The sequence below is a fragment of the Pseudomonas panipatensis genome, from assembly GCF_900099785.1.
Taxonomy (GTDB): Bacteria; Pseudomonadota; Gammaproteobacteria; order Pseudomonadales; family Pseudomonadaceae; genus Pseudomonas; species Pseudomonas panipatensis.
In genome coordinates, this window is sequence record NZ_FNDS01000008.1 from 224,071 (window position 1) to 336,517 (window position 112,447).

The 112,447-nt window shown below is 66.4% G+C and carries 99 protein-coding genes, 2 tRNA genes, 2 pseudogenes and 1 riboswitch (2 of these 104 running past the window's edge); of the genes and pseudogenes, 50 read left to right on the forward strand and 53 right to left on the reverse strand.

Annotated features, from left to right (window positions below; all coding sequences use genetic code 11):
* The 19 genes from rfbB to BLQ74_RS19450 all read right to left on the reverse strand — a co-directional run.
* Positions 1–183, reverse strand: partial view of a dTDP-glucose 4,6-dehydratase gene (gene rfbB / locus BLQ74_RS19360; RefSeq protein WP_090265217.1) — the 5' end (the start) only. The gene continues 876 nt to the left of window position 1, outside the view; the window shows 183 of its 1,059 coding nt (coding positions 1–183); it begins with the start codon at positions 181–183; its stop codon lies off the left edge, out of view.
* A 4-nt stretch (positions 184–187) separates the two neighbouring features.
* A complete protein-coding gene (locus tag BLQ74_RS19365; RefSeq protein ID WP_090265220.1) occupies positions 188–1,147 on the reverse strand; it encodes a glycosyltransferase family 2 protein in 960 nt (319 codons plus the stop codon).
* Positions 1,148–1,499: 352 nt separating this feature from the next.
* A tRNA-Thr gene (locus BLQ74_RS19370) sits at positions 1,500–1,575 on the reverse strand.
* Between the two features lie 70 nt (positions 1,576–1,645).
* Positions 1,646–3,175, reverse strand: a complete 1,530-nt coding sequence (locus BLQ74_RS19375; RefSeq protein ID WP_090265514.1) for a DHA2 family efflux MFS transporter permease subunit — start codon at positions 3,173–3,175, stop codon at positions 1,646–1,648.
* Between the two features lie 13 nt (positions 3,176–3,188).
* Positions 3,189–4,373 carry an HlyD/EmrA/EmrK family protein gene (locus BLQ74_RS19380; protein WP_090265223.1) on the reverse strand — a complete coding sequence of 395 codons (1,185 nt, stop codon included), beginning with the start codon at positions 4,371–4,373 and terminating at the stop codon, positions 3,189–3,191.
* A gap of 12 nt (positions 4,374–4,385) precedes the next feature.
* Positions 4,386–5,861: an efflux transporter outer membrane subunit gene (locus BLQ74_RS19385; protein WP_090265225.1), complete on the reverse strand. Its 1,476-nt coding sequence runs from the start codon at positions 5,859–5,861 to the stop codon at positions 4,386–4,388.
* A 3-nt stretch (positions 5,862–5,864) separates the two neighbouring features.
* Entirely contained in the window at positions 5,865–6,335 is a 471-nt protein-coding gene (locus BLQ74_RS19390) for a MarR family winged helix-turn-helix transcriptional regulator (RefSeq protein ID WP_090265228.1), read from the reverse strand.
* A gap of 403 nt (positions 6,336–6,738) precedes the next feature.
* Entirely contained in the window at positions 6,739–7,962 is a 1,224-nt protein-coding gene (locus BLQ74_RS19395) for a methyltransferase (RefSeq protein WP_090265230.1), read from the reverse strand.
* A gap of 68 nt (positions 7,963–8,030) precedes the next feature.
* On the reverse strand, positions 8,031–8,723 hold the full coding sequence (locus tag BLQ74_RS19400; RefSeq protein ID WP_090265233.1) for an ABC transporter permease: 693 nt from the start codon (positions 8,721–8,723) through the stop codon (positions 8,031–8,033).
* On the reverse strand, positions 8,720–9,415 hold the full coding sequence (locus tag BLQ74_RS19405; protein WP_090265236.1) for an ABC transporter permease: 696 nt from the start codon (positions 9,413–9,415) through the stop codon (positions 8,720–8,722). The genes BLQ74_RS19400 and BLQ74_RS19405 overlap by 4 nt, the downstream gene beginning before the upstream one ends.
* Positions 9,416–9,470: 55 nt before the next feature.
* Positions 9,471–10,223: an ABC transporter substrate-binding protein gene (locus tag BLQ74_RS19410; RefSeq protein ID WP_090265240.1), complete on the reverse strand. Its 753-nt coding sequence runs from the start codon at positions 10,221–10,223 to the stop codon at positions 9,471–9,473.
* 14 nt (positions 10,224–10,237) lie between these two features.
* Positions 10,238–11,011 (reverse strand): ABC transporter ATP-binding protein, encoded by a 774-nt coding sequence (locus BLQ74_RS19415; protein ID WP_090265242.1) that lies wholly within the window; start codon positions 11,009–11,011, stop codon positions 10,238–10,240.
* A 342-nt stretch (positions 11,012–11,353) separates the two neighbouring features.
* Positions 11,354–13,681 carry an LTA synthase family protein gene (locus BLQ74_RS19420; RefSeq protein WP_090265245.1) on the reverse strand — a complete coding sequence of 776 codons (2,328 nt, stop codon included), beginning with the start codon at positions 13,679–13,681 and terminating at the stop codon, positions 11,354–11,356.
* Between the two features lie 368 nt (positions 13,682–14,049).
* A complete protein-coding gene (locus BLQ74_RS19425) occupies positions 14,050–14,235 on the reverse strand; it encodes a hypothetical protein (RefSeq protein ID WP_090265248.1) in 186 nt (61 codons plus the stop codon).
* 240 nt (positions 14,236–14,475) lie between these two features.
* Positions 14,476–14,551, reverse strand: a tRNA-Phe gene (locus BLQ74_RS19430).
* Positions 14,552–14,629: 78 nt separating this feature from the next.
* Positions 14,630–14,902, reverse strand: coding sequence for an oxidative damage protection protein (locus BLQ74_RS19435; protein WP_090265250.1), 273 nt, complete (start codon positions 14,900–14,902; stop codon positions 14,630–14,632).
* Positions 14,899–15,966, reverse strand: a complete 1,068-nt coding sequence (gene mutY, locus BLQ74_RS19440; RefSeq protein ID WP_090265252.1) for an A/G-specific adenine glycosylase — start codon at positions 15,964–15,966, stop codon at positions 14,899–14,901. The genes BLQ74_RS19435 and mutY overlap by 4 nt, the downstream gene beginning before the upstream one ends.
* The gene (locus tag BLQ74_RS19445) at positions 15,963–18,197 is read right to left on the reverse strand and encodes an AsmA family protein (RefSeq protein ID WP_090265254.1); all 2,235 of its coding nucleotides are present in this window, start codon (positions 18,195–18,197) and stop codon (positions 15,963–15,965) included. Before BLQ74_RS19445 ends, mutY begins: the two co-directional genes overlap by 4 nt.
* Before the next feature lie 65 nt (positions 18,198–18,262).
* Entirely contained in the window at positions 18,263–19,363 is a 1,101-nt protein-coding gene (locus tag BLQ74_RS19450) for an NAD(P)/FAD-dependent oxidoreductase (protein WP_090265255.1), read from the reverse strand.
* A gap of 209 nt (positions 19,364–19,572) precedes the next feature.
* On the opposite strand from BLQ74_RS19450, the gene BLQ74_RS19455 reads away from it, so the two are divergent.
* Complete coding sequence (locus BLQ74_RS19455) at positions 19,573–20,016, forward strand: Hsp20/alpha crystallin family protein (protein ID WP_090265257.1); 444 nt, start codon at positions 19,573–19,575, stop codon at positions 20,014–20,016.
* 80 nt (positions 20,017–20,096) lie between these two features.
* Here BLQ74_RS19455 and BLQ74_RS19460 read toward each other — a convergent pair whose 3' ends face one another.
* Positions 20,097–20,498 (reverse strand): acetyl-CoA sensor PanZ family protein, encoded by a 402-nt coding sequence (locus BLQ74_RS19460; protein ID WP_090265259.1) that lies wholly within the window; start codon positions 20,496–20,498, stop codon positions 20,097–20,099.
* A gap of 258 nt (positions 20,499–20,756) precedes the next feature.
* Here BLQ74_RS19460 and hisB point away from each other — a divergent pair, with 258 nt between their 5' ends.
* The 7 genes from hisB (at position 20,757) to BLQ74_RS19495 (ending at position 25,789) form a co-directional block, all read left to right on the forward strand.
* Positions 20,757–21,350, forward strand: a complete 594-nt coding sequence (hisB, locus tag BLQ74_RS19465) for an imidazoleglycerol-phosphate dehydratase HisB (protein WP_090265261.1) — start codon at positions 20,757–20,759, stop codon at positions 21,348–21,350.
* On the forward strand, positions 21,350–21,988 hold the full coding sequence (gene hisH / locus BLQ74_RS19470; protein ID WP_090265263.1) for an imidazole glycerol phosphate synthase subunit HisH: 639 nt from the start codon (positions 21,350–21,352) through the stop codon (positions 21,986–21,988). The genes hisB and hisH overlap by 1 nt, the downstream gene beginning before the upstream one ends.
* A gap of 5 nt (positions 21,989–21,993) precedes the next feature.
* Positions 21,994–22,251, forward strand: a complete 258-nt coding sequence (locus tag BLQ74_RS19475; protein ID WP_090265265.1) for a DUF2164 domain-containing protein — start codon at positions 21,994–21,996, stop codon at positions 22,249–22,251.
* A gap of 40 nt (positions 22,252–22,291) precedes the next feature.
* Positions 22,292–23,029, forward strand: a complete 738-nt coding sequence (gene hisA, locus BLQ74_RS19480; RefSeq protein WP_090265267.1) for a 1-(5-phosphoribosyl)-5-[(5-phosphoribosylamino)methylideneamino]imidazole-4-carboxamide isomerase — start codon at positions 22,292–22,294, stop codon at positions 23,027–23,029.
* Between the two features lie 112 nt (positions 23,030–23,141).
* On the forward strand, positions 23,142–23,912 hold the full coding sequence (gene hisF, locus BLQ74_RS19485; RefSeq protein WP_090265269.1) for an imidazole glycerol phosphate synthase subunit HisF: 771 nt from the start codon (positions 23,142–23,144) through the stop codon (positions 23,910–23,912).
* A gap of 215 nt (positions 23,913–24,127) precedes the next feature.
* Complete coding sequence (locus tag BLQ74_RS19490; protein WP_090265271.1) at positions 24,128–24,883, forward strand: substrate-binding periplasmic protein; 756 nt, start codon at positions 24,128–24,130, stop codon at positions 24,881–24,883.
* A 150-nt stretch (positions 24,884–25,033) separates the two neighbouring features.
* Positions 25,034–25,789, forward strand: a complete 756-nt coding sequence (locus BLQ74_RS19495; RefSeq protein ID WP_090265516.1) for a substrate-binding periplasmic protein — start codon at positions 25,034–25,036, stop codon at positions 25,787–25,789.
* Positions 25,790–25,851: 62 nt separating this feature from the next.
* Here the strand turns inward: BLQ74_RS19495 and BLQ74_RS19500 are convergent, their stop codons facing one another.
* The 4 genes and pseudogenes from BLQ74_RS19500 to gpmI all read right to left on the reverse strand — a co-directional run bounded on the left by BLQ74_RS19500 (position 25,852) and on the right by gpmI (position 30,935).
* Entirely contained in the window at positions 25,852–26,637 is a 786-nt protein-coding gene (locus tag BLQ74_RS19500; protein ID WP_090265273.1) for a divergent polysaccharide deacetylase family protein, read from the reverse strand.
* Between the two features lie 3 nt (positions 26,638–26,640).
* Positions 26,641–27,952: pseudogene (locus BLQ74_RS19505) on the reverse strand (S41 family peptidase).
* 27 nt (positions 27,953–27,979) lie between these two features.
* A complete protein-coding gene (locus BLQ74_RS19510; protein WP_090265276.1) occupies positions 27,980–29,272 on the reverse strand; it encodes a murein hydrolase activator EnvC family protein in 1,293 nt (430 codons plus the stop codon).
* A gap of 127 nt (positions 29,273–29,399) precedes the next feature.
* Complete coding sequence (gpmI, locus tag BLQ74_RS19515) at positions 29,400–30,935, reverse strand: 2,3-bisphosphoglycerate-independent phosphoglycerate mutase (RefSeq protein ID WP_090265278.1); 1,536 nt, start codon at positions 30,933–30,935, stop codon at positions 29,400–29,402.
* A 145-nt stretch (positions 30,936–31,080) separates the two neighbouring features.
* Here gpmI and BLQ74_RS19520 point away from each other — a divergent pair, with 145 nt between their 5' ends.
* The 3 genes from BLQ74_RS19520 to secB are packed head-to-tail and all read left to right on the forward strand — an operon-like array spanning position 31,081 to position 32,282.
* Positions 31,081–31,503, forward strand: a complete 423-nt coding sequence (locus BLQ74_RS19520) for a rhodanese-like domain-containing protein (RefSeq protein ID WP_090265518.1) — start codon at positions 31,081–31,083, stop codon at positions 31,501–31,503.
* Position 31,504: 1 nt separating this feature from the next.
* The gene (gene grxC, locus BLQ74_RS19525) at positions 31,505–31,759 is read left to right on the forward strand and encodes a glutaredoxin 3 (protein WP_090265281.1); all 255 of its coding nucleotides are present in this window, start codon (positions 31,505–31,507) and stop codon (positions 31,757–31,759) included.
* Positions 31,760–31,796: 37 nt separating this feature from the next.
* Positions 31,797–32,282, forward strand: a complete 486-nt coding sequence (secB, locus tag BLQ74_RS19530; RefSeq protein WP_090265284.1) for a protein-export chaperone SecB — start codon at positions 31,797–31,799, stop codon at positions 32,280–32,282.
* A gap of 684 nt (positions 32,283–32,966) precedes the next feature.
* Here secB and BLQ74_RS19535 read toward each other — a convergent pair.
* Positions 32,967–33,416 carry a hypothetical protein gene (locus BLQ74_RS19535; protein WP_090265285.1) on the reverse strand — a complete coding sequence of 150 codons (450 nt, stop codon included), beginning with the start codon at positions 33,414–33,416 and terminating at the stop codon, positions 32,967–32,969.
* On the opposite strand from BLQ74_RS19535, the gene trmL reads away from it, so the two are divergent.
* A complete protein-coding gene (gene trmL / locus BLQ74_RS19540; protein ID WP_090265287.1) occupies positions 33,415–33,876 on the forward strand; it encodes a tRNA (uridine(34)/cytosine(34)/5-carboxymethylaminomethyluridine(34)-2'-O)-methyltransferase TrmL in 462 nt (153 codons plus the stop codon). The genes BLQ74_RS19535 and trmL overlap by 2 nt on opposite strands.
* Before the next feature lie 367 nt (positions 33,877–34,243).
* Here trmL and ntrC read toward each other — a convergent pair whose 3' ends face one another.
* The 4 genes from ntrC to BLQ74_RS19560 form a co-directional block, all read right to left on the reverse strand.
* Positions 34,244–35,674 (reverse strand): two-component system response regulator NtrC, encoded by a 1,431-nt coding sequence (gene ntrC, locus BLQ74_RS19545; RefSeq protein WP_090265291.1) that lies wholly within the window; start codon positions 35,672–35,674, stop codon positions 34,244–34,246.
* Positions 35,675–35,677: 3 nt separating this feature from the next.
* Positions 35,678–36,754 carry a nitrogen regulation protein NR(II) gene (glnL, locus tag BLQ74_RS19550; RefSeq protein ID WP_090265294.1) on the reverse strand — a complete coding sequence of 359 codons (1,077 nt, stop codon included), beginning with the start codon at positions 36,752–36,754 and terminating at the stop codon, positions 35,678–35,680.
* A 225-nt stretch (positions 36,755–36,979) separates the two neighbouring features.
* Entirely contained in the window at positions 36,980–37,531 is a 552-nt protein-coding gene (locus tag BLQ74_RS19555) for a DUF4124 domain-containing protein (protein ID WP_090265296.1), read from the reverse strand.
* Between the two features lie 2 nt (positions 37,532–37,533).
* The gene (locus tag BLQ74_RS19560; protein WP_090265298.1) at positions 37,534–38,076 is read right to left on the reverse strand and encodes a DUF4124 domain-containing protein; all 543 of its coding nucleotides are present in this window, start codon (positions 38,074–38,076) and stop codon (positions 37,534–37,536) included.
* 361 nt (positions 38,077–38,437) lie between these two features.
* On the opposite strand from BLQ74_RS19560, the gene BLQ74_RS19565 reads away from it, so the two are divergent.
* Entirely contained in the window at positions 38,438–39,184 is a 747-nt protein-coding gene (locus BLQ74_RS19565; protein WP_090265301.1) for a bactofilin family protein, read from the forward strand.
* 72 nt (positions 39,185–39,256) lie between these two features.
* Here the strand turns inward: BLQ74_RS19565 and glnA are convergent, their stop codons facing one another.
* Complete coding sequence (gene glnA, locus BLQ74_RS19570) at positions 39,257–40,666, reverse strand: glutamate--ammonia ligase (RefSeq protein ID WP_090265303.1); 1,410 nt, start codon at positions 40,664–40,666, stop codon at positions 39,257–39,259.
* Positions 40,667–40,995: 329 nt separating this feature from the next.
* On the opposite strand from glnA, the gene thiI reads away from it, so the two are divergent.
* The 9 genes and pseudogenes from thiI to BLQ74_RS19620 all read left to right on the forward strand — a co-directional run bounded on the left by thiI (position 40,996) and on the right by BLQ74_RS19620 (position 54,526).
* On the forward strand, positions 40,996–42,450 hold the full coding sequence (thiI, locus tag BLQ74_RS19580; RefSeq protein WP_090265305.1) for a tRNA uracil 4-sulfurtransferase ThiI: 1,455 nt from the start codon (positions 40,996–40,998) through the stop codon (positions 42,448–42,450).
* 170 nt (positions 42,451–42,620) lie between these two features.
* Positions 42,621–44,441: a translational GTPase TypA gene (typA, locus tag BLQ74_RS19585; RefSeq protein ID WP_090265308.1), complete on the forward strand. Its 1,821-nt coding sequence runs from the start codon at positions 42,621–42,623 to the stop codon at positions 44,439–44,441.
* A 228-nt stretch (positions 44,442–44,669) separates the two neighbouring features.
* Positions 44,670–48,302: a DUF2339 domain-containing protein gene (locus tag BLQ74_RS19590; protein ID WP_090265311.1), complete on the forward strand. Its 3,633-nt coding sequence runs from the start codon at positions 44,670–44,672 to the stop codon at positions 48,300–48,302.
* Positions 48,299–49,682 (forward strand): annotated as a pseudogene (locus BLQ74_RS19595) (DUF3999 domain-containing protein); the annotation flags it as partial. The gene BLQ74_RS19590 and the pseudogene BLQ74_RS19595, both read left to right, overlap by 4 nt.
* A gap of 171 nt (positions 49,683–49,853) precedes the next feature.
* The gene (estP, locus tag BLQ74_RS19600; protein WP_090265317.1) at positions 49,854–51,785 is read left to right on the forward strand and encodes an esterase EstP; all 1,932 of its coding nucleotides are present in this window, start codon (positions 49,854–49,856) and stop codon (positions 51,783–51,785) included.
* 211 nt (positions 51,786–51,996) lie between these two features.
* On the forward strand, positions 51,997–53,010 hold the full coding sequence (locus tag BLQ74_RS19605; RefSeq protein ID WP_090265319.1) for a class 1 fructose-bisphosphatase: 1,014 nt from the start codon (positions 51,997–51,999) through the stop codon (positions 53,008–53,010).
* A complete protein-coding gene (locus tag BLQ74_RS19610) occupies positions 53,010–53,618 on the forward strand; it encodes a DUF924 family protein (protein WP_090265322.1) in 609 nt (202 codons plus the stop codon). The genes BLQ74_RS19605 and BLQ74_RS19610 overlap by 1 nt, the downstream gene beginning before the upstream one ends.
* Positions 53,619–53,703: 85 nt before the next feature.
* On the forward strand, positions 53,704–53,958 hold the full coding sequence (locus BLQ74_RS19615; protein ID WP_090265325.1) for an outer membrane protein assembly factor BamE domain-containing protein: 255 nt from the start codon (positions 53,704–53,706) through the stop codon (positions 53,956–53,958).
* Position 53,959: 1 nt separating this feature from the next.
* Positions 53,960–54,526 carry a lipocalin family protein gene (locus tag BLQ74_RS19620; RefSeq protein ID WP_090265327.1) on the forward strand — a complete coding sequence of 189 codons (567 nt, stop codon included), beginning with the start codon at positions 53,960–53,962 and terminating at the stop codon, positions 54,524–54,526.
* A gap of 119 nt (positions 54,527–54,645) precedes the next feature.
* Here BLQ74_RS19620 and BLQ74_RS19625 read toward each other — a convergent pair whose 3' ends face one another.
* Positions 54,646–56,010 (reverse strand): formimidoylglutamate deiminase, encoded by a 1,365-nt coding sequence (locus BLQ74_RS19625; RefSeq protein WP_090265329.1) that lies wholly within the window; start codon positions 56,008–56,010, stop codon positions 54,646–54,648.
* A 130-nt stretch (positions 56,011–56,140) separates the two neighbouring features.
* Between BLQ74_RS19625 and hutC (BLQ74_RS19630) the strand changes: the two genes are divergently transcribed.
* Both hutC (BLQ74_RS19630) and BLQ74_RS19635 read left to right on the forward strand, forming a co-directional pair.
* On the forward strand, positions 56,141–56,893 hold the full coding sequence (gene hutC, locus BLQ74_RS19630) for a histidine utilization transcriptional repressor HutC (RefSeq protein ID WP_090265332.1): 753 nt from the start codon (positions 56,141–56,143) through the stop codon (positions 56,891–56,893).
* The gene (locus BLQ74_RS19635) at positions 56,890–57,477 is read left to right on the forward strand and encodes a HutD/Ves family protein (protein ID WP_090265335.1); all 588 of its coding nucleotides are present in this window, start codon (positions 56,890–56,892) and stop codon (positions 57,475–57,477) included. Before hutC (BLQ74_RS19630) ends, BLQ74_RS19635 begins: the two co-directional genes overlap by 4 nt.
* A 141-nt stretch (positions 57,478–57,618) precedes the next feature.
* On the opposite strand, the gene hutC (BLQ74_RS19640) is transcribed toward BLQ74_RS19635, so the two are convergent.
* From hutC (BLQ74_RS19640) to hutH, 9 genes are all read right to left on the reverse strand, one after another.
* The gene (gene hutC / locus BLQ74_RS19640; protein WP_090265337.1) at positions 57,619–58,362 is read right to left on the reverse strand and encodes a histidine utilization transcriptional repressor HutC; all 744 of its coding nucleotides are present in this window, start codon (positions 58,360–58,362) and stop codon (positions 57,619–57,621) included.
* Between the two features lie 26 nt (positions 58,363–58,388).
* Entirely contained in the window at positions 58,389–59,522 is a 1,134-nt protein-coding gene (locus BLQ74_RS19645) for an aminotransferase class I/II-fold pyridoxal phosphate-dependent enzyme (RefSeq protein ID WP_090265339.1), read from the reverse strand.
* Complete coding sequence (locus BLQ74_RS19650) at positions 59,519–60,313, reverse strand: amino acid ABC transporter ATP-binding protein (RefSeq protein ID WP_170842825.1); 795 nt, start codon at positions 60,311–60,313, stop codon at positions 59,519–59,521. Before BLQ74_RS19650 ends, BLQ74_RS19645 begins: the two co-directional genes overlap by 4 nt.
* A gap of 82 nt (positions 60,314–60,395) precedes the next feature.
* Positions 60,396–61,067 carry an amino acid ABC transporter permease gene (locus tag BLQ74_RS19655; RefSeq protein ID WP_090265343.1) on the reverse strand — a complete coding sequence of 224 codons (672 nt, stop codon included), beginning with the start codon at positions 61,065–61,067 and terminating at the stop codon, positions 60,396–60,398.
* Positions 61,064–61,726: an amino acid ABC transporter permease gene (locus tag BLQ74_RS19660; protein WP_090265346.1), complete on the reverse strand. Its 663-nt coding sequence runs from the start codon at positions 61,724–61,726 to the stop codon at positions 61,064–61,066. Before BLQ74_RS19660 ends, BLQ74_RS19655 begins: the two co-directional genes overlap by 4 nt.
* Positions 61,727–61,810: 84 nt before the next feature.
* Positions 61,811–62,644 (reverse strand): transporter substrate-binding domain-containing protein, encoded by an 834-nt coding sequence (locus tag BLQ74_RS19665; RefSeq protein WP_090265347.1) that lies wholly within the window; start codon positions 62,642–62,644, stop codon positions 61,811–61,813.
* Between the two features lie 102 nt (positions 62,645–62,746).
* The gene (locus tag BLQ74_RS19670; protein WP_090265349.1) at positions 62,747–64,123 is read right to left on the reverse strand and encodes an FAD-binding oxidoreductase; all 1,377 of its coding nucleotides are present in this window, start codon (positions 64,121–64,123) and stop codon (positions 62,747–62,749) included.
* Positions 64,120–65,331 carry an alpha-hydroxy acid oxidase gene (locus tag BLQ74_RS19675; RefSeq protein WP_090265352.1) on the reverse strand — a complete coding sequence of 404 codons (1,212 nt, stop codon included), beginning with the start codon at positions 65,329–65,331 and terminating at the stop codon, positions 64,120–64,122. Before BLQ74_RS19675 ends, BLQ74_RS19670 begins: the two co-directional genes overlap by 4 nt.
* Positions 65,332–65,341: 10 nt before the next feature.
* The gene (gene hutH, locus BLQ74_RS19680; RefSeq protein ID WP_090265355.1) at positions 65,342–66,871 is read right to left on the reverse strand and encodes a histidine ammonia-lyase; all 1,530 of its coding nucleotides are present in this window, start codon (positions 66,869–66,871) and stop codon (positions 65,342–65,344) included.
* Positions 66,872–67,320: 449 nt separating this feature from the next.
* Between hutH and BLQ74_RS19685 the strand changes: the two genes are divergently transcribed.
* The 7 genes from BLQ74_RS19685 (at position 67,321) to hutG (ending at position 76,187) form a co-directional block, all read left to right on the forward strand.
* A complete protein-coding gene (locus tag BLQ74_RS19685; protein WP_090265357.1) occupies positions 67,321–68,289 on the forward strand; it encodes an isopenicillin N synthase family dioxygenase in 969 nt (322 codons plus the stop codon).
* A gap of 360 nt (positions 68,290–68,649) precedes the next feature.
* The gene (gene hutU / locus BLQ74_RS19690) at positions 68,650–70,329 is read left to right on the forward strand and encodes a urocanate hydratase (RefSeq protein ID WP_090265359.1); all 1,680 of its coding nucleotides are present in this window, start codon (positions 68,650–68,652) and stop codon (positions 70,327–70,329) included.
* 13 nt (positions 70,330–70,342) lie between these two features.
* Positions 70,343–71,518 carry a CaiB/BaiF CoA transferase family protein gene (locus tag BLQ74_RS19695; protein WP_090265362.1) on the forward strand — a complete coding sequence of 392 codons (1,176 nt, stop codon included), beginning with the start codon at positions 70,343–70,345 and terminating at the stop codon, positions 71,516–71,518.
* Complete coding sequence (locus BLQ74_RS19700; RefSeq protein ID WP_090265364.1) at positions 71,508–72,653, forward strand: acyl-CoA dehydrogenase family protein; 1,146 nt, start codon at positions 71,508–71,510, stop codon at positions 72,651–72,653. Before BLQ74_RS19695 ends, BLQ74_RS19700 begins: the two co-directional genes overlap by 11 nt.
* 117 nt (positions 72,654–72,770) lie before the next feature.
* Positions 72,771–74,168, forward strand: coding sequence for a purine-cytosine permease family protein (locus BLQ74_RS19705; RefSeq protein WP_090265366.1), 1,398 nt, complete (start codon positions 72,771–72,773; stop codon positions 74,166–74,168).
* Between the two features lie 14 nt (positions 74,169–74,182).
* Positions 74,183–75,391: an imidazolonepropionase gene (hutI, locus tag BLQ74_RS19710; RefSeq protein WP_090265368.1), complete on the forward strand. Its 1,209-nt coding sequence runs from the start codon at positions 74,183–74,185 to the stop codon at positions 75,389–75,391.
* Positions 75,384–76,187, forward strand: coding sequence for an N-formylglutamate deformylase (gene hutG / locus BLQ74_RS19715; protein ID WP_090265370.1), 804 nt, complete (start codon positions 75,384–75,386; stop codon positions 76,185–76,187). The genes hutI and hutG overlap by 8 nt, the downstream gene beginning before the upstream one ends.
* A 75-nt stretch (positions 76,188–76,262) precedes the next feature.
* On the opposite strand, the gene BLQ74_RS19720 is transcribed toward hutG, so the two are convergent.
* Positions 76,263–76,742 carry an NUDIX domain-containing protein gene (locus tag BLQ74_RS19720; protein ID WP_090265372.1) on the reverse strand — a complete coding sequence of 160 codons (480 nt, stop codon included), beginning with the start codon at positions 76,740–76,742 and terminating at the stop codon, positions 76,263–76,265.
* Between the two features lie 219 nt (positions 76,743–76,961).
* Between BLQ74_RS19720 and pip the strand changes: the two genes are divergently transcribed.
* The 7 genes from pip (at position 76,962) to BLQ74_RS19755 (ending at position 85,534) form a co-directional block, all read left to right on the forward strand.
* Entirely contained in the window at positions 76,962–77,933 is a 972-nt protein-coding gene (gene pip, locus BLQ74_RS19725) for a prolyl aminopeptidase (protein ID WP_090265374.1), read from the forward strand.
* Positions 77,930–78,367: a D-aminoacyl-tRNA deacylase gene (gene dtd / locus BLQ74_RS19730; RefSeq protein ID WP_090265376.1), complete on the forward strand. Its 438-nt coding sequence runs from the start codon at positions 77,930–77,932 to the stop codon at positions 78,365–78,367. The genes pip and dtd overlap by 4 nt, the downstream gene beginning before the upstream one ends.
* Before the next feature lie 212 nt (positions 78,368–78,579).
* Positions 78,580–80,154 (forward strand): glucan biosynthesis protein G, encoded by a 1,575-nt coding sequence (locus tag BLQ74_RS19735; RefSeq protein WP_090265379.1) that lies wholly within the window; start codon positions 78,580–78,582, stop codon positions 80,152–80,154.
* Positions 80,147–82,735 (forward strand): glucans biosynthesis glucosyltransferase MdoH, encoded by a 2,589-nt coding sequence (mdoH, locus tag BLQ74_RS19740; RefSeq protein ID WP_090265381.1) that lies wholly within the window; start codon positions 80,147–80,149, stop codon positions 82,733–82,735. The genes BLQ74_RS19735 and mdoH overlap by 8 nt, the downstream gene beginning before the upstream one ends.
* 239 nt (positions 82,736–82,974) lie before the next feature.
* Positions 82,975–83,772 (forward strand): transporter substrate-binding domain-containing protein, encoded by a 798-nt coding sequence (locus tag BLQ74_RS19745; RefSeq protein ID WP_090265383.1) that lies wholly within the window; start codon positions 82,975–82,977, stop codon positions 83,770–83,772.
* An 81-nt stretch (positions 83,773–83,853) separates the two neighbouring features.
* Entirely contained in the window at positions 83,854–84,807 is a 954-nt protein-coding gene (locus tag BLQ74_RS19750; RefSeq protein ID WP_425287508.1) for an amino acid ABC transporter permease, read from the forward strand.
* Complete coding sequence (locus tag BLQ74_RS19755) at positions 84,800–85,534, forward strand: amino acid ABC transporter ATP-binding protein (RefSeq protein ID WP_090265387.1); 735 nt, start codon at positions 84,800–84,802, stop codon at positions 85,532–85,534. The genes BLQ74_RS19750 and BLQ74_RS19755 overlap by 8 nt, the downstream gene beginning before the upstream one ends.
* Before the next feature lie 83 nt (positions 85,535–85,617).
* Here the strand turns inward: BLQ74_RS19755 and rhlE2 are convergent, their stop codons facing one another.
* The 6 genes from rhlE2 to BLQ74_RS19785 all read right to left on the reverse strand — a co-directional run bounded on the left by rhlE2 (position 85,618) and on the right by BLQ74_RS19785 (position 94,359).
* Positions 85,618–87,645 (reverse strand): RNA helicase RhlE2, encoded by a 2,028-nt coding sequence (gene rhlE2, locus BLQ74_RS19760; RefSeq protein ID WP_090265390.1) that lies wholly within the window; start codon positions 87,643–87,645, stop codon positions 85,618–85,620.
* A 248-nt stretch (positions 87,646–87,893) separates the two neighbouring features.
* Positions 87,894–88,964: a hypothetical protein gene (locus tag BLQ74_RS19765; RefSeq protein WP_090265393.1), complete on the reverse strand. Its 1,071-nt coding sequence runs from the start codon at positions 88,962–88,964 to the stop codon at positions 87,894–87,896.
* Positions 88,965–89,029: 65 nt separating this feature from the next.
* Positions 89,030–89,875, reverse strand: a complete 846-nt coding sequence (gene metF / locus BLQ74_RS19770) for a methylenetetrahydrofolate reductase [NAD(P)H] (protein ID WP_090265395.1) — start codon at positions 89,873–89,875, stop codon at positions 89,030–89,032.
* Positions 89,876–89,953: 78 nt separating this feature from the next.
* Entirely contained in the window at positions 89,954–91,363 is a 1,410-nt protein-coding gene (gene ahcY, locus BLQ74_RS19775) for an adenosylhomocysteinase (protein WP_090265398.1), read from the reverse strand.
* A 22-nt stretch (positions 91,364–91,385) separates the two neighbouring features.
* Positions 91,386–91,558: riboswitch (S-adenosyl-L-homocysteine riboswitch) on the reverse strand.
* Between the two features lie 277 nt (positions 91,559–91,835).
* Positions 91,836–93,059, reverse strand: a complete 1,224-nt coding sequence (locus tag BLQ74_RS19780; protein ID WP_090265401.1) for a CaiB/BaiF CoA transferase family protein — start codon at positions 93,057–93,059, stop codon at positions 91,836–91,838.
* 118 nt (positions 93,060–93,177) lie between these two features.
* Positions 93,178–94,359 carry an acyl-CoA dehydrogenase gene (locus BLQ74_RS19785; RefSeq protein ID WP_090265403.1) on the reverse strand — a complete coding sequence of 394 codons (1,182 nt, stop codon included), beginning with the start codon at positions 94,357–94,359 and terminating at the stop codon, positions 93,178–93,180.
* Between the two features lie 214 nt (positions 94,360–94,573).
* On the opposite strand from BLQ74_RS19785, the gene BLQ74_RS19790 reads away from it, so the two are divergent.
* Positions 94,574–95,482: a LysR family transcriptional regulator gene (locus BLQ74_RS19790; protein ID WP_090265405.1), complete on the forward strand. Its 909-nt coding sequence runs from the start codon at positions 94,574–94,576 to the stop codon at positions 95,480–95,482.
* 71 nt (positions 95,483–95,553) lie between these two features.
* Positions 95,554–95,961, forward strand: coding sequence for an acyl-CoA thioesterase (locus BLQ74_RS19795; protein ID WP_090265407.1), 408 nt, complete (start codon positions 95,554–95,556; stop codon positions 95,959–95,961).
* Positions 95,962–95,973: 12 nt separating this feature from the next.
* On the opposite strand, the gene BLQ74_RS19800 is transcribed toward BLQ74_RS19795, so the two are convergent.
* Positions 95,974–96,852: a TPM domain-containing protein gene (locus tag BLQ74_RS19800; RefSeq protein ID WP_090265409.1), complete on the reverse strand. Its 879-nt coding sequence runs from the start codon at positions 96,850–96,852 to the stop codon at positions 95,974–95,976.
* Positions 96,849–97,463 carry a LemA family protein gene (locus tag BLQ74_RS19805; RefSeq protein ID WP_090265411.1) on the reverse strand — a complete coding sequence of 205 codons (615 nt, stop codon included), beginning with the start codon at positions 97,461–97,463 and terminating at the stop codon, positions 96,849–96,851. Before BLQ74_RS19805 ends, BLQ74_RS19800 begins: the two co-directional genes overlap by 4 nt.
* A gap of 302 nt (positions 97,464–97,765) precedes the next feature.
* On the opposite strand from BLQ74_RS19805, the gene BLQ74_RS19810 reads away from it, so the two are divergent.
* The gene (locus tag BLQ74_RS19810) at positions 97,766–98,152 is read left to right on the forward strand and encodes an MAPEG family protein (protein ID WP_090265413.1); all 387 of its coding nucleotides are present in this window, start codon (positions 97,766–97,768) and stop codon (positions 98,150–98,152) included.
* A 125-nt stretch (positions 98,153–98,277) separates the two neighbouring features.
* Complete coding sequence (locus tag BLQ74_RS19815; protein ID WP_090265415.1) at positions 98,278–98,736, forward strand: c-type cytochrome; 459 nt, start codon at positions 98,278–98,280, stop codon at positions 98,734–98,736.
* A gap of 33 nt (positions 98,737–98,769) precedes the next feature.
* Here the strand turns inward: BLQ74_RS19815 and BLQ74_RS19820 are convergent, their stop codons facing one another.
* Positions 98,770–99,513: a metallophosphoesterase gene (locus tag BLQ74_RS19820; RefSeq protein WP_090265417.1), complete on the reverse strand. Its 744-nt coding sequence runs from the start codon at positions 99,511–99,513 to the stop codon at positions 98,770–98,772.
* A 176-nt stretch (positions 99,514–99,689) separates the two neighbouring features.
* Between BLQ74_RS19820 and BLQ74_RS19825 the strand changes: the two genes are divergently transcribed.
* On the forward strand, positions 99,690–100,991 hold the full coding sequence (locus BLQ74_RS19825) for a ferredoxin reductase family protein (protein WP_090265419.1): 1,302 nt from the start codon (positions 99,690–99,692) through the stop codon (positions 100,989–100,991).
* Positions 100,992–100,994: 3 nt separating this feature from the next.
* On the opposite strand, the gene ligB is transcribed toward BLQ74_RS19825, so the two are convergent.
* The 3 genes from ligB to BLQ74_RS19840 all read right to left on the reverse strand — a co-directional run bounded on the left by ligB (position 100,995) and on the right by BLQ74_RS19840 (position 105,013).
* On the reverse strand, positions 100,995–102,659 hold the full coding sequence (gene ligB / locus BLQ74_RS19830) for an NAD-dependent DNA ligase LigB (RefSeq protein ID WP_090265421.1): 1,665 nt from the start codon (positions 102,657–102,659) through the stop codon (positions 100,995–100,997).
* 145 nt (positions 102,660–102,804) lie between these two features.
* On the reverse strand, positions 102,805–103,995 hold the full coding sequence (gene metK, locus BLQ74_RS19835) for a methionine adenosyltransferase (RefSeq protein WP_090265423.1): 1,191 nt from the start codon (positions 103,993–103,995) through the stop codon (positions 102,805–102,807).
* Positions 103,996–104,011: 16 nt separating this feature from the next.
* Positions 104,012–105,013 carry an ArsR/SmtB family transcription factor gene (locus BLQ74_RS19840; protein WP_090265425.1) on the reverse strand — a complete coding sequence of 334 codons (1,002 nt, stop codon included), beginning with the start codon at positions 105,011–105,013 and terminating at the stop codon, positions 104,012–104,014.
* A gap of 240 nt (positions 105,014–105,253) precedes the next feature.
* On the opposite strand from BLQ74_RS19840, the gene tkt reads away from it, so the two are divergent.
* From tkt to BLQ74_RS19875, 7 genes are all read left to right on the forward strand, one after another.
* Positions 105,254–107,251: a transketolase gene (gene tkt, locus BLQ74_RS19845; RefSeq protein ID WP_090265427.1), complete on the forward strand. Its 1,998-nt coding sequence runs from the start codon at positions 105,254–105,256 to the stop codon at positions 107,249–107,251.
* 107 nt (positions 107,252–107,358) lie between these two features.
* Positions 107,359–108,405, forward strand: coding sequence for an erythrose-4-phosphate dehydrogenase (gene epd / locus BLQ74_RS19850; protein ID WP_090265429.1), 1,047 nt, complete (start codon positions 107,359–107,361; stop codon positions 108,403–108,405).
* Positions 108,406–108,433: 28 nt separating this feature from the next.
* Positions 108,434–109,597, forward strand: a complete 1,164-nt coding sequence (locus tag BLQ74_RS19855) for a phosphoglycerate kinase (RefSeq protein WP_090265431.1) — start codon at positions 108,434–108,436, stop codon at positions 109,595–109,597.
* A gap of 78 nt (positions 109,598–109,675) precedes the next feature.
* Positions 109,676–110,026, forward strand: coding sequence for an MliC family protein (locus tag BLQ74_RS19860; protein ID WP_090265434.1), 351 nt, complete (start codon positions 109,676–109,678; stop codon positions 110,024–110,026).
* 109 nt (positions 110,027–110,135) lie between these two features.
* Entirely contained in the window at positions 110,136–111,200 is a 1,065-nt protein-coding gene (gene fba / locus BLQ74_RS19865) for a class II fructose-bisphosphate aldolase (protein ID WP_090265436.1), read from the forward strand.
* Positions 111,201–111,268: 68 nt separating this feature from the next.
* The gene (locus tag BLQ74_RS19870; RefSeq protein ID WP_090265439.1) at positions 111,269–111,703 is read left to right on the forward strand and encodes a hypothetical protein; all 435 of its coding nucleotides are present in this window, start codon (positions 111,269–111,271) and stop codon (positions 111,701–111,703) included.
* Positions 111,704–111,749: 46 nt separating this feature from the next.
* Positions 111,750–112,447, forward strand: the 5' portion of a protein-coding gene (locus tag BLQ74_RS19875; RefSeq protein ID WP_090265441.1) for a class I SAM-dependent methyltransferase. The gene runs 73 nt beyond the window's last position; only the first 698 of its 771 coding nucleotides appear in the window; its start codon is at positions 111,750–111,752; its stop codon lies beyond the right edge, outside the window.

Sequence of the window (112,447 nt, forward strand, 5' to 3'; positions counted from 1 at the left end):
ATCGCCGATATCGCCCTGTACGAACAGGTGTCGCGCATCGCCCTCAAGACTCGCCAGGTTCTGCCGGTTGCCGGCATAGGTCAGCTTGTCGAGGCTGATGACTTTTTCGTCGTGCGCAGCCAGCCAGTCGAGGACGAAGTTGGCGCCGATGAAGCCGGCGCTGCCGGTAACGAGGATGGTCATGGAGTCATATCCTTTGAAGGATTGCGGCGGCGGCGAGTCCCAGGGTGCCTGGAAGCGTCTGCCGGTGAACGCCAGATTGTCGGATGAGAATTAAGCGGGCTAACAATCCTGCCTTGCGTCCCTGCTCAAAGAGCTTAAGAGTCGCCTGATTTTCGGGCGACAGGCGGTCGCGGAACGCTGAGAGAGCCCTGAGGTTGTCATCGGTCCATGCACGAAAAGTGCCTTGGAACATCTTCCGCACGCGAACCAGGCGGTCCCCTAGTGAGGAGTTCGAGCCAACGATGTTGTTTCCGTGTTGGCGGTAACCAATCGTGGGGGTGGGGGCGCAGTTGACTTCACCACCACAGCCAGTGACCAGGATGTAAGCCCACCAATCGTGCGAAACGACATGGCTCGCGTCTTTGGTCTGGCGTAGCAGGTCCCGTGCGGCACGGTTGAACAGCATGGTGTTGCCACCGGCGATGCTCTGTACCAGGGCGTTTTCGAAGCAGGCGGGCTTTCTGAAGAGTGGCGAGAAACCGATGGTATTGCCTTGGGCATCTATCAGTTCCGTACGGGAGCAGAACAGCGCTGGCCGCTCCTGAGGAATAGTGCGAATCCAGTCGATCCCCGTTGCAAGCCGCTCTGGCTTCCAGAAGTCATCCTGGTCACAGAAAGCGAAATAGGCGCCCTGGACTTCCTCGCGCGCGAGCAGGCTGAGGAAATTCGCGGCAAAGCCTCGCCGCGGGCCATCGACGATGATCAGTCGATCAGCACCCAGACGCTTCTGGTAGTCCGCGAGAATTTCCAGTGTCGCATCGCTGGAGCCATCGTCGGAGGCATAGATCGTCCAATGCGGGTGCGTCTGGGCGATCAACGAATCGAGCTGCTCCGCGAGGAACGCGGCGCCGTTATAGGTCGAGAGCAGGATCGCGACCTGATCGCTGTGCCTTCCCTGATATTGGGCGGAGGAATGGTGAGTCAATGCGTTACCTCCGGCGGGTCCATCCGGCTCGTGCTGCTCCGTCGATCACCGCATAGGTAACGATTGCCGTGCGCGGAGGGGCGCAGGCAAGCGGACGGACTGGTAAAAAAGGGCGCCATTATATGTGTCGGACCTGGGGAGTAAACCCGTAATTCTACTCTGGAAATTGGATGACGACTGGACGCCTGTCCGGGACACGCGGCAGGCGACGATCGGGAATCTATAGGGCGATATTGGATTTCCATCAACCGCAAAAGTTTCCTGCCCCCTGGGCGACCATTGCGGCGCCTTTCTGAAGTGCAGAAACGACTAAGGCCCACCCGAGGGTGAGCCTTAGTCGATGTGAAGCGGATGGTGCCGGCACCAGGAATCGAACCCGGGACCTACTGATTACAAGTCAGTTGCTCTACCTGCTGAGCTATACCGGCAAGAGGGACGCCATTATATCCACCCGATGGGCAGTGTAAACCTCTGATTTTTCAGCGCCCATTCGCTCCATCAGTGGCCGCTGGCGGCAGCTCCTGGCTTGGCGCCGAAGGGGGGCTTGGCCAGCCAGATGATCAGTAGCAGCGCCAGGAACAGCCAGCCGAGCATGGTGAAGTAGTCCACCGTCGAGATCATGTAGGCCTGGCCTTCTACCAGGCGCTCCAGCGTCGCCGCGCTTTGCTGGTTGTCGCCGCCGAGCAGGTTGAGGGCGTCGCGGGTGGCCGGATCGTAGGGGCTCAGGTGTTCGCTCAGGTAGGCATGGTGCATGGTCGCCCGGCGCTCCCAGAGCCAGGTGGTCAGGGACGCGGCGAAGCTGCCGGCGAGGGTGCGCAGGAAGGTGGCGAGGCCCGAGCCGTCGGCGATCTGGTCGGGCGGCAGGTCGGAAAGCAGGATGCTGAGGATCGGCATGAAGAAGAAGGCTACGCCCAGGCCCATGAACATTTGCACCAGGGCGATATGCGGGTAGTCCACCTCGGTAGTGAAGCCAGCGCGCATGAAGCTGGTCGCGGACATTACCAGGAACGCCAGGCCGGCGAGCACACGCAGGTCGAACTGGTTGGCGTAGCGGCCGACCAGTGGCGAGAGGAATACCGGCAGTATGCCGATCGGCGCCGCGGCCAGGCCGGCCCAGGTGGCGGTGTAGCCCATCTGCGTCTGTAGCCATTGCGGCAGTAGCAGGTTCATGCCGAAGAAGGCCGCGTAGCCACCGACCAGCGCCAGGGTGCCGATGGTGAAGTTGCGGTGCACGAACAGGCGCAGGTTGACGATCGGGTGCTGGTCGGTGAGTTCCCAGATGACGAACACCGCCAGGGCGATGGCGGCGACGATGCTGCCACCGATGATGAAGTTGGATTCGAACCAGTCGAGGTCGTTGCCCTTGTCGAGGACGATCTGCAGCGCGCCCACGCCGATCACCAGCATCGCCAACCCCATGTAGTCCATGGGCGCGTGCTTGATCACCACCGGGCGTTTCTTCAGTTGCTGGTAGACCACCATGGCGGCGAACAGGCCGATGGGCACGTTGATGAAGAAGATCCACGGCCAGCTATAGCTGTCGGTTATCCAGCCGCCGAGAATCGGGCCGGCGATGGGCGCGACCACGGTGACCATCGCCAGCAGAGCCAGGGCCATACCGCGTTTGGCCGGTGGGTATATGGAAATCAGCAGGGTCTGGGTGATCGGATACAGCGGGCCGGCGACGAAGCCCTGCAGGGCGCGGAAGCCCACCAGCATGCCCATCTGCTGGGCCACGCCGCAGAGGAACGAGGCCAGCACGAAGAGAATGGTCGCGGCGATGAACAGCCGAACCTCGCCGACCTTGCGGCTCAGCCAGCCGGTCAGCGGCAGGGCGATGGCGTTGCTCACCGCGAAAGAGGTGATCACCCAGGTGCCCTGCTCGGCGCTCACCCCCAGGTTGCCGGATATGGTCGGCAGGGCGACGTTGGCGATGGTGGTATCCAGCACTTGCATGAAGGTCGCCAGCGACAGGCCGATAGTCGCCATCACCAGGCTGGGTGGGGAGAAGCTGCTGTTCTCGCTCATGATCGGAGGCTGCTCAGCGGGCGGCGGTGCGGCGACCGCCATCGGCCAGGTTGGCGTGGATCAACTGCTCGATCAGTTGGTCGGCAGAGGCCAGCTGTTGCTGGTAGACGTCGGTGGAGAACAGCGCCTGGCTCGGCGACCGCTGCGAGAGCGCCGGGCCGCTCTGGTCGTGCAGGTCGACCTTGACGTCCATCGACAGGCCGATGCGCAGCGGGTGCTCGTTGAGCTGTTGCGGATTCACGCGGATGCGCACGGGGACGCGCTGGACGATCTTGATCCAGTTGCCGGTGGCGTTCTGCGCCGGCAGCAGGGAGAACGCGCTGCCGGTGCCGACCCCGAGGCTGTCGACGCTGCCCTGGAACTTGACCGAGTTGCCGTAGAGATCGGAACGGATCTCCACCGCTTGGCCGATGCGCATGTGCTGCAGCTGGGTTTCCTTGAAGTTGGCGTCGATCCACACCTGGTCCAGGGGAATCACCGCCATCAGCGCGGCGCCCGGCTGCACGCGCTGGCCGACTTGTACGGTGCGTTTGGCGACATAGCCGGTGACCGGCGCGACTATCACTGCGCGGGCGTCGTCCAGGTAGGCCTGGCGCAGCTTGGCCGCCGCCGTCTTGACGTCCGGATGGGAAGCGATGACGGTGTCGTCGACCAGCGCGCGGTTGGTATCCAGTTGCTGTTCCGCGCTGGTCAGGGAATTGCGCGCGGTATCCAGGGCGTCGCGGGCGTGGGCCAGCTCCTCCTGGGAGATGGCGCCGACGTTGGCGAGGTTCTGCCGGCGCTTGAAGTCGGCCTCGGCCTTGGCCAGGGCGACCTTCTTCGCGGCGACGTCGGCCTTGTAGCCATCGACGTTGCTGAACAGCCCGCGTACCTGGCGCACGGCGCGGGCCAGGTTGGCTTCGGCCTGCTGCAGGGCGATGTCGGCATCGCTGGGGTCGAACTTCACCAGCACCTGGCCCTTCTGTACCAGATCGCCATCGTCGGCGCCGATGCTCACCACGGTGCCGGTGACCTGCGGGGTGATCTGTACCACGTTGCCGTTCACATAGGCATCGTCGGTGTTCTCGCTCCAGCGGCCATAGAGGTACTCCCAGAGCACGGCGGCGATGCCGCAGAGGATGACGACGGCGAGCAGGATCAGCAGCCAGCGCTTGCGCTGGGGATTGCCACCGGTGGTTTCTTGGCTGTGAGTGGTCATGTGGGTTGCCTCTTAGTGCACGGCAGCGGCGTTCGCCTGGGCGAGCGGTGCGGAAGGAGTGGCGGGGTCGGCCTGGAAGCCGCCACCCAGTGCTTGTACGAGCTGGACGGAAAGGTCGATGCGCTGGGCTTCGAGGTCGGCCAGCTGGCGCTCGGCGAGGAGCAGTTGTTGCTGCACGCTGAGGGCATCCAGATAGTTGCCCACCCCTTCGCCGTAGCGCTGCATGGCCAGCTCGAAGTTGGACTTGGCGATGTCGCGGGCTTCGCGCTGATCCACCAGCTGTTGTTCCAGCGAGCGCAGCTTGCCGAGGTCGTCGCTGACTTCGCCCAGGGCGTTGACCAGGGTCTTGTTGTACTGGGCGATGGCCAGGTCGTAGTCGGCGTCCTTGCTTGCCAGGTTGGCGCGCAGGCGGCCGCCGTCGAACAGTGGCAGGGAGGTGGCCGGGGCGATCTGGTAGAAGCGGCTCGGGGCCTGCAGCAGATCGCTGCTGTGCAGGCTGGCCAGGCCAATCATCGCGCTCAGGTTGAGGTTGGGATAGAACTGCGTCTTGGCTGCCTGGATATCCTTGCTCGCGGCCTCGACGCGCCAGCGCGCCGCGACTATATCCGGGCGCCGGCCGAGCAGTTCCGCCGGTAGGTTCGCCGGCAGGCGTAGGGCGTCGGGCTTGAGGGCGTTGGGGCGCTGCAGGGTCAGGCCGCGATCCGGGCCTTGGCCGAGCAGCACGGCCAGGGCGATACGGTCGCTGGCGATCTGCTCTTCGGCGGCGGCCTGTTGCTGTCGGGCGCTGGCCACCTGGCTCTGGGTCTGTTGCAGTTGCACCTTGCTGTCGAGGCCAGCGTCCATGCGCTTCTGGCTCAAGCTGAGCATGCGCTGGGAGCGCTCCAGCTCGTCGCGTGACAGATCGCGCACGGCGAAGGCGTGGCCTAGCTCGCTGTAGGCGCGGGCGACATTGGTCGACAGGGCGATGGCCGCGGCCTGGCGGTCCACTTCGGCGGCGTTGGCCTGACCGAGGGCGGCTTCCCAGGCGGCGCGTTGGCCACCCCAGAGGTCGACGTCGTAATTGAAGCCCAGGGACAGGTACTTGATGGCTGAATAGCGGCCGCCAGTGGGCGCCGGCAGGATGCTGCTCGGCGCGCGGATACCGGCGTAGCCGCCCTTGGCATTGAGGCTCGGCATGCGTTCGGCGTCCGCCGCGTTGGCCGCGGCTGCGGCCTGGCGGGCGCGGGCGGCGGCGATATCCAGGTCCGGTGTGCCTTGCAGGGCGTCGCCGATCAGGCCGTCGAGCTGCGGATCACCCAGGCCGGTCCACCAGTTCTGGGTGGGCCAGGCGGCGCTGGATAGCGGCGTTCCGTCCAGACTGCGGGCGGCCTTGAGATGGGCGGGGTCGATGGCCTTGCCGTTGGGCGACAGACCGGCGGAGGTCACGCAGCCCGACAGCGCCACGACGCTGCCCAGCAGCAGCGTGGCGGGGAGGCGGATGGCACGCATGGCTCAATTCTCCTGCGGCGCGCTGGCCGCAACGCTATGGGCGCGCAAGATCTTGTCGAGCAAGTGGGTGAGGGTGTGCAGCTCTTCCGTGCTGAGGCAGCCGACCAGCTCGTTCATCGCCCGGGTGGCGATCTGCGGGGCCTCTTCGTTCATCGCCTGACCGGCAGGACTGAGCCGCAGGCGCACGCTGCGCCGGTCCTGGGGGCACGGCTGACGCAGCAGCAGCTCCTTCTTCTCCAGGCGGTCGAGCATGCGCGTCATCGAACCGCTGTCGATGGAGAGTTCTCGGCAAAGCTCGGCTGGCGTGTTGGCCCGGTTGTGGCCGATGAAGAACAGCACCTTGAATTGCGCAGCGGTGATGTCCAGGTGCGTCAGGTGCTTGTCCAGCAGCCGATCCTTGAGGATCGCTGTGGTGGCAAGAAGCTGGCCGATAGAGCCTTTGAACGGAAAGTCCGAGACGCGATAGTGATCCATGGCAAGGCTAATAACTGTCTAGGCAGTGAATTTGTTTCGAAATAATACTGCCTAGGCAGCGATTAGCAATGGGTAGATTGTTGTGTATAGGCAACAATCAATTCCTTTGAGCGCTCTTCGATCCCTGGGCGAAACATGAGCGTGCCCGAAATGCGCGCATGGACGCGTGCATTTGTGGGGCTTATGCACAAGAGCAGGGCAAATGGCGGAAATGCCTTGGAAGAAACTTGATGCAGTTCGCATCAGTTTCCTAAGTTGATGTTTTTGAAAGAATTATTCTTTATGGTTAAAAAACGACCAGCTGCCTCTGGCTGCGCTCAGCATAGGCATTTGCAGGGATTTTCCCGTATTTCTCAACAGACTTATCCACAGCTTCTGTGGGTGCCCTGATGGAACGCTCGTGCTAGGCGCGTTCCGCGAGTATGAGCAGGTTGCGGGGCGTCAGATGGGAGGGGCAGAAGGTGCCCAGGCGCACGTGGTAGCCCTGCTCCTGCAGGAACAGTGCGCGGTCCAGCGACAGCCATAGCTCCAGCGGACGACGGAACAGCCCGCGCAGCAGCTCCAGGTTGCGCACTTCGGCCAGGCGTTGCCAGCCGCGCTGTTCCAGGGCCGTCCAGTCGCGTGACTTGGGCTGTGGCAGGCCTTTGAGGGCGGCCAGGTCGAGGCAGTAGTCGGCGAAGGGTTTGTGCAGCCAGTCGGGGGCCAGGGATGGCACGGGAAGGTAGCTGTCGTCGTCGCGCAGTTCGCGCTGCAGCAGGTCGAAGGCCAGGCGGCGCGCCATGGAGGCATCACGCTGGCGGCGCACTCGGGCTCCGGCGGTGACCGTCTCGGTGAGCGGCAGGCGCAGATCGTCCTGGCTCAGCTGCAGCGCCGAGGCGCTGGCGGCGGCCGAGATCGGCTGGTAGGCGTCGGCGGCGATGCGGTTATAGCAACAGGGCGCGATGGCCAGATGGCGACAGCCTTTCTGCGCGGCCTGGCGCAGCAGGCGCAGGTGCAGGTCGCCACAGGCGTGCAGGGCCACTGCGCTGTGTTCGATCCGCAGGTGCTCGCCGGCGTCGGCGGCCAGTACGTCCTGTTCGACATGCCGGGCCTTCAAGCGCAGGCGGTCGCTCAGCCGCTGGCCATCGGCGACCAGCGCCGGGTCGCGCTCCAGGCTCAGCAAGGGCGCGCCGGCACTGGCCAGCAAGCGCCCGAGATGGCCCTTGCCGGCGCACCAGTCCAGCCATTGTTCGGGGCGCTGGGTGAAGCTCAGGCGGCTGGCGAAGGCTTCGATCTGTTGCCATTTGCGCCCCGGTACATCGACCTGAAACGGCGCCGGCAGCTTCGGCAGCGGCTGTTCCGGCAGGTCGCCGAGCGCGCCCAGGCGCGCCGCCGTGGCGGCCAGGGCCGGGAAGGGCGCCGGGGCGTCGAGCCGCTGTGGCTGATGGTGGGCGGCGTCGGCGTCCTCCAGGCTGCGGCCGCGCAGCCAGTCGGCGAGTTCGCGGTAGTCGTCTTCCCAGGGTAACTGGCGCAGGGTGAACGGCTTTGGCCGCCACAGCCGTTGGTGGGCGAGGAGGAAGTCGTCCAGCGCGCGGAAGCGTTGGAGCAAGGCATCGCCGGTCAGGCAGGCAAGGGATGGTTCGGCCACGGCAAGGGTAAAGGGGAGACGGCGGGGCGGCGATTATAGCGGCGCCACCGCCGTCTCGGGAGCGCCGGTCAGCGCCCTTGCATCGCGTCGACCCGTAGCCGGCGTTCGAGCACGCGGAACAGGCGGGTGAGGAGGATGGTGATGAGCAGGTAGAAGACCCCGGCCAGGCAGAAGAACAGCATGGCTTCGTAGGTGCGGGCGATGATGGTACGGGTCATGCCCATGATGTCGAACAGGGTCACGGTGTACACCACCGCGCTGGCCTTGAGCATGAGGATCACCTCGTTGCTGTAGGCCGGCAGCGCGATGCGCGCGGCGCGCGGCAGGATGATGTGGAACAGTGCCTGGCGTCGCGACATGCCCAGCGCCCGCGCGGCCTCCACTTCACCCACCGGAATGGCGTGGATGGCGCCCCGCAGAATCTCGGCGATATAGGCCGCGGTGTGCATGGTCATGGTGACCAGTGCGCACCAGTACGGATCGCGCAGATACGGCCAGAGCGGGCCCTGGCGAACTGCATCGAACTGGGCCAGGCCGTAGTAGACGATGAACAGTTGCAGCAGCAGCGGCGTGCCGCGGAAGAAGAAAATGTAGGTGTAGGGCAGCGCGCGCACGTACCAGTGCCGCGAGGCGCGGGCGATGCCCAGGGGCAGTGCCAGCGCCAGGCCGGCGACCACGGCGAAGGCCAGCAGCTCGAGGGTCAGCCCGGCGCCCTGGAGCATTTTCGGCAGCCACTTGAGGATCAGCTCCATATCGTTCATAGCTCGTTCCTCACGAAGCCTTGGCCGGCACGGCGCTCAAGGACGTGCAGGGCGGCCATGACGAAGACAGTCAGGCTCAGGTAGATGAAGGCCGCCGTCATGTAGAAGGTGAAGGGTTCCTTGGTCGCGTTGGAGGCGACCTGGGCTTTGCGCATGATCTCGTCGAGGGTGATCAGCGAGACCAGGGCGGTGTCCTTGAGCAGGATCAGATAGAGGTTGCCGAGGCCCGGCAGGGCCACCCGCCAGACCTGCGGCAGGACAATGCGCCAGAAGATCCGCGGAGTGGAAAGGCCCAGCGCCTGGCCGGCCTCGCGATGTCCCTTGGGCACGGCCAGCAGTGCGCCGCGAAAGACTTCGGTGGCATAGGCGCCGAAGCACAGGCCGAGTGCGCAGGTGCCGGCGGCGAAGGGGCTGAGGGCCAGGTCGGGCTGGTTGAACAACGCGCCCAGGGCGTTCAGCCCGGACACGGTGCCGAAGTAGATCATCAGCACCCAGAGGGTTTCCGGAATGCCGCGGACCAGTGTCGTGTAGGTGTCGCCCAGCAAGCGCAGGAAGGCGTTCTTCGAGGTCTTGGCGATGGCGCCGAGCAGGCCCAGGAGAAGGCCTACACAGACCGCCGCAAGGGAAAGCTTGAGCGTCATCAGGGTGCCAGCCGCCAACTGCGAGCCGAAACCGTGCAGGTCGAAAATCATAGGGAGCGTGCCTGAAGGAGGGGCGCCGCCAGTCAGGCGGCGCGCCGGGATCGCATCAATAGATGCTGAAGGGGAAGTACTTGTCGTTGATCTTCTTGTAGGTGCCGTCGTCGACGATTTCCTTCAGCGCGGCGTTCAGCTTGTCGCGCAGCGGATCGCCCTTGCGCACGGCGATGCCGATCTTGTCGTTGTCGTACACCGGCTGGCCCTTGAACTCGAAGTCCTTGCCGGCGTCGCTCTTCAGCCAGTCGAACTGCACGAACTTGTCGGCCAGCACGCCGTCCAGACGGCCCGAGGACAGGTCCAGGTAGGCGTTTTCCTGGGTGTCGTAGAGCTTGATGGTGACCACGTCGGAGAGGTGGTCTTCCAGCCAGGTGCCGGCGATGGTGGCGCGTTGCGCACCGATCACCTTGCCTTTCAGGTAAGCGTTGTCAGTCTTGAAGTCGACCGACTTGGGCGCGACGAATTGCAGCTTGTTGGTGTAGTACGGCGCGGTGAAGTCGACGGCCTGCTTGCGCTCGTCGGTGATCGACATGGAGGCGACGATGAGGTCGAACTTCTTGGCGTTCAGGGCCGGGATGATGCCGTCCCAGTCGGAGGTGACCACGTCGCACTCGGTCTTCATCTTGGCGCACAGCGCCTTGGCGATGTCGATGTCGAAGCCGACCACCTGGCCGCTGGCGTCGATGCCGTTGAAGGGGGGGTAGGCGCCCTCGGTGCCGATGCGCAGTTTCTCGGCGGCGACCGCGTGGGCGCCAAAAGCCAAGGTGGCCGCGGCGGCCAGGAGGATCTTCTTATAGCTCTTCATGCAAGGTTGCTCCGTTAGCGGTGACTGGACATGAACTGCTTGCAGCGCGCTGACTGCGGATTCGCGAATACCTGGTCCGGTGTGCCCTGTTCCTCGACCAGCCCCTGGTGTAGGAACACCACTTCGCTGGAGACCTGGCGGGCAAAGTTCATCTCGTGGGTGACCAGCAGCATGGTGCGGCCTTCCTCGGCCAGCGCGCGGATCACGTTGAGCACTTCCTGAACCATTTCCGGGTCGAGCGCGGAGGTCGGCTCGTCGAACAGGATCACCTTGGGCTGCATGGCCAGGGTGCGGGCGATGGCCGCGCGCTGTTGCTGGCCGCCGGACAACTGCGAGGGGAAGCAGTGGCGCTTGTCGGCGATGCCGACTTTCGCCAGCAGGGCCTCGGCGATCTCCGTGGCCTCGGCGCGCGTTTTACCGAGCACGCGGCGCGGTGCCTCGATGATGTTGTCGAGGATGCTCATGTGCGGCCAGAGGTTGAAGTTCTGGAAGACGAAGCCGAGTTCGCTGCGCAGGCGGTTGATCTGCTTGCTGTCGGCTGCGACCAGTTCACCGTCCTTGGCCTTCTTCAGGCGGAGTTCTTCGCCGGCGACCAGGATTTGCCCCTGGTGCGGGTTCTCCAGCAGGTTGATGCAGCGCAGGAAGGTGGACTTACCCGAGCCGGAGGAGCCCAGGATGGAGATGACGTCGCCGTCGCGGGCGGTCAGGGAAATGCCCTTGAGAACTTCCAGGTCACCGTAACGCTTGTGCAGGTTACGGATCTCCAGAGCGGGAATGGCCTCGGCCATGGGTGGCTCCTCTCTTTCTTATTCGGATGCTTCGCGGGGGGACGCGGCAGGGGTTGGGGCCTTCCTGGCGAAGCGCAACCTATCATGCGTCCCATAGTGCGCCAAGCGCCCGAAGGCCGCGCAGGGCCTGGATTGTGGCAAGTTGTCGCATTGCCGAAGTGCCTTGTCGCCTGGGCTGAACAGTCACCCTGAAATGGGGCTGTGTGGCTGGCGCGGAGGCACTGGTGAACCCGTCGAACGGCGGGCCAGGCGAATGAGGGGCGCGATAGTGCCAGCTTCGACGCGGGTCGGGAAGTTGCTGCCGTGCCCTGATGCAATCATCAGGGCACGGCGCTGCGAGGCTCACTGGGTGAGTTGTTGCTCGTCGCCGCCGGAGGGGGCGAGGTCGTTGCCGTTGCTTTCGTCGTTGCTCTGGTCGAGCTGCCCGGCCATCAGCGCCGGCCGGCCGCCTATGCGCGGGCCGGGCAGGAAGCTGCCGCTGGCGACCCGTGTCGGTCCCGCCTGGCGAGCGTCGATGGTCGATTTGCGCGGCTGGGTCACCACGTGGAAGTCGGTGATCTCGATGATGCCCTTGCCCTCGGCCAGCAAGTGGAAGGAGAAGGCTTTGCGTGCTCGCTCATTGTCGAAGCCGAAGGTCATCTCCAGCGGCTGGTCGCGCTTGAGCAGCGGGAACTCCGGGATGGGCAACGGTACCGGCTGTTCGAACTCGCGGGTCTTGAGCTGGACCCGGGCGCCCTTGCTGTCCATCTGCAAGGCGCGGATCTTCAGGCTCACCGTGGTGTGGCTGTCCGCCGGGAACTCCAGGTACTGCGCACCGATGAGGTTGTCGGTGTATTCGTTGGTCACCTGCGGTTTCAGGCGGATGCGCTCCTGGGTGGCGAACTGGTATTCGCGGCCCAGCGGGCTGCTCATCAGCGAGTGATCGAGGATATCCGCGCGGGCGCTGATCAAGCGTGCCTGGCGACCGCTGAAGCGACCGACGAAGCGTGCGCTGTCGGCGATGAAACCGTCACTCTCGTAGCGCCGGCAGGCTTGCTGGAAGTCGCACTCGGTGAAGGTGTTCTTGCCGTCGTGATAGCGCAGCATGCCGTTGGTGAAGGAGATCATCTCGCGTCCGTTCGGGTACTCACGGAACAGCGAGCGGCCGGCAATATCCTTGGGCGGGACGAAGCCGAAGTAGTCGAGGACCGAGGCCGCCAGGTCGACGTGGCCGTAGACACCATCCTTCACCGGCGGCAGCGCCGCCTGCTCGGGCGCCAGTACCAGGTTCATGCCCCAGGACGAGGCCAGGCGGACATTGTCGATGCCGTGCGATTCATCGGAGGTGACGATGACCAGGGTGTCCTTGAGCACGCCCTGTTTCTCCAGGCCGCGCAGGAAATCGTCCATCGCGTCGTCCAGATAGCCCACCGCCGCCTGGCGCGCGGTCGGATACTTGGCCAGGTATTCCGGGGTCGCCGAATAGGGCTGGTGAGTGCCCACCGTCAGCAGGGTGAGCATCCATGGCTGCTTGTCCTTGCGCAGTTGCCCGACATAGTCCAGCGCGCCCTCGAAGAAGGCCTTGTCGTCCATGCCCCAGGCGAACTCCAGATAGGGCTTCTTCTTGAACCAGTCGCGGCCGAGGGTCTTGTCGAAGCCCATCGCCGGCATGACCTTGTCCTTGGCCATGAAGCGCAAGCCCGCGCCTTGCAGGAAGTGGGTGCTGAAGCCGTGCTGGCGCAACTGCGCGGGCAGGCACTCGGCGGCGCGCGCCGGATTGCCCAGCAGCTCGACGCCCTTGGGCGTGCCGTTGTCCAGCTTGCTGTAGTCGCCGCAGAGCATGGCGTAGAGGCCGCGGATGGTCTGGTGGCTGTGCACCACGTAATCCGGGGTGGTCATGGCGCGTTCGGCCCAGGCGCTGAGCTTGGGCATCATGGACTCTTCGTAGCTGCTGCTCAGCGCGGCGCGGTTGGTCGCCACGTAGGCGCCGGGGATGCCTTCCATGGTGATGATCAGGACGTTGCGCGCGCTGCCGGGGGCGGCCAGCAGTGGGCTGCCGCTGAGGTCGAGCTGGGTCAGGCCGGTGACGTCGGGCGGGGTGTTGGCCTGGTCGCCGGCCAGCCAGTCTTCCGCTGCCAGTTGGCCCTGCGCGGCCACGCCGGCCAGCAAGCGGTGCGGCAGGTTGAACTGCTTCCAAACGTCGGCATCGCTGGGGATCACGAACTGTAGGCCGAAGTGGCCGGCCAGCATGGCGACCGGCAAGGCATAGGCGTATCCCGGCAGGCGTCGTTCGCGACGGCGCCAGAGCAGCACGCAGGCAAGCATGCTGGTCGCCAGGGCGCCAGCCAGCCAGGGGTGGGCGATGCCGCCGCCCTGGGTGGAGTTGCCGACGAACTGTGGGTCGGCGAGGAAGTGCAGGTCGCTCGGATCGGGCATGCGGCCGACGGCGCTGATGAGTTCGGCGTTGCCGATGGTCATCAGCCCCCACAGCAGCATGGCGGGCAGGGCGACATAAAGACGGCGGTTATGCAGCAGCAGAACCAGCAGGCTGCCCATGGCGGCGTCCGACAGATAGCCGAACAGGGTGCTCCAGCCGAAGCAATAGCGGCTAACCAGGGGTATCAGCAGGAACAGGGTGGCGAGGAGGAGCAGGTTGCCACGGCTCTGCCACCAGCGAATGAGAGGATGCACAGGCACTCCGTTTTCGAGCATCGAGGTGCGGAGGGTATCCCACCTCTTCGGTGGAAATCGTCCGGGGTGTCATCATTCTGAAAGATGGATGTGCTTGTCCACCCTGCACAATCATAGTGCGGAAATTTCCGCCGGGCTGATGGGCCAGGTGTGTGCTGTCGGAACGTTGGAAGGTGCTGGTCGCGGCCAGATGGCGGGGCGCGTACGGGGCAGGCTCGGCGCTGATGATCGAGCCGGCGTTGTGCCGGGTGAGTCGGCAGCGCGGCACGCGGAAAAGCAGCAGGCGGGATTGGCCGCCTATCAAAGCGAGAAGCCCCTGGGGCCTTAGGGTCTCAGGGGCTTTGAGCGTCAGTGTATGCGGGGCGGTTTCACGCCTTGGTATTGATGATGGTGCCAACGCTGCCGGAGGTGGCCTTGGGTTGCTCCACTTCACCTGGCTTGCTGCCGTCATGGTCGCCATCGCTGTCGACGGTGCTGGCTTGAGCCTGTTGCGTCTTGACCTGGGTGGGAAGGTGCAGGTTTACGGGGGTCGAACTGCCAATTGCCGATGTCATGCTGATTCCCTCGGAGGGCGCGGTTGTGGAATCCAGGCCATCGGCTGATTGGGCAGGATGATTAAGGCGGAATCTGCAATTGGCTTTATCCGTTTCTGCAAATATGCGCCGGTGGGGATCGGCTCGCCATGGGCGGCGTCAGGAGCGGCGGCTTTTCGAGAACGCAGACAACAAAAAACCGGCACTAGGGCCGGTTCTTTGTGAGCTTCAGGTCGTTTCGCACCACCTGAAACTGGAAGGTGGTGCCCAGGGACGGAATCGAACCGCCGACACGGGGATTTTCAATCCCCTGCTCTACCAACTGAGCTACCTGGGCAACGTGGCGCGCATTAAAAGGGTTTTCCGAAGGGGTGTCAAGCGCGTCGCGAAAAAAATTTTCAGTTAATACCGAAGCTTACGCGCTGGGCGGGACGTAACCCTCGGCCTGGGCGTATTCCTCGCCGGAGAGGAACTTGTCCATCTCCTCCTGGAGGAACTTGCGGTCCTCGGCGTTCATCATGTTCAGGCGACGCTCGTTGATCAGCATGGTCTGGTGCTTCTGCCATTCGTCCCAGGCCTTCTTCGACACCTGCTCGTAGATGTCCTGGCCCTTGGCGCCGGGGTAGGGCGGGCGATCGAGGCCGGGCAGCTCTTCTTTGTACTTGCGGCACATCACCAGTCGGGTCATGACATCTCTCCTGCATTCAAAGCGTCGGCTGCCCGTTTCAGCAGCTTTTTAACCGGGGCGGCAAGGCCGAGCCGCGGCGGGGTGGCGAGGTTATACCAGAGCCAGTCGCCCTCGGCCACGGCGCTGGGCGCGTCCTCGACGCGCACCAGCCAGGGTTCGATGGCCAGTTGGAAATGGCTGAAGGTGTGGGTCAGGCCGGGCAGTTCGCGGCGCTGGCCCAGGCGCAGGGCGTGTTGTTCGGCGAGGGGCGCGAGGGCGGCCAGGTCGTCCAGTTCAGGGAAACTCCAGAGCCCACCCCAGAGGCCGGTCGACGGGCGGCGATAGAGCAGGATGGCGCCGTCGCGGTTGGCCAGGATCGGCATCAGGGTGCGCTTCTGCGGCAGTGCCTTGCGCGGCTTGGACACCGGGAAATCGCTCTCGCGACCAAGCAGGTGCGCACGGCAACCTTCGCGCAGCGGACACAGCAGGCAGCTCGGCTTGCTGCGGGTGCAGAGGGTGGCGCCCAGGTCCATCATCGCCTGGGTGTAGTGATTGACCCGCGCGTGGGGGGTGAAGCGCTCGGCCGCGTCCCAGAGTTGCCTGGCGATCTTCGGTTCGCCCGGATAGCCGTCGCAGGCCAGGTAGCGCGCCAGGACGCGCTTGACGTTGCCGTCGAGGATGGGCGCGCGCAGCCCCATGGCGATGCTGGCGATCGCGCCAGCGGTGGAGCGGCCGATGCCGGGCAGTTCGGCGAGCTGCTCGACGTCGCGGGGGAATTCTCCGCCGTGCTGTTCCACCACGCGCTTCGCCGTCTTGTGCAGGTTGCGCGCGCGGCTGTAGTAGCCCAGGCCGGTCCATAGATGCAGCACTTCGTCCTCGGCGGCGGCGGCCAGCGCCTGCACCGTGGGCAGGGCGTCCATGAAGCGGTCGTAGTAGCCCATCACGGTGCTGACCTGGGTCTGTTGCAGCATGATTTCCGACACCCACACCCGGTAGGGGGTGATGTCGCGCTGCCAGGGCAGGTCATGGCGGCCGTGGCGGTCGAACCAGTCGAGTACCGCCGAGTTGAAGCGTTCTGGAGTCATTTTTTCTTGAACAGGTTTTTCAGGGCGTCTTTGAGTTCGGGGCTGACTTTATCGCCGAGTTTCTCGTCGATCTTGTCGTTCAGGCGCTGGCCGGCCAGTTGCGCGGCGATCTGGCCGACACCGTCCTTGTCCAGGCGGCAGGCCTTGGCGCCGAGTTCCAGCGGGCCGCGGCAGCGCAGCGGCCATTCGATGCCGGCGTAGCGCTTGTTCACCTCGCAGGCGGGGTCGGGCATGTCGCTCTTGTCGCCTTCGATGATCACGCCGAGCCGATAATCCATGCCCAGCACGCGCAGGTCGAGGTCGCCGTTACCCTTGACCGTCAGCCCCGGGACGCTGGCCTTGAGATCGGGGTTGCTGGCCACGCCGTTGCGGAAGGTCAGGTTGCCTTGCAGTTCGCGGAAGGGCGTGTCCTTGCCGCCGTGCTCGGCGCTCAGGGTCTTGCGGTTGAGCGTGGCGATGCCGCGGCACAGTTGCTCTTCGAGGTTGGCGTTGAGCAGCACGCCCTTGCTGATGTCGAAGCGCGCGTTGCCGTTGAGGTTGTCGATCCAGGCCTTTTGACTGTTGCCCTGGGTGGTGAGGTCGGCATCCAGGTCGAGCAGGCCGGTGACCGGTGGCTTCTGCCCCTGGGCTTCGAGGATGCGCTCGATCGGCACGCCGGCGATGTGCTTCTGCGCGCTGAGCAGCGGGACGTCCTGGCGCACGTCGAGGCTGGCCTTGGCGTTGAAGCGGCCGTCATAGAGTTCGCCACGCATGTCGTCGAGGCTGAGTTGGCCGTTCTGCCCGTGCAGCTTGAGCACGGCATTCTCGATCGGCAGCTTGTCGAGGGTCAGTTGGCCGAGGTTCAGCGCGATATCCAGGTCGAGGCCGCGCAGGCGCGCCAACGGCAGCAAGGGCGTGTCGCTCCAGGCCTGTTGGGTCGGCGCGTTGGGTAGCGGCGAGTCGCCCTTGGTGGTGGCGCTGGCCAGGGTGGCATCGACCTCCGCCTTGCGGCTGCTGCTGGTCGCTTCGGCATCCTTGACGGCCTTGCCCGGCAGGTAGCGGTCGAGGTCCAGGCGATCACCGCTGAGCTGGACGCGCCAGGCCTGCTTGGCGATGTCGGCCAGGCCGAGGTTGCCGCTGAAGGTGCTGTCGTCGAGCTTGAGCTTGATATCGCCGAGGTTGACGCTGTTCAGCCCGCCATCCAGGCGCGCGGCCAGCTCCAGGCGGGTCAGGGTGTTGCTGTCGGCCATGGCTGGCAGGCTCTGGCCAATGCCGTCGAGGAAGTCACGCAGGTTGAACTGGGCGATGGACAGGCCGCCAGTGAATTTCGGCTCCTTGTCCAGGTCGCGCGCCTTGAGTTCGCCGAGGGCGCGCAGTTGGTTGATCGACAGTTTGAGGCCGGTCCATTCGGCGATCTGCGCGGCCTGGTCGAGCAGCAATTGGCCCTGGGCGGAGAAGGTCGCGGTCTTGCCCTGCAAGGGATCGCCGGCGAGTTCGCCGGAGAGCTTGGCGTCTTCCAGTTGGTAGCGCTTGAGGGCGCGATCGAAGCGCAGGCTGCCGGTCAGCTCGGTCTTGGCGCGAACCAGCGGTTGGTTGCTGCTCAGGTAGGCGCTGAGCTTGAAGGGGATGCTGCTGCTTTCGCGGATGGCCCCGGTGTTCAGGTCCAGGCCTTCGACGCCGTACTGCTTGCCGCTCTGCTCATCGCTGAAGTCGATGCGCGCGTTCTTCACATTGAGGCTGTCGATGTCCAGTTGCAGCGGTTGCGGGATGTCCCGCACCTGCGCTTTCGGCGCTTCGCCGGACGCGCCTTGCGGCGCCGTGGGCTGAGTGCCGGCGGCGCTTGCCTGCGCCGGCTTGCCGATGTTTTCCCAGTTGCCGGCGCCATTCTTGTCGCGGATGAGCGTCAGGGTCAGGCCTTCGACGCGGATGTCGCTCATCTGCACCTGCCGACGCAGCAGCGGCAGCACGCGTACCGACAGGCCGAGCAGTTGCAGGTCGGCGAAGGGTTTGTTCGGCGTGCTGGCGCTGGCCACGCTGGTGTCGTGCAGCTCCAGGCCCAGCCAGGGGAACAGGCTCCAGCCGATATCGCCCTTCAGGCCCAGTTCCAGATTGGCCTTGTCGCGGGCGAGCTGGCGGATTTCGTCCTTGTAGTCGTTGGGGTTGAAGAAGTGGGTGAGGATGAAGCCGGCGGCGACGACGAGTAACAGCAGGGCCAGGATGACGATGCCCAGGATTTTGCCGAACGCTTTCATGGACGGATCCTTGTTCTGGCGACGGGTGGAGTGGCGGAAGTATATCAACGTCGCCGCGCCAGCTCTCAGCAGGCGGCGGCGACCCGTTCGGCGATGGCCAGGCTGGCGGTCAGTCCGGGGGACTCGATGCCGAACAGGTTGATCAGGCCGGGCAGGCCGTGATCGTTGGCGGTTTGGATGACGAAGTCGGCAGCCGGTTCCCCGGGGCCGCTCAGTTTAGGGCGAATCCCGGCATAGCCCGGTTGCAGTCGGGTGGCGTCCAGCGTTGGCCAGTAGCGCTGGATGGCCTGGGCAAAGGCGCCGCGCAGCTGTTCGTCCACCTGGTAGTCGAGGTCGTCCAGATAGCGCACATCGGGGCCGAAGCGCAGTTGGCCGCCGAGGTCGAGGGTGGCGTGCACGCCGAGGCCGGCGGTGTTGGCTTCGGGCATCGGGTAGATCAGGTGGCTGAAGGGGGAGCGGCCGCTGTAGGTGAAGTAGCGACCCTGGCACAGGTGCAGCGCGGGCACCGCGCGCAGTCCCTCCGTCGCCATGGCCAGGCGCTGGGCGAACAGGCCCCCGGCGTTGATCACCTGCTGCGCCTTCAGCGTGAAGGGTTCGCCGACGCTGACGCCTTCGACGATCCAGCCGTCCGCCGTGGGTTGCAGGCGCTCGATGCGGGTTTCCAGCACCAGTTGCGCGCCCTGGTTTTCCGCGGCGCTCTGCAGCGATTGCAGGTAGCTGTGGCTGTCGATGATCCCGGTGCTCGGCGAGAACAGAGCGGCGACCCCGCGCAGCGCCGGCTCCAGGTCATGCAGTCGGCTGGCGTCGAGCGGCTGCAGGTCGTGCACGCCGCTGGCTTCTGCGTTGCGGGCCAGGGCGTCGAGCTTGGCGCGTTCGGCGTCCTCTACCGCGACCAGCAGCTTGCCGATGCGCCGGCAGGGCACGGCGTTGGCGGCACACCAGGCGTACAGGCGCTCGCGGCCTTCCAGGCACAGCTCGGCCTTCAGCGAGCCGGGCGGGTAGTAGAGGCCGGCATGGATGACTTCCGAGTTGCGGCTGGAGGTATGGCTGCCGATCAGGCGCTCTGCCTCCACCACTAGCACGCTGCGCTCCGGGCGCGCGAGCCGCGCGGCGCAGGCCAGGCCGAGCGCGCCGGCGCCAACGATCAACAGGTCGACGCCGTCCATCAGTTTTTCCAGCGACGGTTGGCGGAGGCAAGGGTGTGTAAGGTGCTGACTGCAGGCATGCGCGGTTTCCCTGGTACTGGTCGACCAGTCTAGCAAGCGGAGGCTTTGCTGGCGGTTTGATTCAAATCATTACCCACCGGGGTGGGAGGGCTACTTTTTACGGCGACGGCAAGCAAGCCGCCTTTCTTTTCGATAAAAGGAGGTGCTCCATGTCCCTGGTACGCTGGAATCCGTTTCGTGAAATCGAAGACTTTCTCAACAGCCAGTATCCACGCCAGCTCGGCAAGGGCTCAGGCGCTTCCCAGGAACTCATGACCATGAGTGACTGGGCACCGGCCGTGGATATCAGCGAAACGCCGCAGACCTATGTGATCAAGGCCGAACTGGCCGGCATCAAGCGCGAAGACATCAAGGTCAAGCTGGAAAACGGCATGCTCAGCCTGAGCGGCGAGCGCAAGTATGAGAAGGACGACAAAGACAGCAAGCAGCACCGCGTAGAGCGCTTCTACGGCAGCTTCTCGCGCAGCTTCAGCCTGCCGGAGGATGCCAACGAGGATCAGATCAAGGCCGATTACGCCGATGGGGTGCTGACGCTCACCGTGCCCAAGCGCGAAGGCAAGCCGGCGAGTACCCGGCACATCGAAATCGGCTAGTCAGTCGCCATTGGCAGTGGCATGGGGCTGGCTGCGGCGCGGCCCCATGTCGGCGCAGGACACCGTGCCGCGTGCGGCCATCAGCAATGCTCGTCGAGCGATAGGCCGGCGCGTTCCGCGCGTTGCCGAACCTCCGGTTGATCCGCCGGGATCGCCAGACGCAGGGGCTGCCCGGCCATGACCGCCATACGCTGCGCCTCGTCCAGCAGGCGCTGGCCGACACCGCGACCGCGCGTGAGCTTGCGCACGCACAGTCGCGAGAGCTGCCAGCCATCGGCCTTCCGTTCCACCCAGGCGGCACCGAGCAGGCGGTCGTTGAAGCGCCCGGCGAGCAATGTGCCGGCGTTCAGGCCGGCCTCCACCAGGGCTTCCACGTCAGTGAACGGGGCGAGCAGCCAGGTCGGTGCGTCGGCATAGATTTTCAGCAGGTCCTGGCGATCCTGGGCAGTGGCCTGGGCAAGGCTCTCGACGATCACGGGCATGGGGCATTCCTCGACAGTGGGGCGCTGCGCCGGGCCTGCTCGGGCTGGGCCGTGCGTCGGCGCTGGGCGTGCAAAGCGCTTCGCTCCGTTCGGGCGCGGCCTGGGGTTCCGCCGGGCTGCGAGGAGCGGGCGGATTCTACGGCGCGCGGCCATTCGTGGGCCAGCCCGCCGACCGCCGCCCATAGCCGCACAGCGCCTGCGGCGCCTATAATGCCGACCCCTCAATATTCAAGTGCAGTGTTAGCTGTGGAGCTGGTGATGGCCGAACGCAAGGCGACAGTCGCGCGCGACACCCTGGAAACCCAGATCAAGGTGTCCATCGACCTGGATGGAACGGGCAAGGCCCGCTTCGATACCGGGGTTCCCTTCCTCGAGCACATGATGGACCAGATCGCCCGCCACGGCCTGATCGACCTGGACATCGAGTGCAAGGGCGACTTGCACATCGACGACCACCATACCGTCGAAGACATCGGCATCACCCTCGGCCAGGCCTTCGCCAAGGCCATCGGCGACAAGAAAGGCATCCGCCGCTACGGCCATGCCTATGTGCCGCTGGACGAAGCGCTGTCGCGCGTGGTGATCGACTTCTCCGGCCGTCCCGGCCTGCAGATGCACGTGCCCTACACCCGCGCCAGCGTCGGCGGTTTCGATGTCGACCTGTTCATGGAATTCTTCCAGGGCTTCGTCAACCACGCCCAGGTGACCCTGCACATCGACAACCTGCGCGGGCACAACACCCACCACCAGATCGAGACCGTGTTCAAGGCCTTCGGCCGCGCGCTGCGCATGGCCATCGAGCTGGACGAACGCATGGCCGGGCAGATGCCGTCGACCAAGGGGTGCCTGTAATGCAGACGGTAGCCGTCATCGACTACGGCATGGGCAACCTGCACTCGGTGGCCAAGGCGCTGGAGCGCGTCGGCGCCGGCCGCGTGCTGGTGACCAGCGACGCCGCGGTGATCCGCGAGGCCGACCGGGTGGTCTTCCCCGGCGTCGGTGCGATCCGCGACTGCATGGCCGAGATCAAGCGCCTGGGCTTCGACAGCCTGGTCCGTGAAGTCAGCCAGGACCGTCCCTTCCTCGGCATCTGCGTTGGCATGCAAGCCCTGATGGAACACAGTGAGGAGAACGGCGGAGTCGATTGCATCGGCCTGTTCCCCGGCCAGGTGCGTTTCTTCGGCAAGGACCTGCACGAGGACGGCGAGCACCTCAAGGTGCCGCACATGGGCTGGAACCAGGTGCAGCAGAGCCTCGACCACCCGCTCTGGCACGAGATCCCGGACAACGCGCGTTTCTACTTCGTGCACAGCTACTACATCGAAGCGGGCAATCCGCGCCAGGTCGCCGGGCGCGGCCACTATGGCCGTGATTTCGCCGCCGCGCTGGCCGATGGCTCGCGCTTCGCCGTGCAGTTCCACCCGGAGAAGAGCCATACCCATGGCCTGCAGTTGCTGCAGAACTTCGCCGCCTGGGATGGCCGCTGGTAAGCGACATGGCGCGCAAGGACAAACCGGCAATCCTCGAACTCGATGGCGCCCAGCGGCAGATCGCGGCGCGGGCCATCCAGCGCTTCCTCGAGGATCGTTTCGAGCTTGACCTGGGCGGTTTCGAGGCCGAAGAAGTGCTGGATTTCTTCATGCGCGAGTTCGGCCCGCTGTTCTACAACAAGGCGATCTTCGATGTGCAGGCGCACCTGAAAGACAGGTTCGAGAGCATCGAAAGCGACTTGTGGGCGCTCGAGAAGAGCTGACCCGACCCTTTTCATTTTTTGATTCGAGCAGGTTCAACCGATGCTGATCATCCCCGCAATCGATCTGAAAGACGGCGCCTGTGTGCGCCTGCGCCAGGGCCTGATGGAAGACGCCACGGTGTTCTCCGACGACCCGGTGGCCATGGCCGCCAAATGGGTCGAGGGGGGCTGCCGCCGTCTGCACCTGGTGGACCTGAACGGCGCCTTCGAAGGTCAGCCGGTCAATGGTGAGGTGGTCACCGCCATCGCCAAGCGTTACCCGAACCTGCCGATCCAGATCGGCGGCGGTATCCGCTCGCTGGAGACCATCGAACACTACGTGCGCGCCGGCGTCAGCTACGTGATCATCGGCACCAAGGCTGTGAAGCAGCCGGAATTCGTCGGCGAAGCCTGCCGCGCCTTCCCCGGCAAGGTGATCGTCGGCCTGGACGCGAAGGACGGTTTCGTCGCCACCGACGGCTGGGCCGAAGTCAGTGAAGTGCAGGTCATCGACCTGGCCAAGCGCTTCGAAGCCGACGGCGTCTCCGCCATCGTCTACACCGACATTTCCAAGGACGGCATGATGCAGGGCTGCAACGTCGAAGCCACCGCCGCCCTGGCCAACGCCACGCGTATCCCGGTGATCGCCTCTGGCGGCATCCACAACCTCGGCGACATCCAGAAGCTGCTCGATGCCCGTACCCCGGGCATCGTTGGCGCCATCACCGGCCGGGCGATCTACGAGGGCACCCTCGACGTCGCCGAGGCCCAGGCGCTGTGCGACGCCTTCAAGGGCTGAATCGAACGTAGGGTGGGTTAGCCGCGCCGCGGCGTAACCCACCGATGAGGGCATCGGGTGACAAGGCGGCATGGGTATCGCTGCGCTCCACCCATCCTACGGAAGCAAAGACATGGCACTGGCTAAACGCATCATCCCCTGCCTCGACGTGGACAACGGCCGCGTGGTCAAGGGCGTCAAGTTCGAGAACATCCGCGACGCCGGCGACCCGGTGGAGATTGCCCGGCGCTACGACGAGCAGGGCGCCGACGAGATCACCTTCCTCGACATCACCGCCAGCGTCGATGGCCGCGACACCACCCTGCACACCGTCGAGCGCATGGCCAGCCAGGTGTTCATCCCGCTGACCGTGGGCGGTGGCGTGCGCACCGTGCAGGATATCCGCAACCTGCTCAATGCCGGCGCGGACAAGGTCTCGATCAATACCGCCGCGGTGTTCAATCCGGAGTTCGTCGGCGAGGCCGCCGCGCGCTTCGGATCGCAGTGCATCGTGGTCGCCATCGATGCGAAGAAGGTCTCCGCGCCCGGCGAGACGCCGCGCTGGGAAATCTTCACCCACGGCGGGCGCAAGCCCACCGGGCTCGATGCCGTGCTCTGGGCGAAGAAGATGGAAGAACTGGGCGCCGGCGAGATCCTGCTGACCAGCATGGACCAGGATGGCGTGAAGAGCGGCTACGACCTGGGCGTGACCCGCGCCATCAGTGAAGCGGTCTCGGTGCCGGTGATCGCTTCCGGCGGCGTCGGCAACCTCGAACACCTGGCCGCCGGCATCCTCGAAGGCAAGGCCGATGCGGTGCTGGCCGCGAGTATCTTCCACTTCGGCGAGTACAGCATCCCGGAAGCCAAGGCCTATCTGGCCAGCCGCGGTATCGTGGTGCGCTGAGCCAAGCTGCCACCTGGCATTTCGCAAGGCCCGGCCCGCATTCCTGTGGGTCGGGCCTTGTGCATTTCGGCGCGGGCCATGCCGCGCACATCGCTTCCGCTCCCCCTGCAACGCCGGCAGGCGCAAGCTGTGACGCGCTCCGAAAGATGCGGCTTCCCCTTTGCCGGCTTTTCTATAAGCTTTCGGCCTTCAGAAATTTCCCAGGAAGTAATTCGATGTTCAAACGCATTCTGCTGGCGTGGCTGGGGAGCGGCCTGCTGTTGGCCGGCATGGCGCGCGCGGAAGTGGGGCCCGACTACAGCATGGTTCTGCTGACCGAGAATTTCCCGCCCTACAACATGGCCATCAATGGCAAGAACTTCGCTCAGGAAGACAACATCGACGGCATCGCCGTGGATATCGTCCGCGAGATGTACAAGCGCGCGGGGATCAACTACAGCCTGACCCTGCGCTTCCCCTGGGATCGTATCTACAAGCTGGCGCTGGAAAAGCCGGACTACGGTGTGTTCGTCACTGCGCGCCTGCCGGACCGCGAGGCCTCCTTCAAATGGGTCGGCCCGATCGGCCCGGATGACTGGGTCCTGCTGGCGCGGAGCGACAGCAGCATCACGCTGAAAAGCCTGGACGAGGCCAAGCGCTACAAGGTCGGTGCCTACAAGGGCGACGCCATCGCCGACTACCTCACCCAGCACGGCTTCGAGCCGGTGGTGGCGCTGCGCGACCAGGAGAACGCCGGCAAGCTGCAGCAGGGCGACATCGACCTGTGGGCCAGTGGCGACCCGGCTGGCCGCTACCTGGCCAAGCAGGCTGGCGTCAGCGGCCTGAAGACTGTCCTGCGTTTCAACAGCGATCAGCTCTACCTGGCGCTGAACAAGGAGACGCCTGACGAGGTGGTGCAGAAGCTGCAGGCCGCGCTGGACAAGATGCGCGCCGAAGGTTTCGTCGACGACGTGATCAAAAGCTATCTGTGATTCGCCGGCGTCGCTCCGAGGGGGGAGCGGCGCTGCGCTGTTTCACCGGCCGCGGCCGGGGAAGTGCCAAGGAAGGCGAACGTGACGGATGTCCGTTCTTTTCGCACGGATGCCGCTAGCCATAACGATAACCAAGCGAGCGGTATGACCATGCTGAAACTGAAGACCCGCGGCCTGATGCTGGGCCTGCTGTTGGGGGCTGCAACGGCCCGCGCCGAGGTGCCCGCCGATTACAAGGTGGTGCTTCTCACGGAGAACTTCCCGCCGTTCAACATGGCGGTGGACGACAAGAATTTCGCCCGCGACGAAGGCATCGATGGCATCAGCGCGGATATCGTCCGCGAGATGTTCAAGCGTGCCGGCATCGGCTACACCCTGAGCCTGCGCTTCCCCTGGGACCGCCTGTACAAGTTGACCCAGGACAACGCCGACTATGGGCTGTTCTCCACCACCTACACCGCCGAGCGGGCGCCCTTGTTCAAATGGGTCGGGCCGCTGGGCAAGACCGGTTGGGTGGTGTTGGCCGCGCCGGGCAGCAAGATCAGCCTCAAGGACATCAAGGAAGCCGGCAAGTACAAAGTCGGTGCCTACCAGAACAACGCGGTGAGCCAGGAGCTGGCCAAGCAGAACGTTCCGGTGATCAACGCCTTGAGCGATCAGCAGAATGTGAAGAAGCTGATGAGCGGCGAGATCGACCTTTGGGTGACCGACGATCCGGCAGGGCGCTTCGTCGCCAAGCAGGAGGGCGTGACGGGGTTGCAGACCGTGCTGCGCTTCAATGAGGCGCAACTCTTCCTGGCCCTGAACAAGGACACCCCCGACGAGGTGGTGGCGCGCTTGCAGAAGGCTCTCGATCAGCTGCGTGCGGAAGGTTTCGTCGAACAGGCGACCAAGAACTACCTCTGAGGCGGGGCATCGGCGGCTGACGCCCGCGTGCCGCTGCCGCCCTCGATTCGGCGCAAGGCCGCTCAGCGATAGACGCCGTTCTTGCCATGCGCCGCCATGGCGCGGTTGCCGCGCTCGGCGATCAGCAGGGTCGGCTCCACCAGTTCTATTCCCGCCGCTCGCAGTTTCGGCAGCTCGCGCGCCAGCACCCTGAGGGTGGCCGGCCGCGGGTGGCCGATCAGCAGCGCCGAGCCCTGCTTGCGCGCCAGGGCGATGCCGGTCTGCAATTGGCGGGCGATGGACGCTTCGTCCGGCTGGTCATCCAGGAACACATCCCGCGACAGGCTGGCCAGGCCGTGCTGCTGCGCCGCGGCGGCGGCCACGGTGGCGGCGCTGGTGCGGCTGTCGAGGAAGAACAGGTGACGCTCCTGCAGGGTAGCCATGAGCAGGTCCATGCCGGCGCGGTCGGCGGTCATGCGGCTGCCTTCGTGGTTGTTCACGCCCTGCACATAGGGCACCGCGGCGAGGGCGGCATCGAGTCGCCGGGAGAGTTCCGCCGCCGGGAGTTCCGGGCTCCAGGCGAAGGGGCCGCCGGCCGGGTCCATGGGCAGGTGCAGAAGCAGGGTGCGCCCGCGCTGGTGCGCTTCACGAGCCAGCTCGGCAGCGTGCGGGGTGTCCGGCATGATCGCCATGGCCACGCCGGGCGGCAGCTCGAACACCTGGCGGTCGCGCTCGAGGCTCTGCCCGAGATCGTCGATCACCACGCTGAGCAGCGGGTGCCGAGGCTCGGGCGCCTCGGCGGACAGCGCCTGTGCCTGGCCGAACAGCGCCGCCAGGCACAGGCCGAACAGCAGCCCGGCCCGGCGCATCGATCAATTGCTGCCGCGGCTGACGCTGAGTCCTTTCAGCAGGCTGAGGGCTTGGCTGAGCTGGAAGTCGGAGTCCTGCGGCTGCGCCTGGTTCTCCGGCGCCTTGCCGGGCACGGTCGGACGATCCTTGCCGCCGTTGCCGTTGGCCAGGTGGCCCTGCAGGTCGGCTTCCTTGAAGCCTTCGAAGTCGCTCTGCTCGCGGGTCACCTTGGCGCGTTCGACGACGATGTCCGGAACGATGCCCTGGGCCTGGATGGAGCGGCCGTTGGGGGTGTAGTAGAGCGCGGTGGTCAGCTTCAGCGCGCGGTCATTGTTCAGCGGCAGTACGGTCTGTACCGAGCCTTTGCCGAAGCTGTCGGTGCCCATGATGATGGCGCGCTTGTGATCCTGCAGGGCGCCGGAGACGATTTCCGCCGCCGATGCGGTGCCGCCGTTGATCAGCACCACCACCGGTACGCCTTCGCTGGGGTCGGCCGGATCGGCGGAGAAGCGCAGTTCGGAGTTGGGGATGCGGCCCTTGGTGTAGACGATCAGGCCCTTGGTGAGGAAGGCGTCGGCCACTTCCACCGCCGACTGCAGCACGCCGCCGGGGTTGTTGCGCAGGTCGAGGACCAGGCCCTTGAGCCGGCCTTTGTTGTCCTTCTTCAGTTGCGCCAGCGCCTTCACCACTTCCTCGCCGCTGTTGACCTGGAACTGGGTGATGCGCAGGTAGCCGTAGCCGGATTCGAGCAGTTGGCTCTTGACGCTCTTGACCTTGATGATGGCGCGCTTGAGGTGCACGTCGAACGGCTTGCCGCCGCCGCGCACGATGGTCAGGGTGATCGGCGAGCCGGGCTTGCCGCGCATGCTGTCGACCGCCGCGTTCATCGACTGGCCCTTGGTCGGCTTGCCGTCGATCTGCACGATCAGGTCGCCCGGCTGGATGCCGGCATTGGCCGCGGGCGTGTCGTCGATGGGCGAGACCACCTTGATGAAGCCTTCTTCGGTGCCGACTTCGATGCCCAGGCCGCCGAACTCGCCGCTGGTGCTCTCCTGCAGCTCGGCGAACTCCTCCGGCCCCAGGTAGGCGGAGTGCGGGTCGAGGTTGCTGAGCATGCCCTTGATGGCGTTTTCCAGCAGGGTCTTGTCGTCCACCGGTTCGACATACGCCGCCTTCACCCGATCAAGCACCTCGGCGAAGGTGCGCAGCTCGTCGAGCGGCAGCGGCGCCTCCTTGCCGTTGGCCACGGCCGGCGCTGCCGGAGCGGCCGGCGGCCTGGGCCGCTCCGACGCCGAGCAGCAAGGCCAAGGTGATGAGACGGAAGCGATGCGACATGTTTGGCTCCTAAGGCGTGTCCGCGGCTTATCCCTGCGTGCGGCACCAGATAGAGGGGTCCGTCGGGCGGCCCTGATGACGGATGGCGAAATACACCGCCGGAGTATTCTGTCCACCGCTGGCGCCGACCGTGGCGATGGGATCGCCCGCTTTGACCGTATCGCCGGCGTCTTTCAGAAGACTTTGATTATGACCATAAAGGCTCAGGTATCCACCACCGTGGTCGAGGATAACCAGTAGCCCGGCGCCGCGCAGCCAGTCGGCGAACACCACCCGGCCACCGTGCACGGCGCGTACCGTGCTGCCGGCGGATGCGCCGATCAGCACGCCGTCCCAGGTGGCTCGCGGGTCGTCGCCGCGCGGGCTGCCGAAGCGCGCCAGGACACGCCCGTTGACCGGCCAGGGCAGCTTGCCTCGGGCTGCGTCGAAGGCGCCGCCGAAGCCGGCGCCGCTGGAAACCAGGGGGCCGCTGTAGTCCGCGTGCTTGCTCGGGGCTTTTTCCGGAGCTTGGCCGCGGCTGGCCAGTTCGCGTTCGCGGCGGGCGCGTTCGCGCTCCTCGGCGAGGGCACGCTGGCGGGCTTCTTCAGCCTCGCGGGCCTGGCGCGCCAGGGTTTCTTCGATGGTCTTCAGAACCTTGTTCAGCTCCGCCTGGTTCTGCTCGCGGTCCTTGAGCTTCTTGTCGCCGCTGCTGTAGTCGTTGTTCAGCTTGGCCAGGGCCTCCTGGCGCTGCTTGCGGGCTTCGGCCAGCGCCTGGCGACGGGCTTCCAGGGCGTTCTGCTGTTCCAGCTGCTGGCTCTTCTGGGAACTGATGTCCTGCTCGACGTTATCCAACTGGCGCAGGGTCTCGTTGAAGGTGTTGAGCTGTTCGAGACGGGCGCGGTTGATGTAGTCGTAGTAGGTGAGGGTGCGGCTGAATTTCTCCGGGTGCTCCTGGTTGAGCAGCAGCTTGAGGTATTCCTGACGGCCACTCTGGTACGCGGCCCGCGCCTGGATGGCGATCAGTCGCTGCTGCTCAAGGCGTGCGCCCTGGAGTTTTTTTTTCTCTTCGTCGAGTCGCTGCAGTTCCTTTTCGCTCTTCTCCAGCTCGTCCTGCAGGGCCTTGACCTGTTTCTCCAGGTCGCCCATCTGGGTCTCGGTGGACTTGAGCTGCTTCTGCACCCCGGATTTCTCTTCCTGGATGCTGCTGAGGGTCTTTTTCAGCTCGGCGATGTCTTTTTGCGTCTGCTCGATCTGCCGCTGGGTGTCGGCGCGATCGTCGGCGACGGCCGCCAGCGGGCTCAGCAGGCAGATCAGCAGCAGGGAGGAGAGGGCGCGATGCATGGGGTGACGGGCACCTGGAACCGGAATCGGCCTAGTATGCATAAAAAATTGGTTACAAGCTGCAAGCCGCGCGCGGCAAGTGAAAAGCGTCACGGCCGCGGAGGGCCGGCTTGCAGCTCGTAGCGGCTCACTCCAGGGTGACGATGGAGCGGCCGGTCATTTCCGCCGGCACCGGCAGGCCCATCAGCGTCAGCAGGGTCGGCGCCACATCGGCGAGGACGCCGCCTTCGCGGACGCTCAGTTTGCGCTTGCCGACATAGATGAAGGGCACCGGCTCGCAGGTGTGCGCGGTGTGCGCCTGGCCGGTGGCTTCATCTTCCATTTGCTCGACGTTGCCGTGGTCGGCGGTGATCAGGGCCTCGCCGCCAACCTTGTCCAGTGCGGCGACGATACGGCCGACGCAGGTATCCAGGCATTCCACGGCCTTGACCGCGGCCTCGAACACGCCGGTGTGGCCGACCATGTCGCCGTTGGCGTAGTTGACCACGATGACGTCGTAGCGCTGCTGTTCGATGGCATCGACGATCTTGTCGGTGACTTCCGGCGCGCTCATTTCCGGCTGCAGGTCATAGGTGGCGACCTGCGGCGAGGGAATGAGGATGCGCTCTTCGCCCTCGAACGGCTCTTCGCGGCCGCCGGAGAAGAAGAAGGTGACGTGGGCGTATTTCTCGGTTTCGGCGATGCGCAACTGGGTCTTGCCATTCTTCGCCAGGTATTCGCCGAGGACGTTGTCCAGCGACTCCGGCTTGAAGGCGCTGGGCGCCGGAATGCTCGCCGCGTACTGGGTGAGCATCACGTAGTCGGCCAGGTGCAGCTCGCGCTGGCGCGGGAACTCCTTGAAGCCCGGCTCGACGAAGGCGCGCGACAGTTCGCGGGCGCGGTCGGCGCGGAAGTTCATGAACACCACGGCGTCGCCGTCTTCCACCTTGACCGCCGCGCCGATGCGCGTGGCCTTGACGAACTCATCGCTCTCGCCGCGCTCGTAGGCAGCGTTCAGGCCGGCGACGGCGCTCTCGGCGCTGAACTCGGCCTGGCCTTCGCTGATCAGGTTGTAGGCGGCTTCGACGCGATCCCAGCGGTTGTCGCGGTCCATGGCGTAGTAACGGCCGATCAGGCTGGCGATGCGGCCCTTGCCGAGACGGGCGAAGGTCGCGTCGAGCAGTGCGATCGAGGGTTCGGCGCTCTTCGGCGGGGTGTCGCGGCCGTCGAGGAAGGCATGCAGGTAGATCTTTTCCGCGCCGCGGCGGGCGGCCAGTTCGGCCATGGCGACCAGGTGGTCCTGGTGGCTGTGCACGCCGCCGTCGGAGAGCAGGCCGAGGATGTGCACGGCCTTGCCGGCGCCCACTGCCTTGTCCACCGCGCCGACCAGCACCGGGTTGGCGAAGAACTCGCCATCGCGGATGGCCTTGGTTACGCGGGTGAAGTCCTGGTACACGACACGGCCGGCGCCGAGGTTCATGTGACCGACCTCGGAGTTGCCCATCTGCCCGTCAGGCAGGCCGACATCCATGCCCGAACCGGAGATCAGGCCGTGCGGCTGGCTCGCCAGCAGGCGGTCGAGGTTCGGCTTCTTCGCCGCGTAGATCGCGTTGTACTCGGGGCTGTCGCTATGGCCGAAGCCGTCCAGGATGATCAGGACCAGGGGTTTGGGCGATGCAGTCATAGGTGCGGCTCTTTCCAAAACGGGGGTCAGAAAATGCCCGGCAGTTTACCGGTTGGGGCCGACCGGCGCCACGATCCGCAGGGTTCAGCCGTCAGGAGGGCGCGTGTATACTGGCCGGCATTTTTACCTGTGGATGCCCTGCGCCATGCCTTCGTTCCTCCCCCGTCTGATCGAATTCGCTACCCATCACTATCTGCTGGTCGGCGCTCTGGTTGTGCTCCTGGTCCTGCTCGCCCTGCACGAGCTGCGTCGCAGCGGCCGCGCCCTGTCCACCCGCGAGCTGACCGCCCTGGTCAACGGCGAGCAGGCAGTGGTGCTGGACATCCGTCCGAGCAAGGAGTTTTCCGGCGGCCACATCGTCGGTGCGCTGAACATCCCGGCCGACAAACTGGCCAGCCGCATGAGCGAGCTGGAAAAGCACAAGGCCAAGACCATCATCGTCGTCGATGCCATGGGGCAACATGCCGGCACCTGGTGCGGCGTCCTACAGAAGGCCGGTTTCACCGCCGCCAAGCTGTCCGGTGGCATCGGCAGTTGGCGTGGCGACAATCTGCCGTTGGTGAAGTGAAATGCAGGCGGTTCTGATATACACCACCGCCTGGTGCCCCTACTGTACCCGCGCCAAGGCGCTGCTGGAGAAGAAGGGTGTCGTCTACGAGGAAATCCCGGTGGACGGCAACGCCGACCTGCGCGCCGAGATGACCCGCAAGGCTGGCCGCACATCGGTACCGCAAATCTGGATTGGCAGCACCCACGTCGGCGGCTGTGACGATCTCTACGCGCTGGAACGCGCGGGTAAGCTGGACGCGCTGCTGTCGGCGTGATCCCTTTCTGCAAAACGAGCCACAAGAAGGTCCTGAAATGACTGAGCAAGTTAGCAACGGCGCCGCCGAGCAAGACAATTCCCCGCAGTTCTCCCTGCAGCGCATCTATGTGCGCGACCTGTCCTTCGAGGCGCCGAAGGCACCGGAAATCTTCCGTCAGGAATGGCAACCGGCGATCAGCATGGATCTGAACACTCGCCAGAAGCAGCTCGATGGCGACTTCTACGAAGTGGTGCTGACCGTCTCGGTCACCGTGAAGAACAAGGAAGAGACTGCCTTCATCGTCGAAGTGCAGCAGGCCGGCATCTTCCTGATCAAGGGCCTGGATGCCTCCAGCATGAGCCACACCCTCGGTGCCTTCTGCCCGAACATCCTCTTCCCCTATGCCCGCGAAACCCTGGACAGCCTGGTGGTGCGCGGTTCCTTCCCGGCGCTGATGCTCTCGCCGGTGAACTTCGACGCCCTGTACGCCCAGGAAATCGCCCGTCTGCAAGCGTCCGGCGAGATCCCCTCGGTTCAGTAAGGCCCGCTCTATCAAGGAAAAGGCGCCCTCGGGCGCCTTTTCTTTTGCCTGGGTTTTTTCGCTGTTCAGACATGGATCGACGGGCCGCAAGCCCCGAAGGCTCAGCCGCGCAGCGATTCATCCACAGCCATTCCCGGGACTTGCCCAGGTGGACTGTGCAGGGCGGTGCCGGTGGAGCGCCCATGGCGAGGCGACAGGTGCATGCCCCGCGGACGTGCAACTTTGGTGCATGTGCACTAGCAGGGCGCCAGCCCCGCTGCCTCGATGCTGGCGCTCGTGCCGTCGCTGGCGGCTCGGTCGCCGGCGGCTGCCCCGCCTGGGGATGGCGGAGAGCCCCGTCATTCCTGGCTTACAGACTGTTCCTTGGGATTCTTGCATAAGAATTTCCCGGCACTCACAGAATTGGCACAGCCTCTGCAGTAGCTCAGGTAACCAAGTTTCGGGGGCCTCGGTACAGGCAGGCTGGGGAATCCCCTCTTTTACACAAGGCGCTCCGCCCTCCCCGACAGGGCGGATGACGCAAACGGTTCGGGGGTCCTGGTACAGGCAGGCCGGGAAATCCCCCTTTTTATGCCAGGAGGTTCGCCTTGCGGCCTCCTCTCCCTTTCGGGGGCCTCGGTACAGGCAGGCCGGGGAATCCCCTTCTTTATCCAGCGGGCGGCGGCTTACGCGCCGTCGCCGCCGCTAGCGCGGCTTCGCAAGGATCCGCAGCCGCCATTCTCCTTGCTCTTCCGTGCTGTCCCACTCGCCCTGCAACGGGCGGGTGGACAACAGGGTTATCCACAACGACGAACCCCTTGGCTCAACACGCCAGCGCAGCGGCTGGCCGGCAAGGCGAAACTGTCCTTCGCGGGTCTCGCCATTGGCGTCCACGACGATGGCCAGGGCGCCCTCCAACTGCCCGGCGCGTACCGGCGCCGGCTGGTCGAAGCGCAGCAGCAGCGCCTCGCCTTGCGCCTCGGCGCCAAGCAGGTGCGGCGCCGTCGGGACGGGAGCGAGCAGGCGGCCGAGCATCAGCCCGAGCATCAACCCCGCAGTCACCAGCGACAGCATCACCCGCAGCCAGGGGCGGGGCCGCACATCCCCAGCCACGGGGGTAGAATGCCGGCCGTCCTCAGGTTCGGAGCCTTGCATGTTCCACGTCATTCTCTTCCAGCCGGAAATTCCACCGAATACCGGCAACATTATCAGGCTGTGCGCCAATGCGGGCTGCAGCCTGCACCTGATCGAACCCTTGGGCTTCGAGCTGGATGACAAGCGCTTGCGCCGCGCCGGCCTCGACTACCACGAGTACGCCCCGGTGAAGCGCTACGCCAGCCTCGAAGCGTGCCTGGAGAGCCTTGGTCATCCGCGCCTGTTCGCTTTCACCACCAAGGGGTCGCACGGCTTCCACGAGGTCGCCTACCAGCGTGGCGATGCCTTCCTGTTCGGTCCGGAGAGCCGTGGCCTGCCCGATGAGGTGCGCAACGCCTTGCCGCCGGAGCAGCGCCTGCGCCTGCCGATGCGCCCGGGATGCCGCAGCCTGAACCTGTCCAATACGGTGGCGGTGACGGTCTACGAAGCCTGGCGCCAACTCGGCTTCGCCATGGACTGAGCGCGTCCTGGCGAGAAAATGATCATCCGCGCGCAGGCCCGACTCCGCCTGTGGCGCAGCCATCGTTCCAAAGCTTATCCACAGGCTGGCGCACAGTGATTGTGTGCAAGCCGGCAGGCCTTGCACAGAAACTCGCCAAGGTCGCGGGGCACGCGCTGCGCGGGCGCTGGCGCGATTCTTCAGCATGCTGTGCACAGGTTTGTCCACAGCTTCTGGGGGCAATGTTGCACTGGTCTGACAGCTCTCTCGCCGAGCCACTGGCGTGCCTGTGCCCGCCCATGGGCGGATGAAGCGTTCACCCCGGGCGTGGCTGGCGGCGACATGAAAAAGGGGCCCGCAGGCCCCTTCGATTGCTCCAGATGGCGCTTCAGTCGTCGCCTTCGTCGTCCGGGCCGTCGATCTTCATGCCCAGTTCCTTGATCTTGCGCGTCAGGGTGTTGCGTCCCCAGCCCAACAGTACCGCGGCATCGCGGCGGCGCCCGGCGGTGTGCTTGAGGGCAGTCTCGATCATGATCCGCTCGAAGGCCGGCACAGCGGTGTCCAGCAGGCTCGATTGGCCGCGCCCGAGGGCCTGGTCGGCCCAATGGCGCAGGGCCTGTTCCCAGTTCGCCGCCGGCACGCTGTCCTGCGGTTGGGTGAGCAGTTCCGGCGGCAGGTCGTCGATGTGCACTTCGCGGCCGGAGGCCATCACGGTGATCCAGCGGCAGGTGTTCTCCAACTGGCGAACGTTGCCTGGCCAGCCGAGGTTCTTCAGGTAGTCCTCGGTTTCCGGCTTGAGCAGCTTGGGTTCCACCGCCAGCTCTTGGGCGGCGCGGGCGAGGAAGTGGCGGGCCAGCGCGGGAATGTCTTCGCGGCGGTCGGCCAGGCGCGGGATGTGGATGCGGATCACGTTCAGGCGGTGGAACAAGTCCTCGCGGAACTTGCCCTCGCGCACCAGGTTCTCCAGGTTCTGGTGGGTCGCGGCGATGATGCGCACGTCGACCTTCACCGGGGTGTGCCCGCCGACCCGGTAGAACTCGCCGTCGGCCAGCACCCGCAGCAGGCGGGTCTGGGTGTCGGCCGGCATGTCGCCGATCTCGTCGAGGAACAGGGTGCCGCCGTCGGCCTGCTCGAAGCGCCCGCGGCGCTGGTTGGCGGCGCCGGTGAAGGCGCCTTTCTCATGGCCGAACAGCTCGGACTCCATCAGGTCCTTCGGGATCGCCGCCATGTTCAGCGCGATGAACGGCTCGCTGGCGCGCGGGCTGTGGCGGTGCAGGGCGTGGGCCACCAGCTCCTTGCCGGTGCCGGATTCGCCATTGATCAGTACCGTGATGTTGGAGTGGCTGAGGCGACCGATGGCGCGGAACACCTCCTGCATGGCCGGCGCTTCGCCGATGATCTCCGGGGTGCGTGCCTGGTTCGCTGGCACCTCCAGGCCTTGTTGCTCCTGGGCGTGCTGGTTGGCGCGCTTGACCAGGGATACCGCCTCGTCGACGTCGAACGGCTTGGGCAGGTACTCGAAGGCGCCGCCCTGGTAGGACGCCACCGCGCTGTCCAGGTCGGAATGCGCGGTCATGATGATCACCGGCAGGCGCGGGTGCAGTTCGCGGATCTGCGCCAGCAGGTCGAGGCCGCTGGCGCCGGGCATGCGGATGTCGGAGATGATCACGTCCGGCTGTTGCCGGGACAGCCGGCTGAGGACGCTGTCGGCGTTCTCGAAGCTGACGGTGGTCATGCCTTCCTGTTGCAGGGCTTTTTCCAGTACCCAGCGGATGGAGCGGTCGTCGTCGACGATCCAGACAGTCTCTGAACGGCTCATGGGTCAATGCACTCCTTGTTCCAGGGGCAGGAACAGACTGAACACGGTATGCCCGGGATGGCTCTCGCATTCGATCAAGCCCTGGTGCTGGCTGATGATGTTCTGGGCAATGGCCAGCCCCAGCCCGGTACCGTCCGGGCGGCCGCTGACCATGGGATAGAAGATGGTTTCCTGCAGCTCGGCGGGAATGCCCGGGCCGTTGTCGATGATCTCCACCTTGCACACCAGGCGGTGGCGGGTGTGGCCGATGGTGAACTGGCGCAGGGTGCGCGAGCGCAGGGTGATGCGGCCCAGGCGCAGCTCGTTCTGCGAGGTGATGGCCTGCATGGCGTTGCGCACGATGTTGAGCACCGCCTGGATCATCTGTTCGCGGTCGAGCATCAGGTCGGGGATGCTCGGATCGTAGTCTCGGATCAGCGGGATGCTGCCCTGGGTTTCCGCGGTCACCAGGCTGCAGACGTGCTCCAGCACCTCGTGGATGTTGGTGATCGACAGTGACGGCAGCTTGTTCGAGCCGAGCATGCGATCCACCAGGTTACGCAGGCGGTCGGCCTCTTCGATGATGACGTTGGTGTAGTCCTTCAGCGCCTCGTCCGGCAGTTCGCGGGAGAGCAGCTGGGCCGCGCCGCGGATGCCGCCGAGCGGGTTCTTGATTTCATGGGCGAGGCCGCGCACCAGCAGCTTGGTGGTTTCCTGCTTGGAGAGCTGGGCCTCTTCCTTGGTGATGCGCATCAGTCGGTCGCGTGGGTGCACTTCCAGCAGCAACAGGGTTTCCTGGCGGCTGAGGATGGGCGTCACCGCGTAGTCCACGGTGATCGACTGGCCGGTGAGCGAGGTCAGGGTCGCTTCGCGTTTGGTGAACGGATGCGCTTCCTCGACGGCCTGGCGCAGCGACTGCAGCGCTTCCTGCGATTCGGTGAAGAGTTCGCTGATGAATTGGCCGTGACTGCGTTGCCCGCTGACCGCCAGGAGCATTTCGGCCGCCGGGTTCATGTACTCCAGGCGCAATTCCGCGTTGAGCAGGATTACCGCCGTGGTGAGATTGTCGAGAAGCAATCTGAGCTGGGATTCTGTAGGCATGGCGGGCAGACGTTCCAAGGTTGGGCAGGAAAATGCAAAAAGCAAACCAAGCCCCGAAAAGACGCGCTGGGTAGCGCAAGGCGCCGGAATATGGCGCTTGGAGAGGTGCCGGCGGGGTGCCGGCATGACCCTAAATGGGGAGAGTATAGAAATTGGTGCGCGAATACGCACCGATATGGTGCGTGTCGCCTTGTAGGCGGACTGGAAGGAGCTTGTAGGGCGTTTCTAGGGGTGTGACGCCACCACCGGCTGTTCCTCGCTGTCGTTGTCGGCGACCGAGACGCGCTTCAGGTGGAAGGGCTGGTTGGGTGTCTGTTCCAGCGTCTGGCCGCGTTGGTCGAGGATTTCCACCGACAGCTGGTGGGTGCCGCGATCGAGGTTGTGCAGGGGGAACACCGGGCTGCGTCCCGGCTCGCCGACCGCCACGCCATCGAGCATCAGGCGGTAGCTGTGGCCGGGGAGCAGCGTGGGATCGCTGGAGACGGTGACGATCAGCTCGCCGTCGTTGGCGCGGATGGTCGCGTCGGGCTCCGGAACCAGGATGCGCAGCACCTGGTAGGCCGGCGGTTCGGGCGGTTGGGCCGGCGCCATGGGAGCATAGAGCGGACCGGGCATCTTCGGCATGGCATTGGCCGGGGTGAGGTTCAGCCGCTGCGCATTGCTGCGCCTGGGCTGGTCGGTGAAGACCCGGTTACCGTCCTTGTCGAGGTAGGTGTAGACCTCGGCGTTGACGCCGAGGCTGAGCAGCAGAAGCAGGCCCAACAGCGCTCTGGCCATGATCAGCCCCCTGCCTTGGGGCGCGCCGGGCTGTTGGTGCTGATGCGCTGGATAGTGAAGTTCACCGGGGCGCTGGATTGCAGGACGCGATCGCCGCGCAGCACTTCCACCTGCAAGCTGTGGTCGCCACGGTCGATGTTTTCCAGGGTGAAGTGGGTGGAATTGCTCGGCGCGCCGTAGGGCTGGCCGTCCAGGCGCAGGCGCAGGCTGTTTTCGGGCGCCAGCGCCGGTTGAATGATCACCTCGATGTCGAAGGTGCCGTTGTTGGCGCGCAGGGCCTCCGCGTCCGGCAGGTTACCGATGGCCAGGATGGCGTAGGGCGCCTGGGCTGCCGTGCTGTTGCCATTGGCCGTGCCGGGGGTGCTGCTCGCGGGTTTCGGCGCGCCCACGGTGACCGTCGGCGGTAGCTCGATCGGCTTGGCATCGACGCCGGTGGGCGGTTGGTTGGTGAATACCGTCTTGCCGTTGGCGTCGGTGTATTTATAGATCTGGGCGCTGGCCGGAACGGCCAGGGCGAGCAGCAGGCAGAGGACTGGCACGCGCATGCGCGATCTCCCGGTGAGCGATGGGCTAAGCCTTGCACTGCCGCTGACGGGTGGCAAGTGAGAAACCGCGTTGGCTGGCGTCTTTGCGCGGAAGTTATCAGTGCCTGGAGATTGGCCTGGATCAAACTTTCGCGGCGATGGCCGCTTTTCGTCGCCGCGCAATCGAAAAGTCTCTGACAAATATCAACGGCCGGCGCCGGCGACTGTCGTGAGATAGGCACATGCAATTGAGGGCGCGCTCGTCTGCCGGGCCGCGTTGAGTGAAGCGAGTGTCTATTCCGGTACCTGTCTACCTTACCGCCATGCCGCTGCCGGCGCCCGCCTGGGCTATGGCGGGCGGCGATGGCTGGAGGCCGCGGCGATGAGCGTGTTGCTGGCGCTGGCGATCGCCCTGTTGTTGGCGGTGTTGCCACGGCTGCTGCCGACGCCGGCCACCTATGTGCTTGCAGCGGTGCCGGCCGAGGCCATGGCGCAAGCCATGGGGGCCAAACCGCCGGGGTCTGCTGCGCGGCCCGACAATCTGCTCTATTTCCCCGTCGGCCTGCATCCGGCGGAGCGCTGCCTGCATGGCCCGCTGGTGGTCACTGGGCGGGTGCGGATACGCCCGCCGTTGCAGTTCTGGAGAATATCCGCCGGGGAAATCCGCTTTGGCGACTGTTCGCGAGCGCCGGCCGGCATCCAGGCGATCAGCGTCGGGCGGCGCCACGCGCAGGCCGGCGAATACCGTCTCAAGGCAGGCGTCTGTCTGAAGGGCGATCTGGCGGTGCAGGGGGATCTCTACCTGGAGCGTTTTTCCTCCGTGCTGGGTTCGGTGCAGGCCTCCGGCGGCGTCTGGATGGACGAGGGCGCGGAGGTCGCCGGCGCGGTCATCGCCCATGGCTCGGTGCGCGTCGGTCGGCGCTCGCGGATCGCCGGGCCGCTGATGTCCAAGCGCAGCATCAGCCTGGCCAGGGAGTGCGTGATCGGTGCGTGGCAGGCGCCGACGTCGGTGAGCGCGGCCAGGGTGCGCATCCATGAAGGCTGCAAGGTCTATGGTCAGGTGTCGGCGGAGGAGGGCGCGCAGGTGAATGCCTTGGCTGGCGCGGATGCCCGCCCGCCACCGCTCTGAGCGGGGCGCGGGCATAAAAAAGGCCTCCCGAGGGAGGCCTTAATGTTGCAGCTGTTTATAGGTATTCGTGGATCAGACGCTGTAGTACAGGTCGTATTCCAGCGGGTGCACGAAGGTGCGCACCTTGATTTCTTCTTCGCTCTTCAGCTCGATGTAGGCATCGATGAACTCGTCGGTGAACACGCCGCCCTTGGTCAGGAACGCACGGCCCTTGTCGAGTTCTTCCAGCGCCTCTTTCAGGCTGCCGCAAACCTGCGGGATTTCCTTGGCCTCTTCCGGCGGCAGGTCGTACAGGTTCTTGTCGGCGGCATCGCCGGGGTGAATCTTGTTCTGGATACCGTCCAGACCGGCCATCAGCAGAGCGGCGAAGGCCAGGTAGGGGTTGGCAGCCGGGTCCGGGAAGCGCGCTTCGATGCGGCGGGCTTTCGGGCTGGAAACGTACGGAATACGGATCGAGGCGGAACGGTTGCGGGCCGAGTAGGCCAGCATGACCGGGGCTTCGAAGCCCGGGACCAGACGCTTGTAGGAGTTGGTCGACGGGTTGGTGAAGCCGTTCAGGGCCTTGCCGTGCTTGATGATGCCGCCGATGAAGTACAGGGCGGTGTCGGACAGGCCGGCATAGCCTTCGCCAGCGAAGGTGTTCTTGCCATCTTTGGAGATGGACATGTGCACGTGCATGCCCGAGCCGTTGTCGCCGTACAGCGGCTTCGGCATGAAGGTCACGGTCTTGCCGTACGCGTCGGCAACGTTGTGCACGCAGTACTTCAGGGTCTGAACTTCGTCAGCCTTGGCGACCAGGGTGTTGAACTTGACGCCGATTTCGTTCTGGCCGGCAGTCGCCACTTCGTGGTGGTGAACTTCCACGACCAGGCCCATTTCTTCCAGGGCGTTGCACATGGCGGTACGGATTTCGTGGTCGTGATCGACCGGCGGTACCGGGAAGTAGCCGCCCTTCACGCCCGGACGGTGGCCCTTGTTGCCGGTTTCGAAGTCGGCGTCGGTGTTCCAGGAAGCCTGTTCGGAGAAGATCTTGAACATGGAGCCGGAGATGTCGGACTTGAACTTCACTTCGTCGAAGATGAAGAACTCCGGCTCCGGACCGACGAATACGGTGTCACCGATACCGGTGGACTTCAGGTATTCCTCGGCGCGCTTGGCGATGTTGCGCGGGTCGCGCTCGTAGCCTTGCATGGTGCTCGGCTCGATGATGTCGCAGACCAGGATCAGGGTCGGCTCTTCGGTGAACGGGTCCAGTACGGCGGTGCTGTCGTCCGGCATCAGGATCATGTCGGAGGCTTCGATGCCTTTCCAGCCGGCGATGGAGGAGCCGTCGAACATCTTGCCGATTTCGAAGAAGTCATCGTCCAGCGCGTCGCGGGCCGGCATGGTGACGTGTTGCTGCTTGCCTTTGGTATCGGTGAAGCGCAGGTCTACCCACTTCACGTCATGGTCTTTGATCAGTTGGTGCGACTTGTACGACATGCTGTCCTCCAGGAGGGATTAGAGCTGGGAACTTCTGAGCCCCAGTATCGGGTGATGCCGGCCGGAATACTCCGTCAGGGCAACCTGCATCACAAGGGAGCAAGTTGCGTGCCAGTGCCCGCTTTTGGGCAGGGGCCCGCAGTACAGGGCTTTTCGCGCGCGTTATGGCAGAAGCGCAGCGAATGCTGCACCAGGATGGTGCTACTGCGTGGTGCGCAAGTCCATTTTGGTGCACAAAAAAGAATCTGACGCGGCCTGCTCAAGTCTTGAGCAATTTCGGGTACAATCTCGCCCCTTTTTTTCTCCCTTTGGGCTTGCGCCTTTTCCGCATGAAACTCATCGTCAAGGTCTTCCAGGAAATCACCATCAAGAGCCGGCCGGTGCGCAAGCGCTTCATCCGTCAGCTGGCGAAGAACATCCGTACGGTGCTGCGCGACCTGGACCCGGACCTGCTGGTCGAGGGCGAATGGGACAACCTCGAGGTGGAAACCCGGGTCAGCGATCCCAAGGTCCTGCGCGAGATGATCGAGCGCCTGACCTGCACCCCGGGCATCGGCCATTTCCTCGAAGTCCACGAATACCCGCTGGGCGACTTCGACGACATCCTCGCCAAGTGCAAGGCGCATTTCGGCGACAAGCTGGGCGGCAAGATCTTCTCGGTGCGCTGCAAGCGCGCCGGCAAGCACACGTTCACCTCCATCGACGTGGAGCGCTACGTCGGCGGTGGCCTGCGCCAGCAGTGCGGCGCGGCCGGCGTGTCACTGAAGAACCCGGAAGTCGAAGTGCGCATGGAAATCCGCCATGACCGCCTGTTCGTCATCCACGCCCAGCACGACGGCCTCGGTGGCTACCCGCTGGGTGCCCTGGAGCAGGTGCTGGTGCTGATGTCCGGTGGCTTCGACTCCACCGTGGCGGCCTATCAGATGATGCGTCGCGGGCTGGTCAGCCATTTCGTGTTCTTCAACCTCGGTGGCCGCGCCCACGAGCTGGGGGTGATGGAAGTCGCCCACTACCTGTGGGAGAAATTCGGTCGTTCGCAGCGCGTGCTCTTCATCAGCGTGCCCTTCGAGGAAGTGGTCGGCGAGATTCTCACCAAGGTCGACGACAGCTACATGGGCGTGACCCTCAAGCGCATGATGCTGCGCGCCGCCACCCGGGTGGCCGAGCGCCTGCAACTGGACGCGCTGGTCACCGGCGAAGCCATTTCCCAGGTCTCCAGCCAGACGCTGCCGAACCTCTCGGTGATCGACCGGGTCACCGATACCCTGGTGCTGCGTCCGCTGATCTGCAGCCACAAGCAAGACATCATCGACACCGCCAGCCGCATCGGCACCGCCGAGTTCGCCAAGCACATGCCCGAATACTGCGGCGTGATCTCGGTGAACCCGACCACCCAGGCCAAGCTCTACCGCGTCGAGCACGAAGAGACCAAGTTCGACATGGCCGTGCTCGACCGCGCCCTGGAGCGCTCCACGCAGATGACCGTGGACCGGGTGATCGACGAGCTGGGCAAGGACCTGCCGGTGGAAATGGTCGGCGAGGTGCTGCCGGGGCAGATCGTCATCGACATCCGCCATCCCGATGCCCAGGAGGACGAACCCCTGGCCCTGGACGGCGTCGAAGTGCTGCCGCTGCCGTTCTACGCGATCAACAGCAAGTTCAAGGAACTGGACCCCAACCGCCAGTACCTGCTGTATTGCGACAAAGGCGTGATGAGCCGCCTGCATGCTCACCACCTGGTCAACGAGGGGCATACCAATGTGCGTGTTTATCGTCCGGCGTAATCGCTCGGCGAAGCGTCGCCAGCCCGGGCTGTTCGGTGGCAGCATCCGCCATCGACCTCCCGACATATTCCGGGCGTAGCCTGCCCCCGTTTCGCGTTACCGACCGCCGCGCGACAAGCCGGCCCAGCGCTGCATAAGGCAGCTGAAGATTACTTCTCGAGACAGATACCGTGATCGAAAAACTCCGCAATATCGCCATCATCGCCCACGTTGACCATGGCAAGACCACCCTGGTGGACAAGCTGCTGAAGCTGTCCGGCACCCTCGACCGCAAAGAAGCGGAAAGCGAGCGCGTGATGGACTCCAACGACCAGGAAAAGGAACGTGGCATCACCATCCTGGCGAAGAACACCGCGATCAAGTGGAACGGCTACAACATCAACATCGTCGACACCCCCGGCCACGCCGACTTCGGTGGCGAGGTGGAGCGCGTGATGTCGATGGTCGACTCCGTGCTGCTGGTGGTCGACGCCCAGGACGGCCCCATGCCGCAGACCCGCTTCGTGACCCAGAAGGCCTTCAAGGCCGGCCTGCGTCCGATCGTCGTGGTGAACAAGATCGACCGTCCGGGCGCGCGTCCTGACTGGGTCATCGACCAGATATTCGACCTCTTCGACAACCTCGGCGCCACCGACGAGCAGCTCGACTTCCCGATCGTCTACGCCAGTGCCCTGAACGGCATCGCTGGCATGGACCACGAGAAGATGGACGACAACATGGACGCCCTGTTCCAGGCGATCATCGACTTCGTCCCGGCGCCGAAGGTCGACGTCGAAGGCCCGTTCCAGATGCAGATCTCCCAGCTGGACTACAACAGCTTCCTCGGCGTGATCGGCATCGGCCGTATCGCCCGTGGCAAGATCAAGGCCAACACCCCGGTGGTGGCGATCAGCGACGACGGCACCAAGCGCAACGGCCGTATCCTCAAGATCATGGGTCACTCCGGCCTGCAGCGCGTGGAAGTCGCCGAAGCCGAAGCCGGTGACATCGTCTGCGTCAGCGGCATGGAAGAGCTGTACATCTCCGACACCCTGTGCGACCCGCAGAACGTCGAAGCGCGCCCGCCGCTGACCGTCGACCAGCCGACCGTGAGCATGACCTTCCAGGTCAACGACTCGCCGTTCGCCGGCAAGGAAGGCAAGTTCGTCACCAGCCGCAACATCAAGGAGCGCCTGGAGAAGGAACTGCTGCACAACGTGGCCCTGCGCGTCGAGCAAGGCGACAGCCCGGAGAAATTCAAGGTCTCCGGCCGTGGCGAACTGCACCTCTCGGTACTGATCGAAACCATGCGCCGTGAAGGCTTCGAGATGGCCGTGGGCCGTCCGGAAGTGGTGATCATCGAGAACGAGGCCGGCGAAAAGCAGGAGCCCTACGAGAACGTCACCATCGACATCGAAGAGCAGCACCAGGGCTCGGTGATGGAACAGATGGGCCTGCGCAAGGGCGATCTGAGCAACATGATCCCCGACGGCAAGGGCCGCGTGCGCCTGGAGTACACCATTCCGGCGCGTGGCCTGATCGGCTTCCGTAACAACTTCCTGACCCTGACCTCGGGCACCGGCATCCTGACCTCGACCTTCAGCCACTACGGCCCGATCAAGGCCGGCGAAGTCACCAACCGCCAGAACGGCGTGCTGGTCTCCATGGCCACCGGTACCGCGCTGACCTACTCGCTGGAAACCCTGCAGAGCCGCGGCAAGCTGTTCCTCGGCCCAGGCGACGAGATCTACGAAGGCCAGCTGGCCGGCATCAACAGCCGTGACAACGACCTGGTGATCAACCCCACCAAGGGCAAGAAGCTCGACAACATGCGTGCTTCCGGTAAAGACGAAGTCATCGCCCTGGTTCCGCCGATCCGCTTCACCCTGGAGCAGGCGCTGGAATTCATCGCCGATGACGAGCTGGTGGAAGTGACGCCGAAGTCGATCCGTCTGCGCAAGAAACTGCTGAACGAGAACGACCGCAAGCGCTACGAACGCGCCAAGGTCTGATCCGTCTCCGCGGACCAGCGAAAGCCGGGCATTTGCCCGGCTTTCGCGTTTCTGGGCCAGGCGCCGTCAGTGGCTCGCCGGCGCGGCTGAACGTCACACTGGCTGGAGTCTGCGGGCGGCGCCACAGGCGGCGGAGGGCTGGGTCGATATACTCGCAGGCAAGAGGTTTGTCCTGGCGGAGCGCCGGGCAGCAGTGGACGCGGTACTTCCTTTGAAGGATTCACACGCATGCAATGGATTTTCATGCTGGTCGGCCTCGTGCTGGGTGCGAGTGCCGGAGAGTCGATCACCGCCGGGTTGCTCGGCGCCTTGCTCGGCCTCGGCCTGGGGCAGGCCCTCGGGCTGCGCAGCCTGGAGCGGCGCAACCAGGCGCTGAACCGCAAGCTGGAGGCGCTGGAGGCGCGCATGGCGGTCGAGGGCGAGGCCATCGCCCAGCGCCTCAAGGACGCCGAATCGCACCCGGCGCCGCAGAGCGCCCCGACGGATCATCTCTCGCCAGCGCCCGCCGCCAGCGATGCCGGCGCGCCCGGCACTGAGACCGATCAGGAGCTGACCTGGGAACTGGAATTCCCCGAGCCCGCGCCCAGCGTCGCCGCCCAGGCGGCGGTCGAGCCCGCGCTGCCCGGCGCGGAGATGGACCTGGACTGGGACGCCCCGGCGCGCGAAACCGTGACCGAGAGCGCCCCGCGACCTGCCGAATCGGCCGCTGCCCGTGTCGAGGCGCCGTTGCCTCCGCCAGCGCCTTCGCTGTTCGAGCGCGCCTTCAATGCCGCCCGCGCCTGGCTGTTCGGCGGAAATACCGTGCTGCGGGTCGGCGTCGTGCTGCTGTTCCTCGGCCTGGCCTTCCTCCTGCGCTACGCCTCCGAGCGCGTGGTGGTGCCGGTGGAAGTGCGCTACATCGGCGTGGCCCTGGTCGCCATGGTCCTGCTGGGCCTGGGCTGGTGGCTGCGCCACAAGCGGGCGACCTACGCATTGCTGCTGCAGGGCACCGGGATCGCCGTGCTCTACCTGACGGTGTTCGCCGCCATGCGCCTGCACCCGCTGCTGTCGCCGCAACAGGCGCTCGCTCTGTTGATCGGCGTGACGCTGTTCTCGGCCATGCTCGCGGTGCTGCAGGATGCCCTCGGCCTGGCCGCCGCGGCCGCCCTGGGCGGTTTCGCCGCGCCCATCCTGACCTCGACCGGGGCCGGCAACCACGTCGCCCTGTTCAGCTATTTCGCCCTGCTCAACGCTGGCATCTTCGCCATCGCCTGGTTCAAGGCCTGGCGCCTGCTCAACCTGATCGGCTTCGTCGGCACCTTCGCCATCGGCTTCGCCTGGGGGTTGCGCAGCTACCGGCCGGAGTTGTTCGCCAGCACCGAACCGTTCCTGCTGCTGTTCTTCCTCATGTACGTGGCCATCGGCCTGCTCTTCGCCCGCCGCCGCCTGCGCGAGGCCGATGGCCTGGATGGGGACGCCAGCCGTGAGGACAGCCTGCGCTGGTCGATTCGCCAGACCGACTACGTCGATGGCGTTGTGCTGTTCGGCGCGCCGCTGATCGGCTTCGGCCTGCAATACGCGCTGATCCGCCACCTGGCATTCGGCCCGGCGTTCAGTGCCCTGGCCCTGGGGCTGTTCTACATGCTGCTGGCACGACTGCTCGCCGGACGCGCCGCCGAGCGCGCCGTGCTGCTGGTGGAAACCTGCCTGGCCCTGGGCGTGGTCTTCGGCACCCTGGCCATTCCGCTCGGCCTGGACGCCCGCTGGACCTCGGCAGCCTGGGCGGTGGAGGGCGCCGGCATCTACTGGATCGGCCTGCGCCAGCAGCGGCGACTGGGGCGGATCTTCGCTCTGCTGTTGCAAGCGGGGGCGGCCTTGGCCTTCCTCGGTGGTCTCCGGCCGGGCAGCGAAACCCTGCTCGACGGCGCCCCGTTGGGGGCGGCGATGCTCGCGGCGGCGCTGCTGTTCAGCTTCTGCCAACTGCGCCAGCGCGAGGCTGCCGGGCTGGCCGCCTGGGAGCCGCGTTGCCGACCACTGCTGGCGGCCTCCGGCCTGGGCTTCCTCTACCTGATCGCACCCCTGTGCTTCGCCGTGCCCGGCACGGCCATGAGTTGGGCGCTGGCGGGCCTGGCGAGCATTTTCGCCGGTCTGCGCCTGCGTTCGCGGACCTTCCTGTTCTGCGCCTTTGCCGTGCAATTGCTCGGCGGCGCGCTGTTCCTCCTCGACCTGCGTGTCGCCGACGGCGGAACCGGGGTCTTCGGCAGCGGCTGGATGGGGCTGTTCAGCGCCACGCTGATCGGTCTCGGCCTGATCGCCGGGATGGTCCTGGCGGCGCGGGACTCGCTGGTGCGCGACGACCCGCGGCTGATGCATGGCCTGACCCTGGTGCTCCTGGCCGGTCTGCTGCTGGTCAACCTGGCGGTGCTCTTCGTCCTGCCCTGGCGCAGCGCGGCGGCGGTCTGGGCCGGCAGCGGCCTGCTGATCCTCTGGCTGAGCCTGGTGCTGCGCCAGCGCGTCAGTTTCCTCTTCGGCCTGCTGTTGCAGGTGATCGGTGGTGGCGCCGTGCTGCTGAGCGGTCCGGGCCTGTTCGGCCAGCTTTCCGGCGAGGGCCTGACGCCGCTGGCCCACAGCGGCTTCTGGAGCCCGGCGCTCTTGGCCCTGGCGGCCCTGCTCGGTGCCTGGCGCCTGCAACGCGACGACCCGGCCGAGGCGGGGCTGGCGCTGGGCGCGCTGCGCCTGGGGCAGTTGTCGCAGTTGCTGCTGGTGTGGGGCGCCGCCTGGTGGGTGCTGACTGCGCTCTGCGAAATCAGTCGCTTCGTGCCCTGGGCCCGGCGCGAGCACGTGGCGCTGTTGGTCGCCGCACTCAGCGTGGCGCTGTGGAGCCTGATCGCCCGCCGCACGCAGTGGCGCGCCCTGGCATTGCTCTGCCTGGGCCTGGCGCCGGCGGGTGTGCTGGCCTTGCTCAGTGCCTGGCATGCGGGCTACCAGCCGCTGGCCGAACTCGGCTGGCTGGGCTGGGGCGCGCTGCTGCTGGCGCATCTGTGGTCGCTGCGCTACCTGCACCCGTTGCTGCCGTCGCGGCCGCTGCGCGGTGCCCATGTGCTAGGTTGCTGGGTGCTGCTGGCGGTGCTGGCGCTGCAACTGCGCTACCTGCTGCTGTCCCTGGCTGAGCACTACAACGCCTGGCGCTGGCTGGGTTGGGCGCTGGTGCCGAGCGCCTACCTCATGCTCATGGGGGCGAGACCGCGCCTGCCCTGGCCGGTGGCCGACTTCCCCCGCGAATACCGCGCCCTGGCCGCCGCGCCGGTCGCCGTGGCGCTGCTCGCCTGGTTCTGGCTGGTCAACCTGTTCAGCGACGGCGCCGCCGATCCCTTGCCCTACCTGCCGCTGCTCAATCCGTTGGAGCTGGGCATGCTGATCGTGCTCGCGGCGATCCTGCAATGGACCCGCAGCGGTCTGCCGCTGCTTGGCCCGACGCCGGCGCAGTCGCGCCTGCCGGTGCAGGCCGTGCTCGGCGCCTCGCTGTTCGCCCTGCTGACCCTGGCGGTGTGCCGCACCGCGCACCATTGGGCGGCGGTGCCCTTCACGCTGGCTTCGCTACAGGCCTCGATGGTGGTGCAGGCCGGGCTCTCGCTGGTCTGGACCCTGATCGCCCTGGGGCTGATGATCGGCGGCCACCTGCGTCTCCGCCGCGACCTGTGGATGGTCGGCGCGGCGCTGATCGGCGCGGTGGTGGTCAAGCTGTTCTTCGTCGAACTGGGCAACAGCGGCAGCCTGGAGCGCATCATTTCCTTCATTGGCGTTGGCGTGCTGCTGCTCGTCGTCGGCTACTTCGCCCCCTTGCCGCCGCGGCGGCCGGAACAGGAGCAATCGCAGGCATGAAGCCCTATTTCCTGACCCTCTGTCTCGTCGCCAGCCTGCCCGCCGCTGGCGCCCTGGCGGCCGATTCCGCCGCCGACTACCCATGGCAGGTGCCGCTGGTCCTGCAGGGCAAGGGCCCCTGGTATCGCCTGCAAGTGCCCATGGCGGTGCAACTGGCGGCGGCCCATGCCGATCTGCGCGACCTGCGCGTCTTCAACCAGGAAGGCGAGGCGCTGCCCTATGCCCTGAGCGATGCCGTCGAACAGCGCAACAGCGCGCCGCGCGATGCCTCGGTACGGCTGTTCCCGCTGTACGGCGCGACGGCCGATCCGGGGGCCCAGGCCAACCTGCGCATCCAGCGCAGCACCAGTGGCACCCTGGTCGAGGTGTTGCCCGACGCCGCGCCGGCGGCCGCGGGTGAGCAGCGCCGCGGCTGGCTGCTCGACGCAGGCACGGCGGACTTCCCCTTCGAGCGCCTGCTGCTCGACTGGAACAGCCCGAGCGAGGGCTTCCAGCATTTCCGCATCGAGGCCAGCGACGACCTGCGCAACTGGCAGCCGTGGGGCGACGGCCAGCTCGCCCGGCTGAGTTTCAATGGCGAGCGCATGGATGTCAGCGAGGTTGCCTTGCCGGGGCGCAAGGCCCGTTACCTGCGCCTGTCCTGGCCGGCGAACGAGCCGGCCGTGGAGCTGACGAGCGCGCGCCTGCAAGGCCACAGCGAGCGCACCGAGGCCGCGCCGCTGGTCTGGTCGCCGCCCTTCGCCGGGCAGCTTGACGCCGATGGCGCGTATCGCTGGGAGCTGCCATTGGCCTTGCCGCTGGAGCGGGTCAAGGTCGCGCTGGACCCGGCGCAGTCGCCGTTGATGGTGCCGGTGGCGCTGTCCGGGCGCGCCGAGGTGAAGGACGCCAATGGCCAGGCGGGCAACTGGTGGCCGCTAGCGCGCGGCGTCTTGTACAGCCTGCCCATCGACGGTCGCCAGGCGCGCCAGGATGAACTGGCGCTGAACGGCGCGGCGGTGCGCCAGCTACGCTTGGTCACTGACGCGCGCGGCACTGGCCTGGGCGCCGGGGTGCCGGACATCAGCGTGGCCATGCGTGCCCGTGAGCTGGTGTTCCTGGTTCGTGGCAGCGTGCCCTATCGGTTGGCGCTGGGCAACGGCGCTGCGCACGCGGCGAGCCTGCCATTGAGCGTGCTGATTCCTGCCTACAGCGCGGAGACGGCGGCGGCACTCGGGCAGGCCCAGCTCCAGGAGGCCCTTGCTCCGGCCAACGTGCCGAGCCGCGCCGCGCCGCTCGGGCGTGACTGGAAACGTGTCGGCCTGTGGGTCGTGCTGCTGGCCGGAGTCCTGCTGCTCGCGGGCATGGCGCTGAGCCTGGTGCGCGGCAAAGCCTGAAAAGCCCCGCGGCCGTCCGCATCGGTTGTGGGATATCTCGATGATCTGGAGGGAATTTCGCCGATAGGGGGTGAAAAAGGCGGTAGGCGTGGAGTAAATGCTGTAACGACTCTGCTACTGTACGAAGCGTTTCGGTCTGCACATAAAAACAAACGTATACATACATGGAGTACGCAGAATGATCCGACGGACGCTTACCCCGCTGGCGGCCGCTTGCCTGCTCGGCATCACCGGCCAGGCGCTCGCTTCCCCTTCTCCTTATTCGACCATGGTGATCTTCGGCGACAGTCTCAGCGACTCCGGGCAGTTCGCCGACGCCAACGGTCCGGCCGGCGCCACCACGCGCTTCACCAACCGCACCGGGCCGACCTACAAGGCCGGCAGCGGGGAAATCTTCGGCCCGGTCGCGCCGATGATCCTCGGCGGCAAGCTGGGTATCGCCGCTGGCGACCTGGCGCCGTCGACCTCGCCGGTCTCCGCCGCCCAGGGATTGCCGGACGGCAACGACTGGGCGGTGGGCGGCTACCGTACCGATCAGATCTACGACTCCATTACCGCGGCCGGTGGTTCGGTGGTCAGCGCCGGCGGCCAGACGCGCACCCGTGACGGCTACCTGGTGGGCCTGGCCAGCCAGGGCCTGCGCGCCGATCCCAACGCGCTCTACTACCTCACCGGCGGCGGCAACGACTTCCTCCAGGGGCGCATCACCAACACCGTCACCGCCCAGGCCGCCGCCGGGCGTCTGGTCGACAGCGTGCAGGCGCTGCAACAGGCCGGCGCGCGCTACATCATGGTCTGGCTGCTGCCCGACCTGGGTTACACCCCGGCGATCTATGGCGGCGCCTTGCAGAGCACCGCCAGCCAGCTCAGCAACGCCTTCAACCAGCAACTGGTCAGCGAGCTGCAGGGGGTGAACGCCGAGGTGATCCCGCTGAATATCCCGGTGCTGGTCAAGGAAGTGCTGGCCGATCCGGCGCAATTCGGCCTGCCCGCCGGGCAGAACCTGATCGGTACCTGCTTCAGCGGTAACGGCTGCACCATGAACGCCCTCTATGGCGTCAACGGCACCACGCCCGATCCGACCAAGTTGCTGTTCAACGACGTCGTGCACCCGACCATCGCCGGCCAGCGGGTGATCGCCGACTACGCCTACTCGATCCTCTCCGCGCCCTGGGAAATCACTCTGCTGCCGGAAATGGCCAATGGCACCCTGCGCGCCTACCAGGACGAACTGCGCAGCCAGTGGCTGGCGGACTGGGAACGCTGGCAGGCCGTCGGCCAGTGGCGCAGCTTCGTCAGCGCCGGAGGCCAGCACCTGGACTTCGATGACCAGCACAGCGGCGCCAGCGGCGATGGCTGGGGCGCCAACCTCACCCTGGGCGGCAGCTATCGCCTCGACGAGGCCTGGCGCGTGGGGCTGGCGGCCGGTTTCTCCCGGCAGAAGCTGGAAGCCGGCGTCGCCGATTCCGACTACAAGCTGAACAGCTACCTGGCCAGCGCCTTCGCCCAGTACCAGCAGAATCGCTGGTGGGCCGACCTGGCCCTGACCGGCGGTCATCTGGACTTCGACGAAATCGGTCGGACCTTCGATCTCGGCGTCAACCAGCGCAAGGAAAAGGGCGATACCAACGGCCACCTGTGGGATGTCAGCGCCCGACTCGGCTACGACATCGCCCAGCCGGGTAGCCAATGGCACCTTTCGCCCTTCGTCAGCGCCGATTACGCACGCATCGAAGTCAATGGCTACAGCGAAAACAGCGGCCGTTCCACCGCGCTCATGTATGACGACCAGACGCGCAAGTCGCGGCGTCTCGGCGCCGGTCTGCAGGGCAAGTACCAGCTCAGCACGCAGACCGAGCTGTTCGGCGAGGTGGCCATGGAGCGCGAGTACGAGGACGGTAGCCAGGACCTGACCATGGCCCTGACCAGCCTGCCGAACAACAGCTTCACCCTCGAAGGCTATCGCCCGGAGAGCCACCTCAGCCGCGCCAGCCTCGGCATCAGCCAGCAACTGACGCCGGAACTGGCGCTGCGTGGCGGCTACTCCCTGCGCCACAGCGATTCGGACACCCAGCAGGGTGTCAGCGTCGCCCTCAGCCTCGATTTCTGAGGCTCGCGCGGGTGCGGCCTGGCGCCGCATCCGCCGCTTGGCGTCGCGCCCGCCGGGAACGCGCGGTCGGCTGTCGCGGTCCCATGGCGGCCAGTCGTCGCGCCGTCTCTGCCTGCCGTCGGCCGCCGCCTGGCGGCCCGCGCCGAGCAAGCGTCGGGGCCGATTCCGCGCTAGAATGCGCGGGTTTTTGACCTTGCCTCCGGAGCCTTCCATGTCCCGCGTTACCCTGAGTCGCTACCTGATCGAGCAGACCCGCAGTCATAACACCCCGGCCGACCTGCGCTTCCTCGTTGAAGTGGTGGCGCGCGCCTGCAAGGAAATCAGCCATGCCGTGTCCAAGGGCGCCCTCGGCGGTGTGCTCGGCAGCATGGAAACCGAGAACGTGCAGGGTGAAGTGCAGAAGAAGCTGGACGTGCTGTCCAACGAGATCCTCCTGGAAGCCAACGAGTGGGCCGGCAACCTGGCCGGCATGGCCTCCGAGGAAATGGATCATCCCTACCAGATTCCCGGCCGCTATCCGAAAGGCGCCTACCTGCTGGTCTTCGACCCGCTGGACGGCTCCAGCAACATCGACGTCAACGTCTCGGTCGGCACCATCTTCTCGGTGCTGCGCTGCCCGCCGCAGTACCTCAGCCAGAACGACAGCCTGAGCGAGGAAGCCTTCCTCCAGCCGGGCACCACCCAGGTCGCCGCCGGCTACGCCATCTATGGCCCGCAGACCATGCTCATGCTGACCCTCGGCAATGGCGTCAAGGGCTTCACCCTGGATCGCGAGCTGGGCAGCTTCGTGCTGACCCACGAGAACGTCACCGTGCCCACCAGCACCGCCGAATTCGCCATCAACATGTCCAACCAGCGCCACTGGGAAGCCCCGGTGAAGCGTTACGTGGACGAGCTGCTGGCCGGCAAGGAAGGTCCGCTGGGCAAGAACTACAACATGCGCTGGATCGCCTCCATGGTCGCTGACGTGCATCGCATCCTGACCCGCGGCGGCATCTTCATGTACCCGCGCGACGCCCGTGAGCCGAGCAAGCCCGGCAAGCTGCGCCTGATGTACGAAGCCAATCCGATGTCCTTCATCATCGAGCAGGCCGGCGGCGCCGCTACCAATGGCACCCAGCGCATCCTCGACATCCAGCCCGACAACCTGCACCAGCGCGTGGCGGTGTTCCTCGGTTCCAAGGAAGAAGTCGAGCGCGTCACCGGCTACCACAAGGACGCCTGATGGCCGCCGAGGCGCCTTGGCAGGCGCTGCTGGACTGGTGGTTCGGCAGCGCGCCGCGCGCCGGCGAGGTCGCCGCCCAGCGCAGTTCGCTGTGGTTCGGCAAGAACGCCTGCGAGGACCTCGCATCGGACGAGCGTTTCGGCGGCCTGGCGCGCCAGGCCCTGGCCGGCGGGCTGGCCGACTGGGCGGGGGCGGCGCCGGGCTGGCTGGCGCTGATCCTGCTGCTCGACCAGTTGCCTCGCATGATCTTCCGCGACAGTCCGCGTGCCTACGCCGGCGATCCTCGGGCGCAGGACTTGGTGCGCCAGGGCCTCGCCGCCGGCCTGGACCGGCAGCTACGCTCGATCGAGCGGGTGTTCGTCTACCTGGTGCTGGAGCACGCCGAGGACCTGGCTAGCCAGGATCAGGCGGTCGCCTGCTTCCGCCAGTTGCGGGCGCAGGCGGCGGTTGACGAGCAGACACTGTTCGATGGTTATCTCGACTTCGCCGAGCGCCATCGCGCGGTGATCGCCCGCTTCGGTCGCTTCCCCCACCGCAATGCCATCCTGGGGCGCGAATCCAGTGCAGAAGAAACCGCGTTCCTCAAGGAACCCGGTTCCCGTTTCTGACTCCAAGCGGCGTTCCGCGCGGCTTGTGCCAAGCTGTCGAGTGGAGCCTCCGCGTTTCGCACCGTACCCGACAAAGGAGTTGCCGATGTCCTTCCGCCGTATTGTCCTGATCGCTGCCTGCATCGCCATGGCCGCTTGCAGCAAGATCAATCAGGAAAACTATTCCAAACTGCAGACCGGCATGGCCAAGGCCGAGGTCGAAAGCCTGCTCGGCAAGCCCACCGAGTGTTCCGGCGCCCTGGGTTTCGCCAGTTGCACCTGGGGTGACGACAAGGTGTTCATCAGCGTGCAGTACGCCGGTGACAAGGTACTGATGTTCTCCGGCCAGGGGCTGAAGTGAGATGAGCCGACGCGGCACGCTTTGCGCCCTGGCGCTGATGGTCGCCGGCTTGGCCGGTTGCGCCGGGCAGGCCAAGGATGCGCCCTACACGGTGCAGGTCGACCCGCAGCGCTACCAAGGCACCTGGTACGAGTTGGCCCGCAAGCCGATGTTCTTCCAGCGCCATTGCGCGCAGTCCGAAGCCCACTACCGCCTGCGCGCCGACGGCGCCATCGCGGTGCTCAACCGCTGCCGCAGCGCCAGCGGCGAATGGCAGCAGGTCACCGGCAGCGCCACGCCGCAGGTGGCGGGACGCACCGATGCCTTCTGGGTGCGCTTCGATAACTGGCCGACGCGGCTGTTCCCCAACCTCATACGCGGCGATTACCGGGTGCTCTATGTCGATCCCGATTACCAGACCGCGCTGGTCGGCAACCGCGGTCGCGATTATCTCTGGCTGCTGTCGCGCCAACCGACGCTGCCCGAGGCCACCGTGCGCCGCCTGCTGAGCGAGGCCAATCGCAATGGCTACGACACCAGCGACCTGATCTGGCGGAGCAAGGACAGCGCCATCGGCGGCGGCCGATGACGATGAACAGGCCCAATGAACGACGCCCCGCAAGGGGCGTCGTTCATTTCATCGAGATCGGCACCGAGGCGGGGCCTACGTCGGCGGCAGCGGCGCATGACCGCGAACGCTTATAGACCTTATGCCAGCAACTGCTTCAGCACCTCGGTGAATTCCCGGGCGCTCTGTTCTTCCAGGGCATGTCGACGCTCGCGCACCCGCCATTGCCCGGCCACCATCACATCGCGCACCTGGCGATCGCCACCGGCGAACAGCCAGCGGTTGAGCACGGCGTCGTCGCTGGCGCTGGCCAGGTACGGGTCGTTGCCGTCGAGCACCAGCAGGTCGGCGCGGCGGCCGACTTCCAGGGCGCCCACCGTCTGGCCGAGGGCCTGGGCGCCGCCGTGCAGCGCCGCCTCGAACAGGCTCTGGCCGACGTTGGCCTGGTCGCTGCGGTACAGGCGGTTGCGCCGCTGGTCGCGCAGGCGCTGGCCGTATTCCAGCCAGCGCAGTTCCTCGACCACGCTGAGCGAGACGTGGCTGTCCGAGCCGATGCCCAGACGGCCGCCCTGGGCCAGGTAGTCCACGGCCGGGAAGATGCCGTCGCCGAGGTTGGCCTCGGTGCTCAGGCAGAGGCCGGCCACCGCGCCGCTACGGGCCATGGCCGTCACTTCGCCGGGTTCGGCGTGGGTGGCGTGGACCAGGCACCAGCGCGCATCGACTTCGACGTTTTCGTACAGCCATTGCAGCGGCCGGCGCCCGCTCCAGGCCAGGCAGTCGTCGACTTCCTTCTGCTGCTCGGCGATGTGGATGTGGATCGGGCAGTCGCCCCGGTCGGCCGCCAGTACGTCGGCGATCTGCTGCGGGGTGACCGCGCGCAAGGAGTGGAAGCACAGCCCGACCTGCTGCGTCGGCTGTGCGGCCAACCGCGCGCGCAGGCTTTCCACCAGGCTCAGGTAGGCATCGGTGCCATTGATGAAACGACGCTGGCCTTCGTTCGGCGTCTGCCCGCCGAAGCCGGCGTGGGCGTAGAGCACCGGCAACAGGGTCAGGCCGATGCCCGCGTCATCCGCGGCCTGGCTGATGCGCAGCGACAGCTCGGCCGGATTGGCGTAGGCGCTGCCATCGCGGTCGTGGTGCACATAGTGGAATTCGGCGACGCCGGTGTAGCCGGCCTTGAGCATCTCGATATAGAGCTGGCGGGCGATGACGTGCAGTTGCTCCGGGCTGATCCGGCCGACCAGGCGGTACATCAGTTCGCGCCAGGTCCAGAAGCTGTCGTTGGGATTGCCGGCCACTTCGGCGAGGCCGGCCATGGCGCGCTGGAAGGCGTGCGAGTGCAGGTTCGGCATACCCGGCAGCACCGGACCGTGCAGACGCACGGCGCCTTCGCCGTGGCTATTGGCCTGGACCTGGACGAGCAGGCCGTTGGCGGAAATCTCGAAGCGGACGTCGCGTGCCCAGCCAGAAGGGAGGAGGGCGCGTTCGGCGTAATAGGCGGGCATAATCATGCTCCTGCACGCATGGACTTATTTGTATATACATATACAGACGTTCATGGGCTGCGTAAACTGCCATAGGGCCGGTTGCCCGCGTACGCCGGCCGCCCAGGTCATCTCGCCAAGGAGCGCCTCGATGCCGAACCCTCAACCCACGCCGACCCCGCTGGCCGCGCAGCTCGGGGAAACGCCTGCGCCGCTCTACGCCCGAGTGAAGCAGATGATCACCCAGCAGATCAGCAGCGGCACCTGGCCGCCGCACTACCGGGTGCCATCGGAGAGCGAGCTGGTCGCCGAGCTGGGGTTCAGCCGTATGACCATCAACCGTGCGCTGCGCGAGTTGACCGCCGAGGGCTTGCTGGTGCGCATGCAGGGTGTCGGCACCTTCGTCGCCGAGCCCAAGGGGCAGACCGCACTGTTCGAGGTGCACAACATCGCCGACGAGATCGCCAGCCGTGGCCATGCGCACCGCGCCGAGGTCATCGTCCTCGACGAGGTCAAGGCCAGCCCCGAGCGGGCCATGGCTCTGGATCTGCGCGAGGGCCAGAAGCTCTTCCATTCGCTGCTGGTGCATTACGAGAACGGCGTGCCGGTGCAGATCGAGGAGCGCTACATCAACCCGCAGGTGGCGCCGGACTATCTGCGCCAGGACTTCACCCTGCAAACGCCCAACGCCTACCTGATGGCGCTGGCGCCGATGACCGAAGGCGAGCACGTGGTCGAGGCCGTCCTGGCCACCCCGGCGGAATGCAAGCTGCTGAAGATCGAACGCGGCGAGCCCTGCCTGCTGATCCGTCGCCGCACCTGGTCCGGCCGTCAGGTCGTGGCCAGCACCCGCCTGTTGTATCCCGGCTCCCGTTACCGACTCGAGGGGAAATTCGAACCATGATCAGCCTGCTGCGCGCCGCCGACTATCCACGCATGCCCTGGAAGAACGGGGCCGGCACCACCCTGGAAATCACCCGCGACGCCGGCGCCGGCCTGGACGGATTCGGCTGGCGGCTGTCGATCGCCGACGTCGGCGAGTCCGGCGGTTTTTCCGCGTTCACTGGCTACCAGCGCATCATCACCGTGCTCGAAGGCGCCGGCATGCGCCTGCACGTGGATGGCGTGGACTCGCGCCCGCTGCTGCCCCTCGATCCCTTCGCCTTCAGCGGCGACAGCCGGGTGGAGTGCACCTTGCTCGCCGGGGCGATCCGCGACTTCAACCTGATCTATGCGCCGCAGCGCTACGACGCGCGCCTGCAGTGGCTGCGCGTGGACGGCGAGCAGCGCCTGTTCGGCTCGGCCGGGGTATGGCTGCTGTTCAGTTGCGGCGAGGGCCTGCGCGCCAGCCTCGACGGCCATGATTGCGGCGTACTCGGTCGCCATGACTGCCTGCAAGTCGAAGGCATCGACGGCCTCGCCGAGCTATGCCTGGAAGCCGATGGGCCGGTCAACTGCTGCCTGATCGAACTGAGCGCCAGGGCCTGAAGCCGCCTCCCCGACGGCTTCGCGGCATTCGTAGGATGGCGTCGAGCGCAGCGATACCCATCGGCCCAGCGCCGGGCTACGCCGCGCGCTAGGGCGAGTAACGCCCCAGGCGTTATCCGCCGTTGGTGATGTTGGCGGCGACTAGCCGGCGCCGTTGCCGCCGTTCACCGGCAGGCGGCTGCCCAGGCGGTAGCGCGACGAGGGGTGGACGAAGCGCACGTAGGTCACCGCCTTGCCCCGCGCCCAGGTGCGGCGCATCAGCACCAGGCACGGTTCATTGCTTTCCAGTTCCAGCAGTTCGGCCTCCGCCGCGCTCGGCAGCACGGCATCGACGATATGCTCCATCTCATCCGGCGCCACCATGCGCAGCAGGTACTGCGACGGCTGCAATTGCTCGTCGAAGCGTTGCTGCAGCAGCTCGGGGATCAGCTCCGGATTGACGTAGCGGTCTTCCAGTTGGACCGGCACGCCTTCCTCGCAGTGCACGCAGGTGACGTGGAACACCGAGCTGCCGGTCGGCAGCGACAGCGCCGCGGCCACCGGCAGCGAGGCGGCTTCGCGGCCGAGGGTGATCAGCCGGCACTGGTAGCGATGGCCGCGGGCGCGGATCTCGTCGGCGACGTTGGCGATCATCAGCAGGTTGGACTGCGGCTTGCGGTCGGCAACGAAGGTGCCGACCCCCGACAAGCGCACCAACCGGCCCTCGGCGGTCAGCTCGCGCAGCGCGCGGTTGACCGTCATCCGCGACATGCCCAACTCCACCACCAGACGGTTCTCCGAGGGGATCAGGTCGCCGGGCTTCCACTCCCCGGAGCGCAACTTGCTCTCGACGAAGGATTTCGCCTGCCGGTAAAGGGCTTGCGGGGCGGTTGGCTTGGTGGGCATCAGCGGGGCACTCCAGTGGCGCCGTATCAGGCGCAGGCCGGCTGCGCGGGTGCGCGCAGGGCGTTGTCCAGCGCCTGGAGGAACAGATCGTTGTCGTCGCGGCTGCCGATCGACACCCGCAGGTAGCGAGTGTAACCCGGCTCGCGCCATGGCTTGACGATCACCCCCTGGCGCAGCAGCGCTTCGTTCAGCACTTCCGCTTCGCTGGCGCTGGCGAAGAACAGGAAATTGGCCAGCGACGGCGCCGGTTGCAGGCCGCGTTCGCGCAAGGCGGCGTCGAGGCGGCGGCGTTCGCTGGCGACATGTTCGAGGCTGGCGCGCAGGTGCGCGTGGTCGTCCAGGGCGGCGACGGCGGCGGCCTGGGCGCCACGGTTGACGTTGAAGGGCGTGCGCAGGCGGTCGATCAGCTCGGCCAGGCGGCTGTCGCTGACCACGCCATAGCCGATGCGCAGGCCGGCCAGGGCGTAGGCCTTGGAAAAGGTGCGCAGGAGCACGAAGGGCTTGCCGCTGGCTTCGAGCATGGCCAGGCAGTCCGGGTAGCCCGGCTCGTGGCGGGCGTATTCGTGGTAGGCCTCGTCGAACACCAGCAGGCAGTGCGCCGGCAGGCCGTCGAGCAGTTGGCGCAGCTCTGCGCTCGTCAGGCTGCTGCCCACCGGGTTGGACGGGCAGGAGAACATCAGCAGGCGGGTGCGCGGGCCGATGGCGGCGAGCAGCGCCTTGACGTCGATGCGCAGGTCGGCGCCCATGGGCACGCCCTTGACCTCGGCGCCGGCGGCGCGCGGATAGATCAGGTGCAGGCCGAACGACGGCAGCACGCTGACCACCTCGTCGCCGTGATCGAGGAACACCCGGCTGACGATGCCCAGCAGGTCTTCGGAGCCGTTGCCGAACACCAGCCGCTGGCCGTCCACGCCGAGGCGCGCGGCCAGCGCCGCGCGCAACTCGCCGCAGTGGGCGTCGGGGTAGAGCGCGCACTGCCCGGCGGCCTTGGCCAGTGCTGTGGCCACGCCGGGCGCGGCGCCCAGCGGGTTCTCGTTGCTGCCCAGCTTGGCCACCCGTTCGAGGCCGAAGCGGGCGCGCACCATGTCGCTGGAGAGGCCGGCGTTGTAGCTGGCCAGGCCGCGCACGTCGGCGCGGGCCAGGGAGTCGTCGAAGTTCATGCGCTGGCCTCTTCTTTCAGGTCCTGCCAGAAGGCGTTGCGGTCCAGGTAGTTCTGCAGGAACTGCTGCAGGCGCGGATGCTGGGTGTCGTGGAAAACCTCGCGCGGCGAGCCCTTGGTGACGATGCGGCCCTGGTCGAGGAACACCACGGTGTCGGCGACCTGGGCGGCGAAGCCCATCTCATGGGTGACCACCACCATGGTCATGCCGTCGGCGGCGAGCGCCTTCATCACTTGCAGCACTTCGCCGACCAGCTCCGGGTCGAGCGCCGAGGTGGGTTCGTCGAAGAGCATGATGTGCGGCTCCATGGCCAGCGCCCGGGCGATCGCCACGCGCTGCTGCTGGCCGCCGGAGAGCTGCGCCGGGTAACTCTCGGCCTTGTGCGCCAGGCCGACCTTTTCCAGCATCGCCAGGCCACGCCGGCGTGCCTCGTCGTGGGATTGCTTGCGCACGCGCAGCAGCGCCTCGGTGACGTTGCCGAGCACGCTCATGTGCGGCCACAGGTTGAACTGCTGGAAGACCATGCCGACGTTGCGCCGCACCTGGTTGACCTGGGCGCGGCCGGCCGGTTTGCGCTGCGGGCCGGCCTGCCAGCCGAGCAACTGACCTTCGATGAACACCTCGCCGGCGTCGTACTGTTCGAGGAAGGCCATGCTGCGCAGCAGGGTGCTCTTGCCCGAGCCGGACGGACCGATCAGGCAGACCACCTCGGAGCGGCGCACGTCGAGGTCGATGTCCTGCAGCACCTGCAGGGCACCGAAGCGTTTGCCGACGCCGCGCAGCTTGAGGATCGGCTCGTCGGCGGTGGAAGCGTGGTTCATGGGGATCACCTCGGTGGGCGTGCCGCTGTGCAGGCGGAGCGGGATAGTCATTTCAGGCCTCCTGGCGCTGCAGGAAGCGCCCGACCCGCGTTTCCAGGGCCAGGCCCAGGCGCGAGCAGCATTCGATGAGAACCAGGTAGCCGACGCAGAGCACCGCCAGGGTCTCGACGAAGGCGAAGGTTTCCGAGCCGATGCCGGTCAGCACCATGGTCAGTTCGGGGATGGTGATGATCGACAGCACGGCGGTTTCCTTGCACAGGATGGTGATCAGGTTGACCAGCGCCGGCAGGATGATCACCAGCATCTGCGGCAACTGGATGCGCAGGATGCATTGCCAGCGGCCGATGCCCAGGCATTCGGCGGCCTCCAGTTGGCCCGGTGGCACCGACTGGAAGCCGGCGCGGAAGATTTCGGCGAAGTACACGCTGCCGTACACGCCCAGGCCGAGGATGCCGGCGCTGAACGGTTGCAGTTCGAGGCCGAAGGAGGGGCCGCCGTAGTAGAGCAGGAACAACTGGACGAGGAACGGCGTGGCGCGGATCAGCTCGATGAACGCCCGCAGCGCCGCGCGTATCCAGCGTCCGCCGAACAATTGCAGGACGGCGATGGCCAGGCCCAGCAGCAGGCCGAGCGCGACCCCGGCGCCCCAGGTCTGGAAGGTCACCAGCAGGCCACCGCCGATCTCGCCGAGGCGGCTGGTGATGATGCTCGGATCGATGATCATGCCTGCCCCCTTTGCAGCCGCCGCTCCAGGGCGCCGCCGCAGAACGCCAGGGGAATGTTGATCAGGCAGTAGAAGGCGGCCAGCACCAGGTAGGTCTGCAGGAACAGGTAGTTGCTGGCGGCGAGGTTCTGCGCGGTACGGGTCAGGTCGGCGAGGCCGACCACCGAGACCAGCGAGGAGGCCTTGATCAGCAGGATCATTTCGTTGAGCAGCGCCGGCAGGGTCAGACGCACGGCCTGCGGCACCTTGATCCGCAGCAGGATCTGCCAGGCCGACAGGCCCAGCAGGCGCGCCGCCTCCAGTTGCCCGCCGGGGATGGCGAGGAAACCGCCGCGGAAGATTTCCGCGATGTAGGCGCCGGCCGCCAGGGCCAGGCCGACCACCGCCGCCACCAGCGGCGAGACGTTGGGCAGGCCGACACGGGGCAGGAAGTAGTAGATGAACAGCAGTTGCACCAGCAGCGGCACGCCACGGAAGACGAAGATGTAGGCGCCACCGAGGCGCCGCAGCAACGGGTCCGGCGACAGGCGCAAGGTGCAGACGCCTATGCCGATCACGAATCCTATCCCCAGCCCGGCGAGCGACACCTCAAGGGTGGTCAGCAGGCTCAGCGCCATCAGCGGCAGGCTCTGCAGCAGGGTTGGCCAATCGAAGATCATCGCCAGTCTCTCCCGCGCCGCGTGGCGCATCGGAAGGCATCGGGCAGGCCGGCGCACCCTGGCGGGGCGCGCCGGCGCACGGGTTTACCAGGTCGGTTCGAAGTCGCCTTGCGGGGTATCCATGGCGGCGCCCAGCCATTTCTTCTGCAGCGCGGCCAGGCGGCCATCGGCGTGCAGCTTGGCCAGGGCCTTGTTCAGCTCGGCGATCAGGCTGGCGGAGTCATCGTCCTTGCGGCCCAGGTAGGCGAAGTAGGACTTCTTGCCGAACGGCGGTTGCACCACGGCGAACACTTGCGAGCGCTGGGCGGCGACGTAGGAGATGTTCGGCAGCGAGTTGGCCACCGCGGCGATGCGCCCGGCGGCGAGGTCGGCGTAGGCCTGGTTGTTGTCGACGTACTCGCGGATGGTCACCTTCTGCGGCAGGGTGGCGGCGAAGGTCTTCAGCTCCTCCAGTTGCGCCGAGCCCTTGCCGGCGCCGACGGTCATGCCGGCGATGTCCTGCGGCTTGCCGATCTTGTCGTTGTGCGCGCCCTTGAGCAGCGACACCGTGGCTTCGGCGATCGGGTCGAGGAAGCGGTAGCGCTCCTTGCGCGCCTTGGTGACGATGATTGGCCCGGCGACCACGTCGAATTTCTTCGCCTCCAGCCCCGGCAGCACGCTCGGCCAGGGCAGGTCGATGAAGCGCACCTTGACCCCCAGCTCGTCGCCGAGGGCCTTGAACAGTTCGGCGTTCAGGCCTTGCTGCTTGCCGTTATCGAGAAAGTCGAAGGGAGCGAACTGCATTTCGGTGCCGACCACCAGTTCACCGGCCTTCTTCACATCGGCCAGTTGGTCGGCGCGGACCTGCGGCGCCAGGGCGATCAGGGTGGCGGCGCCGAGGGCGGCCAGGGTCTTGCCAAACAGTGGGTTGAAGCGCATCGGGTAACTCCTTCGTTGGGCTGACAGGTGTTGTTGTTGTGCAACGGCAGAGCAGCATCAAATGTGCCAATCAATACTGGTATATACCGGTCTCTGCCGGCTTCAATCGAACAGCTTGCCGGGGTTGAGGATGCCCCGTGGATCCAGGGCCAGCTTGAGCTGACGCATCACCTGCAGCGCCTCGGGACTCACCGAGTGATGCAGGAATTCGCGCTTGAGCAGGCCGATGCCGTGCTCGGCGGAGACCGAGCCGGCCATTTCGCCGACGGCGGTATAGACCAGTTCCTCGACCTCAAGGATAGGCGCCGGTTGCGGCAGCGAGCGGCAATCGACGGTGAGGTGCAGGTTGCTGTCGCCGATGTGGCCGAAATAGACGCTGCGGTTGCCCGGCCAGCGCGCATCGAGACGCTGCCGGCAGCGCTCGGCGAAGTCGCCGATGCGCCCGATCGGCAGGCTGACGTCGAAGTTCAGCGGTTGCAGGCGGTTGGGGAATTCGCCGGTGGCCTCGCGGATTTTCCACAGCTGACGGGCCTGGGCCTGGGAGCCGGCGATCACCGCATCGATCACTTCGCCGTCGTCGAAGGCGCCCTGCAGGGCATCCTGCAACGCCTCGGCGGTGGCCGCGCTGTCGAACAGCGCGTACAGCGGGTAGTCCTCGGCCAGCGGTGCTTGGGTCGTTTCCAGCCAGGACACGCCGAGGCGGTAGAAGTCCTGCCACATCAGCTCATAGGCCTGCGGCGTGCCCAGCCGGCGTTGCAGGCGGCGCAGCAGCGCCACCGCGGCGGCGTAGTCGGGCAGGGCGCACAGCGCGGTACTTTGCGCGCCCGGCGGCGGCGCCAGCTTGAGCACCGCGCGGGTGATCACCCCGAGGGTGCCCTCGGAGCCGATGAAGCACTGTTTCAGGTCATAGCCGGTGTTGTTCTTGATCATCTTGTTCAGCAGGTTCAGGACCCGCCCATCGGCCAGCACCACTTCCAGGCCGAGCACCAGGTCGCGGGTCATGCCGTAGCGGATCACCGCATTGCCACCGGCGTTGGTGGCGATGTTGCCGCCGATTTGGCAGGAGCCGCGCGCGCCCAGGTCCAGCGGGAACAGCAGGCCGGCCTCGGCGGCGGCCTGCTGGATGCGCTCCAGGCGGGTGCCGGCGCGCACGGTCATGGTGGCGGCGGCCGTGTCGATCTCCTCGATGCCGTCCAGGCGCTCCAGGGACAGGGCGATGTCCTGCGCGCGCGGCACGGCGCCGCCGGCCAGGCCGGTCATGCCGCCCTGGGGCACCAGGCTCTGGCCGCGTTCGTTGCAGATGCGCAGGGCGGCGGAGACCTGCGCGGTGTCGCGCGGCAGCAGCAGCGCCGCCGGGCAGGCCGGGGCGTGGCGGGTCCAGTCGCTGTGGTGGCGGGGATTGATGGCCGCGCCGGTGAGCACGGCGGCGTCGCCGAGGGCGGCGCGCAGTAGCTGCAGGGTCTGTTCGAGTTCGCTCATGGGTGGACGTCGCCAGTCGGTAAAAGGGAAGCCGGGGCGCTGCGCAACAGGCAGTCGCCGTTCACCTCGGCCAGGCTGCGACGGCCAAGCAAGGCCAGGGCCAGGCGCAGTTCCTGGTGCAGCAGATCGAGCGCATGGGCGGCTCCGGCGGCGCCGCCAAGGGCCACGCCATACAGGGTGGCGCGGCCGAGCAGCACCGCGTCGGCGCCGAGGGCGCAGGCCTTGAGGATGTCGCTGCCGCGGCGGATGCCGCTGTCCAGCAGGATCGCCAGGCGGCCTTTGACCGCTTCAGCGACGGCCGGCAGGCAGTCGAGGCTGGCCGGCGCGCCGTCGAGCTGACGCCCGCCGTGGTTGCTCACCACCACGCCATCCAGGCCGAGTTCGGCGCAGCGCCGCGCATCGGTAGCCGCCAGCACCCCCTTCAGCAGCAGGCGGTGCGGCCAGCGCTGGCGCAGGCGGGCGAGGGCGTTCCAGTCCAGTTCGGTGTCCATCTGCTGGCCGATGAACTGCGCGGCGCCCGCGGCGTTGCGGCGCTCGGCGGGCAGGTAGGGCGCCAGGTTGGCCATCTGCGGCAGGCCTTGTGGCCAGAGTGCCTGGAGCAGCCAGCGCGGGTGGCGCAGGACGTCGAACTTGTTGCGCCAGCTCAGCTGCTGCGGACGGACGAAGTTGCGCCTGTCCCATTCGCGGTTGCCGAGCAGCACGGCATCGCTGGTCAGCAGCAGAGTGCGGCAGCCGACGGCCTCGGCGCGGCGCAGCAGGTCATCCTGGATGCCGGGGTCGCGCAGGCAATAGAGCTGGAACCACAGCTCGGTGTCCGGCGCGGCGGCGGCGACTTCTTCCAGGGAACTGGTGGACACCGTGCTGAGGCTGAACGGCAGGCCGCGCTCGCCGGCGGCGCGGGCCAGGTGGAGGTCGGCGTCGCGGTAGAGCATGCCGTTGTAGCCGCTGGGAGCGATGGCCATGGGCAGCGGCAGCGTGCCGCCGAACAGCGGGCGGCGCAGGTCCGGCGTGGCGCAGGGCACCAGGGTCTGCGGCAGCAGGCTGAGTTCGGCGAAGGCCTGGCGGTTGCGCCGCAGGGTCAGCTCGTCTTCCGCGCCGCCGTCGAGGTATTCCCAGGCGAAGTACGGCAGGCGCCGGCGGGCCATGGCGGCCAGCTCGGCGATGCTCTGCGCGCGGCGGAAGTCGTTGCCGGTGTGGTAGCGGCGCATGCGCGGCGACTCAGGCGTAGAGCGCACTGGCGGGCAGCCAGCGGGCGAAGGCGCCCTCTTCGACCCAGGCGCGCGCGGTGGCGATGTCCGGGGCGAAGTAGCGGTCTTCATCGTAGGCGGGCACCTGGGCGCGGATCATCGCCATGATCTCGGCGAGCTTCGGCGAGGTGCTCAGCGGCGCGTGGAACTCCACGCCCTGGGCGGCGGCGAGCAGTTCGATGGCGACCACCGCCGAGCTGTTGCCGGCCATGTCGAGCAGGCGCCGCGCGGCGAAGGTGGCCATGGACACGTGGTCCTCCTGGTTGGCCGAGGTCGGCAGGCTGTCCACCGAGGCCGGGTGGGCCAGGGTCTTGTTTTCCGAGGCCAGGGCCGCCGAGGTGACCTGGGCGATCATGAAGCCGGAGTTGAGCCCGCCTTCCTTGACCAGGAACGCCGGCAGGCCGGACAGCGCCGGGTCGACCAGTTGGGCGATGCGCCGTTCCGACAGCGCGCCGATTTCGGCAATTGCCAGGGCCAGCACGTCGGCGGCCATGGCCACCGGCTCGGCGTGGAAGTTGCCGCCGGAGAGCACGTCGCCGTCGGCGCTGAACACCAGCGGGTTGTCCGACACCGCGTTGGCTTCGCGCAGGAAGACCCCGGCGGCGAAGCGCAGGTGATCGAGGCAGGCGCCCATCACCTGCGGCTGGCAGCGCAGCGAGTAGGGGTCCTGCACGCGCTTGCAGTCGATGTGCGACTGGTTGATCTGGCTGTCGTGCAGCAGCTCGCGGTACAGCGCGGCGACGTCGATCTGCCCGGGCTGGCCGCGCACCGCCTGGATACGCGCGTCGAAGGGCACATAGGAACCCTTCAGGGCCTCCACGGTGAGGCTGCCGGCGGCCACCGCGGCGGTGAACAGCTTCTCGGCGGCGAACAGTCCGCGCAGGGCCAGGGCCGTGGACACCTGGGTGCCGTTGATCAGCGCCAGGCCTTCCTTCGGCCCCAGGGTCAGGGGCTCCAGGCCGGCGATGGCGAGACCCTCGCTGGCTTCCATGACGCGGCCTTGATGGCGCACCTGGCCGACGCCGATGAGCACCGAGGACATGTGCGCCAGCGGCGCCAGGTCACCCGAGGCGCCCACCGAGCCCTGCGAGGGAATGCACGGGTAGACCTGGGCGCGGTAGAGCTTCAGCAGGCCTTCGATCACCGCCCAGCGCACCCCGGAGAAACCGCGCGCCAGGGAGGCGACCTTGAGCGCCAGGATCAGGCCGACGGTGGCATCGTCGAGCAGCGGCCCGGTGCCGGTGCAGTGCGAGAGGATCAGGTTGCGCTGCAGCCGGGTCAGTTGGTCGGCGGCGATCGAGGTCCGCGCCAGCAGGCCGAAGCCGGTGTTGATGCCGTAGACGGTGCGCTGGCTGGCGATGATGCTGGCGACCGTGCGCTGGCTGGCCGCGACGCTGGCCTGGCAGGCGGGGTCGAGGGCGAAGTCGATGCGCTCCTGGTGGATCAGGCGCAGTTGGTCGAGGCTGAAGTGGCCGGGGGTGATGAGCAGGGCATCTGACATGGGGCGTTTCCTGAGCATGGGGTGCGGCGCGGTGGCCATGGGTCGGTGGCAGCGAGATACATGCCTGTATATACAGGACAGGCAATTCGCGGGCCAGGAATCCAGGAAGTGCCATCGCAGAGGCGCTACGCGCGGCTTCAGGGGGTTGCGCATGGGCTGTCGATGTCACCTTAGGTTGCACCCGGCTGGGGCCGCTGTGGTCCAAATGCACAGCCAGGGTGCGCTGAGTCAGGCGGTCTGGCGTTGCCGCCGGAGGCTCCCGGTGTCGCCCTAGAGGCGTTGCTGGCGGGCGCCTGGAGCAGCCGTCGGACGGCGGGCATGCAATGTGCTTAGCCTGTATATACCGCTTGCCTGGTCGAGCCCTGTCGCGACGCGGCGAGCGGTCATCCTCCCTGACAACCCTAGCCGCTTGGCGCGTTTGCCGCCGCGGCGCCCGCGCAGGAGTCCTCATGAGTCAGAACCTTTCCATTCCCGTGGTCGACATGGCCGGTGTGGGGGCGGGCGACGCCGCCAGCCTGCGCCGGGCCGGCGAGGCGATCCACCGGGCCTGCACCGAGATCGGCTTCTTCTATATCGTCAATCACGGCGTGCCGCAGGCGGTGATCGACGAGGCCATGGCCGCCGCGCGGGAGTTCTTTGCCTTGCCGCTGGAGACCAAGGCGCAGGTGGCGGTGAATGCGCGCCATCGCGGTTTCCACCGGATCGGCGGGGCGACCATGTACCAGGCGACCCAGCCGGACCTGAAGGAGTTCTTCAGCATCGGCCTGGAACTGGCCGAGGACGATCCTTGCGTGCTCGCCGGCGAAGCCCTGCGCGGGCCGAACCAGTGGCCGGCCTTCCTGCCGCGCCTGCGCAGCGCGCTGGACGCCTATTACGCGGCGGTCGGCCGCGCCGGCGCCGACCTGCTGCGCGCGGTGGCGGTGAGCCTGGGCATCGACGAGCAGTTCTTCGCCGCCAAGTACCACAAGCCGCTGCAGCGCACCCAGGCCATCTATTACCCACCGCACCCGGCGCAGGCCGAGGCCGATCTGTTCGGCGTGGCGCCGCACACCGACTATGGCTGCATCACCCTGCTCTATCAGGACGACAGTGGTGGCCTGCAGGTGCGCGAGCTGGGCAGTCAGAGCTGGGTCGATGCCACCCCGCTGGCCGGCAGCCTGGTGGTCAACGTCGGCGACCTGCTGGCGCGCTGGTCCAACGATCGCTTCCGCTCCACCCTGCACCGGGTGATCAACTGCTCCGGCCACGAGCGCTATTCCATCGCCACCTTCTTCGACCCCGACTACCAGTCCGTGGTCGATCCGCGCGACCTGGGCATCGCCGACGAAGCAAGCCGCTACGCGCCGGTGAAGGCGGGCGACTACATCCTCGGCCGCATCGACCAGTCCATGGCCTACCGCAAGAAGGCCCAGGCCTGAGCCGCGCTGGCGGCGGCGGATAACGCGCGCGCGTTGTTCGCCCTGCGCGAATGGCCTGTTACCGATGACGCCCCTTGATGGGGCGTCGTGCTTCAAAAAGTGTCACGCCCGTAGTCTCGGGTAACACCTCTTGCTCTCGGCCACTGCCGGCGGATGCCGCTCTCGCGGCCCGCTGACGCCCAGCTTCTACGCAGCCTAGAGCCTTCCCTTGGGTTTTTTTGCGGCCCCCTCGGCAAGGTTGGCCCCTCTCATGCATATGCTTGTATGTACAACCTTATATGTGTGCGGACGTCTTCGACGGCCGCCCCGGAACCAGGTCGCTGCGCCGGCCCGTCAGTCACCCGAGTCAGGAGTCACCCCGTGAGCAACTCGAACAACAAATTCCGCGATGTCGAAATCCGCGCTCCGCGCGGCACCCAGCTGAACGCCAAGAGCTGGCTGACCGAAGCGCCGCTGCGCATGTTGATGAACAACCTCGACCCGGAAGTGGCGGAGAACCCCAAGGAATTGGTGGTCTACGGCGGCATCGGCCGCGCCGCGCGCAACTGGGAGTGCTACGACAAGATCGTCGCCACCCTGAAAGAGCTGAACGACGACGAGACCCTGCTGGTGCAATCCGGCAAGCCGGTCGGGGTGTTCAAGACCCACGCCAACGCCCCGCGCGTGCTGATCGCCAACTCCAACCTGGTGCCGCACTGGGCGACCTGGGAGCACTTCAACGAACTGGATGCCAAGGGCCTGGCCATGTACGGCCAGATGACCGCCGGTTCGTGGATCTACATCGGTAGCCAGGGCATCGTCCAGGGCACCTACGAAACCTTCGTCGAGGCCGGTCGCCAGCACTACAACGGCAACCTCGCCGGGCGCTGGGTGCTCACCGCCGGTCTCGGCGGCATGGGCGGCGCCCAGCCCCTGGCGGCGACCCTGGCCGGCGCCTGCTCGCTGAACATCGAATGCCAGCAGAGCCGCATCGACTTCCGCCTGAAGACCCGTTACGTCGACGAGCAGGCCAGCGACCTGGACGACGCCCTGGCGCGCATCGCCAAGTACACCGGCGAAGGCAAGGCGATCTCCATTGCCCTGCACGGCAACGCCGCGGAAATCCTGCCGGAACTGGTGCGCCGTGGCGTGCGCCCGGACATGGTCACCGACCAGACCAGCGCCCACGACCCGCTCAACGGCTACCTGCCGATCGGCTGGACCTGGGAGCAGTACCGCGACCGCGCGCAGACCGAGCCGGCCGCCGTGGTGAAAGCCGCCAAGCAGTCCATGGCGGTGCATGTGCAAGCCATGCTGGACTTCCAGAAGCAGGGCGTACCGACCTTCGACTACGGCAACAACATCCGCCAGATGGCCAAGGAAGAGGGCGTGGCCAATGCCTTCGACTTCCCCGGCTTCGTTCCGGCCTACATCCGTCCGCTGTTCTGCCGTGGCGTCGGTCCGTTCCGCTGGGCCGCGCTGTCCGGCGACGCCGAGGACATCTACAAGACCGACGCCAAGGTCAAGGAACTGATCCCGGATGACGCCCACCTGCACCGCTGGCTGGACATGGCCAAGCAGCGCATCAGCTTCCAGGGCCTGCCGGCGCGCATCTGCTGGGTCGGCCTGGGACAGCGCGCCAAGCTCGGCCTGGCGTTCAACGAAATGGTCCGCAGCGGCGAACTGAAGGCGCCGATCGTCATCGGCCGCGACCACCTCGACTCCGGTTCGGTGGCCAGCCCCAACCGTGAAACCGAAGCCATGCAGGACGGTTCCGATGCCGTCTCCGACTGGCCGCTGCTCAATGCCCTGCTGAACACCGCCAGCGGCGCCACCTGGGTCTCGCTGCACCATGGCGGCGGCGTGGGCATGGGCTTCTCCCAGCATTCGGGCATGGTGATCGTCTGCGACGGCACCGACGAGGCCGCCGCGCGCATCGCCCGCGTGCTGACCAACGACCCGGCCACCGGGGTCATGCGCCACGCCGATGCCGGTTACCAGATCGCCATCGACTGTGCCAAGGAACAAGGCTTGAACCTGCCGATGATCACCGGCAAGTGATGAGGAATCCGGCATGAGCAAGGTGACCGAATTGCCCATCGCCCAGCCGCTGCGTGGCGTGCGGGTGCTGGACCTGAGCCGGGTACTGGCCGGGCCGCACTGCACCGCCATGCTCGCCGACCTGGGCGCCGAGGTGATCAAGTTCGAAGTGCCGGGGCATGGCGACGACAGTCGCCATCTCGGCCCGTTCAAGGATGGCGAGAGTGTCTACTTCGGCCTGATCAACCGTGGCAAACGCAGTGTCGAGCTGGACTTCAAGGAGCCCACCGAGCTGGCGCGTTTCTACCAGATGGTGGCCGACGCCGACGTGGTGGTGGAGAACTTCCGCCCCGGCGTCACCCAGCGCCTGGGCATCGATTTCGACAGCCTGCGCCAGCACAACCCCAAGCTGATCTACGCGAGCATTTCCGGCTTCGGCCAGAACGGCCCGCTGTCGCGTCGGCCGGCCTACGACATCGTCGCCCAGGCGATGTCCGGGCTGATGAGCGTCACCGGTTTCGAGCAGACCGGGCCGACCCGCTGCGGCGAAGCCCTCGGCGACTTGTGCGCCGGGGTCTACGCGGCCTGGGCGATCAGCAGCGCGCTGTTCTCCCGTGAGCATCAGGGCAGCAGCGCGCAGTACCTCGACGTGGCGATGTTCGACGTGTTGGTCAGCCTGCAGATGACCGGCCTCTCCAACCTCTTCGCCCATGGCACGGCGCCGGGCCTGGTGGGCAACCGCCACCCGGTGTCGACGCCCTTCGACACCTACCGCGCCGCCGACGGCCTGGTGGTGATCGCGGTGGCCAGCGACAAGCTGTTCCGGCGCTTCTGCGAAAGCATCGGGCGCGCCGAGCTGGCCGACGATCCGCGCTTCGCCGACGACCCCTCGCGCACCCGCCACGAGCAGGCCCTGCGCGCCGAGATCGAGGCCTGGACCGGCCAGCGCAGCGTCGAGCAAGCCTGCGACCTGCTGCTCGATGCCGGCGTACCGGCCTCGCCGGTGTGGAACCTGGCCGAAGCCAGCGGCAGCGAACAGGCGCAGGCGCGCCAGTTGCTGGTGCAGCCGGCCGACGGCCTGCCGCCGCTGGTGCCGCAGCCGGTGCATTTCAACGGGCGCAAGCCCCATGCCGCGACGCGCGCGCCCCGCCTGGGCGAAGCCAATGCCGCGTTCGGCCTCGGTCAACCTGGAGCTGTGAATGAACTTTGACATCGACGCCACCGAGCTGGCCATCGTCGACGCCGCCGAGCGCGTCTGCCGCGACGTACTGCAAGCCAACGCGCAGCGCTACGACGAGAGCGAGAGCTTCTGCGCCGAAAGCCTGCGGGCCCTGGGCGAGCTGGGCTTCATGGGCATCAACCTGCCGGAGAGCTATGGCGGCTTCGGTATCGGCAGCCTGGCCATGAGCCGGGTGGTCGAGGCGGTGTCCGCCGCCTGCGCCTCCACCGCTTCGGCGCTCACCGCACACTTCCTCGCCACCGACTCGATCCTCATCGGCGGCAGCGAGGAGCAGCGCCAGGAATGGCTGCCGCGCTGCGCCAGCGGCGAGCTGCTGGGCGCCTTCGGCCTCACCGAACCGGCCGCCGGCTCCAACCCGGCGGACATGCGCACCCGCGCCGTGCGGGAAAACGGCGGCTGGCGCATCCGCGGCAGCAAGCACTACATCACCAACGCCCGCGAAGCCGACTTCATCGTGCTCTACGCCAAGACCGATGCCGAGGCCGGCGCGCGTGGCATCAGCGCCTTCCTGATTCCCAAGGGCAGTGCCGGCGTGAGCTTCTCCAACCCGGAGAAGACCATGGGCCTGCGCGGCAGCACCATCTACGAGCTGGCGCTGGACTGCTGGCTGCCCGAGTCGGCGCTGCTCGGCAGCGAGAACCAGGGCTTCCGCACCGCCATGGAAGTGCTCGATCGCGGCCGCGTGGAAGTCGCCGCCATGTCCCTGGGCATCGCCCGCGCGGCCATGGAGTACGCGCTCAAGTGGGTGGACGAGCGGCAGATCGGAGCCAAGCCGCTGTCGGCCTACCAGGGCACCCAGTGGCGCCTGGCCGACATGCACGCGCAGCTGGAAGCGGCACGCCTGTTGACCATGAAGGCCGCCGCCCGGCGCGACAGCGGCGAGCGCTTCAGCCTGGAGTCAGCCACCGCCAAGCTGTTCGCCGCCGAGGCCTGTGGCTTCATCACCGACGCCGCGCTGCAACTGCATGGCGGCTACGGCTACATCCGCGACCTGCCGCTGGAGCGCTTCGTCCGCGACGCGCGCATCCTGCGGATTTTCGAGGGCACCTCGGAGGTACAGAAAATCATCATTTCCCGCGCCGTGCTGGAGGCCGCCCGCCAGTGACGGCGAGTGGCGCGGGGCAGGGCGGTGCGAGGCCGCCCACCCGCGAGGTATCAGGAGTCGCTGTGCATAACAACAATGGCGTGGCCGTGGTGAGCGGCCACGCGCGAGGAGAGCTTCATGGCTGGTAAGTCCCTGATCGAAACCCGTTCCATCGATTACATTCCCGAGCGCGAGCGGCATGGCCGCCTGTTCAGTCAGTTCACCCTGTGGTTCGGCGCCAACCTGCAGATCACCGCCATCGTCACCGGCGCCCTGGCCGTGGTGCTCGGCGGCGATGTGTTCTGGTCACTGATCGGCCTGCTCATCGGGCAGGTCTTCGGTGGCCTGGTCATGGCCCTGCACGGCGCCCAGGGGCCCAAGTTGGGCCTGCCGCAGATGATCTCCAGCCGCGTGCAGTTCGGCGTCTTCGGCGCGGTGATTCCGCTGATCCTGGTGTGCGTGATGTACATCGGCTTCAACGCCACCGGCACCGTGCTCGCCGGGCAGGCGGTCAGCCAGTTGCTCAGCGTCAGCGAGACCGCCGGCATCCTCATCTTCGCCGCGGTGATCATCGGCCTCACCGTCTGCGGCTACCGGGTCATCCATGTGCTCGGCAAGGCCGCCAGCGTGATCGGCATGCTCGCCTTCGCCTACCTGTTCGTGCGCCTGCTGTCGATGAACGACATCGGCGCGCTGCTGGACAACCGCCACTTCGCCTGGAGCAGCTTCCTCCTCGCCGTGTCTCTCTCGGCATCCTGGCAGATCGCCTTCGGCCCCTATGTCGCCGACTACTCGCGCTACCTGCCGAGCGACACCTCGTCGCTGAAAACCTTCTTCGCCGTCGGCCTGGGTTCGGTGATCGGCTCGCAGGCCTCGATGGTCCTCGGCGTGTTCGCCGCGGCGCTGGCCGGCAAGGCGTTCTCCGGCCAGCCGGTGGCCTACATCGTCGGTCTCGGTGCCAGCGGCCTGATGGCCTCGGCGCTGTTCTTCAGCGTGGCTCTGGGCAAGGTGACCATCTCCACCCTCAATGCCTACGGCAGCTTCATGTGCATCGCCACCATCATCAGTGGCTTCCGTGGCCACCTGACGATCACTCGCGTGCAACGGCTGGTCTTCGTGCTGGCCATCGTCGGCCTGTCCACCGGCCTGGCGCTGGCCGGCCAGCATTCGTTCCTGGCGGCGTTCAAGTCGTTCCTGCTGTTCCTCCTGGCCTTCTTCACGCCCTGGAGCGCGATCAACCTGGTGGACTACTACTGCATCACCCGCGAGCGCTATGACATCCCGGCGCTGTCCGATCCGGATGGCCGCTATGGCCGCTGGAACTGGACCGGCATCGGTGTCTACGCCTTCGGCGTGCTGGTGCAGATGCCCTTCATCGACAGCGGCTTCTATTCCGGCCCGCTGGTGGAGAAGCTGGGCGGCGTGGATATCTCCTGGCTGGTCGGTCTGCTGCTGCCAGCCATCCTCTACTTCTTCCTGGCGCGCCGTGACGCCAGCCATGTGCCGGCGCAACTGGTGCTGCCGGTGCGCTCCTGACGCGAGGGACAGGCATGAAACAGCTCTGGCAGAACTGCCATGCGGCAACCATGGTCGGCGGCCGCTACTCGATCATCGAGGATGCCGCCATCCTCACCGAGGGCCGGCTGATCCAGTGGATCGGCCGGCGCGCCGAGTTGCCCGCGCATGAAGTGCAGCGCCGCCACGACCTGGGCGGTGCCTGGGTCACCCCGGGCTTGATCGACTGCCACACCCACCTGGTGTTCGGCGGCGACCGCAGCGCCGAGTTCGAGCAGCGCCTGCAAGGCGTCAGCTATGCCGAGATCGCCGCCGCCGGTGGCGGCATCGCCAGCACCGTGCGCGCCACCCGCGAGGCCAGCGAGGACGACTTGCTGGCCAGCGCGATCAAGCGCGCGCGGCCGTTGCTGGCCGACGGCGTGACCGTGCTGGAAGTGAAGTCCGGCTACGGCCTCGACCTGGCCAGCGAACGCAAGATGCTCCGCGTCGCCCGCCGACTCGGCGAGGTGCTGCCGGTGACGGTGTGCGCCACCTGCCTGTCGGCCCACGCCCTGCCGGCGGAATACGCCGGGCGCGCCGACGCCTACATCGAGCTGATCTGCACGGAAATCCTCCCGGCCCTGGCCGCCGAAGGGCTGGTGGATGCGGTGGATGCCTTCTGCGAGCACCTGGCGTTCTCCCCGGCGCAGGTCGAGCGGGTGTTCCAGGCCGCGCAGCGCCTGGGCCTGCCGGTGAAGCTGCACGCCGAGCAGCTGTCTTCGTTGCACGGTTCCAGCCTGGCGGCGCGCTACCAGGCGCTGTCCGCCGACCACCTGGAATTCATGACCGAGGAAGACGCCATCGCCATGGCCGCCGCCGGTACCGTTGCGGTGCTGCTGCCGGGGGCCTTCTTCGTCTTGCGCGAAACCCAGCTGCCGCCGATCGAGGCGCTGCGCAAGCATGGCGTGGCCATGGCCCTGGCCAGCGACCTGAATCCCGGCACCTCGCCGGCGCTGTCGTTGCGGCTGATGCTCAACATGGGCTGCACGGCCTTCCGCCTGACCCCGGAAGAAGCCCTGGCCGGGGTCACGCTGAACGCCGCCAAGGCTCTCGGCCTGGGGCACACTCACGGCAGCCTGGAAGCCGGCAAAGTCGCCGACTTCGTCGCCTGGGACATTCAGCGTCCGGCCGAATTGGCCTATTGGCTCGGCGGCGACCTGCCGAAACGCATCATCCGTCACGCAGAGGAAGTTTCCTGTGGATAACGTACTGAGCTTCAGCCGCGGCCGCGTGCCGCTGCTGATCAGCATGCCGCACCCCGGCACCCGCCTGACGCCGGCCCTGGAGGCCGGGCTGGTCGACGAGGCGAAAGGCTTGGCCGACACCGACTGGCATATCCCGCGGCTCTACGATTTCGCCAGCGAACTGGGCGCCAGCGTGCTGGCGGCGCACTATTCGCGCTACGTCATCGACCTCAACCGCCCGGCCGACGACCAGCCGCTGTACGCCACCGCGACCACCGGCCTGTACCCGGACACCCTGTTCGACGGGCGCCCGTTGTTCCGCGCCGGCCAGACACCGTCGGCGGAAGAACGCGCGCGCTACCTGGCCGAAGTGTGGACGCCCTACCACCGCAGCCTGGCCGAGGAACTGGCGCGGCTCAGGGCCGAATTCGGCTACGCCCTGCTGTGGGACGCCCATTCGATTCGCTCGAATATCCCGCACCTGTTCGACGGGCGCCTGCCGGACTTCAACATCGGCACCTTCGCCGGCGCCAGTTGCGCCCCCGAACTGGCCGAGCGCCTGGCTGGCGTCTGCGCCGATGCGGTCGGCTACAGCCATGTGCTCAACGGCCGCTTCAAGGGTGGCTTCATCACCCGCCACTACGGCCGGCCGCAGCAGGATGTGCATGCGGTGCAACTGGAGCTGGCGCAATGCACCTACATGAACGAGGCGGCGCCCTTCGCCTACCGCGAAGACCTGGCCGGTCCGACCCGCGCGGTGATCCGGCGGATGCTGGAAACCTTCCTCGAATGGGGGCGGCAACGCTACGGGCGCTGACCCCGCCGAGCGTACCTTTGCCGCGCTCCAGTGGACCGGCCCGGACGCGGGTCGGTCGCGCTGGGCAAGGCGCTCTCAGGGTTGCAGGCCCAGGTGGCGAATCGGCGGCTGCGGCACCGCCAGGCGTTGCCAGACATCGTCGAGCAGCTCGGCCGGATAGAAGGACGCCAGCGTCGGCAGGTCGCCGCGCGGCACCCAGGCGACCTCGCGGATCTGGTACTCGTCGCCACCCAGGCCGCGCAGGTTGGCCAGGCTGATCTCGCCGCGCCAAGCGTCGACCCGGTAGAACAGTTCCAGGTGAAAGCGCCCGGCCAGCGGCTCGGCGAACTCGCGCACATACACCAGCGGGCCGACCTCCACCTCCAGGCCGGTTTCCTCGCGGCATTCGCGCTTCACGGTGTCGCGCGTCGATCGGTCGCTGAGCGACTCGAAACCGCCTCCCGGGGGAATCCAGTAGATGTCGTCGCCGACTTCGTGGCGGACCAGCAGAATGCGCTCGTCGCGGACCAGCAGGCCGGCGGCGCGGATGCGGTGCTGCAGGGGCGTGCGGTTCATGCGGACCTCGCCAGCGGCCAGTGGTCGCAGGGGTTTCGGGACTGCCGGGAGTGGCCGCCGGCAGCTTGGCCAATGCGCGCCATTCGGCAAACGAAGAACTTCCTTGGCACGCCGAGTGAACTCCTTTATCGGTTTTGCTCCGGCCCGAGTATCATGCCCGACAACAAGGGATGGTATCCGGTCGATGGACGACCGTACGTACTGATTCGGGAGTGCGCCATGCAGCTTTTGTATCCGGAGATCAAGCCTTACGCCCGACACCAACTGGCTGTCGAGGCGCCGCACGTCCTTTATGTGGACGAGAGCGGCAGCCCGGACGGTTTGCCGGTGCTGTTCGTGCATGGCGGTCCGGGTGCCGGCTGCGATGCCCTGTCGCGCCGCTTCTTCGATCCCAACCTGTACCGCATCGTCACCTTCGACCAGCGTGGCTGTGGCCGCTCGACGCCCTTCGCCAGCCTGGAAAACAACACCACCTGGGATCTGGTCGCGGACATGGAGTGCATCCGCGAATTCCTCGGCATCGACAAATGGGTGCTGTTCGGCGGCTCCTGGGGATCGACCCTGTCGCTGGCCTACGCCCAGGCCCACCCCGAACGCGTGCATGCGCTGATCCTGCGCGGGATCTTCCTGTGCCGCCCGCAGGACTTGCAGTGGTTCTACCAGGAGGGCGCCAGCCACCTGTTCCCGGACTACTGGGAAGACTACCTGGCACCGATTCCGCCGGCCGAGCGCGACGACCTGATGCAAGCCTTCCGCAAGCGCCTGGTCGGTTCCGATCAGATCGCCCAGATGCACGCCGCGCGCGCCTGGTCGACCTGGGAAGGGCGCACTGCCACGCTGCGGCCCAATCCCGCGGTGGTCGAGCGCTTCAGCGATCCGCACCGCTCGCTGTCGATCGCCCGCATCGAGAACCACTACTTCGTCAACGGCGCCTTCCTCGAAGCGGACCAACTGCTCCGTGGCATGCAACGCATCGCCCACCTGCCGGGCGTGATCGTGCATGGCCGCTATGACGTGGTCTGCCCGCTGGACAACGCCTGGGCCCTGCACAAGGCCTGGCCGAACAGCGAGCTGCAGATCGTCCGCGACGCCGGCCACGCGGCCAGCGAACCGGGCATCGCCGACGCCCTGGTGCGCGCCACCAACGAGATCGGCCGGCGTCTGCTGAACCTGCCGCCGGAGGTTCAATGAAGGCGCTGATCCAACGGGTGAGCGCGGCACGGGTGGAAGTCGCAGGTGATATCGTCGGCGCCATCGACCAGGGGCTGTTGGCATTAGTCGCGGTCGAACCGCAGGACACCGAAGAAACGGCACAGCGTTTGCTGCATAAGCTGCTTAACTATCGAGTGTTCGCCGATATTGAAGGTAAGATGAACCTTTCCTTGAGCGATATCGGCGGCGGTCTGCTGTTGGTCTCGCAGTTCACCCTGGCCGCCGATACCCGCAAGGGTTTGCGGCCGAGTTTTTCCAGCGCGGCGCCGCCGGTACAGGGCGCCGCGTTGTTCGATCATCTCGTGGAACAGGCGCGAGCCCGTCATCCGCTGGTCGCCACCGGTCGTTTCGGCGCCGACATGCAGGTGCACTTGGTCAACGACGGGCCGGTGACTTTTCTTCTGGAGGCTTGAACACGCGGCTGGCTGTAATCTGGCCGTAGGATGATGGTAACGCGCATGCAACTAGAACAATGGCTCCCCGGCAGCGGCCACAGGCCGAGCGGGGATTCCTCGGTATGGCCGGGGAATCATTCGCACGCATCGGGGTCGGAATTCAATCGCCGGCACTTTGGCATCGCCAAGGCCGGCCTTGGTTTATTTAAGTTCACGGACGAGGGGGACTCGTGATTTTCCGTTCCGTTCAGCAACCCGCTTCTCGTAATACCCTGCGCGACCTGCTGCTGGCCGGCTCCGCTATCCTGGCCATGGGCGCCGGGCAGGCCTGGGCCTTCAACCTCGACGACGTCGCCAGCCAGGCGAAGAAACTCGCCAGCGAGAAATACAGCGCGCCGGCCAGCAACCTGCCGTCGGTATTCAGCGAAATGAAGTTCGCCGATTACCAGCAGATTCGCTTCCGCATGGACAAGGCCTACTGGGCCGATGAAAAGACGCCGTTCAAGATCAGCTTCTACCACCAGGGCATGCACTTCGACACCCCGGTGAAAATCAACGAAGTGACCTCCAGCAACGTCAAGGAGATCAAGTACGATCCCTCGCGTTTCGATTTCGGTACGCTGAAGTTCGACGAGAATGCCACCAAGGATCTCGGCTACGCCGGTTTCCGCGTGCTCTTCCCGATCAACAAGGCCGACAAGCTCGACGAGATCACCACCTTCCTCGGCGCCAGCTACTTCCGCGTGGTCGGCAAGGGCCAGGCCTATGGCCTGTCCGCGCGTGGCCTGGCGCTGGATACCGCACTGCCGTCCGGTGAGGAGTTCCCGCGCTTCCGCGAGTTCTGGATCGAACGGCCGAAGTCGCAGGACAAGCATCTGGTGATCTTCGCCCTGCTCGATTCGCCGCGCGCCACCGGTGCCTACCGTCTGGTCCTGCGTCCGGGTACCGACACCGTGGTCGACGTCAAGGCCCGTGTGTTCCTCCGCGACAAGGTCAGCAAGCTCGGCGTTGCACCGCTGACCAGCATGTTCCTGTTCGGCTCCAACCAGCCTTCCGCGCAACACAACTACCGTCCTGAGCTGCACGACTCCACCGGCCTGCAGATCCATGCCGGCAACGACGAGTGGATCTGGCGTCCGCTGAACAACCCGAAACACCTCTCGGTGAGCAGCTACAGCGTGGAGAATCCGAAGGGCTTCGGTCTGCTCCAGCGTGGTCGCGAATTCTCCCGTTACGAGGACCTGGACGACCGTTACGACCTGCGTCCGAGCGCCTGGATCGAGCCCATGGGCGACTGGGGCAAGGGCAGCGTCGAACTCGTCGAGATTCCCACCCCGGACGAAACCAACGACAACATCGTCGCCTTCTTCAACCCGGAGAAGCGCCCAGAGCCGGGGCAGTCGCTGGACTACTCCTACCGCCTGCACTGGACCATGGACGAGGACGCGCTGCATTCGCAGAAGATCGCCCTGGTCAAGCAGACGCTGCGCTCCGTGGGTGACGTCAAGCAGGCCAACCTGATCCGTCAGCCCGACGGCAGCACCGCCCTGGTGGTCGATTTCGAAGGCGCCAACCTCAAGGCGTTGCCGGCCGACGCGCCGGTGACCACCCAGGTCAGCACCGACGACAACGCCGAGGTGAAGGAAAACAACCTGCGCTACAACCCGGTGACCCAGGGCTGGCGCCTGACGCTGCGAATCAAGGTCAAGGATTCGAAGAAGCCGACCGAGATGCGCGCGGCTCTGGTCAAAGATGGACAGATCCTCTCCGAAACCTGGAGCTATCAGCTGCCTGCCGATGAATAATCCGACCACTTCCAAGGCCCCGCTGGCCGAATACCTCGAGCACCTTCCGCTTGACGCAGAGGCGCGCGAGCGGCTGGCTCAGTCTGGCTCCTTCAGCGATCTGCACCAGCGCCTGGCGGTGGATTCCGGCGTAACGCCGGGCTCCACCGGCGACGCCGCGCTGGCCTCGATCGGGCCGCGCCTGCGGCTCGGTCATGGCCAGGAGCTGGACGATACCGGCATGCTTGGCCTGGACGACAACGGCCGCGCCTATCTCAAGGCCGCGCCGCCGATCCAGCGCTCCAAGGTGCTCCCGGAACCCTGGCGGACCAACCCGCTGATGCGCGGCTGGCGCCGCCTGACCGGCCGTAGCAATCCGTCCAAGCCGGCGCGCGACCTGCCCAAGGCGCGCTGGCAACGGGTCGGCTCGCTGCGCCGCTTCATCCTGCTGTTGCTGATGCTCGGCCAGACCAGTATCGCCACCTACTACATGAAGGGCATCCTGCCCTATCAGGGCTGGGCGCTGATCGATCTCGACGAGATCAACCGTCAGACCTTCCTGCAGACCCTCGAGCAGGTAGTGCCCTATGTGATCCAGTTCGGCGTGCTGCTGCTCTTCGCCATCCTCTTCTGCTGGGTCTCGGCGGGTTTCTGGACCGCGCTGATGGGCTTCTGGGAGTTGCTCAGCGGCCACGATCGCTATCGCATTTCCGGCAGCAGCGCGGGCAATGAGCCGATCGCCGCCGATGCGCGTACTGCCATCGTCATGCCGATCTGCAACGAAGATGTGCCGCGGGTCTTCGCCGGTCTGCGCGCGACCTTCGAGTCGGTGGCGGCCAGCGGTGAGCTGGATCACTTCGACTTCTTCGTGCTCAGCGACACCTATCAGGCCGATATCGCCGTGGCCGAAGAAAAGGCCTGGATCGAACTGTGCCAGGAAGCCAAGGGCTTCGGTCGCCTGTTCTACCGTCGCCGCCGTCGCCGGGTGAAGCGCAAGAGCGGCAACATCGACGACTTCTGCCGTCGTTGGGGCAGCCAGTACAAGTACATGGTGGTGATGGACGCCGACAGCGTGATGAGCGGCGACTGCCTGGCCAAGCTGGTGCGCCTGATGGAGGCCAACCCGGAAGCGGGGATCATCCAGACCGCGCCCAAGGCCTCGGGCATGGACACCCTCTATGCGCGCATGCAGCAGTTCGCCACCCGCGTCTACGGCCCGTTGTTCACCGCCGGCCTGCACTTCTGGCAGCTTGGTGAGTCGCACTACTGGGGGCACAACGCGATCATCCGCATGAAGCCCTTCATCGAGCACTGCGCCTTGGCGCCGCTGCCGGGCAAGGGTTCCTTCTCCGGGGCTATCCTCTCCCACGACTTCGTCGAAGCTGCGCTGATGCGCCGTGCCGGCTGGGGCGTGTGGATCGCCTATGACCTGGAGGGCAGCTACGAAGAGTTACCGCCGAACCTGCTCGACGAGCTCAAGCGCGACCGCCGCTGGTGCCACGGCAACCTGATGAACTTCCGCCTGTTCCTGGTCAAGGGCATGCACCCGGTGCACCGTGCGGTGTTCCTCACCGGGGTGATGTCGTACCTGTCGGCACCGCTGTGGTTCTTCTTCCTGGTGCTGTCCACCGCGCTGCTGGCGGTGCACCAGTTGATGGAGCCGCAGTATTTCCTCGAGCCACGCCAGTTGTTCCCGATCTGGCCGCAGTGGCACCCGGAAAAGGCCATTGCGCTGTTCTCCACCACCCTGACCCTGCTGTTCCTGCCCAAGCTGCTCAGCGTCATGCTGATCTGGGCCAAGGGCGCCAAGGCCTTCGGTGGGGTGATCAAGGTCACCCTGAGCATGCTCCTGGAGATGCTCTTCTCGGTGCTGCTGGCGCCGGTGCGCATGCTCTTCCATACCCGCTTCGTGCTGGCCGCGTTCCTCGGCTGGGAGGCGCAGTGGAAATCGCCGCAGCGTGACGACGATGCCACGCCCTGGAGCGAAGCGCTGCGCCGGCATGGCATGCAGACCCTGCTGGGCCTGGCCTGGGCCTTGCTGGTGGTGTGGCTGAACCCGCGTTTCCTCTGGTGGCTGTCGCCCATCGTCGGCTCGCTGATGCTGTCCATCCCGGTGTCGGTGATCACCAGCCGGGTCAACCTGGGCCTGCGTTCGCGCGATGAGAAGCTGTTCCTCATCCCCGAGGAATACGACACCCCGCGCGAACTGCGTGCCACCGACGAGTACACCTACCAGAACCGCTGGCAGGCGCTGAAGGACGGCTTCGTCCGCAGCGTCGCCGATCCGCTGCTCAACGCCCTGGCCTGTGCCATGGGCACCGCGCGTCACGCCAAGGCCGAGCCGATCGAGGCCATGCGTGCGGCACGGGTGCAGCAGGCGCTGGAAGGCGGTCCGGACAAGCTCGGCGGCGAAGCCCGTCTGGCTCTGCTCAGCGACCCTGTCGCTCTGTCGCGCCTGCACTTGCAGGTGTGGGAGGGCGCGCGTGGCAACTGGCTGGAACCCTGGCGCAAGTCGATCCAGGCCGATGCCCATGCGCCGGCCCTGCCGCTGGCGCCGCACGCACCCAGCGACGGTATGCCGCTGCCCGCTGCTCAATCCTGAGGCCGTCCGGCCCCTGCCACCTGAGTGGCGGGGGCCGGCATGGCGTCACGGCTGTTTTCCCGGCGTGGGACTGCTGATACCCTGCGCCACCGATCCAGAAAGCCTCCCGACAAACGGTGACTAGGGTACGATTCGCACCCTTTGCGCGCCCTGCGGGAGCTTTGTGCGGCCAACGTTGCCGCTGGACACCGCGCGGACCTTACGCGCGCACAATTTTCGACTGCCTGGGAGTTAGGGGAATGAAAAAGTATCTGGCATCGCTGCTGGTGGGCGTCTGCGCCCTGGTCGGCGTGACCGCGGCCAGCGCCGGCGCGGTGGACGAAGCGGTCAAGCGCGGTACCCTGCGGGTGGGCATGGACCCGACCTACATGCCGTTCGAGATGACCAACAAGCGCGGGCAGATCGTCGGCTTCGAAGTCGACCTGCTCAAGGCCATGGCCAAGGCCATGGGCGTCAAGCTGGAGCTGGTTTCCACCGGTTATGACGGCATCATCCCGGCGCTGCTCACCGACAAGTTCGACCTGATCGGCTCGGGCATGACCCTGACCCAGGAACGCAACCTGCGGGTCAACTTCTCCGATCCCTTCATCGTCGTCGGCCAGACCCTGCTGATCCGCAAGGACCTGGAAGGCAAGATCAAGTCGTACAAGGATCTGAACGATCCGCAGTACCGCCTCACCTCGAAGATCGGCACCACCGGCGAGTTCGTCGCCAAGAAGCAGATCGCCAAGGCCCAGTACCACGGCTACGACAATGAGCCGGAAGCGGTCATGGACGTGGTCAACGGCAAGGCCGATGCCTTCATTTACGACTCGCCCTACAACGTGGTCGCGGTCAGCAAGTTCGGCGCCGGCAAGCTGCTCTTCCTCGACCAGCCGTTCACTTACGAGCCGCTGGCCTTCGGTCTGAAGAAAGGCGACTACGACAGCCTCAACTGGATCAACAACTTCCTCAAGCAGATCCACGAAGACGGCACCTACGATCACCTGCACGACAAGTGGTTCAAGAGCACCGACTGGCTGAAGGACATGGAGTAATCCACGTCCAAGGCTTTTCCCTGACGCGCAGGCCAGCCGGCCTGCGCGTTCGCATTTTCACGGTATAGATTCGTGGCTAGAATGAAACGCCCAACCTGGCCCTGGCATGGGCTGACCGCGCTGATCATCCTGGTGATCGGCGTGGGCATCTGGTACTCCACCTCGTTGATTTCCTACGAGTGGCGCTGGAACCGCGTCCCCCAGTACTTCGCCTACCAGGCCGAGGAAGCGCAGCGCGCCGAGAGCCTCTCGCGGGTGGCGAAGATCGAGCAGAACGGCCGCGAGGCGCGGGTCACGCTGGTCGCCGAAGACGGCAGGCAGCAGGAACTCAAGGTCGCCGGCGACAGCCTGCAGTTCTCCGAGAACGACGACGTCAGTGAAGGCGATGTGGTCGGTGTGCAGCGCCATTGGACCGCCGGGCCGCTGGCCTGGGGGCTGTGGACCACCCTGTGGATCTCCTTCGTTTCCGGTGCCCTCGGCTTGGCCATCGGCCTGTTCACCGGCCTCTGCCGGCTGTCGAAGAATCCCACGCTGCATGACCTCTCGACCCTCTACGTCGAGCTGGTGCGTGGCACGCCGCTGCTGGTGCAGATATTCATCTTCTATTTCTTCATCGGTACGGTGCTGAACCTCTCCCGCGAGTTCGCCGGGGTGGCGGCGCTGGCGCTGTTCACCGGCGCCTACGTCGCCGAGATCGTCCGTTCCGGCGTGCAGTCCATCGCCCGTGGGCAGGACGAAGCGGCGCGTTCGCTGGGCCTGAACGCCGGCCAGTCGATGCGCTACGTGATACTGCCGCAGGCGTTCAAGCGCGTACTGCCGCCGCTGGCCGGGCAGTTCATCAGCCTGGTCAAGGACACCTCGCTGGTCTCGGTGATCGCCATCACCGAACTGACCAAGAGCGGCCGCGAGGCGATCACCACCTCGTTCTCCACCTTCGAGATCTGGTTCTGCGTCGCCGCGCTCTACCTTGTCATCAACCTGCCGCTGTCGCATCTGGCGAGCCGGCTGGAACGGAGGCTCGGACAAAGTGATTGAAGTCCGCAACCTGACCAAGGTCTTCGACACCCGCGGCCAGGTGGTGCGCGCCGTCGACGACGTGAGCACCACCGTGGCCAAGGGCGAAGTGGTGGTGGTGATCGGGCCGTCCGGCTCCGGCAAGTCCACCTTCCTGCGTTGCCTCAACGGTCTGGAGGCGTTCGATTCCGGTTCGGTGAGCATCGACGGCCTCGACCTGGCCAACCCGAAGACCGATATCAACGCCTACCGCCGCGAAGTCGGCATGGTCTTCCAGCACTTCAACCTGTTCCCGCACATGACCGTGCTGGAGAACCTCTGCCTGGCCCAGAAAATCGTGCGCAAGCGGGGCAAGGTGGAGCGCGAGGAGAAGGCGCGGGCGCTGCTGGCCAAGGTCGGCATCGGCCAGAAGGTCAACGAGTACCCCTCGCGGCTCTCCGGCGGCCAGCAGCAGCGGGTCGCCATTGCCCGCGCGCTATGCATGGACCCGAAAGTGATGCTGTTCGACGAGCCGACCTCGGCGCTCGACCCGGAGATGGTCGGCGAGGTGCTGGAGGTGATGAAGACCCTGGCCGAGGAAGGCATGACCATGGTCTGCGTGACCCACGAAATGGGCTTCGCCCGTGAGGTGGCGGATCGCGTGCTGTTCTTCGATCACGGCAAACTACTGGAAGATGCGGCGCCTGCGCAGTTCTTCGAGCAACCGAACGACCCGCGCGCCCAGGCCTTCCTGCGCCAGGTGCTCTGAAGTCGGCGCCACGCGCGCGTTGCCTGCTTCGGCCAGTAACGAAAAAGCCGCCCCGAGGGGCGGCTTTTTCGTTGGGCGTCGACTCAGCGGTTACGCGTGAGCAGGGCCGGGCGCTCGGTCTTGCGGCGCGGCTCCAGCTCTTCCAACTGCTCGGCGGTGGGGAAGCGATCGGTGCGCAACAGATCGCGCTTGTTGATCACCACCGGCTGGCGGGTCGGCTTGGCGGCGCCGTATTCGGACGGCTCGCGCAGCGGTGCATCGTTCATCCGCGAAATGTCGCTGCGGCCCTGGCCGCCACGCTTGTTGCGCGCGCTGCGCTGCTTGCCCTGGCCCTGGGCGTTACCCGCCTGGCCGGTGCGTGCCTGTCCACCGTTGTTTTTGCCACGGCCGCCCTGGCCGCCCTGGCCGCCTTGCCCGGCCTGGCTGCGGCCCTGGCCCTGAGCTTGGCCTTGTTGGCCTTGGCCCTGTGCCCGGCCGCGTTGGCCGGCCTGGCCTTGGCCCGGCTGAGCGCCACCCTGGCGGCGGCGCTGGCCGCGCTGCTGGTCCTTGTCCGGATAGGGGCTGACGTAGTCGGCGCGGTTACCGAAGTTGTCGAAGTCGTCGTCGAGGAATTCCTCGGGGTCACGATTGCCGTCGGCAGCGAGCGGACGTGGCGCCTTGGGCTGCCGGTCGGTACGCGGTTGCTGCTGGCGCGGCTGGCCTTCGCCACGCGGCGCCTGCGGCTGGCCCTGGGCTTGAGCCTGGCCTTCGCCTTTGTTCTTGCCCTTGCCGCCACGGCGACGGCGCTTGCTGGCCGGCTTCTCGCCGGAGGCGCCTTCCGCGCCAGCCTGGGCCGCTTCGCCACGCTCCTGCGGTTGTTCCTTGCTGCGTTCCTTGCGCTCGCCACGCTTGGCCTTGTCTTTGCGCGGCTGGCGCTGCGGGGCTTCCTTGGCTTCCGGCAGGGCCACTTCGGGCAGCACCATGTCCGGGTCGAAGCCTTGCATGTCGCCGGTCGGAATCTGCTGCTTGGTCAGGCGCTCGATGGCCTTGAGCAGCTTCTCTTCCTCCGGCGCGACCAGCGAGATCGCCTCGCCGCTGCGTCCGGCCCGACCGGTACGGCCGATGCGGTGAACGTAGTCTTCCTCGACGTTGGGCAACTCGTAGTTGACCACGTGGGGCAATTGGTCGATGTCCAGGCCGCGGGCGGCGATATCGGTGGCCACCAGGATGCGTACTTCGTTGGCCTTGAAGTCGGCCAGGGCCTTGGTCCGCGCGTTCTGGCTCTTGTTGCCGTGGATCGCCGCGGCCGGCAGGCCGTGTTTGCTCAGGTACTCGGCGAGGCGGTTGGCGCCATGCTTGGTACGGGTGAAGACCAGCACCTGTTCCCAGGCGCCGATGGTGACCAGGTGTGCCAGCAGCACGCGCTTCTGTACGGCCGGGATGCGGAACACGCGCTGCTCGATGCGCTCCACCGTGGTGTTCGGCGGGGTGACCTCGATGCGCTCCGGGTTATGCAGCAGCTTGTTGGCCAGGTCGGTGATGTCTTTCGAGAAGGTCGCCGAGAACAGCAGGTTCTGACGCTTGGGCGGCAGCTTGGCGAGGACCTTCTTGACGTCATGGATGAAGCCCATGTCGAGCATGCGGTCGGCTTCGTCGAGCACCAGGATTTCCACATGGGAAAGGTCGACGCTGCCCTGTCCGATCAGGTCGAGCAGGCGGCCGGGGCAGGCGACCAGGATGTCGACACCCTTGGACATGGCCTGGACCTGGGGATTCATGCCGACGCCGCCGAAGATGCAGGCGCTTTTCATCGGCAGGTCGCGGGCGTAGATCTTGAAGCTGTCATGCACTTGGGCCGCCAGCTCGCGGGTCGGGGTCAGCACCAGTACGCGTGCCTGGCGTGGGCCATGGCGGTGTTCGCGGTCGGGGTGGCCTTCGGGGAACAGGCGCTCAAGTACCGGGAGGGCGAAGCCGCCGGTCTTGCCGGTGCCGGTCTGCGCGGCGACCATCAGGTCGCGGCCTTGCAGGACGGCGGGGATGGCCCGTTGCTGAACGGGGGTAGGCTGGCTGTAGCCCGCAGCCTCTACTGCGCGGGCTAGCGCCTCGGACAGGCCGAGGGAGGAAAAGGACATGCGGGTATTCCTATATGGGCCGGCCAGTGGCCGGCGAATGTGTAAGCACCAAGTTCATTGAACTCCTCTCTGCCCTTCGGCCCCGCGAAGGGGGGAAGGGCGGCTGGAGCGCTGCGTATGCGCTCCTGGCCGTTCCAGTAGCAGGTGCCCTCGCGGGCGCCACCTCGTGCTTCCACGGGGACGGGGAAGCCGGGGCGCATCGGGCTCTGGGTGGGGGAGCCTGACGCAAGGCCAGCGGACTACAGCTTTCAGAGCAAGTCCTGCTGGCGCAGGTGCCGTCTAATTTCCTCGAGCCGGTGGCCCAGGAGGTTACGCAACACCTTGTGATTCAGCCAATCGCCGAGCAGTTCCTCCACCGGTAGATCCGGATGGCGCTCTATTGCGTTGGTCGCGGCTTTCTCCCACCAGACGGGGCCGCATGCCCGGTCGAACTCATTGTCGTAGTCGTGGCAGCCGTAGAACAGCTCGATGCTGAATTGGCGCATCGCCGCCGGCAACGGCAGGGTTCTCAGCTTGTACAGCAGGCGCGAGGCACGCGGAGGACGTGGCAGGCGATCCGTCACCAGCTGAGTGTCATCGAGAGCCGAAGTGCTGAGAAGGGATGATTCGTGCTTGTTCAGCCATGCCTGGATTTTCGCGCGGAACAGCTGCTTCCGGCTCCAGTAATGGTGGATCAGGTCAGTGCAATCGACCAGTTCCAGTCGCTTGTAAGCGGCAACGGCAAGAACAAACTCTTCAAGAGTATAGACACTGGGGGCAATTGGATAGAGTTCATCCATCAATTCCAACGAACGGTCGAGCGTATCGGCATTTTCCTGGGTCAGTCCGATGACGCCGGAATTGATCAGTGGCATCTGCTCGTCGATCTGCTCGCGGCCCTTCAGGTGGTCGATCAGTTGCTTGAAGGCGAAGTCGCGCGGTGTGTCGGCCAGCCTCGGATTGATGGCGTTGCACAGCAGGTATCCGTTGCGGATGCGCGCGAAGAGTTTGGCCGGCGAATGGCGGAAGAAGGTGTCGGTATCGATCAGCGCCGCGCGAGGCCGCTGCTGAAGGACTTCCCGCAGCACCGCATGCTTGGCGCGGAAATGGTACCCGTGGGGCTGCTGCCAGGCGCGCAGCGCTTCTTCGCTGAGCTTGTGGACCTGAATCGGCAGTCCCTGGTAGGCGGCGGCGTTGTCGGTGAAGACCTGAACGTCCAGTTGCTCGCCGGGCGTTTCGCGCAAGCGCGCGTAGGCGCTGGCAATGCTGAACAGCGCTTCCTGATGGTAGGTCTGCCGGCCATAGACCAGGTAGATCAGTGCGTGAGTCGTGTCTGCCATGCCATCTGCCGTCGCCATCTTCCATGTGAATGAACCGCCGCCGTGGCGGCGGTCCGGCTCTTCCTTCAGCGGGGAAGTTGCAGGTTCTTCCAGATCGCCAGGCTCGGCTCGGCCTGGTTCAGGGTGTAGAAATGCAAGCCCGGTGCGCCGCCCGCCAGCAGGCGTTCGCACATGTCGCTGATGACGTCTTCGCCAAAGGCCTGGATGCTGGAGATGTCGTCACCGTAGGCTTCCAGTTGCTTGCGGATCCAGCGGGGGATATCTGCGCCGCAGGCATCGGAAAAGCGTGCGAGCTTGGAGTAGTTGGTGATCGGCATGATGCCCGGCACCACCGGAATCTCCACGCCGAGCTTCGCCGCGCGTTCGACGAAGTAGAAGTAGCTGTCGGCGTTGAAGAAGTACTGGGTGATCGCACTGTTGGCGCCCGCCTTGGCTTTGCGCGCGAAGTTCGCCAGATCGTCCTCGAAATTGCGTGCCTGCGGGTGGACTTCCGGATAGGCGGCGACTTCGATGTGGAAATGCTCGCCGGTTTCGCTGCGGATGAACTCCACCAGCTCGTTGGCGTAGCGCAGCTCGCCGCTGGCCATGCCCATGCCCGACGGCAGGTCGCCGCGCAGGGCGACGATGCGGCGGATGCCGGCGGCCTTGTACTGGGCGAGCAGGGCGCGCAGATCGGCTTTGGAGTCGCCGACGCAGGACAGATGGGGCGCGGTGGGCACCTTCACCTCACCGTCCAGTTGCAGCACGGTGCTCAGGGTGCGGTCGCGGGTCGAGCCGCCGGCGCCGTAGGTGCAGGAGAAAAAGTCCGGTTTGTAGCTGGCCAGTTGGCGCGCGGTGGCCAGCAGTTTTTCATGCCCGGCTTCGGTTTTCGCGGGGAAGAACTCGAAGCTGTAGCGGCGTTCTTGAGACATAGCGATTCCTTCGGAGCCACAGGCTCCGGGCCCGGACGCGCGGCCCGGGCCGAAGCCTGTCGCTTGCAGCCAGTGGCCTTAGTAGCGGTAGGTGTCCGGCTTGAACGGGCCTTCCACGGTCACGCCGATGTACTCGGCCTGTTTCGGGGTCAGTCGGGTGACCACGCCACCGAAGCCTTTGACCATCTCCAGGGCGACTTCCTCGTCGAGTTTCTTCGGCAGCACTTCGACGCTCAGGCGCTGGGCCTTTTCGGCGGCCGGCAGTGCGGCGAACTTCCGCTCGTACAGGTGGATCTGCGCCAGCACCTGGTTGGCGAAGGAGCCGTCCATGATCCGCGACGGGTGGCCGGTGGCATTGCCCAGGTTCACCAGGCGGCCTTCGGCGAGCAGGATCAGGTAGTCGTCATTGAGCGGATCGAAGCCGTCCTTGCCGGTGCGGTGAATCTTGTGCACCTGCGGCTTCACTTCTTCCCAGGCCCAGGTCTTGCGCATGAAGGCGGTGTCGATCTCGTTGTCGAAGTGGCCGATGTTGCAGACCACGGCGCGCTTCTTCAGGGCCTTGAGCATGTTGGCATCGCAGACGTTGACGTTGCCGGTGGTGGTGACGATCAGGTCGATCTTGCCCAGCAGCGCGGCGTCGACGCTGGCTTCGCTGCCGTCATTGAGGCCGTTCTTGTAAGGCGAAACCACTTCGAAGCCGTCCATGCAGGCCTGCATGGCGCAGATCGGGTCGACTTCCGAGACCTTGACGATCATGCCTTCCTGACGCAGGGACTGGGCCGAACCCTTGCCCACGTCGCCGTAGCCGATTACCAGCGCCTGCTTGCCCGACAGCAGGTGGTCGGTGCCACGCTTGATGGCGTCGTTGAGGCTGTGGCGGCAGCCGTACTTGTTGTCGTTCTTGCTCTTGGTCACCGAGTCGTTGACGTTGATCGCCGGTACTTTCAGGGTGCCGGCCTTGAGCATGTCGAGCAGGCGGTGCACGCCGGTGGTGGTTTCTTCGGTGATGCCGTGGATCTTCTCCAGCATCGCCGGGTATTTCTTGTGCAGGATCTCGGTCAGGTCACCGCCGTCGTCCAGCACCATGTTGGCGTCCCACGGTTGGCCATCTTTCAGGATGGTCTGCTCGATGCACCACTCGTACTCTTCCTCGGTCTCGCCCTTCCAGGCGAATACCGGGATGCCGGCGGCGGCGATGGCGGCCGCGGCCTGGTCCTGGGTCGAGAAGATGTTGCAGGAAGACCAGCGCACTTCGGCGCCGAGGGCGACCAGGGTCTCGATGAGCACGCCGGTCTGGATGGTCATGTGGATGCAGCCGAGGATCTTCGCGCCTTTCAGCGGTTGGCTGGCCGCGTACTTGCGGCGCAGGCCCATCAGTGCGGGCATTTCCGATTCGGCGATGATCAGCTCGCGGCGGCCCCAGGCGGCCAGGGAAATGTCGGCGACCTTGAAGTCGTTGAAACCGGCAGGCGTCATGACAGCGCTCATGCGTAACTCTCCATTCGTTGTCTGCGAATGGGCGCCGTTGATGCGTTTGGCGGTCGGCGGATGCCGGCCGGGACGCGCCCCATCCGAGCCTGACAGGTGGACGCTGATTGGGATCTGCCTGGACGGCGCAGGAAAAACCTGCGGCCTGCATGATCGAAAACAGCCTTCCAGCCTGCTGCAGCGCCCCTCGGACGGGTGGCGGGAGCGGCCGGAGCGGTGCCGGCCGAATAAAGCCTGCGGATTATAGCGATGCCGCCGGGCAAGCCAAAGGCTTTCCGTCGCTTGTGCGGCGATTCAGACCGTCTGAATGATCGATCGGCCCGTGGGTCGTCGCGTCCGGGGTGGCGGCAAGCGGCCTGGAGCGGTTTGGGTTCGGGGCCCCGGCGACGCCCCGACAGGGGCCGTGAAAACCCTGGCGGGGCGCCAATCCGGGGAGGCTCGGAAAGCACCCGCCGTGCGGCGGGTGCGTTGTTCAGATGACGCCCTGCTCGCGCAGTTTGCCGATGGCCGTTTCGTCCAGACCGAGCACGTCTTCGAGGATTTGCAGGGTGTGCTGGCCGAGGGTCGGCGGGGCGTTGCGGTATTCCACCGGGGTCTCGGACAGGCGGATCGGGCTGGCTACCTGCGGCACGCTGCCAGCCAGCGGGTGCGGCAGCTCGACGCGCAGGCCGCGGGCGATCACCTGGGGATCGGCGAACACCTGTGACAGATCGTTGATCGGCCCGCAGGGCACGCTGGCCTGCTCCAGGGCGGCGATCCATTCGGCGGTGGTGCGCATCACCGTGGCTTGGCGGACCAGCGGGATCAGCACATCGCGATGGGCGACCCGTGCCTGGTTGCTGGCGAAACGCGGGTCGTCGGCCCATTCCGGGTGGCCGGCCAGCTCGGCGAACTTGCGGAACTGGCCGTCGTTGCCGACGGTGAGGATGAAGTCGCCGTCGGCGGTGGGGAAGTCCTGGTAGGGCACGATGTTCGGGTGGGCGTTGCCCAGCCGGCGCGGCGGGATGCCGGTGGTCAGGTAGTTCAGGGTCTGGTTGGCCAGGCAGGCGACCTGCACGTCGAGCAAGGCCATGTCGATGTGCTGGCCGATGCCGCTGACATCGCGGTGGGCCAGGGCGGCGAGCACGGCGGTGGCCGAATACAGGCCGGTGAGGATGTCGGTGAGGGCTACGCCGACCTTCACCGGGCCGGCGCCTTCTTCGCTATCGGAGCGGCCGGTGATGCTCATCAGCCCGCCGAGGCCCTGGATCATGAAGTCGTAGCCGGCGCGCTTGGCGTAGGGGCCGGTCTGGCCGAAGCCGGTGATGGAGCAGTAGATCAGCCTCGGGTTGAGCTGCTTCAGCGAGGCGTAGTCGAGGCCATAGGCCTTGAGACCGCCGACCTTGAAGTTCTCCAGGACGATGTCCGATTTCGCCGCTAACTCACGCACCAGGCGCTGGCCTTCGGGCTGGGTGAAATCGACGGTGACGGATTTCTTGTTGCGGTTGGCCGACAGGTAGTAGGCCGCTTCGCTGGTGTCGCGCCCTTCGGCGTCCTTGAGGAACGGCGGGCCCCAGGCGCGGGTGTCGTCGCCGCAGCCGGGGCGCTCGATCTTGATCACTTCGGCGCCGAGGTCGGCGAGGATCTGCCCGGCCCAGGGGCCGGCGAGAACGCGGGAGAGGTCGAGGACACGGATATGCGAGAGGGCGCCGGACATGGGATCACCTTGTAACGCAACGAAAAGGGCGGGGAGGGCCGGGGGACGTACCCTCCCCGGGTTCCTCTGCGGGCAGAGGAAGGGGGTGACGCCGCCCCGGCAGGGGCGGCGCCTGGCATCAGAAGAAGGCCTGGATGCCGGTTTGCGCGCGACCGAGGATCAGCGCATGGACGTCGTGGGTTCCCTCGTAGGTGTTGACCACTTCCAGGTTGACCAGGTGACGGGCCACGCCGAACTCGTCGGAGATGCCGTTGCCGCCGAGCATGTCGCGGGCCATGCGCGCGATGTCCAGCGCCTTGCCGCAGCTGTTGCGCTTCATGATCGAGGTGATTTCCACCGCCGCGGTGCCTTCGTCCTTCATCCGGCCCAGGCGCAGGCAGCCTTGTAGGGCCAGGGTGATTTCGGTCTGCATGTCGGCCAGTTTCTTCTGGATCAGCTGGTTGGCGGCCAGCGGGCGGCCGAACTGCTTGCGGTCCAGGGTGTACTGGCGGGCGGTATGCCAGCAGGCTTCGGCGGCGCCCAGGGCGCCCCAGGAAATGCCGTAGCGGGCCGAGTTCAGGCAGGTGAACGGGCCGCGCAGGCCGCGCACTTCGGGGAAGGCGTTCTCTTCCGGGACGAACACGTTGTCCATCACGATTTCGCCGGTGATCGACGCGCGCAGGCCGACCTTGCCGTGGATCGCCGGGGCGCTCAGGCCTTCCCAGCCTTTTTCCAGCACGAAGCCGCGGATCTGGCCTTCGTCATCCTTGCCCCAGACCACGAAGACGTCGGCGATCGGGCTGTTGGTGATCCACATCTTGTTGCCGGTCAGGCGATAGCCGCCGTCGACCTTGCGGGCGCGGGTGATCATCGAGCCCGGGTCGGAGCCGTGGTTCGGTTCGGTCAGGCCGAAGCAGCCGATCCATTCGCCGCTGGCCAGTTTCGGCAGGTATTTCTGACGGGTGGCTTCGTTGCCGAATTCGTAGATCGGCACCATCACCAGCGAGGACTGCACGCTCATCATCGAGCGATAGCCGGAGTCGACGCGTTCGACTTCGCGGGCGATCAGGCCGTAGCACACATAGTTCAGGCCGCTGCCACCGTATTCGCTGGGGATGGTTGCGCCGAGCAGGCCGGTCTCGCCCATCTCGCGGAAGATCGCCGGGTCGGTCTGTTCGTGACGGAAGGCTTCCAGTACGCGCGGGGCCAGCTTGTCCTGGGCGAACTGCTGGGCGCTGTCGCGGACCATGCGCTCTTCTTCGGTGAGTTGCTGATCCAGCAGCAGCGGGTCTTCCCAGTTGAAGCTTGCTTTGGGGGCCATCGGGTTACCTCAGGGCAGTCGGGGGATCACCCGCTCAGTGTAGGCGGGCACAGTGAACCCGATCCTAGTCAGCGGTCGGGAAGCCCGGCAACCGACTAATTCGCACGCTGTTGTGCTATTTTCTCACTCCGTGATCCAGGTCAATGGCTGAAACGGTCGTTTGAATTGCCTGTCCCCAGGCGCGGCCGATCACGAGATTCCCTAGAGGCATTCGATGCGGCGCAAGATTCCCACCACCGCGGCGCTGGTCAGTTTCGAATCGGCGGCGCGCCACGAGAGCTTCACCAAGGCAGCGGAAGAGTTGTCGCTGACACAGAGCGCGATTTGCCGGCAGATCGCCGGGCTCGAAGAGTTCCTTGGCGTCGAGCTGTTTCGCCGCTCGCGGCGCGGGGTCAAGCTGACCGAGGCGGGGCTGGGCTACAGCCGGCGCATCGCCGCGCGGCTGGATGCGGTGGAGCGCGATACCCTGGCGGTGATGGGCCAGCAGGGTGGCGGGACCATCGAGCTGGCGGTGGTGCCGACCTTCGCCACCCAATGGCTGCTGCCGCGCCTGAAAGTCTTCAAGCGGCTGTACCCGGAAGTCACGGTCAACCTGACCAACCGCACCCGGCCGTTCCTCTTCGCCGATACCGACTTCGACGCCGCGCTGTATTTCGGCGACGGCGTCTGGTCGGGCACCGCGGCGCACTTCCTCATGCGCGAGAACCCGGTGCCGGTGTGCAGCGCTGAGTTGCTCGACGGCCGCAGCACGCTGGGCGCCGAGGAGATCGCCGCGCTGCCGCTGATGCAGCAGACCACCCGGCCCTATGCCTGGCGCCAGTGGTTCGGCTCGCTGGGGCTGAATGTCGCCCACGATATGACCGGCACCCGCTACGAGCTGTTTTCCATGCTCGCCCAGGCGGCCATGCATGGCATGGGCGTGGCGCTGATTCCGCCGATGCTGATCCAGCGGGAATTGGCCGACGGCAGCCTGGTGGTGCCTATGCAACATGCCTATTTGAGTGAAAATGCCTACTACCTGATGATTCCCGAGCGCAAGGTGGAGTCGAACATCGTCCGGGCCTTCCGCGACTGGTTGATCGAAGAGGCGCGCGTCTACCGCGCCGAGGCCGGTCTGGGCTGAGCGGCTCCATCGCGTCGTCGGCGGACGATTTCCGTCAGCGCGCCCACAAGGCGCATCAGCAAGGAGTTTCCATGAATTTCCACACCCGCAAATGGGTCAAGCCCGAAGACCTCAACCCGAACGGCACCCTGTTCGGTGGCAGCCTGCTGCGCTGGATCGATGAAGAGGCGGCGATCTACGCCATCGTTCAGTTGGGCAACGAACGCGTGGTCACCAAGTTCATTTCGGAGATCAACTTCGTCAGCTCGGCGCGCCAGGGCGACATCATCGAGATGGGTATCACCGCCACCGAGTTCGGTCGCACCTCCATCACCCTGACCTGCGAAGTGCGCAACAAGATCACCCGCAAGAGCATCCTCACCATCGACAAGATGGTCTTCGTCAACATCGGTCCCGACGGCCTGCCGGCGCCCCACGGCAAGACGCACATCCTCTATATCAAGGACCAGTTCAAGGACGAGGATATCCCCGAGGTCTGAGGCGGCCCACCGTCACCAGCGGCCGGAGGCTCCGCCGCCGCCGCTGGTCCCCCCGCCGCCACTGAAGCCGCCGCCCCCGCCAAGGCCACCGCCGAAACCGCCGCCCCCGCGCATGCCACCGCCGCCGCCGCGGAAGAGCATCAGCACATAGATGGCCAGGGCGAAGAAGAAGCCGATGCCGCCGTTGAGCAGCACGCGCCCGATGCCGGTGAAGAAGAACAGGCTGCCAAGGCCGGACAGAACCCCGACCAGCACGCTGTAGACCAGGAAGCGCGCCAGCTTCTGCTGGGGCAGCGGGACCGGTAGCAGGCCGCTGAGGAAGGGCACGCCCAGCGTCAGCACGAACAGCCAGGCCAGTGGATCGCCGGGCAGGTGGCTGCCGTCGTCGCCTGACGGAGCAGGCAGCGCTTCGCCGTTGATCAGCGTTTCCAGGCTGTCCACCGCGGCCTGGATGCCGCCGGCATAGTCGCCCTGCTGGAAGCGTGGCACCACCTGCTCGCGGATGATGCGCCCGGCCAGCACGTCGGTGATGGCGCCCTCCAGGCCGTAGCCGACCTCGATGCGCAGCGCGCGGTCGTCCTTGGCCACGACCAGAAGCACGCCGTCGTCGATGTTCTTGCGGCCCAGTTTCCATTGCTCGAAGGCGCGCACCGCGTATTGCTCGATGCTCTCGTCGCCGCTGCTGGGCACCAGCAGGATGGCGAGTTGCGCACCCTTGCGCTGTTCCAGCGCGGCCAACTGTTGTTCGAGTTTGGCCCGCTGCACGGCGTCGAGCGTGCCGGTGAGATCGGTGACCCGCGCGTTCAGCGCCGGCACCGCTACCTGCGCGGCCAGCGCTAGCCCGCCCCAGCACAGCAGGGCGAGCAGCAGCAGCCAGCGGCGCGGACTCATTGTGCGGGTTGCGCGGGTGGCGCGCCGAAGTCGACCTTGGGCGCGCTGGAAATGGCCGCTTCGTTCTCCACGCTGAAGTTGGCCTTGGGCTGGTAGCCGAAAATCTTCGCGGTGATCGCCTGCGGGAACTGGCGGATCAGCACGTTGTAGTCCTGCACCGCCTTCACGTAACGCCCGCGGGCCACGGCGATGCGGTTCTCGGTGCCTTCGAGCTGGGTCAGCAGGTCCTTGAACAGGCTATCGGCCTTGAGCTGCGGGTAGTTCTCGGTGACCACCAGCAGGCGCGACAGCGCGGAACTGAGTTCGCCCTGGGCCTGCTGGAAGCGTTTCACCGCCGCTTCGTCGCCGAGTTGGTCGGCGTTCAGGCTGACGCTGCCGACCCGCGCGCGGGCCTCGGTCACCTGGGTCAGCACGGCCTGCTCATGGGCGGCGTAGCCTTTCACCGTGCTGACCAGGTTGGGGATCAGGTCGGCGCGGCGCTGGTACTGGTTGAGCACTTCCGACCAGGCTGCCTTGACCTGTTCGTCGCTGGCCTGCATGGCGTTGTAGCCGCAGCCGCTGAGCAACGAAACCAGCAGGTAGCAGAATAGAAACTTGATCAGGCGGGGCATGGCGAGCGCTCTTGCGGGGGCTGAACCGCCAGTCTAGCCCAGCGCGTGGCGGCGGCACCGCCGATTCAGGCGGCCGTGAGGATTCGTGGTTTGCCGGGCGTCTGCGTGCTGGCCAGCTATGGCCTGGTGCTGGCGGGAATGCTGGTGATGAAGTGGTGAGCTGGTGGGGTGAAAGCCGCGTGGTGGCGATGTAGCATCGGCGCCGGCCCTTGACCGGCGCAGCGCCGCTCGCCGCGAGCGGGCCAAGGATGGCGGCGCGAGAGCGCTGCACACTGGTCTCTTCCAACCCCTGAGAGTTCGCCATGCCCATCGCCTTCTGGTGTGTGTTGATCGCCCTGTTCCTGCCCTATCTGGGCACTGCTATCGCCAAGTTCAGCGGTGGCGGCTTCGGCCCCAGGCAGAACCACGACCCGCGCACCTTCCTCTCCGGGCTGGAGGGCTACCGCAAGCGCGCGCACTATTTCCAACTGAACAGCTTCGAGGTGACCCCGGCCTTCGCCATCGCCGTGCTGGTGGCCTACGTGGTCGGCAATGCCGAACCCGCGACCATCGACCGCCTGGCCATCGCCTGGATCGCCAGCCGCGTGCTCTACCTGGCCTTCTACCTCACCGACCTGGCCATCCTGCGTTCGCTGGCCTGGTTTGTCGGCATGGGGCTGATCATCGGCTTCTTCGTGATCTCCGCCTGAACCGCGGCTGAACGGATGACTTGTCGCTGCGGCGGATGGCCGCAGCGAATGCCGACGGCTCTGGATCATTCAGCGGTCGCGGCGGATAATCCGCCGCTTCCGTGTCTGGCCTGCAAGAGTCACCCATGAAGCTGAAGACCCTGTTCGTTCTGCTGTTGGCCGGTAGCGCCCTGGCCGGCTGTCACCGCCTCGATCCGAACTCGCCGCTGGCCAAGCGCCAGGCGATCTTCAAGCAGATGCTGCACGCCAGCGAAGACATGGGTGGCATGCTGCGCGGGCGCCTAGTGTTCGACGCCGACAAGTTCCGTAGCGACTCGCTCAAACTCAACGAACTGGCGAGCCAGCCCTGGCAGTACTTCCCCACCGCCAAGCCGGCCGACGAGGGCGGCGATACCCGCGCCAGGGAAGAAGTCTGGCAGCGCCAACTGGAGTTCCAGGCTGACGCCAAGACCTTCCAGCAGACGGTCGCCGCCCTGGAAGCCAATACCCGCCAGGCCACGCCGACCGCCGATGGCGTGCGCAAGGACCTCGCCGCGGTGGAAGACGCCTGCGAAGCCTGCCACAAGAAATTCCGCGCGCTCTGAGTCAGACCGGGCGCGCCGGCCGGTCGCCAACCGCTAAAGCTCGATGATCCGCCACGGATCGAAGCCCCCGCTCTCACCCGGGTAGCCGCCCGGGTTGGCCACCACGCGGCCGCGACCGATGCGGTAGTCCAGTGCATCGTGCACGTGGCCGTGTATCCACAGATCACACTGCGCGACCAACTCTTCCAGGTCCGAGGCGAAGGCCGGTGACAGGCTGTCGCCGACGTACTGCGGCGGAATCGAACGCGCGCTGGGGGCGTGGTGGCTGACCACCAGGGTCGGCCCGGCGAAGGGCTCGGCCAGACGTGCCGCCAGCCAGTCGCGCGAGGCCTGGAATAGCTGACGGCTCAGCGCCGGGGTGAAGGGCGCGGCGAAGTAGTCCACGCAACTGAAGTCCGGCATCAGCCGCTGCGCGCGCTCCAGGGTCAGGGCGAGCCTTTCTTCGCCATACAGATGGAAATCGGTCCACAGGGTGGCGCCGAGGATGCGCACGCCGTCGATCAGCACCTCGTCGTTTTCCAGGAAGTGGATGTCCAGGGCGCGGGCCAGGTTGCGCATGGCCTGGGTCAGCTCCGCCAGGTCCGAGTCGTAGAACTCATGGTTGCCGGCCACGTAGACCACTGGTGTGTCGGCGAAGGTCTCGCGCGCCCAATGCAAGCCCTGCAGGTGTTCGTGGATGTCGCCGGCCAGCACCACCAGGTCGGCCTCGACCTCGGGCAGCTCGCGGCGGCCAGCGAAATGTTCATGGTGCAGGTCGGAGAGAACACGGATGCGCATGGCGGCTCTGGCAACTGGGAGAGGCTTGCATTGTGTGCCCGCGCGCCCGCGTTTGCCCAGCTTTTGACCTGTGTCATGGCGACTGGGATCAGCCGGGCAAACCCCTGCGCAGTTCAGGGATGATTGAGCGGAGCCAGCAGGCTCGGTCCCATGACTGCTACGTCCAGGGAGGCATCATGAAACTCGTGTGGGGTGTTCTAGCAAGCGTACTGGCGCTGTTCGGCCTGGCGCTGTTCCTCGACCCGCCGGCGACGCTGGATATCTGGGTGCTGCGTCGTCAGGCCATTCTCTTCAGCGGTGTCGCCGCCTTTGCCCTGATGTCGCTGATCATGTTGCTGGCGGTGCGCCCCGGGTGGCTGGAACGGCCCCTCGGCGGGCTGGACAAGATGTACCGCGCGCACAAGTGGGCCGGCATCCTGGCCATTTCGCTGAGCCTGGCGCATTACCTGCTGAAGCTGTCCGGCCCGCTGCTCGCCGAGCTGTTCGGCAAGCCGCTGAAGGGCCCGCGCGCGGGAACCTTCCTCGATGTGTTCCGTGGCTCGGCCAAGGAGCTTGGCGAATGGTCGGTCTGGCTGCTCGGCGGCATGTTGCTGCTGACCCTCTGGCAGCGCTTTCCCTACCACGTCTGGCGCTATGTGCATAAGGTGCTGGCGCTGGTCTATCTGCTTCTGGCTTTCCATTCGCTGGTGTTGGCCCCGGCGCACTACTGGACTCAGCCGGTCGGCTGGCTGCTGGCCTTGTGCGCGGCCGTGGGCTCGGTGTGCGCGCTCATTGCCCTGAGCGGTCGAATCGGCCGACGCCGCACCTACAGTGGCGTGGTGGTTGCGCTGGAGCGTCCCGGCGAACGCATGCTCGAAGTGACCTGTCGCCTGCAGGGAGCTTGGCGGCATCGTGCCGGCCAGTTCGCTTTCCTCACCAGCGACCGCCTGGAAGGCCAGCATCCCTTCAGTATTTCCAGCGCCGACCAGGGCAACGGCGAAGTGCGCTTCAGCATCAAGGCCCTGGGCGACTACACACAGCGCCTGCAGGATGGCTTGCGGGTCGGCGACCCGGTGACGGTCGAAGGCCCCTATGGCTGCTTTGACTTCCGCCGCGGTGGCGAGCGCCAGGTGTGGATCGCCGGCGGCATCGGCATCACGCCCTTCCTCGCCTGGCTGGAGTCGCTGCGGGGCAACCCACGGGACTGCCCGGACGTGGCGCTGCACTATTGTGTGCGCAAACCTTCCGATGCCATCTATGCCGGGCGCTTGCGCGAACTCTGCGACGGGCTCCCGAGTATCGAGCTGAAGGTGCATTACAGCGAGGAAGACGGTTACCTGGTGGCCGATGACCTGGGGCTGGCGCCGGACGCCAATGGCCGTTGGCCGAGCCTGTGGTTCTGCGGCCCGCAGGGCCTGGCGGATCTGCTGCGCCGCGACCTCGGCCGGCTTGGCATGCCGCTGCGCGATTTCCACCAAGAAGCCTTCCACATGCGCTGAGGCTCAGAAGCCCTGCACCCCGGCGGCCGCCAGCCGCTGGCGCAGGCGCTGGACCTCCGGGTCAGCGAAGAAGGCGCGCAACTGGCGTGCGCGCTGCGCGCCAACCCCGGGGCGCTGGCGCCATTGGGCCTCGCTACGGGCGGCCAGGCTGCTCCAGTCGTCGCTGGCCGTCAGGCTGTCCGGCGCCGGCAGGCCGAGCGCACGCAGCCACTGGCGAAATGGCCGTTGCCTGGCCGCGTCGAACTGCGCGGCCAGGCGCTCCGCCCGGCGCTCGGCGAAGCCGGGCACCTCGGCCAGGGCCTCCGGCCCCAGCTCGAGCCAGTCCAGCAAGCCTTGCAGATGCCCGGCTGCGTGCAGGGCGCGCCAGGTGCCCGGTCCGACGCCCTGCAGTTGCAGGCCTTTGCCGCCGCCCAGCCAGTCCAGGCGGGCGAGGAACTGCTCCTCGCAGCCGGGCGTCGCGCGCCAGCAACTCAAGGGGTGGTAGCGCTCCGCGTCCGGCACGGCCAGCGCGGCTCGTTGCGGGGTACGCCAGACGACGCTGTCCAGGCGCGGAATGGTCAGCCCGGCGAGGGCGATCGCCACCTGGTCGCCGGGGCGCACATCGAGCGTCTGCCAGCGGCGCAGCGAGCCGAGGCTGACGCGGGCGATGCGCCGCCCTTCCAGTTCCACCGGTTGCAGATGCAGCAGCGGCGTGATGCGCCCGCTGCGGCCGACCTTGAACTGCACCTGGCGGACGTCGGCGAGCGCGTGCGAATAGGGGTACTTCCAGGCCAGCGCCCAGCTTGCCGGCTGTGCGCGCCAGGTCTGCCCGGACGCCCGGCGGCCCTGGCGAATGACGATGCCGTCGCTGGCGAAGGGCAGTGGCTGGCGGTACCAGTGCTGGCGCTGCCGCTCGATGCCGGCGAAGTCCGTTGCCGGCAGGGTCAGCGCGGCGCTGTCGGCGAAGCCCAGGTTCTTCAGGCGCTCCAGGCGAGCGGGCATGTCCAGCGGGCCGAGTGGCAGTTCCCAGACGAACAGGCCGAGGTGCTGCGCCTGCTCACCGATGTCCTGGCGTGCCATCAGGCCGGCGACCCTGCCGCGTGCGCCGAGCCCGCCGTGACGGGCCTGGATGTGGCCGGGCAGGCGCCAGTAAAGCTCGCCTTGCACGACCAGTCGGCCACTGGCCGGCAGTTGCGTCGGCAGCGACGGGATGCGCCGGGCGTTCTCCGTCCAGTCCTGCCCCTGCAGGCCATCGCCGCGACTGATCGCCTGGCTCAGTTTGCCGTCCTGGTAGACCAGGGTGACGGCGACACCGTCGACTTTCGGTTGCACCCAGAGGTCGTCTCGGCCGGCCAGCCACTGCCGTACCGCTTCGGCGTCGCGTGCTTTGTCCAGGCCGGTGTGGGCGACCGGGTGGCGCAGCTTGCCGTGGCTGCCTGGCAGGGCTGGCGGCGCGGTGATGCCGAGTTGTGGATAGCAGCCTTGCCACTGGACGAAGCGTTCGCGCGCCTGGTCGTAGAGTTCGTCGGCGATCGCGCTCCGGCCTTGGCGGTGATAGGCGTCGTCCCAGTCAGCCAACTGCTGTCGCAAGCTTTGCAGTTCCTGTCGGGCGCGTTCGGCCGGCCAGTCGGGGCAGGCGAGGAGTGGGGTGGTGCAGAGCAGCAGGCAGGCGGCGAGCAGTTTTTTCATGGCGGGCATCCTTGCGCGTGAAAGCCCCAGGCTAGGCGGCGGGCTTGTCGGATGCCGCCGTTCGCACCTGTGGATATTTCCGATTCAGCGGATGCGCAAACGAAAAAGCCCCGCCGAAGCGGGGCTTTTCCTGTCGCGTGGAACCTTACAGACCAGCGGCCTCACGCAGGGCGGCGGCCTTGTCGGTGCGCTCCCAGGTGAAGGTGGTGAAGGTGTCGCCGTCCACGGTCAGCTCGTACGGGGTGCGGCCGAAGTGGCCGTAGGCCGCGGTCGGCTGGTACATCGGGTGCAGCAGGTCGAGCATCTTGGTGATCGCGTACGGACGCAGGTCGAAGTGCTCGCGGACCAGTTGGATGATCTTGTCGTCGCCGATCTTGCCGGTGCCGAAGGTGTTCAGCGAGATGGAGGTCGGCTGGGCCACGCCGATGGCGTAGGAGACCTGGATCTCGCAGCGCTCGGCCAGGCCGGCGGCGACGATGTTCTTGGCCACGTAACGGCCGGCGTAGGCCGCCGAACGGTCGACCTTGGACGGGTCCTTGCCGGAGAAGGCGCCGCCGCCGTGACGGGCCATGCCGCCGTAGGAGTCGACGATGATCTTGCGTCCGGTCAGGCCGCAGTCGCCCACCGGGCCGCCGATCACGAAGTTACCGGTCGGGTTGATGTGGAACTGGGTGTCCTTGTGCAGCAGCTCGGCCGGCAGCACGTGCTTGATGATCAGCTCCATCACGCCTTCGCGGATGTCGACATAGGACACGTCCGGGTTGTGCTGGGTGGACAGCACCACGGCGTCGATGCCGACGACCTTGCCGTTTTCGTAGCGGCAGGTGACCTGGGACTTGGCGTCCGGGCGCAGCCACGGCAGCAGGCCGGACTTGCGCGCTTCGGCCTGGCGCTCGACCAGGCGGTGGGAGAAGCAGATCGGCGCCGGCATCAGCACGTCGGTTTCGTTGCTCGCGTAGCCGAACATCAGGCCCTGGTCGCCAGCGCCCTGGTCTTCCGGCTTGGCGCGGTCGACGCCCTGGTTGATGTCCACCGACTGCTTGCCGATGATGTTGATGACGCCGCAGGTGGCGCCGTCGAAGCCGACGTCGGAGCTGTTGTAGCCGATGTCGATGATGACCTTGCGCACCAGCTCTTCGAGGTCGACCCAGGCCGAGGTGGTGACTTCGCCGGCGATGATGGCGACGCCGGTCTTCACCAGGGTCTCGCAGGCCACGCGGGCGTATTTGTCCTTGGCGATGATGGCGTCCAGCACCGCATCGGAAATCTGGTCCGCGATCTTGTCCGGATGGCCTTCGGATACGGATTCAGAAGTGAAAAGAGAGTATTCGCTCATCTAACGGTTCCTATCATTACCGGTGGGTGAGGACGCTTCGCGAATCCGGTTTGGCGAAATGCCGTACCTGGATCTGAAAGCCATTACGTAAACCAATGTACAAACTTTCGCCGGGGGCGAGCCCCGCGGCATCGGCCCAATGGGCCAGATCGTCCTGTTCGAAGCCCAGCCAGAGATCGCCGCAGGCATCCCGCGCCCAACTCTGGTCGTGGCTGCACAGCTCGGTCACCAGCAGGCTGCCGCCTGGCCGTACCAGGCGCGCCAACTGGCGCAGGGCGTCGGCCGGCGCGGCGAAATGGTGCAGGACCATGTTCAACACCACGCAGTCGGCGGGCTCGGCGCTGTCCTGCAGGGCATCGGCCAGGTCCAGCCGGACGTTGCCGAGGCCTTCGTCCTGGCAGCGCTGACGGGCCAGCTCCAGCATGGCCGCGCTGTTGTCCAGCGCGGTGACCTGACTGAAGCGCCGGGCCAGCTCGGGGAGGAAACCACCGTCGCCGGGACCGACTTCCAGCGCCGTGGCGCCGGGGGCGAAGCTCAGTGCATCGAGCAACGCCAGAACACTTTCACGGTATTGCGGCAGTCCTGCGATCAGGTCCTGCTGCGCCTGGAACTTCTCCGCACTGCGGGCGAAGTAATCGCGGCTCACCGCGGCGCGCTGGGCATGCACCGCAGCCACGCGCGCGGCGACATCCGCGGGCAGCTCCAGCTCATCCACTTCCGCCAGCAGCGCGCCATGCAGCTTGCCACCCAGGCTGTCGCCCTGCGGCAGGGCGCGGCGGTAGAAGATCGCATTGCCCTCGCGGCGCGTCGCCACCAGGCCGGCCTGGGCCAGGACCTTCAGGTGGTGGCTCATGCCCGACTGGCGGATGGCGAAAATCTGCGCCAGCTCCAGGACGCCGAACGAATCGTTGGCCAGCACGCGCAGCACGTTCAGGCGCAGCGGATCGCCGCCGGCCTTGCATAGCGCGGCCAGCTCGTCGCAGGCGTCGTGGCGGATCTGTGGCAGGCGCAGGCTCATAGGGCGCGGAGTCTAGTCGCCACCATCGGTCGCGGCAACCTCTGTATCAAAAAGTTTTGATATTGGCGACGGAGTGTCGTCCCCGATCGGTCCTCCAGGGGGTGTTGCGCGTCGCGGGAAACCGGCGCTGTCGCACCCGCTGTCGATCTGTCATTGCCCCGCGATGGCCGGCTGGGCGAAAATGGCCGCCTTTTTTCATCCCTTCGTCTAATCGAAGCAGCACCCGCAGGAGATTCAGCGATGCCCAGCCGTCGTGAGCGTGCCAATGCCATCCGCGCACTGAGCATGGATGCCGTGCAGAAAGCCAACAGCGGCCACCCCGGTGCCCCCATGGGCATGGCGGATATCGCCGAAGTGCTCTGGCGTGACTACCTCAAGCACAACCCGGGCAACCCGCAGTGGGCCGACCGTGACCGCTTCGTGCTGTCCAACGGTCACGGCTCGATGCTGATTTACTCGCTGCTGCACCTGACCGGTTACGACCTGTCCATCGACGACCTGAAGAACTTCCGCCAGCTCCATTCGCGCACCCCGGGCCACCCGGAGTACGGCTACACCGCCGGCATCGAGACCACCACCGGCCCGCTCGGCCAAGGCATCGCCAACGCCGTCGGCATGGCCCTGGCGGAGAAAGTGCTGGCCGCCCAGTTCAACCGTGACGGGCACAAGGTCGTTGACCACTACACCTACGCCTTCCTCGGCGACGGCTGCATGATGGAGGGCATCTCCCATGAAGTCGCCTCGCTGGCCGGTACCCTGCGCCTGAACAAGCTGGTCGCCTTCTACGACGACAACGGCATCTCCATCGACGGCGAAGTCCACGGCTGGTTCACCGACGACACGCCGAAGCGCTTCGAAGCCTACGGCTGGCAGGTGATCCGCAATGTCGACGGGCATGATGCCGACGAGATCAAGACCGCCATCGACACCGCGCGCAAGAGCGACCGTCCGACCCTGATCTGCTGCAAGACCGTGATCGGCTTCGGCTCGCCGAACAAGCAGGGCAAGGAAGAGTGCCACGGCGCGCCGCTGGGCAATGACGAGATTGCTGCCACCCGCGCCGCCCTGGGCTGGAACCACGCCCCCTTCGACATCCCGTCCGACATCTATGCCGAGTGGAACGCCAAGGAAGCCGGCGCCAGCCGCGAGGCCGAGTGGAACCAGCGCTTCGCCGCCTACCAGGCCGCCCATCCGCAACTGGCCGCCGAATTCCAGCGCCGCATCAAGGGCGAACTGCCGGCTGACTTCGCTCAGCAGGCCGCCGCCTACGTCGCCGATGTCGCCGCCAAGGGCGAGACCATCGCCAGCCGCAAGGCCAGCCAGAACGCGCTGAACGCCTTCGGCCCGCTGCTGCCGGAGCTGCTCGGCGGCTCCGCCGACCTGGCCGGCTCCAACCTGACCCTGTGGAAAGGCTGCAAGGGCGTGTCCCCGGAAGACGCTTCCGGCAACTACGTGTTCTACGGCGTCCGCGAATTCGGCATGAGCGCCATCATGAACGGCGTGGCCCTGCACGGCGGCTTCATTCCCTACGGCGCGACCTTCCTGATCTTCATGGAATACGCGCGTAACGCGGTGCGCATGTCCGCGCTGATGAAGCAGCGGGTGCTCTACGTGTTCACCCACGACTCCATCGGCCTCGGCGAAGACGGCCCGACCCACCAGCCGATCGAGCAACTGGCCAGCCTGCGCCTGACCCCGAACCTGGACACCTGGCGCCCGGCCGACGCGGTCGAGTCGGCGGTGGCCTGGAAATACGCCATCGAGCGCAATGACGGCCCCTCGGCGCTGATCTTCAGCCGCCAGAACCTGCCGCACCAGGCGCGCGACGCCGAACAACTGGGCAACGTCGCCCGTGGCGGCTACGTGCTCAAGGACTGCGCCGGCGAGCCGGAGCTGATCCTGATCGCCACCGGCTCCGAAGTCGGCCTGGCCGTGCAGGCCTACGACAAACTCAGCGCCGAAGGCCGCAAGGTGCGTGTGGTATCCATGCCGTCGACCAGCGTCTTCGACCAGCAGGACGCCGGCTACAAGCAGGCCGTGCTGCCGGTACAGGTTGGCGCGCGCATCGCCATCGAGGCCGCGCACGCCGACTACTGGTACAAGTACGTGGGCCTGGAAGGCCGCGTGATCGGCATGACCAGCTTCGGCGAGTCGGCGCCGGCCGCCGCGCTCTTCGAGCATTTCGGCTTCACCGTCGAGAACATCCTGGAAGTCGCCGCCGAGCTGCTCGACGCCTGACCTCCAGGGTAGAACCTAGGGTGGGTTGAGCGCCGCGATACCCATCGGAGCCTGTGCTGCATGGGGGCGCAGGCTCATCCCATCCTACGGTCGAACAAGGGATAACAATGTCCAAGCGCCCTTACCGAGTTGCCCTCAATGGCTACGGCCGTATCGGCCGCTGCGTGTTCCGCGCCCTGCATGAGCGCGGCGCCAAGGCTGGTTTTTCCATCGTCGCGCTGAACGATCTGGCCGACCTGGCCAGCCTGGAATACCTGACCCGTTTCGACTCCACCCACGGCCGCTTCCCCGGCGAGGTAAGCGTGGCCGACGGCTGCCTGCACGTCGGCGGCGACTGCGTGAAGGTGCTGCGCCAATCCGAGCCGGAGGCTATCGACTGGGCGGCCCTGGACATCGACCTGGTGCTGGAGTGCTCCGGTGTCTACCACAGCCGCGCCGATGGCGAGCGTTTCCTCGCCGCCGGAGCCCCGCGCGTGCTGTTTTCCCAGCCCATGGCCAGCGAGGCGGACGTCGATGCCACGGTGGTCTATGGCATCAACCAGGACCGCCTGAGTGGTACCGAGCGGCTGGTCTCCAACGCCTCCTGCACGACCAATTGCAGCGTGCCGTTGCTCAAGCTGCTGAACGAGGCGGTGGGCATCGATTACGTGTCCATCACCACCATCCATTCGGCGATGAACGACCAACCGGTGATCGACGCCTACCATCACGAAGACCTGCGCCGCACGCGCTCGGCCTTCCAGTCGGTGATCCCGGTGTCCACCGGCCTGGCGCGGGGCATCGAGCGCCTGCTGCCGGAATTCGCCGGGCGCATCCAGGCCAAGGCCGTGCGAGTGCCGACGGTGAACGTCTCGGCGCTCGACATCACCCTGCAGACCTCCCGCGACACCTCCGCCGCGGAGATCAACCGGGTGCTCCGCGAAGCCGCCGCCAGCGGCCCGCTGAAAGGTCTGCTGGACTACACCGAATTGCCCCACGCCAGTTGTGATTTCAACCACGACCCGCATTCGGCGATAGTCGATGGCAGCCAGACCCGCGTTTCCGGCCCCCGGCTGGTGAATCTGCTGGCCTGGTTCGACAACGAGTGGGGTTTCGCCAACCGAATGCTCGATACCGCGGGACACTTCCTGCGGGTCGCCGCAAGTGAATGTTAATTAAACAGCCCAGACAGGACTGACCGTCATGACCGTGTTGAAGATGACCGACCTCGATCTCCAAGGTAAGCGCGTACTGATCCGCGAAGACCTCAACGTCCCGGTGAAGGACGGCGTGGTGAAGAGCGACGCACGCATCCTCGCTTCCCTGCCGACCATCAAGCTGGCCCTGGAGAAGGGCGCGGCGGTGATGGTCTGCTCGCACCTGGGCCGTCCCACCGAGGGCGAGTTCTCTGCGGAGAACAGCCTGCAGCCGGTCGCCGACTACCTGAGCAAGGCCCTCGGCCGTGCGGTGCCGCTGGTCAAGGACTACCTCGATGGCGTCGAGGTGAAACCGGGCGAACTGGTGCTGTTCGAGAACGTGCGCTTCAACAAGGGCGAGAAGAAGAACGCCGACGAGTTGGCGCAGAAGTACGCCGCGCTGTGCGACGTCTTCGTCATGGACGCCTTCGGCACGGCCCACCGCGCCGAGGGCTCGACCCACGGCGTGGCCAAGTTCGCCAAGGTCGCTGCCGCTGGCCCCCTGCTGGCCGCCGAACTGGACGCCCTGGGCAAGGCCCTGGGTAATCCGGCGCGGCCGATGGCGGCGATCGTCGCCGGCTCCAAGGTGTCGACCAAGCTCGACGTGCTCAACAGCCTGGCGCAGATCTGCGACCAGCTGATCGTCGGCGGCGGCATCGCCAACACCTTCCTCGCCGCGGCTGGCTACAAGGTCGGCAAATCGCTCTACGAAGCCGATCTGGTCGATACCGCCAAGGCCATCGCGGCCAAGGTCAGCGTACCGCTGCCGGTGGACGTGGTCGTGGCCAAGGAGTTCGCCGAGAGCGCCGCCTCGACCATCAAGGCCATCGCCGACGTCGCCGATGACGACATGATCCTCGACATCGGCCCGAAAACCGCCGCGCAGTTCGCCGAACTGCTGAAGTCGTCGAAGACCATCCTGTGGAACGGTCCGGTCGGCGTCTTCGAGTTCGACCAGTTCGGCGAAGGCACCAAGACCCTGGCCAAGGCCATCGCCGAAAGCCCGGCGTTCTCCATCGCCGGTGGTGGCGACACCCTGGCGGCCATTGACAAGTACGGCGTGGGCGAGCAGATCTCCTACATTTCCACGGGGGGTGGCGCTTTCCTCGAATTCGTCGAAGGCAAGGTCCTGCCGGCCGTGGAAGTCCTGGAGCAGCGCGCCAAGGCCTGATCGATGCCGACCCGGCCGCCGGTGGCGCAGGGCAGAATGGACTGTTGCGGCGCCGCCGCGTGGATGGAGAGTTGCCCGATGATGCGTTATCTCGCTCCGGCCCTGCTGGTTCTGCTGGCCGGTTGTTCCAGCCACTCGTCCACTGGCTCCGGCTCCGCTGGCGCTAGCCATGGCAGCGCGGGCTGGAACCACTGGGTGTGCGACAGCAAGGCCGTGGTCATCTGGCGCTATGTCGAAGGCACCAAGTCCTCGGTGGTCGACCTGCGCCTGGGCGAGGATGACGTGGTCCATCATCTCGAGGAGGAACCTGGCGGCGCCGGGGCTCTCTATAGCGATGGACTGGTCGGCTTCAGCGTCACCGGCGAGCAAGGCCTGATCTACTGGGTCGAGAGCAACGATCTGATCGGGCGCAACTGCCGCGCCCGATAAGCCGCCGCGGCGGGATCACCCGCCCGGCGCGAATTACTTGAATACGGCCTGCCCCTGCGGCAGGCTTGCGAACAATCGAACGAGCCCAACTTCTGGGAGAAGTGAAAACATGGCACTCATCAGCATGCGCCAAATGCTGGACCACGCCGCCGAATTCGGCTACGGCGTCCCGGCTTTCAACGTCAATAACCTCGAGCAGATGCGCGCCATCATGGAAGCGGCCGACAAGACCGACTCCCCGGTGATCGTGCAGGCCTCGGCCGGCGCCCGCAAATATGCCGGCGCGCCCTTCCTGCGCCACCTGATCCTCGCCGCCATCGAAGAATTCCCGCACATCCCGGTGTGCATGCACCAGGACCACGGCACCAGCCCCGACGTGTGCCAGCGCTCCATCCAGCTGGGTTTCAGCTCGGTGATGATGGACGGCTCGCTGCGTGAAGACGGCAAGACCCCGTCCGACTACGAATACAACGTCCGCGTGACCCAGCAGACCGTGGCCTTCGCCCATGCCTGCGGCGTGTCCGTGGAAGGCGAACTGGGCTGCCTGGGCTCCCTGGAAACCGGCCAGGCCGGTGAAGAAGACGGCGTTGGCGCCGAGGGCACCCTCGACCACAGCCAGATGCTGACCGACCCGGAAGAGGCCGCCGACTTCGTCAAGAAGACCCAGGTCGACGCCCTGGCCATCGCCATCGGTACCAGCCACGGTGCTTACAAGTTCACCAAGCCGCCGACCGGTGACATTCTCGCCATCGACCGCATCAAGGAAATCCACAAGCGCATCCCCAACACCCACCTGGTGATGCACGGCTCCAGCTCGGTGCCGCAGGATTGGCTGGCGATCATCAACGAGTTCGGTGGCGACATCAAAGAAACCTACGGCGTGCCGGTCGAGGAAATCGTCGAAGGCATCAAGTACGGCGTGCGCAAGGTGAACATCGACACCGACCTGCGCCTGGCCTCCACCGGCGCCATCCGTCGTTTCCTGGCGAAGAACCCCAGCGAGTTCGATCCGCGCAAATACTTCGCCAAGACCATCGAAGCCATGCGTGACATCTGCATCGCCCGTTACGAAGCCTTCGGCACCGCCGGCCATGCCTCGAAGATCAAGCCGATCTCCCTGGAAGGCATGTTCCAGCGTTACGCCAAGGGTGAGCTGGCGCCGAAGGTCAACTGATCCCGGTGCTACCCTGAAGAGCCCCGCTTTGCGGGGCTCTTTCGTATGCGCTGGCCATGGAGCGTGCGATGCCGCTATCGCGTTGGTTGTTTCCCGTCCTGATGCTGTTGCTCGCCGGTTGTGCCGACCGCGCCGCGCCGCCGCCCGTCTCTGCGCCGGAAAGCGCCTCAGTGCCCAGGGTCGCCAATACCCTGCCGGCCGATGCGCAGAACTGCCTGAACCACACCGAATGCACGTTGAAGACGTCGCGCAGCCTGCTGTTCGTCTTCGACTACGCCGCCGCCGGCGGTGCCTTGGTCGAGAGCGACGGGCGCCTGCTGAGTACGCCACCGAAGGCGCCGCGCAATGGCTGGCCGGCGTTGCGCATCCAGCTCGCCGATCCCGAGGGCGGGCACTTCGACTTCCATAGTGAATGCCGGCAGAAGCGTTGTCGGATCAGCAATGAGAAGCTTCTGACCTGCTATCGCGCCTACCTCGACGGTCAGGCCTGCCCGCTGCGCTGAATCGCTGTGCTATACCGGAAAGCGGAAGGCTTGCCGGAGAAGACAAATGAGCGATGTACACGCCAGTGCGCAGCAGGGGTTCGGCCGGGAGGCGCAGACGTACGCGCATGGGCGTCCCGAGTATCCCGACGAGTTGCTGGGTTGGCTCGATGCTTCCCTGGGCATCGGCAGCGGCAGCGTGGCGGCCGACCTCGGTGCCGGCACCGGCAAGTTCACCAGCCTGCTGTTGCGCAGTGGCGCCGAAGTCGTCGCTATCGAGCCGGTCGCGGCGATGCGTGCGCAGCTGACGGAGCATTTGCCGAGCGTGCGCGTGTTGAATGGCACGGCCCAGGCCATCCCGCTGCCTGCGGCGAGCCTCGACGCGGTGCTCTGTGCCCAGGCGTTCCACTGGTTCGCCGATGCGCCGGCGCTGCGCGAGATTCATCGCGTGCTGCGCCCGGGCGGACGCCTGGGGCTGGTGTGGAACGTGCGTGACGAAAGCGTCGACTGGGTTGCCGAACTCACGCGGATCGTGGCGCCCTACGAAGGCAGTACGCCGCGCTTTCACACGGGGGAGTGGCGCCGGGCCTTTGCCGGGGCGGCCTTCGCGCCGCTGCAATTGCGTGAATTCAGCTACCGCCATGTCGGCCCGCCAGAGCAGGTGATAGTGGCGCGTACCCTGTCCATCAGTTTTATCGCCGCCCTGCCGGCGGAGCAGAAACAGCGCGTCGAACAGCGCTTGCACGAGTTGATCGCTACACACCC

What these genes read in the sequence shown, in the direction of transcription:
- BLQ74_RS19590 (WP_090265311.1), top strand. Translation starts at nt 44,670, where the DNA reads ATGCAATGGATTTTCATGCTGGTCGGCCTCGTGCTGGGTGCGAGTGCC.
- glnL (WP_090265294.1), bottom strand. Translation starts at nt 36,754, where the DNA reads ATGCCTACAGAATCCCAGCTCAGATTGCTTCTCGACAATCTCACCACG.
- ntrC (WP_090265291.1), bottom strand. Translation starts at nt 35,674, where the DNA reads ATGAGCCGTTCAGAGACTGTCTGGATCGTCGACGACGACCGCTCCATC.
- hutH (WP_090265355.1), bottom strand. Translation starts at nt 66,871, where the DNA reads ATGTCAGATGCCCTGCTCATCACCCCCGGCCACTTCAGCCTCGACCAA.
- hutC (WP_090265337.1), bottom strand. Translation starts at nt 58,362, where the DNA reads ATGCCCACCAAGCCAACCGCCCCGCAAGCCCTTTACCGGCAGGCGAAA.
- BLQ74_RS19855 (WP_090265431.1), top strand. Translation starts at nt 108,434, where the DNA reads ATGACCGTGTTGAAGATGACCGACCTCGATCTCCAAGGTAAGCGCGTA.
- BLQ74_RS19455 (WP_090265257.1), top strand. Translation starts at nt 19,573, where the DNA reads ATGTCCCTGGTACGCTGGAATCCGTTTCGTGAAATCGAAGACTTTCTC.
- BLQ74_RS19615 (WP_090265325.1), top strand. Translation starts at nt 53,704, where the DNA reads ATGTCCTTCCGCCGTATTGTCCTGATCGCTGCCTGCATCGCCATGGCC.
- estP (WP_090265317.1), top strand. Translation starts at nt 49,854, where the DNA reads ATGATCCGACGGACGCTTACCCCGCTGGCGGCCGCTTGCCTGCTCGGC.
- BLQ74_RS19675 (WP_090265352.1), bottom strand. Translation starts at nt 65,331, where the DNA reads ATGCGCCGCTACCACACCGGCAACGACTTCCGCCGCGCGCAGAGCATC.
- BLQ74_RS19695 (WP_090265362.1), top strand. Translation starts at nt 70,343, where the DNA reads ATGAGCAAGGTGACCGAATTGCCCATCGCCCAGCCGCTGCGTGGCGTG.
- hisH (WP_090265263.1), top strand. Translation starts at nt 21,350, where the DNA reads ATGCAGACGGTAGCCGTCATCGACTACGGCATGGGCAACCTGCACTCG.
- fba (WP_090265436.1), top strand. Translation starts at nt 110,136, where the DNA reads ATGGCACTCATCAGCATGCGCCAAATGCTGGACCACGCCGCCGAATTC.
- BLQ74_RS19705 (WP_090265366.1), top strand. Translation starts at nt 72,771, where the DNA reads ATGGCTGGTAAGTCCCTGATCGAAACCCGTTCCATCGATTACATTCCC.
- BLQ74_RS19785 (WP_090265403.1), bottom strand. Translation starts at nt 94,359, where the DNA reads ATGGCCCCCAAAGCAAGCTTCAACTGGGAAGACCCGCTGCTGCTGGAT.
- BLQ74_RS19670 (WP_090265349.1), bottom strand. Translation starts at nt 64,123, where the DNA reads ATGAGCGAACTCGAACAGACCCTGCAGCTACTGCGCGCCGCCCTCGGC.
- BLQ74_RS19555 (WP_090265296.1), bottom strand. Translation starts at nt 37,531, where the DNA reads ATGGCCAGAGCGCTGTTGGGCCTGCTTCTGCTGCTCAGCCTCGGCGTC.
- BLQ74_RS19560 (WP_090265298.1), bottom strand. Translation starts at nt 38,076, where the DNA reads ATGCGCGTGCCAGTCCTCTGCCTGCTGCTCGCCCTGGCCGTTCCGGCC.
- BLQ74_RS19620 (WP_090265327.1), top strand. Translation starts at nt 53,960, where the DNA reads ATGAGCCGACGCGGCACGCTTTGCGCCCTGGCGCTGATGGTCGCCGGC.
- BLQ74_RS19660 (WP_090265346.1), bottom strand. Translation starts at nt 61,726, where the DNA reads ATGATCTTCGATTGGCCAACCCTGCTGCAGAGCCTGCCGCTGATGGCG.
- BLQ74_RS19460 (WP_090265259.1), bottom strand. Translation starts at nt 20,498, where the DNA reads ATGCCCGTGATCGTCGAGAGCCTTGCCCAGGCCACTGCCCAGGATCGC.
- hisB (WP_090265261.1), top strand. Translation starts at nt 20,757, where the DNA reads ATGGCCGAACGCAAGGCGACAGTCGCGCGCGACACCCTGGAAACCCAG.
- BLQ74_RS19810 (WP_090265413.1), top strand. Translation starts at nt 97,766, where the DNA reads ATGCCCATCGCCTTCTGGTGTGTGTTGATCGCCCTGTTCCTGCCCTAT.
- BLQ74_RS19380 (WP_090265223.1), bottom strand. Translation starts at nt 4,373, where the DNA reads ATGACCACTCACAGCCAAGAAACCACCGGTGGCAATCCCCAGCGCAAG.
- BLQ74_RS19410 (WP_090265240.1), bottom strand. Translation starts at nt 10,223, where the DNA reads ATGAAGAGCTATAAGAAGATCCTCCTGGCCGCCGCGGCCACCTTGGCT.
- pip (WP_090265374.1), top strand. Translation starts at nt 76,962, where the DNA reads ATGCAGCTTTTGTATCCGGAGATCAAGCCTTACGCCCGACACCAACTG.
- BLQ74_RS19425 (WP_090265248.1), bottom strand. Translation starts at nt 14,235, where the DNA reads ATGACATCGGCAATTGGCAGTTCGACCCCCGTAAACCTGCACCTTCCC.
- BLQ74_RS19450 (WP_090265255.1), bottom strand. Translation starts at nt 19,363, where the DNA reads ATGGACGGCGTCGACCTGTTGATCGTTGGCGCCGGCGCGCTCGGCCTG.
- BLQ74_RS19780 (WP_090265401.1), bottom strand. Translation starts at nt 93,059, where the DNA reads ATGTCCGGCGCCCTCTCGCATATCCGTGTCCTCGACCTCTCCCGCGTT.
- BLQ74_RS19805 (WP_090265411.1), bottom strand. Translation starts at nt 97,463, where the DNA reads ATGCCCCGCCTGATCAAGTTTCTATTCTGCTACCTGCTGGTTTCGTTG.
- BLQ74_RS19635 (WP_090265335.1), top strand. Translation starts at nt 56,890, where the DNA reads ATGATCAGCCTGCTGCGCGCCGCCGACTATCCACGCATGCCCTGGAAG.
- BLQ74_RS19720 (WP_090265372.1), bottom strand. Translation starts at nt 76,742, where the DNA reads ATGAACCGCACGCCCCTGCAGCACCGCATCCGCGCCGCCGGCCTGCTG.
- BLQ74_RS19655 (WP_090265343.1), bottom strand. Translation starts at nt 61,067, where the DNA reads ATGATCATCGATCCGAGCATCATCACCAGCCGCCTCGGCGAGATCGGC.
- secB (WP_090265284.1), top strand. Translation starts at nt 31,797, where the DNA reads ATGACTGAGCAAGTTAGCAACGGCGCCGCCGAGCAAGACAATTCCCCG.
- dtd (WP_090265376.1), top strand. Translation starts at nt 77,930, where the DNA reads ATGAAGGCGCTGATCCAACGGGTGAGCGCGGCACGGGTGGAAGTCGCA.
- BLQ74_RS19490 (WP_090265271.1), top strand. Translation starts at nt 24,128, where the DNA reads ATGTTCAAACGCATTCTGCTGGCGTGGCTGGGGAGCGGCCTGCTGTTG.
- BLQ74_RS19405 (WP_090265236.1), bottom strand. Translation starts at nt 9,415, where the DNA reads ATGATTTTCGACCTGCACGGTTTCGGCTCGCAGTTGGCGGCTGGCACC.
- BLQ74_RS19870 (WP_090265439.1), top strand. Translation starts at nt 111,269, where the DNA reads ATGCCGCTATCGCGTTGGTTGTTTCCCGTCCTGATGCTGTTGCTCGCC.
- mutY (WP_090265252.1), bottom strand. Translation starts at nt 15,966, where the DNA reads ATGACTCCAGAACGCTTCAACTCGGCGGTACTCGACTGGTTCGACCGC.
- BLQ74_RS19500 (WP_090265273.1), bottom strand. Translation starts at nt 26,637, where the DNA reads ATGCGCCGGGCCGGGCTGCTGTTCGGCCTGTGCCTGGCGGCGCTGTTC.
- BLQ74_RS19610 (WP_090265322.1), top strand. Translation starts at nt 53,010, where the DNA reads ATGGCCGCCGAGGCGCCTTGGCAGGCGCTGCTGGACTGGTGGTTCGGC.
- BLQ74_RS19700 (WP_090265364.1), top strand. Translation starts at nt 71,508, where the DNA reads ATGAACTTTGACATCGACGCCACCGAGCTGGCCATCGTCGACGCCGCC.
- BLQ74_RS19860 (WP_090265434.1), top strand. Translation starts at nt 109,676, where the DNA reads ATGATGCGTTATCTCGCTCCGGCCCTGCTGGTTCTGCTGGCCGGTTGT.
- metK (WP_090265423.1), bottom strand. Translation starts at nt 103,995, where the DNA reads ATGAGCGAATACTCTCTTTTCACTTCTGAATCCGTATCCGAAGGCCAT.
- BLQ74_RS19385 (WP_090265225.1), bottom strand. Translation starts at nt 5,861, where the DNA reads ATGCGTGCCATCCGCCTCCCCGCCACGCTGCTGCTGGGCAGCGTCGTG.
- BLQ74_RS19445 (WP_090265254.1), bottom strand. Translation starts at nt 18,197, where the DNA reads ATGAAAGCGTTCGGCAAAATCCTGGGCATCGTCATCCTGGCCCTGCTG.
- glnA (WP_090265303.1), bottom strand. Translation starts at nt 40,666, where the DNA reads ATGTCGTACAAGTCGCACCAACTGATCAAAGACCATGACGTGAAGTGG.
- BLQ74_RS19520 (WP_090265518.1), top strand. Translation starts at nt 31,081, where the DNA reads ATGCCTTCGTTCCTCCCCCGTCTGATCGAATTCGCTACCCATCACTAT.
- BLQ74_RS19790 (WP_090265405.1), top strand. Translation starts at nt 94,574, where the DNA reads ATGCGGCGCAAGATTCCCACCACCGCGGCGCTGGTCAGTTTCGAATCG.
- trmL (WP_090265287.1), top strand. Translation starts at nt 33,415, where the DNA reads ATGTTCCACGTCATTCTCTTCCAGCCGGAAATTCCACCGAATACCGGC.
- BLQ74_RS19375 (WP_090265514.1), bottom strand. Translation starts at nt 3,175, where the DNA reads ATGAGCGAGAACAGCAGCTTCTCCCCACCCAGCCTGGTGATGGCGACT.
- hisA (WP_090265267.1), top strand. Translation starts at nt 22,292, where the DNA reads ATGCTGATCATCCCCGCAATCGATCTGAAAGACGGCGCCTGTGTGCGC.
- BLQ74_RS19435 (WP_090265250.1), bottom strand. Translation starts at nt 14,902, where the DNA reads ATGACCCGACTGGTGATGTGCCGCAAGTACAAAGAAGAGCTGCCCGGC.
- grxC (WP_090265281.1), top strand. Translation starts at nt 31,505, where the DNA reads ATGCAGGCGGTTCTGATATACACCACCGCCTGGTGCCCCTACTGTACC.
- BLQ74_RS19815 (WP_090265415.1), top strand. Translation starts at nt 98,278, where the DNA reads ATGAAGCTGAAGACCCTGTTCGTTCTGCTGTTGGCCGGTAGCGCCCTG.
- BLQ74_RS19475 (WP_090265265.1), top strand. Translation starts at nt 21,994, where the DNA reads ATGGCGCGCAAGGACAAACCGGCAATCCTCGAACTCGATGGCGCCCAG.
- BLQ74_RS19745 (WP_090265383.1), top strand. Translation starts at nt 82,975, where the DNA reads ATGAAAAAGTATCTGGCATCGCTGCTGGTGGGCGTCTGCGCCCTGGTC.
- BLQ74_RS19535 (WP_090265285.1), bottom strand. Translation starts at nt 33,416, where the DNA reads ATGCAAGGCTCCGAACCTGAGGACGGCCGGCATTCTACCCCCGTGGCT.
- BLQ74_RS19625 (WP_090265329.1), bottom strand. Translation starts at nt 56,010, where the DNA reads ATGCCCGCCTATTACGCCGAACGCGCCCTCCTCCCTTCTGGCTGGGCA.
- BLQ74_RS19565 (WP_090265301.1), top strand. Translation starts at nt 38,438, where the DNA reads ATGAGCGTGTTGCTGGCGCTGGCGATCGCCCTGTTGTTGGCGGTGTTG.
- BLQ74_RS19510 (WP_090265276.1), bottom strand. Translation starts at nt 29,272, where the DNA reads ATGCATCGCGCCCTCTCCTCCCTGCTGCTGATCTGCCTGCTGAGCCCG.
- tkt (WP_090265427.1), top strand. Translation starts at nt 105,254, where the DNA reads ATGCCCAGCCGTCGTGAGCGTGCCAATGCCATCCGCGCACTGAGCATG.
- BLQ74_RS19495 (WP_090265516.1), top strand. Translation starts at nt 25,034, where the DNA reads ATGCTGAAACTGAAGACCCGCGGCCTGATGCTGGGCCTGCTGTTGGGG.
- hisF (WP_090265269.1), top strand. Translation starts at nt 23,142, where the DNA reads ATGGCACTGGCTAAACGCATCATCCCCTGCCTCGACGTGGACAACGGC.
- ligB (WP_090265421.1), bottom strand. Translation starts at nt 102,659, where the DNA reads ATGAAAAAACTGCTCGCCGCCTGCCTGCTGCTCTGCACCACCCCACTC.
- BLQ74_RS19605 (WP_090265319.1), top strand. Translation starts at nt 51,997, where the DNA reads ATGTCCCGCGTTACCCTGAGTCGCTACCTGATCGAGCAGACCCGCAGT.
- epd (WP_090265429.1), top strand. Translation starts at nt 107,359, where the DNA reads ATGTCCAAGCGCCCTTACCGAGTTGCCCTCAATGGCTACGGCCGTATC.
- gpmI (WP_090265278.1), bottom strand. Translation starts at nt 30,935, where the DNA reads ATGACTGCATCGCCCAAACCCCTGGTCCTGATCATCCTGGACGGCTTC.
- mdoH (WP_090265381.1), top strand. Translation starts at nt 80,147, where the DNA reads ATGAATAATCCGACCACTTCCAAGGCCCCGCTGGCCGAATACCTCGAG.
- rhlE2 (WP_090265390.1), bottom strand. Translation starts at nt 87,645, where the DNA reads ATGTCCTTTTCCTCCCTCGGCCTGTCCGAGGCGCTAGCCCGCGCAGTA.
- BLQ74_RS19665 (WP_090265347.1), bottom strand. Translation starts at nt 62,644, where the DNA reads ATGCGCTTCAACCCACTGTTTGGCAAGACCCTGGCCGCCCTCGGCGCC.
- hutI (WP_090265368.1), top strand. Translation starts at nt 74,183, where the DNA reads ATGAAACAGCTCTGGCAGAACTGCCATGCGGCAACCATGGTCGGCGGC.
- thiI (WP_090265305.1), top strand. Translation starts at nt 40,996, where the DNA reads ATGAAACTCATCGTCAAGGTCTTCCAGGAAATCACCATCAAGAGCCGG.
- BLQ74_RS19645 (WP_090265339.1), bottom strand. Translation starts at nt 59,522, where the DNA reads ATGAACTTCGACGACTCCCTGGCCCGCGCCGACGTGCGCGGCCTGGCC.
- BLQ74_RS19750 (WP_425287508.1), top strand. Translation starts at nt 83,854, where the DNA reads ATGAAACGCCCAACCTGGCCCTGGCATGGGCTGACCGCGCTGATCATC.
- BLQ74_RS19415 (WP_090265242.1), bottom strand. Translation starts at nt 11,011, where the DNA reads ATGGCCGAGGCCATTCCCGCTCTGGAGATCCGTAACCTGCACAAGCGT.
- metF (WP_090265395.1), bottom strand. Translation starts at nt 89,875, where the DNA reads ATGTCTCAAGAACGCCGCTACAGCTTCGAGTTCTTCCCCGCGAAAACC.
- BLQ74_RS19825 (WP_090265419.1), top strand. Translation starts at nt 99,690, where the DNA reads ATGAAACTCGTGTGGGGTGTTCTAGCAAGCGTACTGGCGCTGTTCGGC.
- BLQ74_RS19400 (WP_090265233.1), bottom strand. Translation starts at nt 8,723, where the DNA reads ATGAACGATATGGAGCTGATCCTCAAGTGGCTGCCGAAAATGCTCCAG.
- hutC (WP_090265332.1), top strand. Translation starts at nt 56,141, where the DNA reads ATGCCGAACCCTCAACCCACGCCGACCCCGCTGGCCGCGCAGCTCGGG.
- ahcY (WP_090265398.1), bottom strand. Translation starts at nt 91,363, where the DNA reads ATGAGCGCTGTCATGACGCCTGCCGGTTTCAACGACTTCAAGGTCGCC.
- BLQ74_RS19765 (WP_090265393.1), bottom strand. Translation starts at nt 88,964, where the DNA reads ATGGCAGACACGACTCACGCACTGATCTACCTGGTCTATGGCCGGCAG.
- BLQ74_RS19820 (WP_090265417.1), bottom strand. Translation starts at nt 99,513, where the DNA reads ATGCGCATCCGTGTTCTCTCCGACCTGCACCATGAACATTTCGCTGGC.
- BLQ74_RS19800 (WP_090265409.1), bottom strand. Translation starts at nt 96,852, where the DNA reads ATGAGTCCGCGCCGCTGGCTGCTGCTGCTCGCCCTGCTGTGCTGGGGC.
- BLQ74_RS19390 (WP_090265228.1), bottom strand. Translation starts at nt 6,335, where the DNA reads ATGGATCACTATCGCGTCTCGGACTTTCCGTTCAAAGGCTCTATCGGC.
- BLQ74_RS19795 (WP_090265407.1), top strand. Translation starts at nt 95,554, where the DNA reads ATGAATTTCCACACCCGCAAATGGGTCAAGCCCGAAGACCTCAACCCG.
- BLQ74_RS19685 (WP_090265357.1), top strand. Translation starts at nt 67,321, where the DNA reads ATGAGTCAGAACCTTTCCATTCCCGTGGTCGACATGGCCGGTGTGGGG.
- BLQ74_RS19840 (WP_090265425.1), bottom strand. Translation starts at nt 105,013, where the DNA reads ATGAGCCTGCGCCTGCCACAGATCCGCCACGACGCCTGCGACGAGCTG.